Consider the following 114,055-nt stretch of genomic DNA (forward strand, 5'->3'; position numbering starts at 1 on the left):
AAGCGCAGATTCCGCCAGTCGTAACTGAGCATGGCGTCGTAGAGCGTGTAGGAGGGCACCTTCAGCTCTTCGACATTATCACCGTAGCTGGCCCCGACATAGCGTGCCCCAGCACCAAAGCCCAGGCCGTCGAGCACCCCGCCACGGACCTGATAATGCGCCCACAGCGAAGCCAGCTTGTCCGACACCTGCGAGGGCGTCTTGCCCTTTTCCGCCACGGCATTACCCGTCTTGGTGGTTTCGGCATCGAGCAGCGTCAGGGCACCGACCAGACTCAGTGCCGGGGTGACATTGGCGGTGGCTTCCAGCTCCAGGCCACGCACCCGAACCTCACCAACCTGTTGGGTCACTGCCGGTGCACCAGCCGCCTTGCGCACGTTCTCCTGGGTCAACTCGAACAGCGCGGCATTGAAGCTGCCATTAAATCCGGGCGGCTGATATTTCAGGCCCAGTTCATACTGCTGGCCGGTTTCCGGCTTGAACGCCCGACCATCGGGGGCAACGTCGGTGACTGGCAGAAAGAACTGCGAATAGCTGGCGTAGGGTGTCAGGCCATTGTCGAACAGATAGGCGACCCCGCCATTCCAGGTAATCTCGTCGTCCTTGGCCTGATTGCCGGCACCGGTGGTGCGATTATCGAAATCGAACTTGGCCCGGTCGTGCCGAGCGCCCAGCAGGAACACCCAGCGCTGATCGTACTTGAGCTGGTTCTGGGCATAGACCCCGACCTGATCAACCTTGCTGCGCTTGTCTTCCAGAGCAAAATCGAACGGCACCTGGGTATAACCGGGGTTGAAGATGTTCAGCGTGGCCGGATACAGCGGCCAGCCGTTGGGGCTGCTGTCCTTGACCTTCAGCCGCTGGTAGTCAGCACCCAGCAGCAGCGTGCTTTCCCAGGCGCCGGACTGCCACTGACCAATCAGGCGATTGTCGACCGACAGATTGTCGGCCTCACCATCGGCATAACTCAAACCACGTACCAGCTCGCCGGCCGGCAAATCGGCCCAGAAGAAAAAGAACAGCTGGCGCAGATCAACATCGATATGCCCGTAACGCAGGTTCTGCTGAGCACTCCAAGTGTCGTTGAAGCGGTGATTGAACTCATAACCCAGGGTGTACTGGCTGCGCTCGAACTCTTCATAGTCGGGCAGGCCGACTGCGGTATCGGTATCGATCTTGCCCAGCGGATGACGCCGCACCGTGCCCTCGGCCGGTAAAAACTGCAGCATAGGGTCACCGCTGTCCTTCTGGAAACTGGCCAGCAGGGTCAGTTCGGTGGCCTCGCTCGGCTTGAGGGTCAACGACGGCGCGATCAGCAAGCGATCGTTGTCGACGTCGTCAACCTGGGTGCCGCTTTCGCGCGCCAGCGCGGTGACCCGATACAACACCTGCGGGTTGTCGTTGAGCGGGCCGGTGACGTCCAGATTGAGCTGGCGCCGATCGAAGCTGCCGACCTGCATACCAACCTCGCCAAAAGCGCTCTCGCTCGGGCGCTTGCTGACCAGATTGATTACCCCGCCCGGCGGCGTCTGGCCGTACAGCACCGAGGAAGCTCCGCGTAGCACCTCAACCCGCTCAAGCTGGTAGGGGTCGATCTGCCAGCTGTAGAAACCGCTGGAGTAAACCCGGGTACTGTCATGGAACAGGCCGAAGTTGGCCTGCTTGAAACCGCGAATGATGAACCAGTCCTGCTTGTTGTCCTCACCGAAGTAACCAGCCTGTACGCCGGGGGTGTACTTGAGCGCATCGCTGATACTGAGGACGTTGCGATCCTCCATCTGCTGGCGAGTCACCACCGAGATCGAACGCGGAATCTCGTTCAGCGGAGTATCGGTTTTGGTGCCGACCAGGGTATTGCTGGCGACATACCCGGTATCCGGACCATGCGGATCGGCCTGTTCACCGATGACTGTAGTTGGCGCCAGGACCGCGCTGTCCTGGGCATTGGCGTTAAGCGTCAGGCAGGTCAGCCCAACACCCAGCGCGATGGCCAGTGGGGATAACAGGTTGTTTTCAGCGACGACAGCAGCCGGCACAACTGGCCGGCACAGATCGGAACGGGACATGAAAGGCGACCTCAGGGAACTATTGCTGCCAATCTAAACCATTATCATTTAGATAATCAAATCAATCTGAGGCGCTGGACAGCTTCTGCAGGGTTTCCGCCAACTGATTGATCCGCGCCACGGTATCGGACAGCAGCCCATCGACAACCTACATTCACCCGGCGCACTCAGTCCGGCTCTATCCCAATCCATTGGCGCAACTGGCGTAATTGACCGGGATCCTGGGCCAAACCAGCCTCCAGAGCTGCAATGCGCATGATGACCCGATCCTTGCGCAGGCTGCCAGCCGGTAGTTTGAACAGAGCACCGATAAGCTCACGCAACGGAAACGGCAAGCGCAGCCGGGTTTTCAGGGCATTGCCAAACCCTGGCCCGAAGCGCGTCAGCAAGGTTTCCAGACTGACACGGTCACAGACCATACCACCGTAGTTGAAGTAGTTCTGGATCGCGCACAGGACCGCCAGCTCACCCAGGCGACTGAGCTCCACTGCCGTGTGCATCTGCTCGGTAGCCAGCCCCTGCGGGCGGGCCAATGAATTCAGAATTTCACCGAGCCCACTTTGCTGCGCCAGCAACTGTCCGGCCAACTGCTGCAGATCGACGTGAGTCAGACCCGGCTGGGTATGTGCCAGTTGGTGGGCCAGCCGGACGCACTCGGCCGGGCCCAGGCGCTTGATCGCGGCCTCCAGACTCAGGCAGTCGAAGCCGCCGTCGGCGTGCTCATGGCGATTGGCCCGGCTCAACCACTCAGCAGCCAGCAGCGGCTCCTGACGCGCCATGCGCCAAAGCTCCGAGGGCTCACAGCGCGCCGTCCAGTGCAGCACACTCTGGCGGTGAGCCGGCTCGCACCAGGGGATGAACAGCGCCTGCTCCGGTCGCTGGGTGAGAAAGTGCTCCAGGCTGTCGAGCTGAATGGGCGCAGCCGTAGGCTGCCCGTGCCCCTGCATAACCTTGCCCAGGCGCTCGATCAGCACCTCGACGCTGAAGGGCTTGGCAATGAAGTCGGTAATCCCGGCATCCCGAGCGGCCAGAACGGTAGCGCGGTCAATGCTGGCGGTCAGTAACACCCGGCTGCTGGCCGGGCTGCGCTGGCGAGCCACCCGTATCGCCTCGAGCCCACTGGCATCGGGCAGGTGCAGGTCGGCCAGCAGCAGATCGACTGGCCGGGCCTTGAGCTGATTGAGGCAGTCGCGCACGTTGCCAAAGCGCAATACCCGCGCATCACTGGCAACATGTCCAATTACCTGCGCCAGCAATTCGGCAATCCACTCATCGTCCTCGACGATAATGACGTTCAAGATAGCGACACTCCAATCACCCGGTTGCGGCCTTGCTGCTTGGCCTGATACAGATGCTGATCAGCCAGCTCCAGCGGCTCGTCCAGACACCAGTCCGGCGCCTCGCAGGCGCTGATACCGGCACTGAAGGTACATTGAAACAGCTTCGAGCCACTACTGAACTGCAACGCCGAGAAAGCCTCGCGGATGCTGTCCAGGATCGCTTTGGCATCAGCCGCTGCGCAGTTGGGCAGCACTGCGACAAACTCTTCACCGCCGTAGCGACCGATCCGGTCAATCCGCCGCAGGCGCTGGCGCAGCAGGTTGGCCAGCGCCCGAATCACGGTATCGCCCACCGCATGCCCATGGTTGTCGTTGACCGACTTGAAGTGGTCGATATCGATCATTGCGATACTCACCGGCTGCTGAGTGCGCAAGGCACGCTCGACCTCCAGTTCGACCTGTTCCTTGATGTCGGCATGCTTGAGCAGACCAGTCATGCTGTCGCGCGCCAGCGCCTGGCTCACCAGGCGGGCACGCTGGGCCCGGGCATAAACCGTGGTCAACAGTGCCGCATCACTGATCGGCTTGCTGACAAAGTCGTCGCCAGCCTTGAGCAGAGCTGCCATCTGCGCCACGGTATCGGTTTCCGCCGACAGATAAATGATCGGCACCCGCAGCCAGTTGTCGTTCAGCCGGATCATCTGCGCCAGCTCAATACCGCTGTAGTGGGGCATATTGATATCCATCAACACCACGTCCGGCTGAAAGGCGTTCATTCGCTTGATCAGTTGTGCCGGGTCGAGCACGGTCTCCACGCGCATCCCGGCGTTGTCGAGAATGGCCTTGAAGCGTTCCGCCAGTTCCTGATCGTCATCCACCACCAGAACCCGGAACGGGTCGTCCTGCTGGACCTCAAAACTGCGCCGCAGGCGGTTTTCCAGCACGGTCAGGTCTACCGGTTTGGTGAAGAACCCGCGCGCGCCGGCCCGCACCGCCTCGAGCCTGGCGGCAAATGCCGAGTCGGTACTAATGGCGATCACCGGCAGGGGGGGGACGCGGCCAGCCTGCCAGCGCTGCAGCGCGCCCAGGGCCTGATGGCCGGCCACCTCGGGGCTGATGTCGATGATCAATGCCGCGTATTGACCGCTGTCCAGCTGGGTAATCAGGCTGTCGGCCTGCTCCAGGATGGTGACCTGATAGCCGAAATTGCTCAGGGTCTGACTGGTCTGACGCGCCAGCTCGGGATCGTGTTCCAGCATGAGGATATGCTGCTGCCCCTGCTCATCAGGGAGCGCCGATTCCAGCGGTTGGCTGTCCTGCGGTTCGGGCCGGCTCTGATTGAGCAACAGTGGTAACTGGCACAATCCCTCGCGCAGGCGCTTGCGGGCCTCATCGGCAGCCGCGGGGTCCGCCAGGCAGTGCTTGGCCAACTGCTCCAGCTCCCTGGCCCGCTCGCCCAGGGCTGTATGGCCGAAGGTGCCTGCCGAGCCCGCCAGCTTGTGCAACTGGCCCTGCAACTGCTGCAGGGCGGGCTCGACCTGCTCGGTATTCTGTAGTTGTTCGGCCTGGCGCACCAGTTCCGGCAGTTCCTGCTCCAGCCGCTTGCGAAAAGCCTGGCCCAGCTCGGCCAGTTGAGCTTTCAACTGTTCAGTCTTCGGCATTCCATTGCTCCCAAAGGGCCCGAATCTCGGTAGCCAGTTGCATAGGGTCAAAGGGTTTAGTGATAACCCCGGCCGCCCCCAGGGCACGGTAGCCTTCAACTTCCTGGCTCTGGACCTTGGCGGTCATGAACACCACCGGGGTATACTGCAACCCGGGCAACTCCCGCAGCCGCTGCAGCGTTTGCGGTCCATCCATGCCCGGCATCATCACATCCAGCAATACAAGATCGGGGGCGAAGGCTTCAGCGGCGGCCAGGCCGGCCGCGCCGCCATCACAGGTCTTGACCTCGAAACCACCCACCACTTCCAGGGCAATCCGGGCAATGTCCTGGATCGAAGGGTCGTCCTCGATATGCAAGATGCGCTGTAGCTGACTCATAGTTCTGATAATCCCCCCAATCAGTGAGACTCATTATGGCATGCTCCTGTCCGGGGAGCCGGCCAATGGCAGGCGGAACCAGAAACAGGCACCCTGACCAGCTTGGGAGTCGACGCCAATGCTGCCGCCCATCCGCTCGACCAGTTCCTTGCTGATAGCCAGCCCCAACCCTGTGCCGCCACGCTTGCGGCTGGTGCTGTCGTCAACCTGGAAGAAGCGCTGGAACAGCCGGCTCTGCTGTTCGATGGCGATGCCAACCCCCTGATCGGTGACCTGCACCTGGACCTGATCATCGATCACCCGACAATCAACCACGATGCTATCCCCGGCATGGGAAAACTTGGCAGCATTGGACAACAGGTTGTCCATCACCTGGAGCAAGCGCTCGGCGTCGCAGATCAGGTGCAACTCGGCTGACAGCGGCTGTAGCACCAGGCTGACATTGAACCGTTCGGCATACGGCTGATTGGACTCAATGGCCCGCTGCAGCAACGGCAGCAGGGGTTGGACACCCAGTTTGAGCGGCAAAAGCCCGGACTCCAGGCGCTCGATATCCAGCAGGTCATTGATCAGCGCCTGCAAACGCTGGGTGTTGTCCTGGGCAATGCCCAGCATGCGCCGTCCAGCCTCGGGCATGTCACCGCCAGCACCACCCAGCAGCAAGGCGATGGCGCCGCTGATCGAGGTCAGCGGGGTGCGCAACTCATGACTGACGGTGGCGATGAACCGGCCTTTCATCTGCTCGATCTGACGCCGCTCGGTGATATCGAGCATCGCAATCATGGCCCCCTTGAAGCGGCCTTCGGCATCGTACAGCGGCCCGCCGCTGGTCAGCAGATGGCGAACTGGCTGGCCGCGGGCAGCGATGCAAAAACTGACATTGCTCACCTGCTCGCCACTCAGGGCACGCCACAGTGGCACCTGATCGGCGGCCAGCGGGGTCACTTCATCACTGTGGTACAGATCGTAATAACGCCACCAGTGCTCGGGCGGTATATCTAGGATATCAACGCCATGCCAATCCCGCGCCGTACGATTGATCAGCGTTAGCTGGCCCTTGGCATCGCAGGCGACCACTCCGACCATCATAGACTCAAGCAGACTGGCGTTCAGGGCCTTCTGCTCACTCAAGGCCATCTCGCGTTCCTGGGCCTCGAGCAGTTGCAAACGCAGACGCAACTGTTGCTCAACCAGTCCGGCCAGGCGGCTCAGCGTGTCGCGTTGCTGGACATCCAGCGTGCGTGGCTGGCGGTCGATCACGCAGAGCGTGCCCAGCGGATAGCCTTCGGCCGAGTGAACCGGCATACCGGCGTAGAAACGAATGTGCGGCTCACCGGTCACCAATGGGTTGTCACGGAACCTCGGATCTTCACTGGCATTTTCGACTACCAGCAGTTGGTCGGCCCGGATCGCATGGGCACAGAACGCCATATCGCGCGGCGTCTCGCAGACGTCCAGGCCCACCCGGCTTTTGAACCACTGACGCCGATCATCCAGCAGCGAAACCAGCGCTATCGGCGTTTGCAAATATCGTGTCGCCAGAGTGGCGATATCGTCAAACGCCGCCTCGCCCGGGCTGTCCATGATCTGGTAACGAGCCAGGGCCGCAAGTCGGCGCTGTTCGGCGCTCGCGTTCATGAGGGTTCTCCTGAATGATGTGCAGGCACACTACTGACCTCACTGACGGGCAGACGGAACCAGAAACACGAGCCCTGGCCTTCTTGCGACTCAAAACCAACCTGGCCGCCCATGTGCTGTACCAGTTCCCGACTGATGGCCAGCCCCAGCCCTGTACCACCTCGCTGGCGCGCATCGCTGCCATCGGCCTGGCTGAATTTCTGGAAGATCTGCTCCTGAAAGTCGACAGGAATCCCGATACCCTGATCCGTCACGCTGACCGTCACCTGCCCTGCTTCGATGCAAGCCTCGAGCAGAACGTCACCTCCCGGATGGGAAAACTTGGCAGCATTGGACAGATAATTGGCCAGCACCTGTCCAATGCGTTTGGCGTCCACGATCACCCAGGCATCATCGATCCGGCCCGCCTGCAAACGCACCTGATACTGCTCGGCATAGCCCTGATTCAGACTCAAGGCCTGTTCCAGCAGAGGCTTGAGCCGCTGACGCTCAAGCTCAAAATGCATCTTGCCTTCGCTGAGCTTGTCCATGTCGAGCAGGTCATTGATCAGCGCATGCAGGTTGTCGCTGTTCTGCTGGGCAATCCCCAGCAGCTTTGCCATCGGTTCCGGCACTTCGCCCATGGCCCCGCCCAGCACCAACCCCAGCGCGCCGGCAATTGCGGTCAGCGGCGTGCGCAGCTCATGGCTGACCGCCGAGACGAACTGGGTTTTGAGCTGCTCGACCCGATGCTGCTCGGTGATATCCCAGATAAAACCGTCGAGCCAGAGCAGTTGGTCCTGGCTGTCGTATTCGCCACGGCCCTTTTCCCGAACCCAGACATGGTGGCCATCGGCATGCACTATCCGGTAGGTCAGCTCAAAGCTCTCCCGACGCTCGATATGGACGATGGTGGCATAGGTCAGGTGCAGGTCATCAGGATGCACGATGCTAGCGTAGCTGCGAACCCGATTGTCGATGAAGTCGCTGGCCGGATAGCCCGTGAGCCGGGCGATACCGTCACTCATGTAGGACATGGTCCAGTCGGCGTCGCTTCGACAGCGATACACCACACCCGGTAGGTTGCTGACCATGCTGCGGAACCGCGACTCGCTTTTTTGCAGTGCCCGGGTCGCACGAACCTGTTCGCTGATATCTGTAATTACCCCGTGCCAGATAATGTCGCCGTTCTCCAGTGGCTCGGGGGAGGAGCGCCCGGCAACCCAGATCAAACCACGCTGAGGATGATGGATGCGATATTCGCAACGCCATTCGTTGAGCCCGGCTGCGGACTCTCGGATGCTGATCGCCACCCTTTGTCGGTCTTCCGGGTAAATTGCCTCGAAAGCCGCCATATCACTGGCCGCTGCCTGTTCCGGCGTGATGCCGTAGATATCGACAATTCCTTGACTACTGTAGGGAAACCAGCCGCGGCCACTACAGTTGTACTGATATTGATAGACCATGCCGGGAAGATGCCGGGCCAGCTTGCTGAAACGGCTGAGCAGTGCTTCACGCTCCTGCTCGAACTTGCCCCGGGTCAGCACGGCCGCAATCCAGCGGCCGCACAGACGCATGAATTCCAGGTCGGTGTCCTCGAACGACTCGTGACGCGCCTGCGCACTGGAAAAATTCAGTGTGCCAAAACGCTCGCCAGCCACCGTCAGCGGCATTCCGATATAGCTCTCCAGGCCAAAATGCTGATAGCACGGATGGCCGCGGTGAATTGACTGGCCCATATTGTCAATCGCCAGCACGTCATCCTGGGCCAGAGTCAGGCTGCAGTAGGTCTGCCCCAGCGGGAAGTGCGTACCGTCCTCCAGGCCATCGTCCTTGGCATGATGGCTGAGTACCTGATAATCGTCATCCTTGATCCGACTGACAATCCCCATGTCCAGACGCAGATAGCCACAGCCCAGCTCCAGCACCCGACGCAACCGCTCGTGCTGGCCCAGATGCTGCAAACTGGCGATTTCGTTGAGCGCCCGCAGCGCCTGACGCTGACGCTCCAGCCCTTGCCGGGTCTGCTCACGGGCCAGACTTTCCTGGATGATTGCCTGTTGGTGCTGCTCAGCCTGGCGCCGTACCGTGACCCGGGTCGCCAGCAGCAGCGCACTGAACAGGCCGGCCGCCGCCAGCAAAGCAATCAGCCAGCGGCCCAGCAGTTGCCGCTGCTCGGCGTTATGGCGCAGCAGTTCCGCGCCGATTTCACGCCAGGCCAACACCGCCGCCAACGGCCGGCCAACTTCCTCGTATAGCGGAATGAAGGTCACTAAATAGCGCTGGTCGGAGGCTTCAACCAGGCGATAACCGGCACTGTACTCTGGCTGTGGGAGCCTACCAGCTTCACGCCAGTCGAGAATTTCCGCTCGCGAGTACTGGGCTAACAGCCAATCCCCACTGTCGAGCCGGCTCAGTTCGTTCTGCTCCTGCTCGAGCATCACCCCCTCAAGGCTCGGCCGATAGAGCATCAGCGCCAGGCCGGCATCCAGTTCCAGATCAAGCTGACGCAGCTCCGGCAGCATCCCGTAGCCGACCTCGACACTGGCAATTACCGCGCTATCGGAATCTTCGCTAGCACGAATCGGCACAACCCCGCGAATACCCGAACCATGCCGGCCCACTTCCATACCTTTGACGGACTGTCCCGTGCGTTGCACCCGGTCAACCAGATGACGAATGCCATCCAGCCGATCACCCCATTTATCCGGCTGGTGCATACGCAACAGACTGATCACCCCCGGTGCCAGGTGAATGTGCAGTTGACTGGCCCCGGACTCGGCCAGCACCATCCACAACCCCTGCAGATCGGCCTGGAGCTGAGCGCGCAACAACAGCACGCCATCGGAGTCCAGGCCATCACGCTCGGCCAGCACGGCGATGCGTCGTACCAGACGCAGCAGATCCGGGTTCTGGCTGACCTGGCTGGCAGCCAGCAGCACCTGGCGCTCCAGGCCGGCCCGGGCCTGCAGTACGGCCAGACGCTGAACCTCGGAGTGCATATCGAGCTCCTGCTGCCATTGCTGTTCACGTTGCTGCCAGCCCCACCAGGCCAGGAAGCTGAAGAACAGCGCCAGAGCCAGGGTACCCAGGCACAGGATCACATGTCCGGCGATGACGGTGCGGGATTTGGCCATAATTCTCACTAACAAACAGACAATGGCCAGACAATAGACACTATCCCGGCACAGCGCCAGCCGCTGTCCGGGATAGGTCTGCTACCTCTAACGGATTACAAGCTGTTGTTCAGGTGTCCACCGTCAACGTTGATAATGGTGCCGGTCATGAACGAGCCGGCCTCGCTGGCCAACAGCAGCAACGGACCATCCAATTCCTGCAACTGCCCCAGACGGCGCATCGGCACCTTGCTGCGGATGTACTCTTGGCCTTTATCGGTGTCGAAGTAATCACTGTTCATTTCGGTGCGGAAGTAGCCCGGTGCGATCGCATTGACCCGGATGTTGTCACGCGCGAGCTCCAGCGCCATGGCCTTGCTCAACTGCACCACGCCGGCCTTGGCGACTGCATAGTGACTGAGTGCAGTGCCAACCCGCAGGCCAAGAATCGAGGCGATATTGATGATGCTGCCGCCATTGCCGCTTCTGGCCATGGCCTGGCTGGCCCGGTGGGCCACCCGCCAGGCACCATCCAGGTTGGTATCCAGGGTACTGCGCCAGTTGCCTTCGGTCATTTCCAGAAAGGCTGCCGGATCAGCAATGCCGGCATTGTTGACCAGAATGTCGACCACGCCCCAGTTGGCTTCTGCCTGAGCAAAGCCGGCATCGACGCTGTCCGAATCGGTCACATCCATGGTGACCGCCAGCGCTTGGCTACCCTGTTGTTGGAGCTCGTTAACCAGTGCCTGCAGCCGCTCGGCACGCCGGGCAGCGAGCACCACCCGAGCCCCAGCGCTGGCCAATACCCGGGCGAAATGTGCGCCCAGGCCACTGGATGCGCCGGTGATCAGAGCGGTCTTGCCGGTCAGGTCAAAGCGTTGGGTGGTCATCGAAACTCTCCTCGGTCTGCAGGTGTTTGCGCCAGTATCAGACAAACCTCTGGCCGACTCCAGCATGCTCGATCCGGCTGATGATGCACCATGTCGGCAACCCTAGCCGGCGCTATGCGGCTAAACTTGCAGACTGGATTCTGTCAGGACTCGTCATGGACGCAACTGCCGTTTTTCACATCAGTACCCCGACCACCCTGGCCCTGGCGATTATTGCCCTGTGGCTAGGCTACCGAATTAATCACTGGTTGCCGTTGCTGCACCGCTACAACATCCCCCCGGCAGTCAGCGGCGGTATTCCGATCAGCGCACTGGTGGCGCTGACCGAACTGCTTTCAGGCTGGGAGTTGCGCTTCGAACTGGCCCTGCGCGATCTGCTGCTGATTGCTTTCTTCAGTACCATCGGGCTGTCTTCTCGGCTGCGGCAGATGCTCGAAGGCGGTCGGGCGCTGGCAATCATGCTGGGGCTGGCCGTGATCTTTCTGGTCTTTCAGAACCTGCTTGGCACTACGCTGGCACTGCTGGTCGGGGAAAGTCCGTTATATGGGCTGATTGGCGGCAGTATCTCGCTGGCCGGCGGGCATGGCACGGCACTGACCTGGGGACAGTTGTTCGAAGAGCATTTCGGCCTGGACAACGCCAGCACCCTGGGCCTGACCTTCGCCACGGCCGGGCTGATCACCGGCGGGCTGGTGGGCGGGCCGGTGGCGGCCTTCCTGATCCGCCGGCACAAGCTCTCGCCCGAGACCACCGAGCATGAACTGCCGCACATGGAGACCGGCGGTAAAACCATCTATCAGATCGAGCTCAACAGTCTGTTGACCGCGGTACTGCTGATCGCTCTGTGCTTTGCCCTGGGCTCCAGCGTCTATGACTGGCTCTCGGATCTGGGCATGCGCCTGCCGGCGTTTCTGACCGCCATGTTTCTCGGCATTGTGCTGGCCAATCTGCTGGATCTGGCCAAGGTCTGGGTCGACCCACGGCCTATTCAGCTGATCGGTGATCTGAGTCTGCAGCTGTTCCTGGGCATGAGTCTGATCAGCCTGCCACTGCTGTCGCTGCAGGGGGCGCTGGGGGCCATCAGCCTGGTGATGCTGATGCAGGCTCTGCTGATCGCCCTGTTCACGGTCTGGCTGGTATTCCCTTTACTGGGGCGCAATTACGACGCCGCCTGCATCGGGGCCGGGTTCATCGGCATGGGGCTGGGCGCTACACCAGTCGGCATCGCCAACATGAACGCCCTGACCAGCCGGTTCGGCCCTAGCCCCAAAGCCTACCTGGTGATTCCGCTGCTGGGCGCATTCTTCATCGACATCGCCAACGCCACCCTGGTGCAACTGTTGCTGGGCTTTGAAATGTTCAACCCTTGACCACCTCCCCGTCACTGTCGAGCACCTGCAAGCTGATCGGCAGACAGGCAGCGATACTCTGGGACACGGTACAGAACTGCTCGAATTGGCCGAGGATGCGCTCAAGCTTGTCATAGGCCGCCTGGGGATAGCCCAGATGCAGGGTGACCCTGGCCCCAACGATACGCAAACGGTTTTCGGCATTGCGCCCCAGCTCAGCGATGCCTTCGGCGCGCAGCCCATCGGCGGGCTGACGGAATTTGCTCAGGGCGAAGTACAAACTGTCGCTCAGGCAGTTGGTCACTGCAGTGATCAGCAACTGGCTCGGGCTCGGACCAGCCGAACCACCCAGCGGGGCCGGTTCATCGACCACCAGTTCCGGGGTATCACCATCGTAACGGGCCAGAAACCGGAAGTTCTGTTGCTGTTCCAGGGTGACGCGAACGAAGTCATCACTCATGAGATGCTGCTCCTGCCATTAGTTAGCTTGAAGATAATCTATTTTTATATATATTGTTAGTCAGTGATCAGTCAATTATCAGAATAGCCATGCATACCACACCCATAGATCTGGAACGTTTACGCGGCGCTGCCGACCGTGCCCAGCAGTTGCTCAAGGCCCTGAGTAACCGCGACCGACTGATGCTGCTGTGCCAGCTGGCCGAAGGCGAGCTGAATGTCAGCGAACTGGAGCAACGTCTGGGCATCACCCAGCCGACTCTGTCGCAGCAGCTTGGGGTGCTGCGCCGCGAAGGGCTGGTGGAAACCCGTCGCGAGGGCAAGCAGATTTTCTATCGGATCGCCAGCGCCGAGGCGCTGGCGCTGATCAACACGCTGTATCAACTGTACTGTGCTGAGGAGCCAACCGATGAACATTGACTGGGCCAGTTTTACCCCCTGGTCGGCCCTGGCCGGCGGTGTGATGATCGGGCTGGCCGCGTCTCTGCTGATGCTGTTCAACGGCCGTATCGCCGGCATCAGCGGGATTGTCGGCGCCTTGCTGAGCCCACGACAGGCCGGTAATGGCGAGCGCTGGCTGTTCGTGCTCGGCATCCTGATGGCGCCACTGCTTTATACCTTGCTGGTGGCACGCCCGACGATCGTGGTCGAGGCCGGGCCGCTGGCGCTGGTCAGCGCCGGGTTGCTGGTCGGCTTTGGCTCGCGGCTGGGCTCGGGCTGCACCAGCGGCCATGGTGTCTGTGGCCTGTCGCGGCTGTCCTGGCGCGGACTGATAGCTACGCTGTCATTCATGGCTAGCGGCTTTCTGGCGGTCTACATCGTGCGCCATCTGTGGGGAGGCTGAAGCATGCGTAACCTGATTGCTCTGCTCAGTGGCCTGCTGTTCGGCCTCGGACTAATCGTTGCCGGAATGGCCAACCCGGCCAAGGTGCTGGGTTTTCTCGACCTGTTCGGTGCCTGGGATCCGTCACTGGCGCTGGTCATGGCCGGCGCCATCGCCACCGCGCTCTTGCCCATGCAATGGGCCAACCGGGCCAGTTGCACGCTGACCGGCGAGCCGCTGCAGTTACCTGACACTCGCCGCATCGACCGGCGTCTGGTGATCGGCAGCCTGATCTTCGGTGCCGGCTGGGGCCTGGCCGGGTTCTGCCCGGGCCCGGCGCTGGTCGGACTGGCGGCGGCGGTACCGCAGGCGGCGCTGTTTGTCGCCGCGATGCTGGCCGGCATGCTGCTGTTCAAGTGGTTTGACCAGCCCAGGGCGCGCCAGTGAGTCGCAACCCGCGCCTGCAACCACCGGGCGGCAGCGGTCCGCTGGCCTGGCTGCGGCACTATCGCCGTGCCTGGCTCGGGGGCGATCTGGCCGCCGGTCTGGTGGTCGGGATCATGGTGATTCCGCAAAGCATGGCCTATGCCATGCTCGCCGGGTTGCCGGTCGAAGTTGGCCTGTATGCCAGCCTGCTGCCGGTGCTCGGCTATGCCCTGTTCGGCAGCAGCATGAACCTGTCGGTCGGGCCGGTGGCGGTCACCGGGTTGATGACTGCGGCGCTGCTGGCTCCGCTGGCGCCCATCGGCAGCGGCCAGTATCTGCAACTGGCGATCTGGCTGGCACTGCTGTCCGGGCTGATGCTGTTCGTCTTCGGTCTGCTGCGGCTCGGTTTTCTGGCCAACTTCCTCAGTCACCCAGTGATCAGCGGCTTCATCACTGGCGCGGCGATTCTGATTCTGCTCAGTCAGTTGCCACACCTGCTGGGCCTAAGTGGCTGGCCGGTCAGCCCGGCGGCGCTGCTGGACAGTTGGCAGGCCAGCAACAGCCTGGTGTTGGGCATGGGGCTACTGGCCCTGCTGTGGCTGCTTTACGCTCGCAGCCTGCTGGCCGCGCATTTGCGCTGGCTGGGCCTGAACGAGTCACTGGCCCTGTTACTGGCCCGACTGGCACCGATCCTGGTGGTGGTGCTGACCGTTCTGGCCTCACTGTACTGGGATCTGGCCGCACGTGGGGTGCCGGTGGTCGGCAGTCTGCCGGCCGGCCTGCCCTCGCTGGTCTGGAGCACGCCGGATCTGGCCAGTCTGCATAGTTTGCTGCTGCCGGCGGTGCTGGTCAGCCTGGTCGGCTTTGTCGAAAGCGTATCAATTGCTCAGTCACTGGCCCGGCGCAAGCGCCAGAGCATCGATGCCAATCAGGAACTGCTCGGCTTGGGCGCCGCCAATATCGGTTCGGGGCTGACCGGCGGTTTCGCCGTCTGTGGCGGCTTCTCGCGCTCGATGGTGAATATCGAGGCCGGGGCCAATACCCCGCTGGCTGGCGTGGTGGCGGTCGGCGTGATCGGCCTGATTCTGCTCACCATCGCCCCCTGGTTCGCCCATCTGCCTTTGGTGGTGTTGGCGGTAGTGATTCTGGTCGCGGTTACCCCGCTGATCGACCTGCTCAGCCTCAAACGGGCCTGGCGCTATGACCGGGCCGAAGGCCTGACTCTGCTGGCCACCGCCGCCGGGGTACTGCTGCTGGGGATCGAAGGCGGCATCTTGCTCGGTATCAGCCTGGCGATTGCCGCACAGTTGTGGCGCGGCAGCCGCCCGCACGTGGCGGTGGTCGGCCGGGTGCCGGACACCCAGTACTTTCGCAACACCAAACGCCATCTGGTGGAAATCACTCCGCACCTGCTGGCACTGCGCATCGACGAAAACATCTTCTTCGCCAATACCAAGGCCATCGAGCAAGCGATCCATCAGGCCCTGAGCGACTATCCGGATACCCAAGAAGTGTTACTGATCTTGTCGGCAGTCAATCACATCGACAGTACCGGGCTGGACATGCTTAGCGAGCTGACCGAAGGCCTGGCCGAGCGTGACATCCGCCTGCACCTCGCGGAAGTTAAGGGCCCGGTCATGGATCAACTGGCCGAGACCGACTGGCTCAACCAGCAAGTGGGTGAAGTCTTTCCCAGCACCCACATTGCCTTCAACACCCTCGGCAGCCTGAAACGGCCGAGACAGAGCGACGCAGGAGAGTAATCATGCAAGCAAATGTAGGTAGTATTGATCGTGTTGTGCGTATCGTGGTCGGCCTGGTCCTGATTGCCCTGGCCGCAACCGGCACCATTGGCCTGTGGGGCTGGATTGGCCTGCTGCCACTGGCCACCGGTATTTTCCGGTTTTGCCCGGCCTATCCGTTGCTGGGCATCAACACCTGCAAGAAGAAGTGAAATAGCCTGAACCAAAAAAGGAGTTTTGTATGAAATCCGTGATTGTCACCCTGCTGGGCGGCGCTGTGCTGGCCGCCAGCCTGTCGGCTGTTGCCCAGGTTGCGCCTGAAGATCAGATCAAGTTCCGCAAGGCTGGTTACAGCTACATGTCCTGGAACATGGGCAAGATCAAGGCCCAGGTGATCGACGGCGCCGTCGAGTACAACCAGCAGCAGGTTCTGGCCGCCGCCACTACCATCGACGCCATTGCCAACTCTGGCATGGGCGCCCTGTATGGCTCCGGCACCGAGCAGAATGTCGGCAACCAGACCACCCGCGCCAACCCGGAGCTGTTCAACAACTTTCCGGATGTGGCCGAGCTGTCAGGCAATCTGAACCAGGCCACGGCCAATCTGGTCGCTGCCGCCCAGGCTGATGACCAAGGCCAGATCCGTGCGGCCTTCGGCCAGGTCGGTCAGGCCTGCAAGGCCTGTCACGACAAGTACCGGATGGACTGAACGACGCTCCGAGTAGGACGCTTGATGCAATCAGGGGAGCCGAAGCTCCCCTGATTGTTTGCCTTCTCATTCGGCGCGTTACCAGGCCGGTACCGCCGGGGCCGGGGCGGGTGCCGGAATCCAGCTGCCGTTAGCAGCCCAGACCGCCAGCCCAGCCAATGCCAGAGCAATGATCAACGCCGGCCAGCGCCCACCATTGGCCTGTTCGGTCGCTGGATGCGGAGCCTTTTTATAGCCATGAATCATCGGCCCCAGCAGGTTATGCCCACGCACCCGATAGATCACGATGGCCAGCACATGCAGACCCACCAGCAGATACAACAGCTCCTCGGTACGCCGATGCCAGCCACTCATCAGGCTGCTGAAATCCGATGACACCACCCGGGTCAGCGGCCCGCTGAAGGCGATATCGTCAGTTGCCACCAAGCCGCTCAGCGCCTGAAAACCAAAGAGCCCGATCAGCGCGAACACCGACAGCGCTCCCAGCGGGTTATGGCCCAGACCTTCCCATTGGCCACGCAGATAACGGATTACCCGGCGTGGGGTCGGAAAGAAGCTGACGAACCGGGCATGGGTAGAGCCGGCGATCCCCCATACCAGACGAAAGCTGAGCAGACCGATGATCGCCAGGCCAAAACGTCCGTGCCAGATCATCCAGGTGCCACCGAGCTTGATAGTGACCAGCGCCCCGATCACACAAATGACCAGCAACCAGTGAAACAGACGAAGGGGTAAGTCCCAGACTTTGACCGGCATGGCGTGAAGCTCCCTGATAGACAGGCCACAAAGGCTAACCGCAGTACTCAAAAGCGGCAATAAACCTACACATTAAGTGGCAATTACCGCGCAGTAAATGCGGCAAATGGTAGCCTGAGCCACCCCGCGGGAATCGTACCCCTGGGAGCCTTGAGCATCTGCTCAAGGCAGGGGGATGCACCACGCTCCGCTGCGGAACTCCGCACACGGCCCGAGATGCTCCCGCCTCTCAGCTTTATCCCAAATTCCGCGCCAACTTGTCGCGCAGCCGCTCGGGGTCCAGGCCCGAGGCCTTGTCCAGCTCCGCCAACTCCTCGGGCACATACCAGTGCAGCTTGTCACTGTGATAGGCCTGCCACACCGCCTTGGCCACCTCCACCGCCTCGATCAGCCGGAACGGCCCGGTATCGGGCGCCGCATCCATCAGCGTCTGATCCGGCATGCCGGTCCGGATCAGCCCCGGCAGCACATCCGCCACGCGAATATCATGCCGACGAAACTCGTTGGCCAACGCCTCGGTCAGCCCCTTCACCGCATGCTTGGTGGCCGAATACACCGCAATCAGCGGCATGCCCATGGTCGCCGCCGACGACGAGGTACTGAAGCACAGCGCATTGGGCGTGGCCTTGAGCAGCGGCAGCGCGGTGTGAATGCCGTTGAGCACCCCGACCAGATTGACATTGATCAGATTCAGTTGCTGCTCGAACGGCATCTCATCAAAGAATCCGCGCATGGCGATCCCGGCATTGTTGAACAGCACATCCATACGCCCGCCGGTCGCCTCAGCGAAGGCCGCTACCGCCGCCTCGAACTGCGCCCGATCACTGACATCCAGCAACCCGGTCAGGCAATTGTCCGCCCCCAGCTCGGCGCGCAGACTCTCCAGTCCCGCCCCGTTCAGATCAAAAGCGCCAACAAACCAGCCCTGCTGCTGAAACAACCGCGCAGTTTCCCGGCCCATGCCAGACGCGGCCCCGGTAATGAAAATCGACTGACGACCTGCGGCCTGTGCCATTAACGCTGCCCTCCTGTGGGTATGAATGCAGCGACGTTAGCACTGCTGGGCAAGGCTGGGAGCCAAAGCCCAGTCAGCGTGATTGAGCAGCAATCAGGGGGTTTATGGCTTGCACCCTCGGACCGGTCTGCTGACCAACGTATCCATGCGTGGAGCTCGGCTCAGGGCCCTACAACCCGGCCTTGACCACCAGCAATCCCCCGGTCACCACCAACAGGCTGTACACCAATTGCCGAAAACGTTGCTCGTTGAGCCGGTGATGCAGGAATTCACCGAGCAGTACACCGATCACCAGCAGCGGCAGCAGGCTGGCGATACGCGGCAGGTTGGGCAGCAGGTGGCCGTCGAACAGGAACAGGGCGGTGAGGCTGGCGTTGAGGGTGAACCAGACGGTCAGCAGGGTCGCGCGCAACTGGCTTTTGTCCAGCGTGGTGCCGGCCAGGGCGTAGACCAGCAGCGGGCCGCCGGAAGCAAACAGGCCGTGGGTCAGGCCAGCGCCCAGAGTCAGGCCGCGGCTGAGCCAGCCCGGATGACGGACACTCAGGTGATTGCGAGCCAGACGCCAGAGTTCACGGGCGGCGAACCACAGCACCAGCAGGCCGAACATCAGCATCAACAGGTTGTCGCCCAACCAGGGCCGCAGCACATAGCCAAGCAGGGTGCCGGCCAGCATCAGCGGCAGGATCAGTCTGAGCAGGGTGGGGGCGTGGATGTGTCGGCGGTGGCGCCAGGCGAGAAAGCCACTCATGCAGATGTTCAGTGGCACCAGCACGTGCATCAGGTCCGGGATTGGCAGCAGCAGGGCGCCAAGCGACAGGGCAATGACGATACTGCCGAAACCGGTGATCGCTTCGATGGTGTAGGCGATCAGGATGAACAGCGCGATCCAGAGCCAGGGGTCGATAAGCATGTGGGTCCTTGGTGGAAGAGGGTGCCTGCTGGTCAGGTTCGGTAGATGATCAACGCAGTTCGCCGGCAAAGCGTTTGCGCACGCTGCGCAAGTATAATGCTGGGGCCAGGCGCCAGAGCAGGCTGCCGAACCTGGAGATGGGCTCTGGCAACAACCAGCGCTTGCGCTGTTGCAGGCTGCGGTCGATCAGGATGGCCATCCATTCCGGGCTTTTCATGCTGCCGATCATTGAGCGTGGGTGTCGGGCGGTGCTGCCGTCCTTGCCCAGGGCGTGGTGTTCGATCGGCGTATCGAGAAAACTCGGGTAGGCCATGAGGATATGGATGCCGTCGGTTTCCAGCTCCAGGCGTAGCACCTCGAAAAACTGGGTCAGGGCGCTTTTCGCTGCACAGTAGGCGGCACGCCCGGGCACCGGCATCCAGCCGGCCATGGAGCCGATGCAGATGATGCTGCCGCGACTTTGGCGCAGTAGTGGCAGCGCCGCCAGGGTCAGCTCGACCGGGCCCTGCCAGTCCACCGCCATGACCTTGCGGAACACCGCCGAGTCGGTCTGGTGGGCCGGCGAGCGGTGGGTGATGCCGGCGTTGTTAACCAGCAGATCGAGGCGGCCGAAACGTTGCTCTGTGGCGTTGATCAGGCGCTGGATATCCTCGGCTCGGGCAATGTCGGCACTGACCGTCAGCACCCGCTCGGGGCAGTTCAACTGGTCGGCGCGCTCGCTGAGCTGGGCGGCGTTGATGTCGGCCAGGACCAGCCGGTGACCGGCGGCATGCCAATGCTGGGCCATGGCCCAACCGAGGCCGGAGGCGGCACCAGTGATCAGGGTTACGCTCATTGTGGGGCATCCTTGAGGGGTTGATGGAGTGTGCTGTGGATTGCCACGTCGGCGGATGACCGCCCCCTGCTCCTCGCAATGACGGCGAGCGGGTGCATTGACCCGGCCGTCATTGCGAGGGCCACAGGCCCGTGGCAATCCAGGTGTTGGGATCCGCTTGGCACTGGGGCCGGGGCTCAGGGTTGGCGCAGGTTGTTGTGCGTGGCAAACAGCTCGAACACTTCGGCTGAGGTCTTTGCCAGCGGGTAGCCGAATTCCTCCTTGAGCCGACGGTTGCTGAGTACCGGGCGGTAGCGCAGGAAGTTGACCTGCTCCGGGCCGGTGGGTTTGCCGCGCCATTTGGCGACTTGCAGTCCGGCCTTGACCAGCCACACCGGCAGGGTCAGCAGGGGTTTGTTCAGCCGCCGGGCGATCTCGGCCATGCTCAAGGCGCCGTCACCAGCCATGTTGTAGATGCCGGTCTTGCTCTGGCGGATGCCCATCTCCATGGCGCCGATCACATCCTGGTCCCAGATGAACACGAACGGCGAGTCGCTGCCCTTGAGGGCAAGAATCTTCGGCGCCATAAACAGCTCGGTGATCTGGTTTCGGGTGCTTTCACCCAGCACTGTGCCGGGACGGAAGATCAACTGCTGCAGCACCGGATGCCGGGCGCGGTAATCAGCTAACAGTTCCTCGATCTGGCGCTTGTGGTCGGAGTAGGCAAATTCCGGGTTGCCGCGCAGGGCGTCGGTCTCATCGATCCAGGCCGGGTTGTCCGGATGGTAGCCATAAGCGGCCCCGGAGCTGGTGACGGTCAGGTGCTGTACGCCAGCCTTGAGGCAGCAGTCGAGCACATTGCGGGTGCCGTTGACGTCGATGTCATAATCGCGGGCGCGGTCTTTCGAGGCCTGCAGCACCGAGGCCAGGTGCACCACATGGGTAATACCTTCTGCGCTCAGCAAGTCGGCCAGGGCCGGGGCGCGGATATCCAGCTGGCGCACCGGGAAGGCCAGATCGTCGCGGGCCCGGATGTCGGTCCCGATGACATGATGGTCGACGGCCAGGCGGTTGCCAAGCTGGTGACCGATATAGCCGGCAGCGCCGGTAATCAGAATGCGTGGGCTCATGATTGTTGTACTTGTGTGGAATGAACTTTGGCCATGGGGTCGTTGGCCGGGATCGGTAACCGGGCCCAGATCTGCGACAGGGTCAGCCCGCTGACCAGATGCCAGACGCCCCAGAAAGCGGTGATCAGCATCATGCCGCCAGCTTCAGGGAAGAAGGTGAACAGGATCACCAGCCCCAGGCCGGAGTTCTGGATGCCGACTTCCATGGTCACCGCGCGGCGGTCGGTGACCGGCAGTTTCAGTAGCCGGCCCATACCATAGCCCAGTGCCAGCGCCAGCAGGTTGTGCAGCACCACCAGCCAGAAGAAGCTGTGAAAGCGCTCGATGAACAGGCCGACATTGTTGAAGAAAGCGATGCCGACAAAGCCGAGAAACACCAGCAGCGAGATGATCCGCAGCGGCTTTTCACTGCGCGCCACCAGGCCCGGCAGCTTGCGCCCGGTGGTCATGCCCAGCACCAGCGGCACGGCCAGCACCAGCAGTACCAACAGCAGGATGCCGCCTGGCTCCAGGCTGATCTGGGTCAGGTAGTCGCGGGTGTGCGGGTTGAGCCAGCCGTAGAAGGCAAAATTCAGCGGCGTCATCACGGTGGCGGCCAGGCTTGAGACCGCAGTCATGCTGACCGATACCGCGACGTTGCCACGCCCCAGCCAGGTCATGATGTTAGAGAAGCTGCCGCCCGGGCAGGCAGCTACCAGCATCATGCCCAGCGCCAGCTCCGGCTCAATGGCAAAGGCCCAAGTGAACAGGCAGGTGGCCAGCGGCAACAGCAGAAACTGCGCCAGCAGCCCGGCCAGCGGCGCGACCGGGGCCAGGGCGATGCGCTTGAAGTCTTCCAGGCGCAGGCTCAACGAGACGCCGAACATCATGCAGGCCATGATCAGGTTGAGGGCGATCAGGCTGGCCGGGTCGAACTGGATCGGCAGCGCGCCGCTCATGCGTTCACCGGCTGCGGCTGTTCGACCGGCAACTGGCGCTCCAGCTCACCGATATGCTGCGCCAGAGTGTCGAGGTAGGCCTGCTTGTTAACGTAGTAAGCCATGCGCGCCAGTTTGATGTAGTTGTACCCACCATCCAGGTTGATACCTGCACGTTCGCGCTTTAACGCATTGAAGCGCTCGGCCGCTGGGGTGCCGGCCAACTGCTGGCGAATATACAGCGCCACCAGCCGCGCCTGCTGGTTGCGGCCTTCCCAGCCGAGCCCGGCGGCCTCGATCATGCCCATCATGAACAGGTTGTGGTGTTCGGGGTGGAATACGTTCATGTACAGCTGCGGGGCATCCAGCCCGGCCGGCCAGTTCAGCTGCTCGCGGGCGATGAACGGGTAGTCAAGCTGGTAACCGGTAGCCATCAGGATCAGGTCGTAGTCGGCGACCTGGCCGTCACTGAAATGCACGCTGTGGCCGTCGACCCGCTGAATGTCGCGGCGCGCGGTAATATCGCCATGGCCCAGGTGGTGCAGGATCAGCGAGTTCATCACCGGGTGCGATTCGTAGATCCGGTAGTCCGGGTCGGGCAGACCGTAGTCCGAGGGTTTGCCCATCAGCAGGCGGATCAGCGCACCATCGAGTTTCTGTTTCAGCGCACGTGGCAGCTTGAGTTTGCCGCCAAGGGTGTCGGTGGGCCGGCCCTTGATGAATTTGGGGATGAAGTAGTAGCCACGGCGCAGGCTCAGATCGACGCTGGCAGCCTGGTGCACGGCATCCACGGCGATGTCGGCGCCGGAGTTGCCGCAACCGACGATCAGTACGCGTTTGCCCTTGAACAGCTCGGGGCTGCGGTAGGCGGCCGAATGCATCAGCTCACCGGCGAACTTGCCGGGCAACGCCGGCATGTTCGGGGTGTGTAGAGTGCCGTTGGCGATCAGTACCCCACTGAACAGCCTGCTCTGGCGCTGACCGTCGCGCTCACTGGTCAGGCGCCAGCCGTCGCCTTCGGGGCTTAGATCAAGCACCCGGGTGTTGAATTCGTAGTAGCGCTTGAGGCCGAAATGTTCGGCATAGTCACGAAAATAGCGGCGCATTTCACTGTGGTGGGGGTAGGCCGCAACGTCATCACGCATGGGGAATTCGGCAAATTCGGTCATGCGCTTGGAGGAGATCAGGTGGGCGCTGTCGTACATGGTGCTGTGCGGGTTGTCGATGTCCCACAGGCCGCCGACGTCGCTGTGCAGCTCCAGCCCGATGAAGGGGATGCCGAGCTTCTGCAGATTGCGCGCTGCGGCCAGACCCATGGGGCCGGCGCCGATCACTGCGTACATGGGTGTTTCCTCTTTCTTGTTATCGGTATTCATCGTTGCTAGCTGTGTGCCTGAGGGCTTGGTGCTGGTGGCGCGATGCCGAAACTGGCCAGAGCAGTGCGATCTTCCAGGGCAGCTCACAACCTTCAGCTGCATCGGCTGGCGTTACAGCAGCACGGGTGCAAGGTTATGATCCCAGTCTAGCCAACCGTCTGCGCGCGGTATCGGGTCAAACAGGACACAAGGACCAGCAATTCAGGCCATGCACGATTGCTCCGAACACAGCGTCACCCCGCGTTACAGCCAGGCCATCGTGCAGATGGCCGAACGCTTGGGTATTGCCCTGCCGGCGGCGCTGCTGGCGCGTCTGCGCGATGCCGAGCGGGTGCCAATCGGCTGGCAGGACCAGCTCTGGGAGGCGTTCTGTAGCGCCAGTGGCGATCCGTTGATCGGACTCAGATTGGGACTGGCGATCCAGGTCGGGCATCTGGACAGTGTCGGCATGCTGCTGGTGACCTGCGACACCTTTGGCGAAGCGCTGGAGGAGCTGATCGAATACGCCCCGGTGATTGGTGATGGCGGCGAGTTTCAACTGCACCGCGAAGCCGGGCAGGTGTTCATCGATTACCAGCCGCACCTGCAAGTGCGCAGTGCCGAGCGGGTCGAGGCGGTGCTGGCGAGCATGCTCAGCCTGACCCGTTGGGCCACTGGCGGGCAGTTTCGGCCCAGCGGCATCTGGCTGGCACATGCGCCGCTGGCCCCCTTGGCCGATTACCAGGCACTGCTCGGTTGCCCGGTGCAGTTTGAGGCCGGCTGCAACCATCTGGGGTTCAGTGCCGAGCAACTGGCACTGGCGCAGATCCAGGCCAACAGTGCCTTGCGCGATCACCTGCGGCAGTTGGCCGATCACACCCTGGCCGAACTTGGCCAGCATAGCCTGAGCGCCGAGGTACAACGACTGGTGCGCGCCAACCCGCGCTGGGGCAAGGAGCGTATTGCCGAGCAGTTGAATCTTAGTGGCCGACATCTGAACCGTCGGCTGGCTGAGGACGGGCTGTCGTTCAAGAGTCTGCGCGAGAGTGTGCTACAGCAAATGGCTAACCAGGCACTGCGCGGCGATCAGCGCATCAGCGAGATCGCCGAGCAGCTGGGATTTTCCGACGAGAATGCCTTTGTGCGCGCCTTCCGCCGCTGGCGGGGGCTGACGCCTGCGCGGTTTCGCGCTGGCGACTGAAGCTCAGCCCTTGAGCCTGAGCAACCCGCCGCGCAGGCTGGCGACCCGCTCAAAGCCCTGCTCCTTGAGAATGCTGACCGCCAGCGCCGAACGCCGGCCGGAGCGGCACAGGGTCACCACCGGTTTGTCGCTGGGTACCTCGGCGATCCGTTCACGCAACTGATCGAGCGGAATGTGCAGCGCCAGATCGAGCCCGGCCGGCCGCTCGCCATCAACGATTTCATCATCATGGCGTACATCCAGCACGGTCACCGACGGCTGGTTGTGAATCAGCCATTCCGGCTCAACCTCCGGCACTCCGGCGTAGGTGATACGCAGGTCGGCCCAGCGCGGCTCGTCCGGCAGCCTGCCGTCTTCCGGGCAACCGCTGCGCAGGTTGGCTGGCACGGCGGCATCAATCAGCTTGGGATGCGGCAAACGCATGGCTTGCATGTAGCCAACGAAGTCGGTTTCGTTGGCATCACCGCCAACCCGGGCGTTGAACTGTCGCTCTTCACCAATGGTGCTCTGGGTACGGCCATGGTAGTCGTGGGCCGGATAGACACCGCAGCTGTCTGGCAGGCTAAACAGCTGCTCGGTGATCGAACGGTACAGGGTGTGAGCGTTGCCTTGCTGAAAATCGCTACGGCCGCAGCCACGGATCAGTAGCGCATCACCGGTGAACACCATCGACTGGTCGGCCAGCACATAGCTCATGCAGCCGTCGGTATGGCCGGGCGTAGCGCGGGCCTCAAGCTCGATACCGGCCACCCCAAAGCGTTGGCCGTGTTCCAGCGCCAGGTCAACATGCGCGGCATTGATCACCTTGGCCGAGGCAATCGCGCACCCGGTTTTCTGCTTGAGCAGCCAGGCAGCGGTAATGTGGTCGGCATGCGCATGGGTATCGACCACCAGCTTAAGGTGCAGACCCAGTTCATCGAGCAGCGCCAGGTCGCGCTGGACCTGCTCGAATACCGGGTCGATCAGCAATGCCTCACGGCTGTGCTCATCGCCCAGCAGGTAAGTATACGTTGATGAGGTGGAGTCATAGAGCTGGCGAAAGATCATGCGAATTTCCTCGCAAATACGGGCCATATAGTGAGTGTAGCTGGCCCTGAAAGCCAACCCTACATACCCCTTGGGGTATTATGTGAACACCAGCATAATATACTCCAAAGATCTATGCATAGATCAATAATGCATATAAAACTAAAGCACCCTGTATCCGCTGCAGTTGCCTGTACAAGGCCGGAACGAACCCTGCATTTGGCGACAAACTGTTGCCAGTTCAGCTCATGTTCATTTTTCACGCCTATAATCGCGGCATTAGTTTTCTGTTACTGAAGTCAGGTCCATGATGCCTCTAGCCCGCCTTGTCCCGTCCCTTGCCCTGTTGTTGGCAACCTTACCGTTGCTGTCTGCCTGTTCCGGCAACGACGCTCCTGCTGCCGATACCGTCCGCCCGGTCAAGCTTTTTACCGTGCTTGATCCACTGGCCCAGCACCTGCGTGAATTTCCGGGCCGGCTCAAGGCGCCGGAAGAAGCCGAGCTGTCCTTCAGGTTGGGGGGCGAGTTGAAGGAGCTGCGGGTGCGCGAAGGGCAGTTGCTGCAACCGGGCGAGACGATCGCCGAACTGGACGATACCGACGTCAGGCTGCGCCTGAATGACCGTCAGGCCAGCTACGACCTGACTCGCAGCCAGCTTGAACGGATGCAGCAGTTGATTGAACGGCAAATGGTCTCGCAGGCCGAGCTGGACGAACGACGGGCTCAATTCAATCAGGCCGAGGCCGCACTTAATCTGGCACGCCAGGAGTTGGCCTACACCCGTCTGAGCGCGCCATTCGCCGGACGGGTAGCACGTACCCATGTCGAACGGTTCCAGATCGTGCAACCCAATCAGCCAATCGTGACCCTGTATGCCGGCGACAGCATGGATGTGGTGTTTCAGGTTCCGGAAAGCCTGCTGTCGGGCCTGCGGGCCGATATCGACCCGGGTGATATCCGCCCAAGAGTGCGCATCGACAGCCTGCCGGGAATCGAGATCGAGGCGCTCTACAAGGAGCATGCCAGCCAGCCAGACCCCAAAAGCCTGACCTATCAGGTAACCCTGGCCATGCAACCGCCCCAGGGACTGGTACTGCTGCCCGGCATGAGCGCCACGGTGTTGCTGGATGTCGCCCAGGTCAGCCAGCAGGCCGGCATGCCGTTACTGGTGCCGGTCGAGGCGGTGTTCAGTCCCGATGCGGCGGGACCGGAAGTACGCCAGGTCTGGGTTGTCAGCAAGCATGAGGGCGGCCTCCAGGTACACGCCCGGGAAGTACAGGTCGGGCAACTGACCCAGAACGCGATTGAAATCCTTGCCGGGCTGGAGCCGGGTGAGCAGATCGTCGCCGCGGGCGGCGCGGAACTGGCCGAGGGCCAGCGCGTGAGGGAGTGGACTCGCGAGCGGGGGCTGTAATGGACATCGCCGGTTATTTCATCCAGCGTCGGGTCACCAGCTGGCTGGTGGCACTGATTCTCGGGTTTGGCGGGCTGGTCGCCTTTCTTGGGCTGGGGCGCCTGGAGGACCCGGCTTTTACCCTGAAGATGGCCATGGTGGTCACACCCTATCCCGGCGCCTCGCCGCAGCAGGTCGAGGAAGAAGTTACCTACCCGCTGGAAAACGCCATCCAGCAACTGCCCTACATTGACAAGATCACCTCGATCAGCAGCGCCGGGCTGTCGCAGATCACCATCGAGGTACAGAGCCAGTACGGCCCGAATGATCTGCCGCAGATCTGGGACGAGATGCGCCGGCGTATCAACGATCTGCGTCCGTTCCTGCCACCAGGGGTCGATGAGCCGCGTATTCGCGATGATTTCGGCGATGTTTATGGCATTTTCCTGATGCTCAGTGGTGACGGCTACAGCTACCGCGAACTGCGCGACTTTGCCGACTACCTGCGCCGCGAACTGGTGCTGGTCAAGGGCGTGGGTAAGGTCAGCCTGGCCGGTCTGCCGCAGGAGGAAGTCTATGTGGAAATTTCCCGGGCGCGCATGACCAGCCTGGGTATTTCCCCGCTGCGCCTGCAACAGGTGCTGAGCAACCAGAACGTGGTATCCGATGCCGGGCGCATGCTGGTCGGCAGCGAGTCGATCCGCCTGCACCCGACCGGTGAATTCGAGGATATCAGCGAGTTGGAACGCCTGATCATCAGCGAGCCGGGCAGCGCCCAGCGTGTCTACCTGGGTGATATCGCCACCCTGCGCCGGGGCTTCAGCGAGCAGCCGGACAACCTCTACCGGGCCCAGGGTGAGCGCGCACTGGGGCTGGGCGTATCGTTCGCCGCCCATGTCAATGTGGTCGATGTCGGCCAGGCGGTCAGCCAGCGGCTGGCCGAACTGGATAGCCAACGCCCAGCCGGGATGCGCATCGAGCAGTTCTACAATCAGGCCGATGAAGTTCAGGGTTCGGTCCGCGGTTTCGTACTCAACTTCGTCATGGCGGTGGTCATCGTTATCGGTGTACTGCTGCTGTTCATGGGCCTGCGCAGCGGCCTGCTGATCGGTCTGGTACTGGCTCTGACGGTGCTGGGCACCTTCATTTTCATGAAGCTGCTGGGAATCGAGTTGCAACGCATCTCGCTCGGGGCGCTGGTGATCGCCCTGGGGATGCTGGTGGACAATGCCATCGTCATTGTCGAGGGCATCCTGGTCGGCCGTCAGCGCGGTCAGAGCACGCTGGAGGCGGCCCGCTCGATCGTACGCCAGACCAAGCTGCCGCTGCTCGGCGCTACCGCCATCGCAATCATTGCCTTCGCCCCCATTGGCCTGTCAGAAGACGCCACCGGCGAATACTGTCTGTCGCTGTTTCAAGTGTTGCTGATTTCCCTGCTGCTGAGCTGGGTCACCGCCATCACCCTGACGCCGTTCTTTGCCAGTCTGTTCTTCAAGGATGGCCAGCCCCTGAGCGGCGGCGATAGCCAGGAGCCGTATCAGGGCATCATTTTCACCAGCTACCGCCGGCTGCTCGGTTTTGCCCTGCACCACCGGGTCGCGGTCAGTGTCCTGCTGGTGGTGTTGCTGGTGGTCTCAGTGGCCGGCTTTGGCAAGGTGCGCCAGAGCTTCTTCCCGCCGTCCAACACGCCGATGTTCTTTATCGATCTGTGGCTGCCCAAGGGCAGCGACATCCGCTACACCGAGGAAGTCGTCAGTGAAATTGACCGCCATGTACTGGCTCAGGAGGGCGTGACCTCAGTCACCTCTACCATTGGCCAGGGCGCACTGCGTTTCATCCTGACCTATTTCCCCCAGCGCCAGTACTCCAACTTCGCCCAGATTCTGGTGCGCACCGAGGACCGTGAACAGATCGAACCGCTGATCGCCAAGCTGGATCAACACCTGCGCGAGCACTACCCGGACGTTCAGGCCAAGCTCAAGCAGTTGATGCTCGGCCCCGGCTCAGACAGTAAGATCGAGGCTCGTTTCACCGGTGCCGATCCGCAAGTGCTGCGCCGGATCGGTGCCGAGGCGGCGGCGATCATCCGCGCCGACGCAGTCTCCAGCGCAGTGATGCATGACTGGCGAGAACGCACCAAGTTGGTTCGGCCGCAATTTGCCGAGGCCCGGGCCCGTGAAATCGGAGTCGACAAGAGCGATCTGGATGCACTGTTGAAGATGAACTTCAGCGGCATGACCGTTGGCCTGTACCGCGACGGCACCCGGCTGCTGCCGATCGTTGCCCGCACCCCGGATGACGAACGACTGAACGCCGCTACCCTCAATGACCTGCAGGTCTGGAGCAGCGCCCGCGCCACCTATGTGCCGATTGAGCAAGTGGTGAGCGGCTTTGTCACCAATTGGGAAGATCCGCTGATCATGCGCCTGGATCGCAAGCGCACACTGACCGTACAGGCCGACCCGAGCATTCTCAGCGGCCAGACCGCCGCCCAGCTGTTCCAGCGCCTGCGCCCGCAGATCGAGGCCATCGAGCTGCCGCCGGGGTACAGCCTGGAATGGGGTGGTGAATACGAAAGCTCGCGCGACGCCCGCCGGGCGGTATTCGGCAGTCTGCCGCTGGGTTATCTGGTGATGTTCCTGATCACCATCCTGCTGTTTGACTCGTTCAAACGGGCTATGGTGATCTGGCTGACCGTGCCGCTGGCGATCATCGGCGTGACCTTCGGTTTCCTGCTGACCGGCATACCGTTTGGTTTCATGGCTCTGCTCGGCTTTCTCAGCCTCAGCGGCATGCTGGTCAAGAACGGTATCGTGCTGGTCGATGAGATCCGGCTGCAGCTGGATAGCGGCAAGGCCGCCTATGAGGCGCTGGTCGATGCCTCGATCAGCCGGGTCCGGCCGGTATCGATGGCAGCCCTGACCACCATTCTCGGCATGGCCCCGCTGCTGACCGATGCGTTCTTCCAGAGCATGGCGGTAGTGATCATGTTTGGTCTGGGCTTCGCTACCGTATTGACCCTGGTGGTATTGCCGATGCTCTACAGCCTGTTCTTGCGCATTGCCATTCCCCGGGCCTGAGCCCGGGGCGGTTCAGGCGTCACGGGCCACGCGCTTGCCAACATGCCCGAGCTCAGCCGGGGTCTTGACGTAGAACAGGTCAAAATCCTCCTGATCCAGCCGCTGAAACAGCCGCGCGCACTCGTCTTCGGTCGCAGCGATACGCACCACCAGCGGCTGCTGGGCGTGCTCGAAGAAACGCGCCGAGCGCAGCTCACCACTGTGCCCGAAACCTTCCAGCGCGGCTGACAGCGTTGCGCCACGCAGCTCCAGCTCCCGAGCCAGGCCAATCAGCCAGTGGCCCAATGGCTGGCCGCGGTGCTGGCGATCCTGTTGGGTATAAAAACTGATCAGATAACCGTTCATTACAGACCTCCTCCCATCTGCCCCTGAAGAAGCTGCATGCTGTAGAACCCGACCGCCAGCATCAGCAGCGAGCCGGTGACATGCAGGGCAATCGCTCCCAGCGCCATCAGCCCCCGACCATCCTGCAACAGCGCAAAGGTTTCGGCGGAGAAGGTCGAAAAGGTGGTCAGTCCGCCACAGAAACCGGTAATCAACAGCAGCCGCCACTCCGGGCTGAGAGAGGGCATGTTAGCCAGTAGCGCAATGCCCAGTCCGGCTATATAGCTACCAATAAGATTAGCAGTCAGGGTGCCCAGTGGAATGGCTGGAAACAATGTATTGAGCTTGAGTCCCAGCCACCAGCGGAAACTGGCACCGACCGAGGCACCCAGGGCGATAGCCAGCAAGGATTTCAACATGGGGCACCCTCCCTAGGTTAGTTGTGGGCTACGTTAACAGTCTGATTGTTATTGGCAAAGCCATCACTGCGTGCAGGCCGGAATGAAATCGTTGTCACCGAAACGTTCCCCGAGAAAGTCCAGCAGCGTGCGTACCGAGGGCAGCAAGCCACGGCGACTGGGAAATACGGCATGAATGATGCCACCGCGTGGACGCCAGTCGGGCAGCACCGCCTGCAAACGCCCGTCCTGCAAATCATGCCCGGCAACCAGCAGCGGCAATTGCACAATCCCCACGCCATCCAGCGCCGCCTGGCGCAACATGCCCATGTCATCGCTGACCAGTCTGGGCCGGTGGGCTATCTGGCAATCATGGCCGCTGACATGTTCCAGGCACCAGAGATGCTCCTTGTAGGGCCGCTCCCAGTCCAGGCTGGGTAGCCGCTGCAAATGCTCGGGGCTCTCCAGAATGCCGGTTTCGGCCAGCAGGCCCGGTGCGGCCACCAGTTGCTGCGGGCTCTGGGCCAGCACTTTCATCGCCAGATCGCTGTCTTCCAGCGGTGGAAAGCGAACCCGCAGAGCGATGTCCAGCCCTTCATGCACAACATCAACCCGCCGATTGCTGGCCTCTATCTGCAACTCGATCTGCGGGTAGAGACGCATGAACTCGGACAGCATGGGCGCCACCCGAAACTGCAGCAACGCCGTTGGGCAGCTCAGGCGCACTAGCCCCCGCGGCTCGGCATGGGCCCGGTCGATCAACTCCTGGGCCGCCGCGGCCTCGGTCAGCATGGCCTTGCAATGGCGGTAGTACTCCTGCCCCAGCTCGGTCACGCTGAAGCGTCGGCTGGAACGGTTGATCAGCCGGGCATTAAGCCGCTCTTCCAGTTGCGCGATACGCCGGCTCAGCCGGGATTTGGGCATGCCCAGCGCCCGCCCGGCGGCAGAGAAGCCCGAGTATTCGACTACCTGAACATAGAAATAAAGGTCGTTGAGATCTTGCATGGCATCGTCCTGCTAGTAGAACGATGAGTATCGTTTATAGGGGCTATTTCTTCCACCGTTCCGTGTCTAGGCTGGAGCAACCCGTTGCCTGTGCGCGGTGGGCAAACTCAAAAAATTCGTTAGGAGAATCCCATGGCCTTTACCTACAACCGCCTGGACAAGAACAACGCCGCTGTCCTGCTGGTCGACCATCAGGCCGGCCTGCTGTCTCTGGTCCGCGATTTCAGCCCGGATGATTTCAAGAACAATGTGCTGGCCCTGGCCGATATTGCCAAGTTCTTCGGCTTGCCAACCATTCTGACCACCAGTTTCGAAGACGGACCAAATGGTCCCATGGTGCCCGAACTCAAGGCCATGTTCCCGGACGCCCCGTACTTCGCCCGGCCAGGCCAGATCAATGCCTGGGACAACGAAGAGTTTCTGGCCGCGGTCAAGGCCACCGGCAAGAAGCAGTTGATCATTGCCGGGGTAGTGACTGAGGTATGTGTGGCATTTCCGGTACTGTCCGCGCTGGAAGCGGGCTACGAGGTGTTCGTCTGTACAGATGCCTCCGGCACCTTCAACCAGACTACTCGTGAGGCATCCTGGAGCCGTATGGAACAGGCTGGCGCGCAACTGATGACCTGGTTTGCCATCGGCTGCGAGCTGCATCGTGACTGGCGCAATGATGTCGAAGGATTTGGCGGCCTGCTGGCCGGACATTTGCCGCAATACGCCAATCTGATCCAGAGCTACAGCGTGCAGAAAGGCTGACCAACTCACTACATGCTTTAATAGAGTTAGTGAGAGCCTGAAAAAAGGGGGTAGTTGTGAGCAATCACGAATCCGACTGCCAGTTATCCGATTCACGCGACTGTCCGTCCGCCGCCGAGATTCCGGAGGTTGAACTGATCAGTGCGCGCACCGCCGAAATTGGCGGCAGCCTGCCGGTCAGCCGGGTACTGCCGACGCGCCAGCGCCGGCTGATCGGGGCCTGGTGCTTTCTCGATCATGCCGGGCCGGCGCACTTTGGCCCGGATGAGGGCATGCACGTTGGCGCCCATCCGCACACCTGCCTGCAGACCTTTACCTGGATGATCGAGGGTGAGGTGCTGCACCGCGACAGCCTGGGCAATGAACAGGTGATCCGGCCGGGGCAGGTCAATCTGATGAGCGCCGGGCGCGGTATCGTGCATACCGAAGACTCCCTGCCTGACAGCGGGGTACTACATGCTGCGCAGTTGTGGATCGCCCTGCCCGAGGCGCTGGCCGACAGTGACCCGGCCTTTGAGCACTATCCGGACCTGCCATGCTGGGAGGAACAGGGCTGTGAGCTGACCCTGCTGGTCGGCGAACTGTTGGGCCGGCAATCACCGGTGCGGGTACACACCCCGCTGTTTGCCGCCGACCTGGCCAGCGTCAGCGCCTGCCAGGTGATTCTGCCGATCCGCGAGGATTTCGAGTACGGTCTGCTGGTACTCGAAGGCGAGGCCTGGATTGGCCATGAAAATGTGGAGGTCAATGAGCTGGCCTATCTGGGGCCCGGTCACAGTGGCATGCAACTGCATCTGTCGATGCATAGCCGGGCACTGCTGGTCGGCGGCGCGCCCTTTGGCGAAGACATCCTGATGTGGTGGAACTTCGTGGGTCACAGCAAGGACTACATCATCCAGGCTCAGCATGATTGGGAAAGCGGACAAGCTCGCTTTGGCGAGGTGCCGGGTAGCGACGGCCAGCGCCTGACTGCCCCCAAACTGCCATGGAAGAACAACGGCCCGGCCTGATCAGCCGCGGTGAACCGGCGGGTAGTGATCGTTGCGCCCGTCGATCAGTTCCAGCCAGTGCAGATAGCGTTCGCGGGCCTGGCTATGGCTGCTGATGCGCAACCTGACCGGTTCGCCAACGCCACACTGGGCCAGCCGGGCGACCGCTACCGGGCTCAGGGCGCCCAACCGTGGGTAGCCCCCAATGGTCTGCCGGTCGTTGAGCAGGATGATCGGCTGGCCATCGGGCGGCACCTGGACTGCCCCCAGGGCAATCCCTTCGGACACCAACGCCTCACCCTGGTAATGCAGCACCGGGCCCTGCAGGCGCACCCCCATCCGGTCGGCCCGGGCATCCACCCGCCACACCTGATTGAACGCCTGGAACAAACTGACTCCGCTGAACCGGGCAATCTGGGCACCCGGCACCAGCTCCAACTGAACCGGGCGGCGCAGATCCGGACGCAGCGGTTCCGGCAGACTCACCGGCTTCGGTCTTCGGGCTGCAGCATCCAGTTGATCACCTGCCTGCAGAGCGGCGCCATTGCCCTGCAGGCCACCCAACCGGTCCCGTACCACGGTCGCGCAGGAGCCCAGAACCTGCGGCGCACGAAAGCCATCGGGGGCAGCCAGGTAGGCGCGCACACCATACAGCGGGGTGTTGAAGACCAGCCGCTGGCCGGCCTTGACGGCAAAGCTGCACCACGGGGCCAGTAGCTGATCGTCCAGCCGGGCTTGCAGATCGGCTCCGGTCAGCGCCAGGGTGGTATCCTGCTCACAGCGCAGCGTCAGTCCGCCAAGCGGGATTTCCAGAACCGGGCAGTCGGCGCTGTTGCCCAGCAGGTGATTGGCCAGTCCGGCACTGATCCAGTCCAGTGCTCCGCCCTGGGTCACCCCCAGATGGCGCACACCGAAGCGGCCGTGATCCTGTAGCTGGGCCAGCCCCAGGGTCTGCTCTACCCGCAGGCTCATGGGCGTTCCTCCAGCGGGCTGTCATCACCGCCCAGACGCAGAAACTCGCCATGACTGATCGCCACGAAGCGCACCCGGTCGCCAGGCTGCAACAGGCTGTAACCCTGATATTTGGGATCGAACAGCGCCACTGGGGTACGCCCGAGCAGGTTCCAGCCACCGGGCGACTCCAGCGGATAGATCGCGGTCTGGCGTTCGGCAATCCCGACGCTGCCGGCCGCCACCCGCCGGCGTGGGGTGGCCAGCCGCGGCGCCATCAGTTGCGGCTCGACCAGACCCAGATAGGCAAAGCCGGGAGCAAAACCCAGGGCGAACACGCTGTAGTCACGGCTGCAGTGGCGCTGAATCAGCTCATTCGGGTTCAGGCCACTGTGCCGGGCCAGTGGCTCCAGGTCGGGGCCAACACTGGGGTGATACCAGACCGGCAGTTCATGGCGTTGGCCGCCCAGATGTTCCAGCGGCTGCAGATCGGTCAGCGCCTGCTCGATCAACTCGCGGGCCTGCCACTCGTCCAGGGCCCGCACATCATAGTGCAGCATCAGGGTGGTGTAGGACGGTACCAGATCGACCAATAGCGCACCAAAGCTGTCGCGCAGCCGCTGAGCGGCGGCCAACAACCAGGGCATGTTGTGCTCGTCGATACGCTCGAACAATCGGATTATCAGACTGTCGAGGCTGGCGGTCTCGACCTGCAGGTTCATGACGGGTCCAGCGCCTCTAGCGCCTCACGGATGCGGCGGACCACTGCGACTGATTCGGGGTTGTCGCCGTGCACGCACAGCGAGTCGATCCGCAGGTGCAGGGCGCTGCCATCGCTGGCGATCAGCGGCTCGCCGCGGGCCAATGTCAGGGCCTGATCAAGGATCCGCTGCGGGTCATGGTGCACAGCACCTGGAAGTGTGCGGGGCAGCAGTTGGCCATTGGCATCGTAACCCCGGTCAGCGAAGCCCTCCAGCCACAGCACGATGCCATACTCCTGGGCCAGGGCCTCGGTCTGACGGTTGTCGGCCTGGCCCAGCAGCATCAGTGGCAGGCTGCGGTCATAGCGGGCAATGGTGCGGATCACCGTGGCCAGCAAGTCGGGCTGGCGCATCATGTCGTTGTACAGTGCGCCGTGCGGCTTGATGTAGCTGACCCAGGTACCCTCGGCACGGCAGATCGCTTCCAGCGCGCCGATCTGGTACAGCAGCAGGTCTTCGACTTCCTGGGCACTGCAGGCCATTGAGCGGCGGCCAAAACCGACCAGATCCGGATAGGCCGGATGAGCCCCGATACGCACCTCGTGTTCGACCGCCAGACGCACGGTGCGGCGCATGGTGCCAGGGTCGGAGGCATGGAAGCCACAGGCGATATTGGCGCAATCGACCCAGGGCATGACCTGCTCGTCCAGGCCCATGCGCCAGGCACCGAAGCTTTCACCCATATCGCAATTGAGTAACGGGGTAGCCATGGTGGACCTCGGAGTACAGCATGTGTGCCCGACATTATCGCACGTCGGACGGACAACACGAACAGCCCTGCTGCGCAGGCGCGACCAATCAAGGTAGAGCGGTAGGCTCACCGGCGCGCTGCAGATAGTAGGCGCGCAGTTCATCGGCGAACGCCTGGTAGGTTTCCTCCGGAACCCAGCGCTCATAAAGCGCCAGCAACGCATCAGGTTCGGCGGCAATCTGGCGCACGGCCAGGTCCAGCCGGGTGGCCATCGCCCGGCCCCAGTCGCTGCGGGTACAGTAGATGCCGGTTTCCACCAGTTCGCGATGCTCCTGAATCGGCAGGCTCAACAGCGGGGCCTGAACAGCCAGGCGTCGGGTAATAGCCCGGGTAACGGTGGCAAACTCGAAGGTGAAGTCCAGCCGCCCGTGACTGACCATCAGCAACAAATTTTCACCGCTCAGGGCGCCGGTTACAGACTCCAGCCGCCCGACGGCCTGGGCTTCGCCGAACCAGGCGACAAGTGCTGGTGGGTAGGTGCGAAAACCTGATAGGCCACCGCGCAGATCGGTGTCGGCCAATAACCGGCTCAGCGACAGGCTGCCGTTCTCGAGCGGGAAGCGCTCGCGGTCGTCCTGGCGGATCACCGCCTGGATCGGCGTGCTGGCCATGAACGGGATGAAATAACCGATTTGATCGCTGTCAGCACGGCGCAGCAGCGGCATCGAGCAGAACGCCAGGCCCTGTTCCATGTCGTACTGCTGGCGCGGGCGGTTGGCCAGACGGTAACGTGGCTGCAGTTCCGGCAGCCGGGCCATCAGCAATTCCAGGGCTTCCATGGCAATACCGTCGCGCGGCTGGCCATCGACCAGATTGACCGCCCCGGGAATAGGCCAGAGGGCCCAGTCGAGTACCGAATCGGCCTCCTCGGCCTGGGTGCCGGCAGCCACCCACATCAGCAGTGCCAAGATGATGGTCTTGTAAACAGGGAGCTTGGGACGCGGCATCGTCACTACAATCAAGATGGGTGAATACAACGGGTGTACTTGGCATTATCGCACGTCGGGCGGGCCGCAATGTACAAACCGCGACACGCTGATTGGCGAACCGACGTTGGCCTGCTAGATTTGCCAACATGCCCCTGAGCAAACAACAGCGCACCCACATCGCCCTGCTACTGTATCTGAGCATTCTGCTCAGCGGGTTTTCCTGTGCGCTCACCCACAGCGCCCATCTGGCACTGGGGCTGGCGCTGGGTCAGGTGGCGTTCTGTTCGCTGGGCGAGGGCCTGTCTGACGGTAGCCTGGTCGCCGACCCCATGCTCAAGGAGCACTCCGGCTCACCGAGCCTGCCCTTCAATTGCCCGCTATGCCAGCTCACGACCCTGAGCCTGACTCTGGTTCTGGCCTTGATCTGCCTGCTACGGCGGCGCCCGGCGCTGGTTCCGGCCTGGCCACCGCTACAGCCACTGTCACCCCGTCAGGCCTGGCCGCCGGCCAACCCCCGAGCCCCCTAGTTCCTCCTGTTCCAACACCTTGATTGGCACCCGCAATGCGCGGGCGCCGCTCCGTGTCTGATACAGGATAACCATCAATGAAGCCCGAGTATTTCGCCATACTGCTGGCCAGCGCCAGCGGTCTCGCCCTGGCCGACCATGCTCCGCTGGAGCTACCCAGCACAACCATCACCGGCACCGAAGCACAGTCTTCGGGGCTCAATCTGGACCAGCCGATCAGCACCGGCTCGCGGCTGGGGCTAACCCCACGGGAAAACCCGGCCTCGGTCAGCGTGGCCGACAGCGCCAAGATCGAGCGCATCGGTGCCCGTGACTTTCAGGAAATCGCCAACAGCCTGCCCGGCGTGAATGCTGCCGCCCCGCCCGGGCATGGCGGCAACGTCGCCTACCGCGGCTTTAATGGATCGCAGGTCAATCAGTTATTCAACGGCATCAGCCTGCAGTACAACAGCGCCAATCGCCCGATCGACAGCTGGATTTATGATCGTGTCGAACTGATCGGCGGGCCCTCGTCCTTCGCCCACGGCAGCGGTTCGGTCGGCGGCACCCTGAACTACGTGACCAAGCTGGCCAACCGCGGCGCCAACGCCAGCGAAGCACGTCTGCGCTACGCCCGCTTCGACCGCCACGAACTGGCCATGGGCAGCAATCAAGCGCTCAACGACGGTCCCGGCGTGCGTCACTACCTGCGCCTGGATGTTAGCCGCAGCGCCAGCAATGGCTATATCGACCGCCAGGAGCGCGAAGCCAACAACCTGGCGTTCTCGTTGCTCAGCGACCTGACCCCGAAGCTGTCGCACACCCTGGCGCTCGAGTATCTGGAAGAATGGGAAGACAGCCCCTACTGGGGCACCCCGACGCTCAACCCGCGCCAGGGAAAACTACGCATCGACCGCCGCACCCGGTTCAACAACTACAACGTCGCCGATGGCCGCTACGAGCAGCGCGTGCGCTGGCTGCGTTCAATCACCGAGTATCAGCTGGCCCCCGGCAGCAGCCTGCGCAACACTTTTTACCACTACCGTGGCCAGCGTGATTACCGCAACCTCGAGGTCTACCGCTATACCCCCGACAACAGCGCGGTAGAGCGTTCGGCCGCCTACATGCAACGGCACAGCCAGGAACTCAACGGCAACCGCCTGGAATGGCTGACCCATAGCCATCTGGGCCCGCTACCGAGTGACTGGGCACTGGGTGCCGACTTCAGCCGCAACCGCCAGACCCGCTTTCCGCTGTCGGTCAACGCACTGCTCGATAGCGTCGACCCCAACGGCTTTGATCCCGGCTCCTTCGATGATATTCCCGGCATCAGTCGTGGTTGGAACAAGGACCGCAGCAACCGGGTCGAGACCCGCGCGCTGTTCGCCGAAAACCGCCTGCAACTGCGCCCCGACCTGGCCCTGGTCAGCGGCCTGCGCTACGACCACATCGACCTGCGGGTGATCAACCACCGCACCGTCAGCGCCACCGACCCGGCTCGCTTCAACCGTCGCTGGGACGCCTTCACCGGGCGCCTGGGCCTGGTCTGGGACCTGACCGATCAGGCTATGCTCTACGTCCAGTACAGCACCTCGGCCGAACCACCCGGCGGCACCCTGACCAGTGCCAGCTTCACCCAGGTAAGCGATTTCGATCTGAGCACCGGTGAACAATGGGAAATCGGCAGCAAGCTGGACTTTCTTGATGGTCGCGCCAGCGCCACCGTCGCGCTGTACCGGATCGTGCGTCGGGACTTCCCGGTCGCCGACCCGAACAACCCTGGCAGCACTGTACCGGTCGGCCAGCAGACCTCCGAGGGGATAGAGCTCGGCGCCTCGTTCAAACTGACCGAGCGCCTGCTGCTTGAAGGCAATCTGGGCTGGGTCGATGCGCGCTTCGATGATTTCAACGAGCGCAGCGGCAGCGACATCATCTCGCGCAAGGGCAAGACCCCCAGCAACATTCCCAAACAGGTCGCCAACCTGTGGCTGACCCAGGACTTCAACCGCCATTGGCAGGGCGGCCTGGATGCCCGCTACGTCTCCTCGGTTTACGCCAACCATGCCAATACCCAGTGGGTACCCTCCTATACCTTGTACGGCGCCTTCCTGCGCTACCGCTTCGACAGCGGCAGCGATCTGACCCTGCGCGCCCGCAACCTGACCGACGAGCAGTACGCCCGCTTCATTCACCAGAGCAACGGCCAGTACTACCTGGGCGAGCCACGCGACCTGGAGCTGACAGTGCATGTACGGTTCTGAATCAAGGCTGCACGGCCCGATCAGCACGGGAGAAGGATTGGAACGAAAGGGGAATAGCTGCCCATGAAACGCTATCTGTATCTCTGGCATCGCTGGCTGGGTATTGGCCTGTGCCTGCTACTGGCGCTGTGGTTCGGCTCCGGGCTGGTGATGCTGTATGTCGGCTACCCCAAGCTGACCCCAACCGAGCACTGGGCGCGCCTGCCGGTACTGGCGCTGGACGACTGCTGCGTGGAGCCGGGCCGGCTGCTCAACGGGCTGCCCGGACCGGTCAACAGCCTGCGCCTGACCAGTATCGCCGGCAAACCGCACTACCTGCTGAACCAGGCTACCCAGGTCCACGCCTTCGACGCCCGAACCGGTCAGCCAGTCGCGGCTGTCGACGCCGAACTGGCACTGGCCAGTGCCGCCCAGTTCGCCCCGGGCGTGGCCTTGAACTACCACGGGCTGATCGACGAAGACCCCTGGACCCATACCCGCAGCCTTGATCCGGACCGGCCGTTGCATCGGCTGCAGATCGCCGACGAACAGCGTCGCTGGTTATACATCTCCAGTGCCAGCGGCGCCGTGGTGCGCGATGTCACCGCGCTGGAGCGCGGCTGGAACTGGGTCGGCGCCTGGCTGCACTGGATCTACCCACTGCGCGGCAACTGGCTGCAGCCGCTGTGGCACGACGCGGTGGTGTATCTGTCCGTGGCCGCCACCCTGCTGGCCGTACTGGGTATGGTTGTCGGCCTGCTGCGCTGGCGGTTCAGCAAGCCCTACCGTAGCGGCTCACGTTCACCTTACCCCGACGGCTTTGCCCGTTGGCATCATATCGGCGGACTGCTGTTCGGGCTGGTGCTGGTGGCCTGGATCTTCAGCGGGCTGATGTCGATGCGGCCATGGAACCTGCTGGCCGGCCAGACGGCCTGGTTGCAGGCCGGATATCAGGCTGGCAACCTGCAGCAGGCCGCGTTCGACCTGCCTCTGCCCACCGCGCTGGCACGGCTGAACGCCAATGGCCCGCCGGTGGTCGAGCTGGAATGGCGCATGCTCGGTGGCCAGAGCTGGCTGATCGGCTACGCCGCCAATGGCCAGAGCCAGATCATCGCCCTTGAGCCTGAGGCCCAGGCCCGCACGCAACTGGATAGCAACGAATTGCTGGTCGCGGCTCAGGCCGGCCTGCCGGGGGTGGGCTGGCAGAGTGAATGGGTTGAGCGCTACGACCTCTACTATGTGGCTCGCGCCGAGCAAAGCATGTACGGCCACCGGCTGCGACCGCTGCCGATGCTGCGCATCCGCTTTGACGATGCGCCCGCCACTTGGCTGCAGCTCGACCCACACACCGGCGCGGTGCTGGATGTGCTGGACCGCAACCGCCGTCTGGCCCGCTGGCTGTTCAACCTGCTGCACAGCTGGGATCTGCCCTGGCTGCTGGAGCGCCCGCGCCTGCGCGAGGCAGTGCTGATCGGCTTCAGCCTCGGCGGGTTGCTGATCAGCCTCAGCGGTATAGCGCTCGGCTGGCGCCGGATCAGACGCATAGCGCGGGCATGACCTCGGGCTTTCCTGGGAGCCTTGAGCATCTGCTCAAGACCAGGGATGCACCAGCTGCGCTGCGGGAGCAGATGCTCCCGCCTCCCAGGCTCGCCTCAAGCCTGGGCGTCGATTACTTCCTGCGCGGCGCGGAAGGCGTCGATGGCCGCTGGCACACCGGCATAAACCGCGCAATGCAGCAATGCCTCACGGATTTCCTCGACCGTGCAACCGTTATTCAGCGCACCACGCACATGGCCCTTGAGTTCCTGCGGGCATTTCAACGCAGTCAGCGCCGCCAGGGTAATCAGACTGCGGGTCTTGCGGTCCAGCCCTTCACGAGTCCAGACCCCACCCCAGGCATGCTCATTGACAAACTCCTGCAGCGGCTGGCTGAACTCGGTGGCGTTGCCCAGGGCGCGGTCAACGAAGGCGTCGCCCATGACTTCGCGGCGAACCTTGAGTCCGGGATTATCGGTATTGCTCATGCTGTCTCCTTGGCGTGATCACACAAATCAGCACAGCTTAACCGCTTTTGTCCCGCGCTTTCTCTGCCCCCGGTGGCACCCAGCAGCGATACAGCGGCTCGGCCAGAAACATCACCAGAAACAGTCGCAACACCTGTAGCGCGGTGACTAAGGCTACCGACAGGTGCAGGGCTTCGGCGGTCAGGCACAGTTCGGTGATACCACCAGGCATCATGCCAAGCATCAGGCTCAGGTCGTCGACCTCGGCAAACCAGCTCAATCCCTCAGCGGCGCCAGCAGCCACCAGCATCGCCAGCAGAGTGAACAGCATGACCCGCAGCAAAAACCCCGGCGCCTTGCCAAAGAAGGATCGATTAAAGTGACAGCCCAGGGCGCAGCCAATCAGCCACTGGCCCAGCTCTCCGGCACCGGGCGGCAAGGCCAAATCCAGCTCGAAGACAATGCTGGCACTGGCGCATACCATTAGCGGCCCAAGCATCCAGGGATTGGGTTGTTGAAGGCGGCGCCAGAGCAGGGCGGCCAGCGCTCCCAGCGGCAGCAGCACAGCCAGCCAGGCCCAGTCGACCCGGCCCGGCGGCAGCGGCGCGGGACTGGGCAGCCCCCAGGTGAACAACGCCGGAATGATCAGCACGACCAACAACAGGCGCAGACTGTGGGCGGCGGCGACCCGGGCCGGATTGGCCTGATGCCGAAGCCCCAGCACCACCATTTCACTGGCTCCGCCGGGCATGCTGGCGAACCAGGCGGTGGGCCGGTCGACCCCGGCGCGCAGCAGGATGGCGATACCGATCAGGCTGAGCAGGAAGGTGCCCATGGCGCCGAGCACAATCACCGGCCAATGCGCCAACATCTGGGCGAATACCGGGGCAGTGAAATGCAGGCCAATGGCGCTGGCAACGATCCATTGCCCGGCCTGCCGACCACCCGGCAACGGTGTGGCCAGCCAACCACAGCAACGCACGGCAATCACCGCCAGTAACGAGCCGACCATCCATGGCAACGGCCAGTCGGCGACACTGGCCATCCAGCCGCCGAGCAGACCGATCAGCGGCGTGGACCCGCGCTTGAGCAGGTCCAGCCGGTTGAACGGATCAGGCATTGGCTGCGTCAGCCAGCACCTGGCGGGCCTTGCGTGCCCGATAACCGCGCCAGAACGGCAACGCCACCATCAGCGCCACCAGCGCCCACAGGGCCAGGGTGATCGGGCTGCTCCAGAGAATCGCCAGATCGCCGTTGGAGATCGACAGTGCCCGGCGCAGGTTGCTCTCCATCATGCCGCCAAGGATAAAGCCAAGCAGCAGCGCCGACAGCGGGAAGTCGAGCTTGCGCAGTACATAGCCAAACACCCCGATGGCGACCATCAGGAACAGGTCAAAGGTGGTGGCATGCACGGCGTAGACGCCGATCGAGGTGATGATCGCAATTGCCGGCACCAGTGCCCAGTTCGGCACCGCAAGGATGCGGGTGAACACCTTGATCATCGGCACATTCATGATGATCAGGATGACGTTGGCGACGAACAGCGAGGCGATCAGGCCCCAGACGATATCCGGCTGGTTCTGGAACAGCAGCGGACCGGGAGTGATGTTGTACAGGGTCAGGGCGCCGAGCATCACCGCGGTGGTGCCGGAACCGGGGATACCCAGGGTCAGCATCGGTACCATCGAACCGCAGGCCGAGGCACTGTTGGCGGTTTCCGGAGCAGCCAGGCCGCGCAGGTCGCCATTGCCAAAGTTGCCCTTGGGTCCAGCCAGGCGTTTTTCCGACATATAGCTGACCGCACTGGCCAGGGTCGCGCCGGCGCCAGGCAGAATGCCGAAGATGAAACCGGTCAGACCGCTGCGGATATTGGTGGCAAATACCGAGGCGCCTTCCTTGAAGTTGAACAGCATCCGCCCGCTGGCCTTGACCGCCGCCTGGCCGTGATGGGTACGCTCCAGCAACATGAGGATTTCACTGACACTGAACAGCCCCAGCACCAGCACCACGAACTGAATGCCGTCGGCCAGCCCCAGACTGCCGAAGGTGAAGCGGTAGACGCCGCTGTTGGCGTCGATGCCGATACACGACAGCAGTAGACCGATCACCACCGCCACGGCGGTCTTGACCGGCTTGTTGCCGGCCATCCCGGCCAGGCAGACGATGGCGAACACCATCAGCATGAAATATTCGGCCGGGCCAAAGGACACCGCCCACTGGGCCAGCAGCGGAGCAAAGGCAACTACCCCGAGGGTAGCGATCAGGCCACCGATAAATGAACTCCAGGCCGAGATCGACAGGGCGATACCGCCCTTGCCCTGACGCGCCAGCGGGTAACCGTCCAGGGTAGTCATCACCGCCGAAGCTTCGCCGGGAATATTGAGCAGGATTGAGGAAATCCGCCCGCCGTACTCGCAACCCAGATACACCGAGGCGAGCAGGATCAGCGCGGTTTCCGGTGGCAGACCGAGGGCAAAGGCCACCGGAATCAGCAGCGCCACCCCATTGATCGGGCCCAGACCCGGCAACAGACCGACCACGGTTCCGATCAGGGTGCCGGACAGGGCAGTGATCAGGTTGTTCGGGCTCAGGGCCACACCAAAGCCCTGGCTGAGATAACTGAGGGTATCCATGATCAGAACTCCAGCCCGGCCAGCACGCCGAGCGGCAAGGGAACATCGAGAATGCGGTCGAACAGCAAATACAGACCAATGCCGAGCACCACCGCGAGAATTGCCCCATGCAGCCAGCGACCGCCGAACAACCGGCACATGGCCAGGGCAAACAAGCTGCTGGTGACGATGAAGCCCAGCAGCTCGAACAGGGCCGCCATGGCCAACAGAAGCAGCAGACACAGACCGACCTTGCCAAGCACGGCCGGCGCCGGCAGCGTCTCTTCATCCGCGCCACGCTCCAGCGTCGGCTTGCAGACAATCAGCAGAGCACCGGCCGCCAGCAGGCCGAGCAGCAACAACGGATAGGCACGCGGCCCGACCGGCTCGTAGGAAAACGGGGCATGGTAGCCCCAGGCAATCCAGGCCAGGCAGGCGCTGACCAGCAGCAGGCACGCCGCGAACAGGCGATGGTACATGGCGGTATCCTCGCGGAAGCGGCCGGCGGGCAGCCGGCCTTAAGGGAACGTCAGGAGAGAATTACTGGGTCAGACCGAACTCGGCGGCCAGTTGCTTGAGTTCGGCGACCCGCTGCTTGACGTAGCTATCGAGCTCGTCGCCGGTCAGCGCGAAGGGGAACAGCTCGCGCTGCTCACGCAGTTCGGCGAAGTCTTCGGAGGCCAGCAGGTCATCGAAGGTGTTCTTCCACCAGGCGTAGTCGGCGTCGCTGACCCGCGGGCCCATGTAGAAGCCACGGATTACCGGCCAGGTGACGTCATAGCCCTGCTCTTTGGCGGTCGGAATGTCGGCGACAGACGCGCCCGGCAGACGCTCTTCGGACATGATCGCCAGAATCCGCATGCTACCGCTTTCAATATGCGGCACCGAGTCGGAGATGTCGGTACTGGCGACCTGGATATGACCACCGAGCAGCGCGGTGGCCAGTTCGCCACCACCTTCCATGGCTACATAACGCAGGCGGCTCGGATCAATCCCGGCGGCGCGGGCGATCAGCGCGGTTTGCATCCAGTCCTGGCCACCGACGGTACCACCAGAGCCAATCACTACCTTGCCCGGATCAGCCTTGAGCGCGGCCACCAGATCATCCAGGGTCTGGAATTCGGAGTCGCTACGCACGGCGATGGCGCCATAGCTGGAGCCGATTGCGGCCAGCCACTTCACCGCATTTTCATCGAAACGGCCAAACTTGCCCTGGGCCAGATTGAGCAGCGACCCGGTCGAGAATGCGGTGATGGTGCCGCCCTCGGCTGCACGCTGGGCAACCACGGCATTGTAGGCCACTGCGCCGACGCCGCCGGGCATATAGGTGACGCGCATCGGCCGGCTGATCTTCTGGCTGTCGAGCAGCGCGCTCTGGGCCAGCTTGCAGGTCAGGTCAAAGCCGCCGCCGGGCGAGGCCGGGGCAATACATTCAGGACGTCGCGGCTCGTCGGCCAGGGTGTAGTTGGCCAGACACAGGCAGGCGGCCGCCATCAGGGTGGAACGCAGAACGGATTTCATGGGAGTTCTCCTCTGTTCTTATTCTAGTTACCAGATCGGCAGCGTGTAGCTGACGATCAGGCGGTTCTCATCGGCATTACGGGCAAAGCTGGAACGGTAGCTCGCGTTGCGCCAGCGCAGCCCGACATTCTTCAGCGGACCGTCCTGGATTACGTATTGCAGCTCGCTGTTACGCTCCCATTCACGGCCTCGCTCGCCATTGACCAGACGTGCCTGATCGCCCTTGATGTAGCGGCTCATGAAGCTCAGGCCGGGGATGCCAAGCTGCTTGAAGTCATAGTCGTAACGCAGTTGCCAGGAGCGCTCGCCGGCTTCGGCGAAGTCGTTGATCTGCACGAAGTTGACCAGGTAAGGGTTGCTGCCATCGATATAGGGGAAGGCGCTGTCACCACGCATTTTCTGCAAGGCCAGCATCAGCCGATGGCCATCCTGGGCGTAACCCAGAGTGCCCTGCCAGGCCTGGTTGTCGATCTTGCCGGCACGGGCCGAGCCCTGGTCGTCGGAGACCGCGACCCGCAGCTCGCCGCGCAGTTGGCCGGCAGCCAGCGGGCGCTGGTGGTTGAGCGAGAAAACCTGTTGGCGGTAGATATCATCCAGTTGTGCCAGATGGTAACTGCCCGCCAGGCCGGGCACGAACGTGTAGTTCAGCCCCACCCAATCAAAGTGGTCGGCACTGAAACGGCCACCGAAGCGGCGGTTTTTGTTGTTCAGCGCAATGTCCTGGGCATCGGTCGAGTCACGATCCTTGGCCTTGGTCAGCCGTCCGAGGCTGATACCCAACTGGTCAATTTCATTGACGTTGACCATGCCACCCTCGAAGGTCTGCGGCAGGATGCGACTGTCGTTGGGCTGCAGGACCGGCAGCTTGGGCATCAGGGTGCCCAGGCGCAACTCGGATTCGGAGATCCGCGCCTTGGCGGTCAGTCCCAGCTTGCTGTATTCGTCGGCGGCGCGCCCATCGTCGTGGGTTGGCAACAAGCCGGTGCCGGTACGTCCGCGCCCGGAGTCCAGCTTGACTCCAAGCAGGCCCTGGGCATCAAGGCCGAAGCCGACCGGGCCCTGGGTATAGCCGGACTGGATATTGAGCAGAAAGCCCTGGGCCCACTCCTCGCGCTTGGACTGGCCAGTGCCTTCACGGAAATCGCGGTTGAAATAGATATTGCGCAGTTCCAGATTGGCGCTGCTGCCTTCGATAAAGCCGTCGGCCAGAGCCAGCGGGCTGGCGATCAGACAGGACAGGGTAGCGGTACAGGCCAGGCGCCAACGCGCCAGCGGGATGCTTGTCATGGGGCGTGTTCTCCATTGTTTTTGTTGTCGGTCTACTCGACCGTGGAGTGATGCTATGCGCCCAACCTTTCACCAACCTGTCATCATGCCGACGACTGATCTGCGGTGTACACTCAGGCCTGAACACAGAGCTACAGCGAGGATCACCGTGCGTATTCTGCTGGTCGAAGACGACCCCGAACTGGCCGATAGCCTGACCCGCGCACTCAAGGCGGCGGGCTGGACCGTGGACACCCTGCACGATGGCGTGGCCGCCGATCTGGCCCTGCGCAGTGAGGACTATGCGCTGGCGATTCTCGATGTCGGGCTGCCCAGGCTCGACGGTTTTGAAGTACTGCGGCAATTGCGCGAGCGCGGTCAGACCCTGGCGGTGCTGATGCTCACAGCCCGCAGCGAAGTCAACGACCGGGTGCGCGGACTGAATCTGGGCGCCGACGATTACCTGGCCAAACCCTTCGAACTCAGTGAACTCGAAGCCCGGGCCAAGGCGCTGCTGCGGCGCAGCCTGATGGGGGGTGAGCGCCAGCAGCACTGCGGCCCACTGGTTTACGACCTCAACGACCGGCGCTTCAGCCTGGATGGCCAGCCACTGCAACTGCCATCACGTGAGCATGCGGTTCTCGAAGCCATGATCGCCCGTCCCGGGCGGGTCATGAGCAAGGATCAACTGGCCGGCAAGGTGTTCGGTCTGGACCAGGACGCCAACCCCGAGGCGATTGAAATCTATATTTCCCGGCTGCGGCGCAAGCTCGACGGCAGCCCGGTGCGAATCGTCACCTTCCGTGGCCTGGGCTATCTGCTCGAGGCCGCCACGTGAGCAGCGCCGGTAGCCTGCGCTCCAGCTTGCTGCGCTGGCTGGCACTGATGCTGGCGATTCTGCTGGTGCTGGTGGGCGATCGCGGCTATCGCAATGCCCAGCGTGCGGCGGATACCGCCTACGATCGCTCGTTGTTGTCCTCGGCACGGGCAGTGGCCGAACGACTGTACGATGCCGACGGCGAACTGTTTGTCGACGTGCCCTATATCGCCCTGGACAACTTTGCCTACGACATCTCCGGCCGGTTGTACTATCAGGTGCTCAACCCCCAGGGCCAGACCCTGTCGGGCTTCGAAGATCTGCCGGCGCCTCCCGAGGATGCCGAACTGACCCGCGATTACCCGGCACTGGCGCGTTTCTACACCAGCGACTATCGCGGCAACGGCGTACGGCTGGTCAGCTTGTTGCAACCCGTCAGCACTGCCAGCGTCCAGGGTGTGGCGGAGATCCGGGTGGCCGAAACCCTGGGCGCGCGCGAACGCATGGCGCGCAACCTGCAGCGTCAATCGCTGATCAACCTTGGCGTGCTGGCCGCCAGCGCTCTGCTGCTGTCGTGGCTGGCGGTCAGCGCCGCACTGACACCGCTTCGCCGGCTGCGCGATCAGGTCGCCAGCCGACGCAGTGATGACCTGCGCCCGATCAGCACCGAAGGGCTGCAGCGCGAAGTCCAGCCACTGGTCGAGTCGATCAACCATTTCACCGGCCGGTTACGGGAAAACTTCGAGCGCCAGCGCGATTTCATCGCCGAAGCCTCGCACGAACTGCGGACCCCGCTGGCCGGGCTCAAGGCCCGACTGGAACTGGGTTTGCGCAGCGACGACCCGCAGGCCTGGCGCCAGGCGCTGGAAGAAGGCTTGCTCAGCACCGATCGGACCATCGGCCTGGCCAACCGCCTGCTGTCGATGGCCCGGATCGAGCGCGGCGCCCGCGCGGTAGCCGAAGGCAGCGCCGAACGGGTAGCGCTGAGACCGCTGATCCAGGAGCTGGGCATGGCGCTGGCGCCATTGGCCCATCAGCGCGGGATCGAACTGGCGCTGGAAGCCGAGCACGATGCGCAGATCTGGGGTGAACCGACCCTGCTGCAGGAACTACTGAGCAACCTGATCGACAATGCACTGGCCCATACTCCGGCGGGCGGGCAGATCATTTTGCGCCTGGGGCCGGGCCCAAGCCTGGAAGTCGAAGACTCAGGCCCGGGCATTCCCGAAGCCGAGCGCGGCAAGGTCTTCGAACGTTTTTACCACCAGGGCGAGGGCACCGGTCTGGGGCTGTCGATCGTCGGCGAAATCTGCCGCGCCCACCGCGCCGAAATCAGCCTGCACAGTGGCACGATACTGGGCGGACTGCTGGTGCGGGTGGTGTTTGCCGAAGGCATGCTGGTCGAGCCAGTCAGGCCCTGACCTCCAACCTCGGCTCACGGCGCAGCTTGTCGACATCGGCACGCGGTGGAGCGCCGAACAGGCGGCTGTATTCGCGACTGAACTGCGAAGGGCTTTCATAGCCGACCCGATAACTGGCGGTGGCGGCTTCCAGTCCTTCGCCGAGCATCAGTCGGCGCGCCTCATGCAACCGCAGCTTTTTCTGGAACTGCAATGGCGACATCCGGGTGACCTGCTTGAAACTGTGATACAGGGTCGACTCGCTCATGTTGACCTCGTCGGCCAGCTCGCGAATGCGCAGCGGTTCGCTGAAGCGCTCCTTGAGTCGGCTGATGACCCGCGCCACACGCTGGGCCTGGCTGTCGGCGCGCACGAACTCCTGCATCCGCGGACCCATTTCGCCAACCAGGGCGCGATAAATGATCTCGCGGCGAATCAGCGGTAACAGAATGCGTGCATCAGCGGGTGAGTCAAGCAGGGCCACCAGTCGGGTCATGGCATCGAGAATGGCAAAATCAGCCTGCCCAACGCAGACCCCGCAGCCCATGCCCGGGCAGTCGCTGTCACTGCGTCGGGGCGGCAGGTCCTGGCCCAGCTCCATGACCAGCTCGGCGACCTCGGCCGGGTCGAAATCGAATTTGACCGCCAGATAGGGGGTTTCCGGACTGGCATCAATGATCTGGCCGATTACCGGCAGATCGACGCTAGAGATCATGCAGCTCAGCGGTTCATAGATGATCTCGCGATCGCCAAAGCGCACGCTCTTGCGACCTTGGGCGATGACGCACAGTGAGGGCTGGTAGACGGCCGAACTGCAACTGCTCGGCCCATCACCTCGGAACAGCGCCAGACCGGGAATGGCGGTCTCGCTGAAGCCTTCTTCGGGCATGTGAGCCAATACCAGATCGGCCAGTTTGCGGCACAAAGGGTGGTTGGGCTGATCGCTCATCGGAGTGCTCCACAGGGTTCACCGCGAGTATACGCAGGATCAGACAATCGCTAATAACCTTCCGGCAGCTTTGCAGGATCAGGCAATAATTCGGCAGAAATGCGCAAACCCTTGTCACACAGGCTTCATTTAAGCTCATAGAAACCATTCAGTGCCCTCCCATGGGGCAAGCAGGAATGGAGCAAAAATAACGCACTGCAGAATCAGGCAATCAATTCGCAGTAATCCGCTATCACCCCATCTGCCTCTGACCCTAAGGTAAGCCTCTCGGTTAGCCATCACCTTTCATGGCGCCGTTTCTTCACGATGAGCCCGACAAGGGAAGTGAGCAAGTCATGCATACCCGTATCATTCCATCCACCCTGGCATTGCTGGGTGCCGCCTGGTTGCTGTCTCAACTCTCCGGCTGCGATGCGCGCGGACAGGAAACAACCATGGAGCCTGAGCCCGCCACAGTCCAGGTAGCTGAGGTCGAAATCCGCGACACTACTCTGTGGGGCAGCTTTACCGGCCGCTTGGTGGCGCCCCAAACGGTTGAACTGCGCCCACGGGTCAGCGGCTATATCGATCAGGTCCGTTTTGAGGAAGGCGAGCTGGTCAACCAGGGTGATGTGCTGTTCATCATCGATCAGCGTCCCTACCAGGCCCACGAGCGTGCGGCGGCTGCCGAGCTTGAGCGCTTGCGCAGCCAATTGGCGCTGAGCACCAGCGAGGCCAGGCGCGCCGAACTGCTGTGGGAACGCCGAGCCATTTCACGCGAGGAGTTCGAGCAGCGCAGCGCCGCCCAGTCCATGGCCCAGGCAGCGCTGAACGCAGCCCAGGCGGCGCTCGACAGCGTCCGGCTGGATCTGCACTACACCGAAGTGCGAGCGCCGATCAGCGGTCGAATCGGTCGTGCTCTGGTAACCCCAGGCAACCTGGCCAGCGCTGACAACACCGTGCTGACCACGCTGGTGTCGGTCGACCCGCTGCACGTCTATTTCGACGGCGATCAGCAAACCTCACAGGCCAGCCAGGCGCTGCTGGCCACCCGGCCCCAAATGCCGGTACGCGTCAGCCTGGCGGGTGAGCGCAGCTATTCCCACTCTGGCCATCTGGACTTCATCGACAACCAGCTCAACAGCGCCACCGGCACCCTGCAGTTCCGTGCAGTTCTGGCCAACCCTGATGGCCTGTTGCGTCCAGGGCAGTTTGCCCGGGTGGAAATGCCCATCGCCGCACTGGAGCAGGCGATCCTGATCGACCAGAAGGCCATTCTGACTGACCAGGACCGGCGTTATGTCTATGTGCTGGATGACGACAACCGTGCGCAGCGGCGGACCGTGCAGACCGGCCAGCAGGTCGACGGTCAATTGCTGATCCGCAATGGCTTGCAGCCGGGCGATCGGGTCGTGGTCAACGGCCTGCAACGGATCATGTACCCCGGCATGCCGGTAACCCCCGAGCCGGTCGTTACCCCGGCCCCGACCCGGGTGGCCCAGTTGACCGAGCCGCTACAGCTCTAATCCCAAAAACCATTCCATGATGTATGTACGGGCGCGTCCAGGGGCGCGTCCCGGGAGGATTTTGCCGTGAATTTTTCACGCTTTTTCGTCGACCGGCCGATCTTTGCCTCGGTGCTGTCGATCATTATTTTCGTGGTCGGCCTGATCAGCATTCCGCTGCTGCCGGTCAGCGAATACCCCGAGGTAGTACCGCCCAGCGTACTGGTCAGCGCCAGCTACCCCGGCGCCAACCCCAAGACCATCTCGGAAACGGTGGCCACCCCGCTGGAAGAAGCGATCAACGGGGTCGAGAACATGATCTATATGAAGTCAGTGGCCGGCAGCGACGGCAGCCTGGCGCTGAGTGTGACCTTTGCCCTGGGTACCGACCCGGATCAGGCCCAGGTACAGGTTCAGAATCGGGTCTCCCAGGCGTTGCCAAGGCTGCCCGAGGATGTGCGCCGGCTCGGGGTCACCACCCAGAAGCAGTCGCCCAACCTGATGATGGCGGTGCACCTGATTTCGCCGGACGACAGCCTGGACGCCACCTATATCCGCAATTACGCGGTGCTCAATATCCGCGATGAGCTGGCACGCATTCCCGGCGTCGGCGAAGCTGGGCTGTTCGGTGCCGGCGACTATGCCATGCGCCTGTGGATCGACCCACAGCAGGCGGCCTCGCTGGGCGTGACTGCCAGCGACATCAGCAGCGCCGTGCAGGAGCAGAATATTCAGGTCTCGGCCGGCCAGATCGGCGCGCCGCCCATGCCGCAGGGCTCGGAACTGCTGATTGCGATCAATGCCCGGGGCCGGCTGGAAACGCCTGAAGAGTTCGGCGACATCGTGCTCAAGACCGGGGCCAACGGCGAAATTACCCGCCTGCGCGATGTCGCACGGATCGAGCTGGCGGCTTCGCAGGACGCTCTGCGGGCCTTGCTCAACGGCCGTCAGGCGGTGGCCATCCCGATTTTCCAGTCGCCCGGCTCCAATGCGCTGGAGGTCTCGGCGGCAGTGCGGGCAAAGATGGCCGAGTTGGCCGAAGCTTTCCCCGAAGGCCTGAGCTGGGAGGTCGCCTACGACCCGACAGTGTTCGTCAGTACCTCGATCAAGGCCGTGATCATGACCCTGCTCGAGGCGGTAGCACTGGTGGTGCTGGTGGTGATCCTGTTCCTGCAGACCTGGCGCGCCTCGCTGATTCCACTGCTGGCGGTACCGGTCTCGATCATCGGTACCTTCGCCGTGTTGCTGCTGCTGGGCTTTTCGATTAACACCCTGACCCTGTTCGCCATGGTCCTGGCGATTGGCATCGTGGTCGATGATGCCATCGTCGTGGTCGAGAACGTCGAGCGAAACATCGAACAGGGTCTGGCACCCCTGGCAGCGGCGCACCAGGCCATGCGCGAAGTCAGCGGGCCGATTGTGGCCATCAGTCTGGTGTTGTGTGCAGTGTTCGTGCCGATGGCCTTTCTCGACGGCATCACCGGTCAGTTCTATCGTCAGTTCGCCATGACCATCGCCATCGCTACTGTGATCTCGGCGATCAATTCGCTGACCCTGTCGCCAGCATTGGCCGCCACCCTGCTGAAACCGCACGGCGCCGCCGCGGACCTGCCGGCGCGAGTGATCGACCGGCTGTTCGGCTGGATTTTCCGGCCGTTCAACCGCTTTTTCCTGCGCAATGCCGAACGTTACCAGCATCTGGTCGGGCGCAGCCTGAGCCGCCGCGGCTGGGTCTTCGGCGTCTATGTCCTGCTGCTGGCCGGTACCGCGCTGATGTTCAGCCAGGTGCCCGGCGGGTTCATTCCGACCCAGGACAAGACCTATCTGGTCGGCAGCATCAGCCTGCCGCCAGGCGCCACCCTCGACCGCACCGAAGCAGTAGCTCGCCAGGTCAGTGATATTGCCCTGGCAACCGAGGGGGTGGCGCATGCGGCAGCGTTTGTCGGCTTCAACGCGCTGCAGGGGACCAACACACCGAATGTCGGCACCGTGTTCATCCTGTTCGACGACTTCAGTCAGCGCACGCGCAGCGCCGAACAGATCAGCGAGGAACTCAACGGCAAGCTGGCAACCATCGACGAAGGCTTCGCGGTGACCTTTATGCCGCCGCCAGTGTTCGGCCTGGGCACCGGTTCAGGTTATTCGCTGTATGTGCAGGACCGCCGCGGCGCCGGTTACGGTGAGCTGCAACAGGCCGTCGATGGCCTGGCATTGGGACTCAGCGAGGCTCCGGGCATGTTTTTCCCGTTCAGCTCCTACCAGTCCAACGTGCCGCAACTGGACGCCGAGGTTGACCGCCTGCAGGCCAAGGCCCAGGGGGTGCGGCTGGATGAACTGTACGCCACCCTGCAGTTGTATTTCGGCTCGCAGTACATCAACGACTTCAACCTGTTCGGCCGCACCTATCGGGTCATGGCACAGGCCGATGCGCCGTTCCGCGACGAGATCAGCGACCTCGACCATCTCTACACCCGTAACGCTCAGGGCGACATGGTGCCACTCAGCAGCATGGTCAGCCTGCATGAAAGCTTCGGCCCTGACCCGGTGATCCGCTATAACGGCTATCCGGCCGCCGATCTGCTGGGGCAATCCGATCCGGGCATACTGTCGTCGGCCCAGACCCTGGCCACGGTCACTGCGATAGCCGCCGACACCCTGCCGCCGGGCATGACCCTGGAGTGGACCGACCTGAGCTTCCAGCAGGTCAATCAGGGCAATGCCGCGCTGGTGGTATTCCCGCTGGCAGTGCTGCTGGTGTTTCTGGTGCTGGCGGCACTCTACGAGAGCTGGGTCATGCCACTGGCGGTGATCCTGATCGTGCCCATGTGCCTGCTGGCGGCATTGTTCGGGGTCTGGCTGAGCGGAGGCGACAACAACATCTTCGTTCAGGTCGGCCTGGTGGTACTGATGGGGCTGGCGTGCAAAAACGCCATCCTGATTGTCGAGTTCGCCCGGGATCTGGAGCAGCAGGGCCATGACACCCTGAGTGCAGCCCTGGAAGCCTGCCGTCTGCGCCTGCGGCCGATCATCATGACCTCGGTGGCCTTCATCGCCGGCGTGGTCCCGCTGGTATTGGCCAGCGGCGCCGGCAGTGAAGTGCGCAACGCCATGGGGATCACGGTCTTCACCGGCATGATCGGCGTGACCCTGTTCGGCCTGCTGCTGACCCCGGTGTTTTATGTCGCCCTGCGCCGGCTGGCGCAAAGGCGCAGCCAAACCGCAGCCCCGGAGCAAACGCACCATGCATAAATCGCTCATCATCACTGGCGCATTGATCCTGGCCGGCTGCGCCGCCGGCCCCGACTATCAGCCGCCGGAGCTGCCGGCACTGACACACTTTGCCGAAGATCCGGGTGTGGCGGCGACCGACCCGGCTGTTGAACAGCACTTCTGGCGCGGCTTTGACGACCCGTTGCTCGATAGCCTGATCGCCCAGACCCTGGCCCACAATCAGGACCTGCAGGCCGGGCTGGCCCGTTACCAGCAGGCCCAGGCCCTGCTGCGCGGCGCCCGGCTCGAACAACTGCCCAGTGCGCGCCTGAACGCCAGTGCCGGTGAGCAGTATCTGGCGGAACTGGAACGCCCAGTCAACGGTCGGGAGCGGGTCGAGCGGTACCAGGCCGGGCTGGCGCTGAGCTGGGAGCTGGACCTGTTCGGCCGCCTGAGTCGTCTGACGCAGGCGCAAGCTGCCGCGCTTGAGGCCAGCGAAGCCGATCTGGGCGCCCTGCAGGTTGCCCTGATTGGCCAGTTGGCCACCAGCTACTTCGAGCTGCGCGGTTTGCAGTTGCGTCATCAGGTAGCGCAGCAGAATGTCGAACTGCAACGGGCTTCGCTGGATCTGGTCAGCACCTGGCTGGAAGCCGGACGCGGCACTCTGCTCGATCAGGTACGCGCCGAAGCCCAGTTGCAGGCTCGCCAGGCCCTGCTGCCCGAACTCGAAGCCAGCATCCAGGTCAGCCTGCACCGCATCAGCGTGCTGACCGGCCAGCCACCCGGGAACTGGCCGCCAGCACTGCTTGCCTCCCAGCCATTGCCAGCCATGCCGATGCTGATCAGCCCTGGCACCCCTGGCGAACTGCTGCGCCGCCGACCTGACATTCGTGCCGCCGAGCGACGGCTGGCCAGCAGCAACGCCCTGATTGGGGTGGCCAGTGCCGACCTGTTCCCGCGCTTCAGTCTTGATGCATTGCTGGGCTCCGTAGCTGGCTCCGGTGCCGACCTGTTCAGTGCCGGCAGCAGTTCACGCAGCCTGATGCTGGGGGTCGACTGGAGCTTTCTGGATCGCGGACGAGTCAATGCCCGGGTTGATGCCGCTCAAGCCAGTAGTGCCGAGGCCCTGGCTGACTATCGTCAGACCCTGCTACTGGCGCTGGAGGAGACCGAAACCTGGCTGGTCCGCTACCACCGAGGGCTGGATACCGACGCCCGGCTGCAACAGGCGGTGGCCGCCGCCGATATCGCCGTGGCACAGGCTCAGGACCGCTACCGCCAGGGCTATATCAACTACTTTGAAGTATTGACCGCCGAGCAGGAGCTCAGCGATCTACGTGATCGTCTGGAGCAGAGCCGCACCACCACCGCGCTGGCGATGGTCAGCCTGTATCGCTCGCTGGCCGGAGCCCCAAGCCCGGAAACAGAGCTGTTGGCAGCTCGAACCAATGCAGGCTTAAGCGGTCTGAAATGAGAGATATGCTCAGGGAGTTCGTCATGTTTCGCTACTTGTCAGTGTTCCCGCTGTTCATGCTTCTGGCTGCCTGCCAGAGCAGCCCGATACAACAGGATTATGACCCCAACCGCAGCTATACCCAGTACCGCAGTTGGGCCTGGGCCGAGCCGGCGGTCAGTTATGCCCCGGCCGACCCACGCCTCCAGAGCGACCTGACCACTCAGCGCATTCGTGAAGCGGTGGCCGGGCAGCTGGATGTGCGCGGCCTGCGCCCGGCCGTGGCCGGAGCCGAGCCAGACCTGACCGTGCGCGCTCATCTGGTGGTGGAAAATCGCCAGGATCAGGTCACCACCAGCTACGGTGGACATTGGGGAGGTTACTGGCGTGGCGGCTGGGGCGGCCCGGGCTATTATGAAACCCGCACGGTCGACTACCGGGTTGGCACCCTGCAGATCGACCTGTTCGATGCCCAGGACAACCAGTTGGTCTGGCGCGGTAGTGCCAGCGAAGTTCTGCGCGACGGTGAACAGACACCCGCCGAGCGCAGCCGCAAGATGCACGAACTGGCCGCCAAGGTATTGAGTCGTTTCCCGCCGCAGTGATCAGAAGTTTGCCGGGGTCGTGGCGCTGATCAGCACGCAGGCCGTTTCGAACGGGTTGCGGAAGCGGTGTGGCTGGTTACTTTCAAAGTAGTAACTGTCGCCGGTGTCGAGAATATAGATCTCGCTGCCAACAGTGAGCTCCAACTGGCCGCTAACCACGATACCGGCTTCTTCACCTTCGTGGTTAAGCATATCCGGGCCGGTATCGGAGCCGGGCGGGTAGATTTCGTTGAGGAACGAGAAGGCACGGTTCGGGTGACCCTTGCCGACCAGCTTCATGGTCACTTCCCCCGCGCCGATATCCAGCAGTTCATCGGCCCGGTAGACCACCTGACGCTGGGCATCCTGTTCCAGTTCCAGGGAAAAGAAATCAACCAGCGACATGGGAATGCCGGATAGAACTTTTTTCAGGGAACTGACCGAGGGACTGACGCTGTTTTTCTCGATCATGGAGATGGTGCTGTTGGTGACACCGGCGCGTTTGGCCAGTTCACGCTGGGACAAACCTTTAAGTTTGCGAATAGCTTTAAGACGGGCACCAACGTCCAAGGTCGGGATCCTCCGGGATGTATCGACAAGCGTTATTGGAATCTGATGCCGGGCATCATTGCACGACTGTTCAGAATTTTCAACGCTTGCGACAATCAGCCCCGATAATGACGCGGCACCCGGTTGAGGTTGCAGAACAACTGATAGGGAATGGTTGCCGCCCAACTGGCCACTTCGCTGGCATTCAAACCCGCGCCCCAGAGCCGTACCAGGCTACCCAAGCCACTGCCCGGCAGGTCAGTCAGGTCCAGGGTCAGCATGTCCATCGACACCCGACCGATCAGTTGCGTGCGCTGGCCGTCAACCAGCACCGGCGTACCGTCTTTGGCATGCCGGGGATAGCCGTCGGCATAGCCCATGGCAACCACCCCAACCCGGGTATCGCGCGGAGCCACGAAGCGCGAGCCATACCCAATCGGCTCGCCGGCCGCCACCTGACGCACGGCAATGATCCGGGACTCCAGCTGCATCACCGGTCTGAGCTGCTCAGCCTGGGCTTGCGGGAATTCGAACGGGGTAGCGCCGTAGAGCATGATGCCGGGGCGCAGCCAGTCGCCATGAGCCTGTGGCCAGGCCAGTACGCCAGGGGAGTTGCACAGACTGCTGGGCCCGTCCAGACCCCGGGTAGCCGCAGCGAAGGTCGCCAGTTGCTGCTCGGTACGGCCGGTTTCAGGCTCGTCGGCACGCGAGAAGTGAGTCATCTTGGTCAGGCTGGCAACCTTGCCGCCAGCCTGCAGGGCGCGCCAGATCGCCGGATATTCCTCGGGCATGAAACCAACCCGATGCATGCCACTGTCGAGCTTGAGCCAGACGTTCAGTGGCAGGCGGATATCCGCCTGCTCAAGGTCGTGCAACTGGCCGTGATGATGAATCACGGTCCACAGCCGATGCTGCTGGATCAGCGCCAGCTCGTCAGCCTCGAACCAGCCCTCTAGCAGCAGTATCGGCTTGTCGATACCCGCGTCGCGCAGTACCAGGGCCTCTTCGATGCAGGCCACCGCGAAACCGTCAGCCACCGGCGCCAACGCCTGGGCGCAGGGCACGGCGCCATGGCCATAGGCATTGGCCTTGACCACCGCCAATGCCTGGCGGCCGGACAGGCTCTTGGCCAGCTGGTAATTGTGGCGCAGGGCGTTGAGATCGATCAGAGCTTGGGCTGGGCGCATGTTGAATTCTTGAAAAAATGCGGGGCTGGGTGCCCCGCCAAGGCCTAGATTATCAGACTGTTGTGGTCGCAGGGAGCAACAGGCTGATGGGGGTACTCGATAGCTGGATCGCCACGGGCCTGCGGCCCGCGCGATGACAGATTCTGGCAACCGGGATGGCTGTTATCGTCATTGCGAGCCGCACAGCGGCGCGGCAATCCTCAGCAGTGGCGCTTAGAGTGCAGCCACCACCGACATTTCCACCAGAATCTCCGGTTCGCACAGCTTGGCTTCGACTGTGGCGCGGGCCGGGGCGGTGCCTTGCGGCAGCCACTGGTCCCAGACACTGTTCATTGCCTCGAAGTCGGCATCGATGTCCTTCAGGTAGATGGTCACCGACAGAATCTTGGTCTTGTCGCTACCGGCCTCGGCCAGCAGCTTCTCGATTTCCTGCAGGGTGCTGCGGGTCTGGGTCGCGGCATCGCTGGCCAGATCCTCGTCAGCTGCCACCTGACCGGCCAGATACACGGTGTTCTGGTGGATGACGATCTGGCTCATGCGGCGGTTAGTGTGCAGACGCTGTACGGACATTCCGGCGAGTCTCCTTGTAGGTGGTGTAACGGTCGATGCCGAAACCTTCGTTGCGAATGGCCGGCTTGCGGCCGCTCATCAGATCGGCCAGCAACTGGCTGGAGCCACAGGACATGGTCCAGCCCAACGTGCCATGACCGGTGTTCAGGTAAAGATTACGCAGCGCGGTTGCACCAATGATCGGCGTGCCGTCCGGGGTCATCGGCCGGAATCCGGTCCAGAAGCTGGCCTGAGCAGCATCACCGCCCTGCGGGAACAGATCGCCGACCACCATTTCCAGGGTAGCCCGGCGCTTGTCGCGCAGTTCGGTATCGAAACCGGCCAATTCTGCCATGCCGCCGACCCGGATACGCTCAGCGAATCGGGTAATGGCGACCTTGTAGGTTTCGTCCATCACGGTCGATACCGGGGCCATATCGGGGTTGCTGACCGGCAGGGTCAGTGAATAGCCCTTGACCGGGTAGACCGGCAGATCGATGCCATGGCTGCGCAGCAGTTGCGGCGAGTAGCTGCCCAGCGCCAGCACATAGCTGTCGGCCCGCAGGATCTCGTCGCCGGCGCGCACGCCGGTGACTCGCGCACCATCGCTGAGCAGCTCCTGAATGTTGCAGTTATAACGGAATTTGACCCCCAGCTCGGCGCACTTGGCCGCCAGCCGGGTGGTAAACAGGTGGCAATCACCGGTTTCGTCGTTGGGTAGGCGCAGACCGCCGACAATTTTGTCGGCACTGGGTGCCAGGCCCGGCTCAAACTGTACGCAGCCAGCCCGGTCCAGCACCTGGTAAGGCACATTGCAGCGCTCCAGTACGGCGATGTCCTGGGCAGCGGCGTCCATCTGCTTCTGGGTGCGGAACAATTGCAGGGTGCCGAGTTCACGGTGTTCGTAGTCGACGCCACTGTCGCGACGCAGGTCCATGAGGCAGTCGCGGCTGTATTCGGCCAGACGCATCATGCGTTCCTTGTTGACCGCATAACGCGCCTCGGTGCAGTTGGCCAGCATCTTCATCATCCAGCGGTACTGGAACGCATCAGCAGTCGGCCTAATGGCCAGTGGTGCGTGCTCGGCCATCATCCACTTCAGCGCCTTGACTGGCACGCCGGGAGCGGCCCAGGGCGCGGAATAGCCGGGCGAGATCATGCCGGCGTTGCCAAAGCTGGTTTCCAGGCCGGGGCCGGGCTGGCGATCAATCACGGTGACCTCATGGCCAGCCTTGGCCAGATACCAGGCGCTGGTGATGCCGATGACACCGCTACCGAGAATGAGAACCTGCATGGACTGCTCCCGCACCTGTGTGCTGAAAAGGCTGTTGTTGTGAGGCCCACCGGTGAGACAAAACACCACATGGGCGATATCTCTATTCTAGGACAGGTGCTCTTTAGGCTTTTTTCGTTTATTTTCTGTTTGGCGGGAAATCATCTCGAAGTAATAACAATGATCGGGAAAAAATTATGAAAACACGCAGAGCCTCCAGCCGCGAACTGGACAAGATCGACCGACATATCCTGCGCATCCTCCAGCAGGAGGGGCGGATTTCCTATGTCGAGCTGGGCGAGCGGGTGGGGCTGTCGACTACGCCATGCATGGAGCGGGTCAAACGTCTGGAGCGGGAGAAATTCATCCTCGGCTATGGTGCCCAACTGAACCCGCACAAGTTGCAGGCCAATCTGCTGGTGTTCGTCGAGATCAGCCTGGCATCGAAGTCGGCAGATATCTTCGACGACTTTCGCCGGGCAGCGATCAAGCTGCCGCATGTGCTGGAGTGCCATCTGGTCTCCGGCGACTTCGATTATCTGCTCAAGGCGCGGATCTCCGAAATGACCTCGTACCGCAAACTGCTCGGCGACATCCTGCTCAAGCTGCCAGGGGTACGCGAGTCGAAGAGCTATATCGTCATGGAAGAGATCAAGGAGACGTTGGCGATCCCTATACCCGACGACGAATAATCGCTATGCTGGTGTCAATTTTTATTGACACTCTTTCGCTATATCAAACGGAACCCCCATGGCCAACGCTCCGACCCATACGCCTGAACACGCCCCGTCCTATTACGCCGCCAGCACCAACATGGCGTTGAGCTTTCCGGCGCTGACCAGCGAGGAGTGCGCCGATGTGTGCATTGTTGGCGGCGGTTTCACCGGTCTGAATACCGCCATCGAGCTGGCCCAGCGCGGTTTTTCGGTGGTGTTGCTGGAAGCCTGTCAGGTCGGCTGGGGTGCCAGCGGCCGCAACGGCGGCCAGTTGATCCGCGGGGTTGGTCATGATCTCGAACAGTTCGAGTCGATCATCGGTGCCGAGGGCGTGCGCGAACTCAAGCTGATGGGTCTGGAGGCGGTACAGATCGTGCGCCGGCGCATCGAGCAGTTCAATATCGACTGCGATCTGACCTGGGGTTATTGCGATCTGGCCAACAAACCCGCGCATCTGGAAGCCTTCCGGGAAGACATGGCCGAACTGCGCGGACTCGGTTACCAGGCCGAGATGAAGATCATTGAGCCGGACCAGATGCACAGCGTGGTCGGCTCGGATGTCTACGTCGGTGGCATGACCGACATGGGCTCGGGTCATCTGCATCCACTCAATCTCGCCCTGGGCGAGGCCCGGGCCGCGCAGTCGCTGGGTGTGCGGGTGTATGAACAGTCGGCGGTCACTGCTATCGACTATGGCCCGCAGGTCACGGTCCACACCGCCAGCGGCAGGGTTCGGGCCGGGCAACTGGTGATCGGCTGCAACGCCTATCTGCGCGAACTGCAGCCGCAGCTCAGTGGCAAGGTGTTGCCCGCCGGCAGTTACGTGATTGCCACCGAGCCCTTGAGCGAGGAGCAGGCCCGCCGCCTGATTCCGCAGAACATGGCGCTGTGCGACCAGCGCGTGGCGCTCGACTATTACCGGCTCTCCAGGGACCGACGGTTGCTGTTCGGCGGTGCCTGTCATTACTCCGGGCGCGACCCACAGGACATCGCCGCCTACATGCGCCCGAAGATGCTGCGGGTCTTCCCGCAACTGGCTGACGTGAAAATCGACTATCAGTGGGGCGGGATGATCGGTATCGGTGCCAACCGCCTGCCGCAGATCGGCAAGCTGCCTGGCCAGGCCAATGTCTTCTTCGCCCAGGCCTACTCCGGGCATGGGGTCAACGCCACCCACCTGGCCGCGCAACTGCTGACCGAGGCGATCAGCGGCCAGGCCAGTCGGGGCTTCGAGCTGTTCAGCCAGGTCCCGCACATGACCTTCCCCGGCGGCAAGCAGTTCCGCTCCCAGTTGCTGGCGCTGGGGATGCTATGGCATCGGATCAAGGAAGTGTTCTAGGGTCTGTTGACGTTGACCACAGGCAAGAGCCGTCAAGAACACATACCGTCATTGCGAGGGCCGCAGGCCCGTGGCAATCCATGCCGGGAGCGCGTCTGGCAGGCGGTATGGATTGCCGCGTCGGCGGATGGCCGCCCCCTGCGACTCGCAATGACAGGCTTGTCGCACGCCAACTCAATCGCGCACTTCAACCAGCCCGTGCGGCAGTTCGGCAATCTTGCCCGGCTGGCCGCCCAGGTCGATCAAGTCGCCATTGGCCGGCAGTAGGCCGCCGATGCCCAGGCTGCGAGCAAAACTTTGGTGCGCCTGCTGGTGGTAACGCTCGCCATGCACCGGCAGCAGCCAGCGCGGCCTGAGCCAGCCGTAGAGTTGCCGCAGATCTTCCTGCGGCGGATGGCCGGAAGCGTGGATCGGCGCCATGTCGTCATCGATCACCTCTACCCCCTGCTCCTTGAGCCCCTGCTTGATCGCCGCCAGCGCCACTTCGTTGCCGGGAATCAAGCGCGAGGAAAACAGCACCGCATCGCCCGGTTCCAGGTTCAACTGCGGATGATTGCCGGCCGCCAGTCGGCCCAGGGCCGCCGCCGGCTCGCCCTGACTACCGGTACAAACCCAGAGCTGCTGCTGACGCGGCAAAAACCCCAGCTCCCAAGGGCCGATAAACCCAGGCTGGCCGTTCAGGTAGTTATGCGCCCGGCCAGCCGCGTGCAAGGTCACCAGACTACGACCGAGCAGACCAGCGTAGCGGCCGGTATCAAAGGCGATCTCGGCCAGGCTGTGCAGGCGGGCAATATTGCTGGCGAAGCAGGTGACAATCACCCGCTGGCGCAACGGCCGGATGGTGTCGAGCAGGCCGTTCTGTACCTCGGCTTCGGAGCGACTGCCGCCAACCACTGAGGCATTGGTCGAATCACCGATCACCACGTCAATCCCGGCCTTGCCCAGCGCTTGCAGCCGGCCCTGGGCGGTCAGACCACCCACCACTGGCTGCGGATCGAGCTTCCAGTCACCACTGTGGTAAAGCCGCTTACCGGCCACCTCAAGGACGATGGCGTGGGATTCGGGGATCGAGTGGGTGACCGGAATCCACTCGACCTGAAACGCCCCAATGCCGACCGGCTGCAGCGGCTCGATAATCTTCAGGCTTGGCCACTCGCGGTTGGGGTCGAGCTTGTTGCGGATCAGCCGGGCAGCGAACGGGCTGGCGTAGATCGGGCAGTTGAGCGCCGGCCACAGATGCGGGATGGCGCCGATATGGTCTTCATGGGCGTGGGTGATCAACAGTGCCGAGAGCTGGATATCGTGCCGCTCCAGCGCCGCCAGACTGGGGACCGACACCCGGTTGCGCCCGGCCGCGCCCGGCTCCAGGGCAAAGCCACAGTCGATGGCGATCCACTGCCCGGCACTGCCGTACAGATAGAAGTTGGCCCCGAACATCCCCGCGCCGCCCAAGGCCACGAACAGCGGGCCTTCCTGATTGTGAATCTGATCGAAACGGGCGGTAGGCATCGGCGCTCCTAGTTAGGGTCTGTTGCCATTTCATCACAACCGCGCCGGCGCCTGAAGGGCTCAGCCGAAAAACCAGTAGCACACGCCAATGGCGGTCAGCATCCCGGCAAGGTCGGCCAGCAGCGCACAGCCCAGCCCATGGCGGATACGGCGGATGCCGACTGCCCCGAAATACACCGCCAGCACGTAGAAGGTGGTTTCGGTGCTGCCCTGCATGGTCGCGGCCAGCAGTGCCGGGAAGCTGTCGACCCCGAAGGTATTCATGGTTTCGATCATCATCGCCCGCGCGCCGCTACCAGACAGCGGCTTGATGAAGGCGGTCGGCAGGGCATCAATGAAGCGGGTATCCCAGCCCAGCGCCTCGATCAGCCAACGGATGCCATCGAGCCCGGTGTCGAGCACCCCGCTGGCGCGCAGAGCGCCGACCGCCACCAGCATGGCAACCAGATAGGGCAGCAGGGATACGGTGAAGCTGAAGCCTTCCTTGGCCCCTTCAATGAAGGTGTCATAGACATTGACCTTGCGCAGCGCGGCAATACCGAGAAAGGCAATGATGATGCCGAACAGGGTCAGGTTGCCGACCAGGGTCGAAGTTGCGGCCAGCGCCTGAGCCGACATCCCGGCCAGGCTGGTCAGCAGCAGCCCGAGCGCCAGTGCACCGGCGCCCAGATAGGCCAACACCACCGGATCCCAGAGCTTCAGTCGCTGGATCAGCGCGACACTAAGCAGCCCGACCAGACTGGAGGCGGTAGTGGCCAGCAGAATCGGCAAGAATACCGCGGTCGGATCGGCGGCGCCCTGCTGGGCCCGATACATGAAGATGGTCACCGGCAGCAGGGTCAGCGACGAGGTATTAAGCACCAGAAACAGGATCTGCGCGTTGCTGGCGGTATCCTTGCTCGGGTTCAGACTCTGCAGTGCATGCATGGCCTTGAGCCCGATCGGGGTGGCGGCGTTGTCCAGGCCCAGCACATTGGCGGCAAAATTCATGGTGATGTGCCCTGCGGCCGGATGACCACTGGGCACCTCCGGCATCAGCCGGCGAAACAGCGGATTCAGCAGGCGCGCCAGCAGGCTGATCAGCCCGGCCTTTTCGGCAATCGCCAGAAAGCCCAGCCACAGGGTCATGGTGCCGACCAGCACCAGCACAATCTCAACACTGAGCCTGGCCATGTCGAACAAGGCCGCGACCAGACGGCTGAATACCTCGGCATCGCCAAGCCCCAGCCACTGCCACAGTGCGGCGACGAACGCGGCGAGGAAAAAACTCAGCCAGATTCCATTGAGCATTGGTTACGGCTCAACCATCAAGGTCTGCTCGCTGATCGGCTCGGCCAGCCAGATCTGTAGCGGGGCATCCAGCGCAGCACGCGCCTCGGGTGCCAGGGCGGCAAGCAGCGCGGCGGTTTCGATGTCGGGTAGCCCTCGGTGATCGGCCGGGCGGAAGCGCATCTGGAAGGCAGCCAGCACGTTGCGAGTCACCCGGCTCCACAGGCCATCATCCGGCACGGCATAACCGACTTCGGCCAACGCCTGCTGGAACCAGCCAAGCGAAGGGGTTCGTCCGGCCAGTTGGGCCTGCACCTCGGCCACCTGGGCCGCATCAGGCCAGATCGCCACCCCAGCCTCGGCCAGTTGCCGCCAGGGAAACAGCGGGCCGGGATCAACCTTGCGCTGCGGCGCGACATCGCTATGGCCGATGACCCGCTCAGGGCCCAGGCCGTGGCGTTGGAGGATGTCACGCAGCAACGGGATCAACGCCTCAATCTGGGCCGGCTCCCACGGCTGCCAATGCCGCTGGCCGTTCTCCTCGCGGTAGCCCTGGTTCACCAATTCGATACCGATTGAGCTGGCGTTGAGCCAGGTCCGCCCCTGCCAACTGCTCTCGCCGGCATGCCAGGCCCGGCGGTCCTCATCGACCAGACGATAGATGGTCGGCGGGTTTTCATCGATCAGGTAATGGCTACTGACGCCGCCAGTGGCCAGATTGCGCAGCGAGCGCTCAAAACCGGATGAGGTGTAGTGCAGGATCACGTACTGAACCCGGCTGTCCTGGCTCAGGGCGCTGTAGCGGGTGTCGATCTGCGGTGATCCGGCGCAGCCGGCCAGCACCGCCAACAGAAGAATCAGACTCAACGCGCCACGCCGCATGCAAACTCCTAGGTAGGCCGGGATAGGGTCTGCCTATCTTGCGGGTTTGCCGGCAGGCCATCAAGGGCCAACAGGGGCTGAACTCAGTCGGCGCAGATCAACCGGTTGCGCCCGTCATCCTTGGCCCGATACATGGCCCGGTCCGCCCGGTCGAACACTTCATCCAGGCTGTCATCGGCCCGGAACTCGGTATAGCCCAGGGAGATGGTGATCGGTACCCGTTCGCTCTTGAAGTGGAACGGGCAAGCCTCAATCCCGGAGCGCAGCTCTTCCAGTACCACATGACCCTGGGCGCTGCTGGTGCCGGGCATCAGCAGGACAAACTCTTCACCGCCGAAACGGCCGATGAAATCGGTCTTGCGCAGGCGCCGCGACAACTGCTGGGCAATCAGGCGCAACACCTTATCGCCGGCCAGGTGGCCAAAGTTGTCGTTGATGCTCTTGAAGTGATCGACATCCAGCACTGCCAGCAGCAACTGGCCACCATAGCGTTGCCAGCGGTCGAACTCTTCTTCCATGCGTTTTTGCAGGCCGGCGCGGTTGGGCAGCCCGGTCAGGCTGTCGACCATCGCCCGTTCGCGCTGCTCCTCGAGGTGCTTGCGGAAAGTCTGGGCTTCGACCTCCATAACCTTGATCCGTTCGACCATGACCTGCAGGCGTTCAGCCACCTCCTGCTCATGCTGCTCACGCAAGTGACGGGCCTGATCGACATTGCTCAGCAGCGCATCGAGCTTGGCCTCGACATTGGCCTTGAGCGCGTCCAGGTCGGAGGCGTCGCGAACATCGTCGTGCAGGTCCTCGACCTGATTGCGGATCGCCCCCTCCAGCGCCCGCCCAGCCTCCAAAGTGTTGTTGTAGGCGTCATGGGCCGCTTCCAGATTGCCCTGAAACTGCGCCAGACGCTTGTTGAGCTGCTGCAGATAGCGCTCAAAGTCGGCCTGGCGCTCATTCTGGGCGCTGAGAATCAGCAGACCGAGCTCGTCCAGCACCGCCGCCAGCTCATACCAGTTAAGGCCACGCGTGACCTGCTCACGCAGCCGCTCGGCTTGCGATACCTGGGCATCAACGACCTGCAATTCGCTGAGCAGATTGAGCAAAATACCTTCGATATTGGCGGCGATCGCCGAGTAGTTGTGCTCTTCGCCCGCCAGATTGCCGGGCACCTGAACTATCTCGCCATTGCTCTGGGCAGGCTGTTGCTCAGGCTCTTCAGCCTGATCAGTCGCACGACCGAACAGGCGCGTCCACAGTCCTGGTGCCGACATCTCCTGATTTGGATTCAAGGCCTGCCCCTGCACATCCACCAGATCATCTAGCAGGTCGGGAATCTTCGAGGCGTACTCGATCGGCTTGTCCAGCCGCTTGAGCAACTGACGCAAGGTCTTGGCCGCGTCCTTGGGCGGATCCAGCTCCTGAAGCTGCTCGGCCAATTGCCTGAGGTTGAGGCTGATACGCTGCAGGTTGTTCTGCCGGGCACTGTCGGCGGTCAACACCGCATGCTCCAGGTCAGGCATCAGGTCGGCCAGTTTAAACGGCGGGGCGTCACTACGCAGGGCGCTGCGCAGCTCCTTGAGCTGACGATCCAGCAGCGGATCCACGCCATCTGCGGCAATACTGACCCTCACCAGCCCACGCTTGAGCAGCTCTTCCTGATCGGTGGTCTCAAAGGCATCGTGCCCGTTTTGTCGTCGGCTGTTTCGGGTATCGGACATGGGTGCTCCTACGCACGGCGTACCCAAGGATTATAGGGGAATTTGACCTGCTGGCTACTGGCTAGGCGTGGCGCAGGCTATCGGGCAGACGAATGTGCATGGCCACCGGCAGATGATCGGAAATTGCCTGGGGCAACACATCGACCTGTTCGATATCCAGACTAGAGCTGAGCAGAATGTGATCAAGCACCCGGGCGGGTTTCCAGCTCGGGTAGGTACCGGGCAGGCTGGCGGTATGCAGGCCACTGCCACGCAGCGGCGAATGTTCCAGCAGATCAATGGCATGGGTGTTCATGTCACCCATCAGCACCACATGTTTGAAATCGCTTATCCGTTCTCGGATATAGGCCAACTGACTGGCTCGGGTTCGGGTGCTGAGCGCCAGATGCATCATCACCACCAGCAACTGTTCATCACCCTGACCGAAACGGGTCAGGATCGCTCCGCGTCCAGGCAGCATGCCCGGCAGCTTGTGATCTTCTACCAGTTTTGGGGCGAAACGGCTGAGCAGGCCATTGGAGTGCTGGGCAAAACGCCCGAGATTGCGGTTAAGCTGCTGGTACCAGTAGGGGAACTGGCTTTCCTTGGCCAAATGCTCAACCTGGTTGACGTAACCAGAACGCAGGCTGCCACCATCGACTTCCTGCAGGGCCACCAGATCGAACTCGCTGAGCAACTGAGCGATCTGGCGCAAGGTGTTCTGACGCCCGGCATGCGGCAGCAGATGCTGCCAGCTTTTGGTCAGGTAGTGGTGATAACGCTGGGTATTGATGCCGACCTGGATATTGAAGCTGAGCAGTTTCAACACCTCGGGCAACGGCTGCCCCTCACAGGGGCAATGCGGATTGGTACGCAGCTCTGCGGGCAGGGCGTGACCATGGGTCACGCGGCGCCAGGGAACATTAGTTGCGGCCAGCATCATGGCACCTCAGAGCGCCTGACGTTCCTGATCGACCAGGAACTCGGCGACCTTGAGCATTTCATCGAAACCACCAACCATACCGCCTTCGATCCGGTACTTGCCGTTGACCACCAGGACCGGCACACCAGTCGCACGGTAGCTGCGCGCCAGACGCGAAGCCTGATCCATTTTGCTGCGCACACCGAAGGAACTCCAGGCCCGCTTGAAGGTGTCGCTGCTAATGCCATAGGGCTCGAGCAGCTTGATCATGGCCCCTTCATCGGCCAGGCGGTTACCCTGGTTGTGGATGGCCTGGAACACTGCGGAGTGGGTTTCATCCAGCTTGTTGAGGCTTTCCAAGGTATAGAACAATTGACCATGGGTGTTCCAGGTTCCACCAAACATGGCCGGAACCGGGCGGAAATGCACATCCTCAGGAAGTTGCTTCTTCCAGTCCTGAATGATCGGTTCAAAGGTGTAGCAGTGACCACAGCCATACCAGAACAACTCGACCACTTCGATCTTGTCAGGCTCCTGAGTCGGCGCCGGCGTGGGCAGCACTACATAGTGAACACCAGCCTTGTACGGGGCCTCTTCCTGGGCATGGGCCAGAGTCAGGGCACCCAATAGCCAGACCGCGAAAACAGATAACCAGACACGCATGCAGCTCTCCCCAAAGAATACGTCAGTTGCTTGTTGTGACCATCAGGCCGGTAAAAAGATTCCCTGGCCGATGGTCGCATAATAGGTCAGGCGCTGGTAGACGCCCATAAAGAAAGGGTGGCCTAAGCCACCCTTTTTGAGAAGCGGGCTGCAACACCCGGCAACATCTGAGCTTAACGCAGGCCCTGGATATAGTTGGATACCGCTTCGATATCCTTGTTGCTCAGGCGACTGGCGATGGTCCGCATGACTTCGGTATCACCGTCATTGACCCGGTCACCTTCACGGAAATCGGTCAGCTGCTTGGCGGTATAGGCCGCATGTTGGCCGGCCAGACGCGGATAACCGGCCGGATCGTTGCCTTTGCCGGTCGGAGAGTGGCAACCGATACAGGCCGGCAGACCAGTTTCCAGATTGCCGCCGCGGAAAATAGCCTCGCCACGCTCGGCCAACTCAGCGTCGGCAACGCCCAGACTCGGCGACTGGCTGTTGTAGAAGGCAGCGATGTCACGCAGATCCTGCTCGTCGAAACCGGTCAGCATGCCGGTCATTTCCAGCACCGGACGACGGCCTTCCTTGATGTCGATCATCTGCTTGAGCAGGTAGCGTTCGCCCTGACCAGCAAGCTTGGGGAAGTTCGGCATGGGGCTGTTGCCGTCGGGGCCGTGACAGGCAGCACACATGGCAACCTTGCCCTGACCGGCTTCAGCGTCGCCCTGGTTTGCATGGGCCGCACCGGCCACACCGAGGGATAACACCAGACTGACGAGTAGTTTGTTCATCGGCTAATCCAATAACGGCTAAAAGAAATCGTTGGCTCTGCCCGCCACCCCGGTCTTCGATGGACCACGTTATGTCTGGCGAACGGCCGTATTCATCATTCTGTCCGGCCGCGACCTGGCGCTGATCGGACAGTGGGCATTCATGCTATCCGCGACGCTCAACAGGTGCAATGCACGAACTGTCGCAGTGCCTTTCAGATATAAAACCGCGGCATTATATACTAAGCTACCCACGAACGTGAACGCCTTAAGACTCCTGTCGTGCCAGCCAACGGATACCCCATGTCTTCTGCAACACCCCTTGTAACACTTTGTCAGCGTGCCCACTTCATCAAAAGTGCCAGCCAGGTTGACCAGTGCCCGCCCGATCAGGGTTATGAAGTCGCCTTCGCCGGGCGTTCCAACGCTGGCAAGTCCAGCGCCCTGAATACCCTGACCCATGCCCGTTTAGCGCGCACCTCGAAGACGCCGGGACGCACCCAGTTGATCAACTTCTTCGGTCTCGATGAGCAGCGGCGACTGGTCGATTTGCCCGGCTACGGCTACGCCAAGGTGCCACTGGCGCTCAAGGAGCACTGGCAGCAGCATCTGGATGCCTACCTGACCGGGCGTCAGTGCCTGGCCGGCGTGGTGCTGGTGATGGATATTCGTCATCCGCTGTCGGAGTTTGACCAGATGATGCTGGAGTGGGCCAACCTGGCCGGGCTACCAGCCCATATCCTGCTGAGCAAGGCCGACAAGCTGGCTTTCGGTGCAGCCAAGAATAGCCTACTCAAGGTCCAGAGCACTATCCGCAAGGAATTTGGCAACCGCGCCAGCGTCCAGCTGTTCTCGGCACCCAAGCGCCAGGGTCTGGATGAGGCCTATGCCGTATTGGAAAGCTGGCTGTTTCCCGTCGACGAAGACCAGGGCCAGGAACAGTAGTCCGCCCGCCCGGGAACTCCGGGCGCTTGAGCACAAGCTTGGCGCTGGCAGAGGATCGGTGCGCAGCCTCCCAGGAACCGCAGGCAAAAAAAACCCCGAGCTTCTATGGGGAGGGAAGGCTCGGGGTTTAACGACCGGGCTGTGCTAGGAAAGGGAGAGTCGCCCGGTATTTCTGCCAACACTAAATCACATCTAAGGAGCATGAAGGGCTTGACTGGCCATTCATAATCTCTGACCAGGGTGATCACGAATAAGTTCAAAAAAATTTTTAGACGGATGAGTTATCAGCGGTAGCCGGCTTATAAGCAGCTCAAGCCGGCCAGCCCCGCCGCAATCAGTGCGCCTGATCCCAGTTATCACCCACACCCACTTCGACCACCAGCGGCACATCCAGTTCGGCGGCGGCGCCCATGTGCCGGCGCAGGCCTTCGCTGAGCGCCTCGACCTGATCTTCGCGGACCTCCAGCACCAGTTCGTCGTGTACCTGCATGATCATTCGCGCATCCAGCTGGCTTTCGCTCAGCCAGGCGTCGACCGCAATCATCGCCCGCTTGATGATATCGGCGGCGGTGCCCTGCATCGGCGCGTTGATCGCAGTGCGTTCAGCGCCCTTGCGCATCGCCTGATTTTTCGAGTGAATCTCCGGCAAGTACAGCCGGCGGCCGAACAGGGTTTCCACAAAACCCTGCTCACTGGCCTGGGCACGGGTGCTTTCCATGTACTTAAGCACCCCGGGGTAGCGCGCAAAGTAGCGGTCGATGTAGTCCTGGGCCTGTTTGCGCTCAACGTCGATCTGCTTGGCCAGGCCGAAGGCGCTCATGCCGTAGATCAGGCCGAAGTTGATCGCCTTGGCCTTGCGCCGCTGCTCACTGCTGACCTCGTCCAGGGCCACGCCAAACACTTCGGCTGCGGTAGCCTTGTGTACGTCGCGGTCATGCCGGAAGGCGTCCAGCAGGCCGGCGTCCTGGGCCAGATGGGCCATGATCCGCAATTCGATCTGCGAGTAGTCGGCCGCGACCAGCTTGTAGCCGGGCGGGGCAATGAAGGCCTGGCGGATACGCCGGCCCTCGGCGGTACGGATCGGAATGTTCTGCAGGTTCGGATCACTGGATGACAGCCGCCCGGTAGCCGCCACCGCCTGATGGTAGCTGGTATGAATGCGCCCGGTACGTGGGTTGATCTGTTCCGGCAGGCGGTCGGTGTAGGTGCTTTTGAGCTTGCTGACGCTGCGGTACTGCATGATCACCTGCGGCAGCTCGTAACCCTGCTCGGCCAGTTCGGCCAGGACCGCCTCGGCGGTCGAAGGCTGGCCCTTGGCGGTCTTGCTCAGCACCGGCAGTCCCTGCTTTTCATAGAGAATGTCGCCAAGCTGCTTTGGCGAGCCCAGATTGAACTCCTGGCCAGCCAGACGGAAGGCTTCGCGCTCCAGCTCGATCATCTTCTCGCCCAGTTCGCGGCTCTGGATCCCGAGCAGCTTGGCGTCGACCAGTGCCCCGGTGTTCTCGATCCGCGCCAGCACTGGCACCAGCGGCATTTCGATCTCGCGCAGCACCCGCGCCAGCGCCGGAATGGCCTCGAGTTTCTGCCACAGGGTCTGATGCAGACGCAGAGTGATGTCAGCGTCCTCACTGGCATAGGGACCGGCCTGCTCCAGAGCAATCTGGTCGAAGGTCAGTTGCTTGCTGCCCTTGCCGGCAATGTCCTCGAAGCGGATGGTGCTATGGCCGAGGTATTTCAGCGCCAGACTGTCCATGTCGTGACGGGTGGCGGTGGAGTCCAGCACATAGGACTCGAGCATGGTATCGAAGGCCACGCCCTGGACATCAATGCCGTAGCGGCGCAGCACGTTGATGTCGTACTTGGCGTGCTGGCCGACCTTGGCCTTGGCCGGATCTTCCAGCAGCGGCTTGAGCGCGGCCAGCACCGCAGCGCGGTCGAGCTGATCGGGCACGCCCATGTAACTGTGCGCCAATGGAATGTAGGCGGCCTCGTGCGGCTGGACCGCCAGCGACACGCCGACCAGTTCGGCCTGCTGGGCATGGATACTGGTGGTTTCGGTATCGAAGGCGAACAGTTCGGCGGCCTTGAGCTTGTCCAGCCAGCGCTGCAGATCCGCTTGGCTGGTGATGGTTTCATAGCGCGCCTCAACACTCTCACCGGGCTCAATGCTGTTGCCGGTTTCTTCGCCAGCGGCTTTGGCCTCGCGCAGCAGGTCGTCCAGCCAACTCTTGAACTCGAGCTGGCGGTACAACTCAATCAGCGTGTCACGATCAGGTTCGCCAGGCATCAGCGCATCGACGGCGATATCCAGCTCGACATCGACCTTGATGGTCGCCAGCTGATAGGACAGATACGCCATGTCCTTGTGCTCTTCAAGCTTCTCCGGCAGCTTCTTGGCGCCGCGGATCGGCAGCTCGGGCACCTTGTCGAGGTTGGCGTAGATCAGGTCCAGACCACCACCGATGCCGGTCAGCAACCCCAATGCGGTCTTCTCGCCAACTCCCGGCACGCCTGGAATGTTGTCGACCTTGTCGCCCATCAGCGCCAGGTAGTCGATGATTAGCTCGGGGCCAATGCCGAACTTTTCCTTCACACCGTCGATATCCAGCACTGTACCGGTCATGGTGTTGGCCAGGGTGATATGTGCATCGACCAGTTGCGCCATGTCCTTGTCACCAGTGGAAATCACCACCTCACGGCCGGCGGCTGCACTCTGCCGGGCCAGGGTGCCAATCACGTCGTCGGCCTCGACCCCGTCGATGCACAGCAGCGGCAGCCCCAGCGCACTGACACTGGCATGCAGCGGCTCGACCTGGCTGCGCAGCTCATCGGGCATGGGTGGGCGATGCGACTTGTAATGCTCGAACAGCTCATCTCGAAAGGTCGGGCCCTTGGCGTCGAACACTACCGCGAAAGGACTGTTCGGGTACTGCTTGCGCAGGCTTTTGAGCATGTTCAGCACGCCCTTGACCGCGCCGGTCGGCTGACCGGTCGAGGTGGTCAACGGTGGCAGGGCATGGAAGGCGCGGTACAAATAGGACGAACCATCGACCAGGATCAGGGGGGCATTGTCAGTCATGCGTCAGGTCAACATTTCCATGATGAAAAGGGGCTAGAATGAGGGCAGTCATTCAACGATAGGACAGCTTAACATGACACGCATGATTGGCCGCGGCCTGGCGATACTGGCTTTGAGTCTTTCCCTGCCATTGGCCGCCCAGGAAGGCCTGACCGGCGAGCCGGACGTGACCATCCGCCAGGAGGGCGACAAGACCATCGAGGAGTACCGGGTCAACGGCTTCCTCTATGCGATCAAGGTAACCCCACAAAACGGCCCACCCTATTTTCTGGTCGCCGTAGATGAAGACGGCAACTTCCAACGGGCCGATCAAGTCGGCGGCATGCGCATTCCCGGCTGGAAGATTTTCGAGTGGTAAGGGTCTGACATGTCGGTGTTTACTCCGGTCAGCCGGGAACAACTGGAAGCCTTTCTTGACGGCTTTGCCCTGGGTCGGCTGGTCGACTTCAGCGGCATCGCCGGTGGCAGCGAAAACAGCAACTTCTTCGTCGCTACCGAGCAGGGGGAATACGTCCTGACGCTGGTCGAACGCGGCCCGGTGGCCGACCTGCCGTTCTTTATCGAGCTGCTGGAGCACCTGCATCAGGCCGGCTTGCCGGTGCCCTATGCGATCACCGACCGCCAGGGCCTGGCATTGCACCGACTCAATCAGCGCCCGGCGCTGTTGCAGCCACGGCTGGCTGGCAAGCATGTCGAACAGCCCGATCCGGCTCATTGCCAGGCCGTTGGCCAAATGCTTGCGCGCCTGCACAACGCCACCGCCAGCAGCAGCCTGGAACGCATCAGTGATCGCGGCCTGGCCTGGATGCTGGAGACCGGCCGCCGGTTACACGACCGCATCAGCGATAGCGCGATTCACCACCTGGTCACCGAACTGCTGACCCAGATCGAGCAGTGGCAGGCCCACTACCCGGGCTTTCCCCGGGCCATCCTGCACGCCGACCTGTTCCGCGACAATGTCCTGTTCGACGGCCATCACCTCAGCGGACTGATCGACTTTTACAACGCCCACAGCGGCTGGACCCTCTACGATGTTGCCATCACCGTCAACGACTGGTGCCTGAGCGCTGAGCAACAACTGGACCCGACCCGGACCCAGGCGCTGCTGGCCGGCTATGCCGGCATTCGTCCGTTTACCCCATTCGAGGCCAAAAGCTGGCCTGCGGTACTGCGCCTGGCAGCACTACGATTCTGGCTCTCGCGCCAACTGGCCGCCGAGCGGCATGCAGGGCAAAGCGGCGTGCTGGTCAAGGATCCGGGGCATTTTCTACGGGTGCTGGAGCAGCACCGCAATGTGAATATCGGCCTGCCGCTGGCACTTTAGCCTGGCATATGGGTCAGAACATCTGGCGTGAACTCACGCCTTGACCATATGCCCAGGGAGGGCGATGTCCGTGTCTCGACGCATTCTGCTTGTACTTCTGGCCATAGCCATGGCGCTGCCACTGGCCTACCTTGGCGAAACCCGGCTGCCGGCGCTGCTGGCCGAAGACCTGCCCCAGGCCGATGCGGTCCTGGTCAACAAGACCGAGCGCAAGCTCTATCTGCTGCGGAGCGGTCAGATCTACCGTGAATACTCCATAGCGCTGGGCGGCAACCCGGTCGGACACAAGCAGCAGGAGGGTGACCGGCGCACACCGGAGGGCGACTACGTGCTGGACTGGCGCAATCCCAACAGCGGCTATCACCTGTCGCTGCACGTGTCCTACCCCAATGCCGAAGACCACGCCCGCGCCGCGGCCCAGGGCGTATCTCCCGGCGGCATGATCATGCTGCATGGCCAGCGCAACGGGTTCGGCTGGTTTGCCCCCGTATTGCAACGCCGCGACTGGACCAATGGTTGTGTGGCGTTGACCAATGTCGCCATGCAGGAAGTCTGGCGGGCAGTGCCGAACGGTACGCCAATTCGAATCCTGCCGTGACCAGACACCCGGACAGGCGAGGTCAATTGCACTAAAGTGAAACCTCTCAACCAGGAGGGTTAGTCATGAAAGGTTCCTGTCTATGTGGTGCCATCCAGATCAGCGCCAGCGATCAGACCGAGGTCAACGTCTGTCATTGCAACATGTGCCGACGCTGGGGTGGCGGCCCTTTTCTGGCAGTACATTGTGGCTCGCAGGTCGAGTTCAGCGGCTCGCTGGCACCGGCCCGCTATGCCTCGTCGGACTGGGCTGAACGCGGCTTTTGCCCGGCCTGCGGCACGCACCTGTTCTATCACCTGCTACCCGATGGCGAGTATGCGCTGCCAGTCGGACTATTTCAGGACGATGAGCGCTTTCAACTGACCGAACAGATCTTCATCGATCACAAACCTGACTACTATGCGCTGGCCAACCAGACCCGCACCCTGACCGGCGCCCAGGTCTTCGCGCTGTTTGGCGCCAGTCAGGACTGACGCGGACCTGCAGCCATGGGCGCCACCCAGGAGAGTATCGAACAGCTCTATCGCCAGCATGCGCGCCGGGTGCTGGCGACCCTGATCCGCCTGCTGGGCGATTTCACCCTGGCCGAGGAAGCCTTGCAGGAGGCCTTTGCCGCAGCGCTCAAGCAGTGGCCAGAGCAGGGCGTGCCGGACAACCCGACGGCCTGGCTGATCACCGCCGGGCGGCGACGGGGTATAGATCAGATCCGTCACCGGCAACTGACTCGCGAACGGGCCCATCTGCTGCTTGAGCCCGAAGGCGATGAACAGGAGCCGGACCCGCGAAGTATCGCCGATGACCAACTGCGCCTGCTGTTCACCTGCTGTCATCCCAGCCTGGCCCTGGAAGCCCAGCTGGCCCTGACGCTGCGCGAGATGTGCGGACTGACTACCGAGCAGGTCGCCAGCGCGCTGCTCAATAAGCCCAGCACCGTGGCCCAGCGCATCGTGCGAGCCAAACGCAAGATCCACGCGGCGCAGATTCCCTATCAGGTACCAGAAGCTGGCGAACTGGCCGAGCGCCTGCCTGGGGTGCTGCGGGTGATCTATCTGGTATTCAATGAAGGCTATTCAGCCAGCAGTGGTAGCGTACTGATTGATGTCAGTCTGGCCGATGAAGCGATCCGGTTGGCCGAGGAACTGGCGCAGTTACTGCCGCATGGCGAGGTATTTGGCCTGCTGGCGCTGCTGTTGTTGCAGGACTCGCGGCGCAATGCGCGCCAGACTGCCGATGGTGAACTTATTACGCTGGAGGAGCAGGACCGTCAGCGTTGGGATCGGTCGCGTATCGAAGCCGGTCTGCATTGGTTAACCCAGGCACTGGCCTTGACCCCGACCGGCCCCTACACCCTGCAGGCTTCGATTGCTGCCGAGCATGCCCGGGCCAGCCGGGCCGAGCAGACCGATTGGGCGCGAATCGTTCGCCTGTATCAGACACTGTTGTACCTGCAACCCTCGCCGGTAATCGCCCTCAACCACGCAGTAGCAGTGGCCATGTGCGATGGCCCCAAAGCGGGGTTGGTGTTACTTGATGCGCTGACTGCACACAAGAATATCGTCAACTATCACCTGTTCCATGCTGCCCGCGCTGATCTGCTGCGCCGCAACGGAGACTCGGCAGCAGCACGGCATGCTTATCAGCGTGCGCTGGAGCTGACCAGCCAGGAGCCGGAGCGGCGCTTTCTGGCTCGCCGTATTGCTGCCCTGAATGGCAAACAGGGCTAACCAGAGTCTGCGCCAATCCAGATGCCACTCCGTGCCAAAAAAACTGCCGATCCATGTCGATTGCCCTCCTGCTGATGCGACTAAGGAGTAAATCCACCACAAGGAGCGTTACCCGATGAAGTTCATGTTGATGAGAAAGGCCGATTTCCGCACCGAGCAGGGCGAGTTGCCGTCGCAAGAGATTCTTGGCGCCATGGCCGACTACAACGAACGCATGACCAAGGCCGGGGTGTTCGTCAGCGGTAACGGCCTGCGGCCGACCAACGAGGGCTGCCGTATCCAGATGCGCGACGGCCAGGTGGAGGTGATATCTGGGCCGTTCACCAGTCCTGGCGAACAGCTGGCCGGCTACAGCATTCTTGAAGTGGACTCACTGGAGCAAGCCATCGACTGGGCCCGGCAGTGGCCGGTTGAAGACAATGACGGCAACGTCACTCTGGAGCTGCGCCGCTACTTTGAGCTCTCGGACTTCGAGCCTGGTCATGGCCTTGCCAAACACCAGCAACAGGCGCGCCTGCCGACGGGCCTGAATGTCCACTTGAGCTTTCCCGGAACCTGCCGCGAGGCCATGCAGTTCTACGCCGAGGTCACCGGTGGCGAACTGGAAGCCCTGCTCAGCTACGCGCAGACACCTGCCGCCGAGCAGGTGCCGGCCAGCCTGCATGACAAGATCATCCATGCTTCGCTGAACATTCGTGGGCGGCGACTGATGGGTGCCGACATGCCGGCGGACCAGTATGTCGCACCGCTCGGCATACAGGTGCAGCTCGAATACCAGGACCCGGTGCAGGCCGAAACCGCTTTTACCCGCCTGCTCGAGGGTGGCCAGGTGATCATGCCGTTCGAGCAGACCTTCTGGGCCTACCGGTTCGGCATGCTCACTGACCGGTTCGGCGTGCACTGGATGATCAACTGTGAAGTGGGCCCCTGCCCGCTGTCCCGCGAAGGAGAGCCAACATGAAATACGTCGCGCTGGTGTACTACCAGGAGAGCATCATCGAAGCCATGACCGAGCAGCAATGGCACGACCTGAATCAGGAGTGCATCGCCGGAGTCGAGCGACTGAGCGAGCAGGGCCACTATCTCGCTGGCCAGGCCCTGCAACCTGTAGACACGGCGACCACCGTGCGCCGCCGCGATGACCAGATACTGATATCCGATGGCCCCTTTGCCGAGACCAAGGAGCAACTGGCGGGGTTCTACCTGCTGGAGGCCCGCGATCTCGACGAGGCCCTGCAACTGGCCAGCCGCATCCCGCCAGCGCGCTTTGGCAGCATCGAAGTGCGCCCGGTACGCGAACTGCCACCCAAAGACTGAAACCGGAGGTTGCCATGAGTTACGTCGATGGTTTTGTATTGGCGGTACCGACCGCCAACAAGCAACGCTATATCGAACACGCCCGCGAAGCCGGCGCGGTGTTCAAGGAGTACGGGGCGCTGAAAATGGTCGAATGCTGGGGTGATGACGTACCACAGGGCGAGATCACCTCGTTCCCCATGGCAGTCAAGTGTCAACCAGATGAAACCGTGGTGTTCTCCTGGCTGCTATGGCCGAACCGGGCGGTACGCGATGCCGCCATGCCCAAGGTGATGGCCGATCCGCGCCTGCATCCGGACAACAACCCGATGCCATTTGATGGCAAGCGCCTGATCTACGGTGGCTTCGACGTGGTTGTTGACGAATAGGAGGAGCAGTGCGTCTGCTCAGAGACGCTCCAGGCAGGTCGCCAGGTTGTCACCCAGCTCACGCAACAAAACCTCGTAACCCTGGGCCGTGACGGCGACCTCGCTGCCCAGCGGGTCCAGCTCACCACTGAATACGTTCAATCCTTCACTCAGACTGTCGATCAGCCGCGGTGGGAACTGCGGCTCGCGAAACACGCAGCTAGGACCGACGCTGCTCAAACGCTGGCGCAACAGATTGACATGCCGGGCCCCCGGCTGGACTTCATGCGACAAGCTGAACACCCCTTCGGCACGCAGGCCGTAGGCATCCTCGAAATAGCCATAGGCATCGTGAAACACGAAGTAGGGCTTGCCCTGCAAAGGCGTCAAGCGCTGTACCAGGTCCTGATCTAGTATCTCCAGACGCTGCTCAAAGGCGGCCAGGTTGGCTTGCAGGCGCGCCTGCTGCCCGGGATACAACCTGACCAGGTCAGCGGCCATCCAGCGGGCGATGGCCTGGGCATTGGCCGGTGCCAGCCAGATATGAGCATCGACCATGCCTTCATGATGATCGTGATCATGCCCGAGGTGGTCGTGGGCGCGTTCGGCATGCTGAAAGTTCAGCGCCGGCCCCAACGTACGCAGCGTCAGTGCCGGAGCTTGCTGGATAGCTGCACGAGCACGCGGCTGGTCCTTGAGCAGTCGCTCAAGAAACAGTTCCAGCTCCGGGCCGACCCAATAGATCCGCTCGGCCTGTTGCAGTGCCCGACGGTCAGAAGGCCGCAGCGCATAGCTATGCGGCGAGGCGCCGGTCGGCAGCAATACCGCCGGCTGGTCAATTCCATCGAGAACGGCAGCAGCAATCAATTGCAAAGGTTTGATGGTGGTGAGCACCCTGGGGGTGTCCGCCAACGCAGACAACGACAAACCCATCCCGCACAGCAGGATAAGCAAGAAACGCCACAGCATGGTCATACCTCGAAGAACTGGATTGTTATATGATAACAGCGAATGCTCTCAGGGTCTGCCGGTGCCTGTTACTGCGGTTTGCGCACCCCGACCCTCTCACAGGTGGCCATGATGACCGATCCCAGCATATCCCCCAATCCTCACCACCCGCACGACCACAGTCAGTGCGTGCATCAGGCACTGTCCTCGGCCGAGCACTTGTGTCAGCGCGAGGGCGTGCGCCTGACCGCGCTGCGCAAACGGGTACTGGAGCTGGTTTGGCAGAGCCACAAGCCGCTGGGAGCCTACGATATTCTGGAAACCCTGGCCCGTGAAGACGGCCGCCGGGCGGCCCCGCCGACCGTCTATCGGGCGCTGGACTTCCTGCTCGAGCAGGGGCTGGTGCACCGGATCGCTTCGCTCAACGCCTTTATTGGCTGCTCCAGCCCGGAACACCGGCATCAAGGCCAGTTTCTGATCTGTCGCCAGTGCCATGTGGCCGTCGAACTGGACCAATTGCCAATTCATCAAGCGATTGCCGACAGCGCGGCGCAACTGGGCTTTGAGGTCGAGAGCGAAACGGTCGAGATCACCGGGCTGTGCAAACGCTGCCGGGAGCACGCATGAGCGACGAATTGCTGAGCCTCAGCGAGGTCAGCCTGCGCCGCCACGGCAACCAGGTACTGGAACGGGTGGCGCTAAGCGTCAGGCGCGGCGAGATCGTCACCCTGATCGGCCCCAACGGCGCTGGCAAGACCAGTCTGGTGCGCATCGTCCTGGGTCTGCTCAAGGCTGACAGCGGCCAGGTCTGGCGCCAGCCGCGCCTGCGGGTCGGTTATATGCCGCAGAAACTGCATGTCGATGCCACTCTGCCGTTGACCGTACAGCGTTTTCTGCTGCTGGTGCCCGGCGCCAGGAAACCCCAGGTCCAGGCCGCGCTGGAAGACGTTGGTGCCGCTCACCTGCTGAGTCGGCCGCTGCAACAGGTCTCCGGCGGTGAGTTGCAACGCATCCTGCTGGCCCGGGCTCTGCTGCGCAGCCCCGACCTGCTGGTGCTCGACGAGCCGGTGCAGGGCGTTGACGTTAATGGCCAGATCGAACTGTACCAGTTGATCACCCGGCTACGAGACCGCTACGGCTGTGGCGTGTTGATGGTCTCCCATGACCTGCATCTGGTCATGGCCACCACCAATACTGTGGTCTGCCTGAACCGCCACGTCTGTTGTTCGGGCCACCCGGAGCAGGTCAGTCTGGACCCGGCCTTCGTCGCCCTGTTCGGTGATCAGGCCAGCGCCCTGGCCGTCTACAACCACCATCATGACCATGCCCACGACCTGCACGGTGAAGTGGTGCCAGGCGATCATACTCACCAGCACGGACCGCATTGCAAACATGCCTGAGTTTCTTCTTTATGCCCTGCTCGCCGGCCTGGGGCTGGCGCTGGTGGCCGGACCGCTTGGCTCATTCGTGGTCTGGCGGCGTATGGCCTACTTTGGCGATACCCTGTCACATTCGGCGCTGCTTGGCATCGCGCTGGGCATGTTGCTGGATATCAACCTGACCTTGGCGGTAACCGTCGGCTGTGTGCTGCTGGCGGTGCTGCTGGTGGCTTTGCAGCACAAGCAGTGGCTGGCCAGCGACACCCTGCTGGGGATTTTGGCACACAGCACTCTGTCACTGGGTCTGGTGGTGCTGGCCCTGACCGACAATGTGCGGGTTGATCTGATGGCCTACCTGTTTGGCGATCTGCTGGCGATCAGCAGCGACGACCTGCACTGGATGCTCGGTGGTCTGCTGGTGGTGATGGCGCTGATGACGGTGCTGTGGCGGAGGCTGCTGTCGATCACCGTGCATGAGGAGCTGGCCCGGGTCGAAGGCCTGCCAGTCACCGCGATCCGCCTGGCGCTGATGCTGTTGATCGCGATTGTTATTGCCGTGGCGATGAAGATTGTCGGGGTACTGCTGATCACCTCGTTGCTGATCATTCCTCCGGCGGCAGCCCAGCGTCATGCCCGTACCCCCGAGCAGATGGCCTTCGGTGCCAGCTTCCTTGGCTGCCTGGCAGTGCTGGGTGGGCTGGCGCTGTCCTGGCATCTGGACACCCCGGCCGGCCCCTCGATCGTGGTCTGCGCAGCGGGGATGTTTATGTTGGCCTTGAGTGTGCCGCGGCGGGCCTAGGGCCCGCCGGCTCAGATCTGCGACTGCAGGTAGTTTTCCAGACCCACCATCTTGATCAAACCGAGCTGCTTCTCCAGCCAGTAAGCGTGATCTTCCTCGGTATCCTTGAGTTGCAGGAGCAGAATTTCCCGGCTTTGATAGTCACCATGGGTTTCGCACAGGGCGATGCCCTTGGCCAGCGCCTCACGCACTTCATACTCCAGCTTCAGGTCGGCGGCCAGCATGTCCGGCACGGTGAACCCCGGCTGGATCGGTGTGGGTGTCATATCCGGGCGTCCACCCAGGAACAGGATCCGCTTGAGCAGCGCATCAGCGTGCTGGGTCTCTTCCTCCATCTCATGATTGATGCGCTCGTACAGCTTGCTGTAGCCCATGTCCTCATACAGTCGCGAATGCAGAAAGTACTGGTCCCGAGCGCTCAGCTCCCCGCGCAACAGTTCCTTCAGGTAGTTGACGACCTCTGGGTGTCCTTGCATGACGCCACCTCGATTCAGACTCGATGAATATCCGCTGATTGTGCCTGAACCAAGGTCCAGCGGCCAGCAGCAAGCAATAAAAATACTAACTAATACAGCATGTTACGCCTATCTAAGCATTGATGAGAAAGATAAGCACCGGCATTCTCGGTTGCTCACTGACCTGCCATGATCCGCGGCAGCCACTGGCTCAGCTCGGTCGGCTTGAGCGGCGGGCGGATAAAGCCGGCATAACGGCCCTGGGGGTCGACGATAACCACCTGACCACTGTGATCGACCAGATAGTTGTCCTGGCTGGTGTCCGGCTCGATATAGGCAATCGACAGCGCCTGGGCCAGCTTGGCCAGCTCGCTCGGCTGGCCAGTGGCGCCAGTGAATCCGGCATTGAAGAAGCTCAGATAACTGTTCATCTGCTCGGGAGTATCGCGCTGTGGATCGACGCTGACCATGGTCACCTGCAGCTGGTCGCGGCTATCCTCGGGTAGGCCGCTGCTGACCTGACGCAGCTCGGCCATGGTGGTCGGACAGATATCCGGGCAGAAGGTGTAGCCAAAAAACAGCAAATTCCACTGCCCCTGCAGGTCAGCCTTGCCCCAGTTTTCGCCCTTGGCCGAGATCATCTGGACCTCGGGTATCGGCCGGGGTGCGTCGAACAGGAAGATCCCGGCCTGGGACAGCTGGGCCTTGTCCAGCGGCGCGGGTCGCAGCACTTTGTTGACCGTGGCACCGATGACCAGAGCCACCGCAGCCAGAGTCACCAGTACGGTTTTTTGCACACCACTCAAAGCCATCCGGCCACTCCCGCGTAATGATCGACCAGCAGGGCCACGAACAGCCACAGCAGGTACCACAGAGAAAATTTGAAGGTCTTGATCGCCGCGTGCGGGCGACTGTCACGCCACAGCGCCCAGGCCCAGTCGATGAAGCGCAGGCCCAGCACCAGAGCGGCGGCCAGATACAGCACCCCGCTCATGTGAATGACATAGGGCAGCAGGCTGACCGCCAACAGGATAAAGGTATACAGCAGGATATGCAGCTTGGTATAGCGCTCGCCATGGGTCACCGGCAACATCGGGATATCGACCTTGGCGTACTCGGCCTTGCGGTGAATGGCCAGCGCCCAGAAGTGCGGCGGAGTCCAGGCAAAGATGATCAGCACCAGCAGCAGCCCCTGGGCATCGACCTGCCCGGTTACCGCCGTCCAGCCGAGCAGCGGCGGCGCGGCTCCTGCCAGACCGCCGATGACGATATTCTGCGGGGTAGCACGCTTGAGAAACGAGGTGTAGATCACCGCATAGCCAAGCAGTGAGCCAAGGGTCAGCCAGGCGGTCAACGGATTGATCCAGTGCAGCAGAATGGCCATGCCGGCCACGCCCAGCGCCAGCGCGAACAGCAAAGCATGAATGGGATTGACCCGCCCCTGGGCCAAAGGCCGGCGCTGAGTCCGGGCCATGTGGATATCAATGCGCCGATCGACCACATGATTGATCGCCGCCGCCGAGCCAGCGCACAGGGCAATGCCCAGATTACCGAGTAACAACACGTGCCAGGGCACCATGCTGTCGGTGGCCAGCAGCATGCCGATCGCCGAGGTGATGATCATCAGTGCCACGACCTTGGGCTTGGTCAGCTCCAGGTAATCGCGCCAGCCGGCGCTGGCCTGGGCGGTCTTGATCAAGGTTGCCATTCCACATCCCCCTGACGCCGGTATGGACGTCTTGTGCTTTGTTGTTCTTGTCCGGCCAGTATGCGTCAGCCCTCAGCGACTGACCAGTGTGCCGGCCGACAGGCTACGATCAAACAGCGCTTCACGGGCCGGGGCCCGGACCCGATAGTTGATGCTCACCAGCACCAATAACAGCACCGCACCGAAGGCGTTGTGGGCCACGGCCACAGCCAGCGGCAGGTGCGCCAACACATTGGTGATGCCCAGCCCGACCTGAATCGCCAGCGCCAGCAGCAGCAGCCCAGCCAACCGGCCAAGCCCGGCGCCAAGCAGACGCCAGGCCAACAGCAGGACCGCCAGCGTAGTGATCAGCGCCCCGATCCGATGGCTCAGGTGAATGGCCGTACGCCCCGGGCCATCAAGCATGCCACCCAGATAGTTGGGACCGATTTCCTGGAACACATTGAAGCCGGCGGCAAAGTCCATGTTGTCCGGCCACCACTGACCATGACAGGTCGGCAGATCGACACAGGCCACCGCCGCATAATTGCTGCTGACCCAGCCGCCCAGGGTGATCTGGGCGATCACCACCAGCAACACCAGCCGGGCCAGATTACGCAGCCGAGCCATGGCCGGACTGGGAGCCAGCGGGTTCAGACCGCCGTGCAGACGCAAACCCAGCAGCAGTAACAGACTCAGAGTGGCGAAACCGCCGAGCAGGTGGGCGGTAACCACCTGCGGCCAGAGCTTGAGAGTCACGGTCCACATGCCGAACGCAGCCTGACAGATCACCAGTGCCAGCAGCCCCCAGGCCAATCCCACGGGATAGCCGGGACGCCGGCGCTGCTTCAGGCTCAGCAACGCCAGCCCGAGGATCAGCAGGCCGAGAATGCCCGCGGCATAGCGGTGAATCATTTCCGCCCAGGCCTTGAAGGCCTCGACCGGGTCATCCGGGAAGCGCATCTGGGCCAGCTCCAGAGCTGCGTCGCTGCGCGGTACGCTGAGAAACCCATAGCAGCCGGGCCAGTCCGGACAGCCGAGGCCGGCATGTACCAGCCGGGTATAGGCCCCGAGAATCACCACCACAAAGCCGAAACCAAGGGCAATCAAGGCAAACAGATATCCGGGTTTACGCATGGTTCAGCCCACCTTGGAAACTTTCATCAGGTACTTAAGGTCGTCCAGCAGCCGCTTGGCCGGCTCGCCCTGCTCGTGATGCAGAACCACTGTGCCGAGTGGGTCAACCAGCCACAATTGCGCGCCCTGGCGCCAGTGTTCAGGCTGTTGATGCAGACTGTCTTGATAGGCCGTGGCATCCAGCCGGGTGTGGGCCAGACGCGGGAATTCATCCAGCCGGGCTGCCACCGCCGGCTCAAGCTCCCCGCTCAGCGCCAGCACATGCTGAGCCCGGCCGGACTCGCGACCCAGTGCGACATGGATCTGCCGGGCGGTATGCACCAGTTCCAGGCAGGCGCTGTCGCAGTCGCCATTGACCGTGACCAGCAGGCGCCAGGGAGCACCATAACCGACCGGCTCCAACCCGATACCCCAGTCGCCCAGGCTCATGGCCGGCTCCACCAGCGGCGTTCTGTTGGTCTGGCTGTCGGGTATGCCGATATCCAGCTTGACCATGACCCAGGCGGCCAGCATGGGCCCGACCACCACGGCGATGATCGCCAGCAATTTAAGCTGGCCACGGCGTTGTGGGACCTGGTTGTTATAGCTGTTGTCAGTCGCACTCATCATGGTGTTTCCCCCGGGGTTCGGGCCGCAAACCGGCCCAAATGAACAAACCCAGCAAAGCCGTGGCCAGGGCGAACCATTGCACGGCGTAGCCGGTGTGTTTGCTGGCGGTCATCGGCAGACCTGGCCAGTCGAGTTGGAAAGCCGCCGGGCTGCCGTCGGTCAGACGGGCCAGCCAGGGCTGCAAGTGAAGTTGGCTGCTGGCGGCAAACTGCTCCGGATCAAGCTGGGTAATCAGCCGCGGCCAGCCGGCACTGGCCGAATCATCTGCCAGGCTGAAACCCTCGGCGGCAGCCGGGAGGGTTTCGGCATACAAGTTGAGAGTTTCTGTCGGCGTAGTGATGACCGGCAACTGGCGCCGGTCAGGCCAGGCCAGCCAGCCACGGTTGACCACCAGCCAGAGGTTGCTGGGCTGATCATGGAAGGCTTGCAGTACTTCCACACCGGCCCGGCCATCACGGGTGCGGTTGTCCAGCAACCAGATATAACGGGCATCGAACCGGCCCTGCAGCAACAGCGGCTGCCAGGCTTGCAAGCGGCTGGCGTCCTGACTGGTGAGGCTGACCGGCGGGCTGAAGCGCTGAGCATTCATGGCCGCTTCAAGCTGCCGTTTCTGTTCGGCCCGGTCGAGTTGCCACAGACCGAGGCTGATCAGGATCGGCAGAAAGGTCAGGGTGAACAGCCAGAGTGGCCAGCCCGGCGCAAAGCGGGGGCGCTGCCGGGGCTGTTCTTCGCTAACGCTCATGACCATCGCCGGCTCCACCTGGGTCTATACTTAAATGACTCTTCACCGCCATGGACCTTCACTCATGCTCTTGAAACTGACCATCCTGGTATTGCTGGCGGCCATCGTGGCCAGCCTGTTCAGCGGCCTGTTCTTTCTGGTTAGAGACACCACCAATACCGGCCGGCTGGTCAGCGCGCTCAGCGTACGCATTGCGCTGACGGTCGCGGTGGTGCTGCTGATTGCCTGGGGGTTTTGGTCAGGACAGTTGGCCTGGCATGCCCCCTGGCTCTAGGGAAACACTGATTAAATCAGTTTCGGTGTTGGCCCAATTGTCGCTGATCTATTCTGGACACGCCGTGAACCCATCCCTGGGGGCTTGACGATGCCCGTCCAGGGCATCGACAGTCCAGAACAGATCAGCGCCAACCGGGCTACTGAACTTGTGTGCAATTAATCAGTGTTTCCCTAGGGGCTTTCAAAAGATGTAGACAAAAATAAACAGCCCGACCCAGACCACATCCACAAAGTGCCAGTACCAGGCCGCGGCCTCGAAGCCAAAGTGCTGCTCCGGGGTGAAGTGGCCCTTGTAGACCCGGATCAGGATGATCGTCAGGATCAGCGCGCCCATGGTCACGTGGGCGCCGTGAAAACCGGTGAGCATGAAGAAGGTCGCACCGTAAATCCCGGAGTTCAGGGTCAGCCCCAGGTCGCGATAGGCGTGCACGTATTCGGCGATCTGGAAACCGAGGAACACCACCCCTAATACCACGGTCAGCAACAGCCAGTTCTGCAGGGCCTTACGCTTGTTGGCCCGCAGGGCGTGGTGAGCGAAGGTCACGGTGACACTGGAGCTGATCAGGATGATGGTATTGAGCAGCGGCAGCTGCCACGGGCTGATGATCTCGCTTGGCCCTTGGAACCGACCTGGATCGGGGTTTTCCATCAGCGGCCAGGCGAACTCGAAATTGGGCCACAGCAGCTCGCCGGTCATCACCTTGTCGCCGGCACCACCCAGCCAGGGCCCGGCCAGGGTGCGAACATAGAACAGCGCACCGAAGAAGGCGGCAAAGAACATCACCTCGGAAAAGATGAACCAGCCCATGCCCAGGCGAAATGAGCGATCCATCTGCGGGCTGTAGAGGCCCTGGCGGCTTTCATCGATCACATGACTGAACCAGCCGAACATCATGTAGGCGATGATCAGCGCCCCGGTAAAGAAGATCAGGTGCCCGGACTGGCCGGAGCTGTTCATCATGGTGCCGGCCCCGATCACGGTGACCAGCAGACCGACGGAGCCGACAATCGGCCATTTGCTCTGTGCCGGTACGTAGTAGGTTTGGTGACTCGCCATCTGTTGTTCTCCTTGTAAGGCAGTCAAATCAATCAGTGCAGGCCGGCCAGATCGAGGCTGGCGGCCATGCGCTCGGTCACATCAAACAGGGTATAGGCCAGGGTCAGACGCCGGACATCACCGGGCAGCCCTGGGTCAACAATAAAGCGTACCGGCATTTCCACCCGCTCTCCCGGCTGCAATACCTGCTGGGTAAAGCAGAAACACTCGGTCTTGTGGAAATAGGCGGCGGCCTTGGACGGTGACACGCTGGGTATCGCCTGGGCCACCATCGGCCGGTCGGTCGGGTTGTGGGCGATGAAGTTCATGGTGTGGGCCTCGCCCGGGTGCAGCACGATCTCGGCGGCCTCCGGGCCGAACGACCAGATCATGCCCTCGGCGTTGCTGGAAATGAACTGGACCCGCACATTACGCTCCTCGTCCACGCCCTGCACACTGCCCTGAAAGGCGCTGCTGCTGGTCTTGCCATTGATGCCGAAGGCCTCGCACATCACATCGTAGATGGGCACCAGCAGGAAACCGAAGCCGAACATGCCGACCACCAGCAGCAACAGGCGACCGACCAGACGTTTGGTACTCAGGCCTTCTTCGTTCATGACAACCTCCGCGTTATTTGACTTCCGGCGGGGTGCTGAAGGTGTGATAGGGCGCCGGTGACGGCACCGTCCACTCCAGCCCGTCGGCACCGTCCCAGGGCTTGGCCGCAGCTTTCTTGCCGCCACGGATGCACTTGATGACGATGAACAGGAACAGCAACTGGGTAACCCCGAACATGAACGCCCCCACCGAGGAGATCATGTTGAAGTTGGCAAACATCATGTGATAGTCCGGAATCCGCCGGGGCATGCCGGCCAGGCCGACAAAGTGCATCGGGAAGAACGCCAGGTTCATGCCGATGAAACTCATCCAGAAGTGGGTCTTGGCCAGTACCTCGTCATACATGTGGCCGGTCCATTTCGGCAGCCAGTAGTAGGCCGAGGCGAAAATCCCGAAGATCGCCCCGGGCACCAGCACATAGTGGAAGTGGGCAACCACGAAGTAGGTGTCGTGATACTGGAAGTCAGCCGGAGCAATCGCCAGCATCAGCCCGGAAAAACCGCCGATGGTGAACAGAATCACGAAGGCCACGGAAAACAGCATCGGCGCCTCGAAGCTCAGCGACCCCCGAAACATGGTGGTCACCCAGTTGAACACCTTCACCCCGGTCGGCACCGCGATCAGCATGGTGGCGTACATGAAGAACAGCTCACCAGTCAGCGGAATGCCAACGGTAAACATGTGGTGGGCCCAGACCACGAACGACAGGAACGCAATCGCCGCAGTGGCATAGACCATCGAGGTGTAGCCGAACAGCGGTTTGCGGCTGAACGCCGGGATGATCGCACTGACCGCACCGAACGCCGGCAGGATCATGATGTAGACCTCGGGATGCCCGAAGAACCAGAAGATATGCTGGAACATCACCGGATCGCCACCGCCGGCGGCATTGAAGAAGCTGGTGCCGAAGTGGATATCCATCAGCATCATGGTCACCACCCCGGCCAGCACCGGCATCACCGCAATCAGCAGGAAGGCGGTGATCAGCCAGGTCCAGACGAACAGCGGCATCTTCATCAGGGTCATGCCTGGCGCGCGCAGGTTGAGGATGGTGGCGATGATATTGATCGCGCCCATGATCGAACTGATACCGGCGATATGAATGGCGAAGATGAAGAAGGTCACGCTCGGCGGCGCATAGGTGGTCGATAGCGGCGCGTAGAAAGTCCAGCCGAAGTTCGGCCCACCTCCAGCCATGAACAGGGTCGAGAGCAACAGCCCGAAAGCGGCCGGCAGCAGCCAGAAACTGAAGTTGTTCATCCGCGGCAGGGCCATGTCCGGGGCCCCGATCATCATCGGGATCATCCAGTTGGCCAGCCCGACAAAGGCCGGCATGACCGCGCCGAACACCATGATCAGACCGTGCATGGTGGTCATCTGGTTGAAGAACTCCGGCTCCACCAGTTGCAGCCCGGGCTGGAACAGCTCGGCCCGTATGACCATGGCCATGCAGCCGCCCAGCAGGAACATGGCGAAGCTGAACCACAGGTACATGGTACCGATGTCTTTGTGGTTGGTGGTCAGTACCCAACGCATCAGGCCCTTGGCGGGACCATGCGCATGGTCGTCGTGGTGATGATCGATCACTGCACTCATGACAGGTCTCCTATTGGCCTTGTTTGAACTCGAGGATATCCAGCGGGGTTACGACGTCGCCGGTATTGTTGCCCCACGCGTTTCGCTCGTAGGTGATGACGGCGGCGATGTCGACTTCCGAGAGCTGGTTGCCGAAGGCAGCCATGGCAGTGCCGGGGCTACCCTTGACCACGACCTCGATGTGGCCGGGGATGTCGTTGAGCACCATGTCGGTACCCTTGAGTGACGGGAACAGCGGCGGCAGACCTTCACCATTGGGCTGGTGGCAAGCCGCGCAGGCGGTGTTGTAGACCCGCTGACCACGTTCCATCAGCTCGTCCAGGGTCCACTCTTTCTCGCGTAGTTCAGCCTCCAGAGCAGCAGCTTCTTTTTTCTCGGCCAGCCAGGCGGCGTAATCTTCTTCAGTCTTGGCCACCACCACGATGGGCATGAAGCCATGGTCACGACCGCAGAGCTCGGCGCATTGCCCCCGGTAGGTGCCGGGCTCGTCAATGCGGGTCCAGGCCTCGTTGATGAAGCCGGGGATGGCATCTTTCTTGACCGCCAGGGCCGGTACCCACCAGGCGTGGATGACGTCGGCGGCGGTGATCAGGAAGCGGACTTTTTTGCCGATTGGCAGCACCAGTGGCTCATCGACTTCCAGCAGGTAATGTTCACCCTTGTCGACCCGATTGTAGATTTCGTCGCGGCTGGTGGTCAGGTTGCTCATGAAGGTGACGTCTTCACCCAGATAGCTGTACTGCCAGCGCCATTGGTAACCGGTAATCAGCACGTCGACATCGGCATCTTCAGTGTCGTAGATTTCGATCAGGGTCTTGGTCGCGGGAATCGCCATGCCGATCAGGATCAGCAGGGGTATTACGGTCCACAGCACTTCAATCGATACGTGCTCGTGGAATTGGGCGGGTTCTGCGCCCTGGGACTTGCGATGCATCAGCATCGACCAGAACATCACCCCGAAGACGATGATGCCGATGACCACACAGATCCAGAAAATGGTCATGTGCAGATTGAAGATCGAGTGGCTGACCTCGGTCACCCCCCTCGTCATGTTCATTCCCCAGTCGGCACTCGCTGAAACACTGAGCGCAGACAAGGACAGCCCGGCCAGCCAGGCATATGCAGGTCGCAACATTCCCGGTTCCCCTTTATTTTTGTTATCACTCCTGGCGCGTGGGGAACAATGGCCATTAACAGACACGGAGACTGCTAGGACGCCCGAAGGCCGGGTATTGGAGGAGCCGTGCAAGCGGCCAATCTCCCTTCCGACCGTAACCCCCCAAAGGCTACCAGACGTTTTGAGTATAGACAGGCATGGAGGCTTGGCAATGTTGCTGCCAGGGTTTTTTTGCAGCGCGTCAAGAGTCCGGCCTGCCGTCATTTGTTAACGGAGGTTGCAGGCACACTCGGCACCATATGCCAAAATGTTCTTATGGCTCAGCCCTGAGTCACTTTGACGACCTTCAGATCCTCTGCTAGCTTCATGTGCTCACCTATATTTACCATCGGATGGCCATCAGGCGCTCGGCTTGCCTGACGGCCCTGGAGTACCTATGAATATTGCCGCATTACGCCAAAGGGTCAGCGAGGCTCAGCAGCAGACCGGCTTGCGCAGCGCCCTGCGCAATTGGCTGGAACAGCGCATTCCCGCCCTGCACCCGGCCATAAGCTCCCAGGATCAGGCTCTGGATACTTTCCAGGGTTTTGTCGAAGCCTATATCTGTCAGGTACCGGACATTCTCGAAGCGGCCCAGAGCGTGGCCGATGCCACCGGGCTGCGCCCGGCCCTGATCCCGGTGCTCAAGGTTGCCGAAGCCTTTTTCCTCCAGCCCCCGCAATTGCCGGAGGAGCACCAGGGCTTGCTGGCGCTGCTGGATGAAGCCTATCTGGCTCACCGACTGGTTGAGGAAGTCAACGACCTATACGTGGCCGAGGGTGGCGAGCCGCTGATTCCGATGAACACCACCCGGGCCAACCTGATCGTTCACCAACTGCTGGGCGAACCCTTCGCCAACCAGCTGGATGCCGCCGTCGATGAAGCCGTCAGCGGGCTATTGCCGAGCCGGCTGGAGCTCAAGGATGCTGACCCAGAACGCCGACAGGCGCTCTGGGAAGAGTGGCCGTGCATGTCTCAGCAACTGGGGTTGGATATTCGTCTGCCCAGCATGGTTTGAACCACGGGAGCGGACACTTGCTGCCCCCCGACGCTCAACTATCCTTCTTCAGTCTGGGATTGGGAAAGAACTGCACGGTCTGGCCGCGTTGAACCTTGGCCGCGACCGGCTTAGGCGCGTTGACCCGGGTCGTTAGTTCCTTGGGCACCGAGTTGCCACGAGCATCCAGGGTGTCGGCATAGCCACAATTGACGCATTCGCGATGTGGCACGCCGTCTTCCTCGAACATGCGGATGGTATCCATCTGGCTGCAGGCCGGGCAGACGGCGCCAGCGATGAAGCGCTTTTTCACTCCGCTCATGCCGCCTGACCTGCCAGCAGACCGCTGTGGCGCAGCAATGCGTCGATCGACGGCTCACGACCGCGGAACGCCACGAACAGCTCCATCGGCTCACGGCTGCCGCCCTGAGCCAGAATGTTGTCGCGGAAAGCCCGGCCAGTCTGTGGATTGAGTACCCCTTCCTCCTCGAAGCGCGAGAAGGCATCGGCCGACAGCACCTCGGCCCACTTGTAGCTGTAGTATCCGGCCGCGTAGCCACCGGCGAAGATATGGCTGAAGCCGTTCTGGAAGCGGTTGAAAGCCGGCGGCGGGAATACCGACACCTCGGCCCGCACCGCGTCGAGCACCTGCTGGGCGCTCTGGTCCGGATGGCGACCGACATGCAGCTCGAAGTCGAACAGCGAGAACTCGACCTGGCGCAGCATGCCCAGACCGGACTGGAAGTTCTTGGCCGCCAGCATCTTGTCGAGCAGATCCTGCGGCAGCCGCTCACCGCTCTGGTAGTGGCCGGAGATCAGCGCCAGACCTTCCGGCTCCCAGCACCAGTTTTCCATGAACTGGCTGGGCAGCTCGACCGCATCCCAGGCCACGCCGTTGATGCCGGAAGCAGCCGGATAGTCGACCCGGGTCAGCAGGTGGTGCAGACCGTGGCCAAACTCGTGGAACAGGGTGGTGACCTCGTCGTGGGTCAGCAGGGCCGGCTTACCGCCGCTGGCCGGAGTGAAGTTGCACACCAGATAGGCGATCGGCTGCTGCAGCTCACCGGCAGACAGCCGGCGGCGATCACGGCAGCCGTCCATCCAGGCACCACCGCGCTTGTTGCTGCGAGCATACAAGTCGAGGAAAAAGCGCCCAATGCGCTGGCCGTTCTCCAGCACCTCGAACAGCCTGGCATCCTTGTGCCAGCGTTCAAACTCGCCAACTTCCCGCAGCTCAATGCCGTACAGGCGCTGGACAATGGCGAACATGCCATTGATCACGGTGTCGACCGGGAAATAGGGGCGCAGCTGCTCCTGAGAAATCGCATAGCGATGCTGGCGCAATTGTTCAGCGTAATAGCCGACATCCCAGGCCTGCAGGTCAGTGCAGCCACGCTCGGCGGCGAAGGCCCGCAATTCGCTCAGATCCTGCTCGGCGTGTGGGCGACTGCGCTGGCCCAGATCGCGCAGGAACTGCAGCACCTGATCCGGGGTTTCGGCCATCTTGGTCGCCAGCGACAGTTCGGCGTAGTTGGCAAAGCCCAGCAGCGCCGCCAGCTCCTGGCGCAGTTGCAGAATTTCGCTGATCAGCGGGCCGTTGTCATGCTGACCGGCATTCGGACCCTGATCCGAGGCCCGGGTGCAATAGGCGGTGTACAGTTCCTGGCGCAACGCACGGTCATGGGCATAGGTCATCACCGCGTAGTAGCTGGGGAACTCCAGGGTAATCAGCCAGCCGTCCAGCTCGCGAGCCTGGGCCGCCTCTCGGGCTTGGGCGATGGCTGACTCCGGCAGGCCATCGAGCGCGGCCTCGTCATCAAGCTGCTTGGTCCAGGCCTGGGTGGCGTCCATCAATTGGTTGGAAAACCGGCTGTGCAGCTCCGACAGGCGCATCTGCAACTCGCCATAGCGCTGCTGCTGCTCGGCTGGCAGGGCGATACCAGACAGGCGGAAATCGCGCAGCGCATGCTCGACGATGGTCCGCTGAGCCTGATCCAGGGTGGCGAACGCCGGGCCTTCGGCCAGTTGCCGGTAGGCGTCATAAAGCCGCTGGTTCTGCCCCAGTTCGGTGTAGTACTGGCTCAACAGCGGCAGACAGGCGTTATAGGCGTCGCGCAGCTCGGGGCTGTTCATCACCGCGTTGAGGTGACTAACCGGAGACCAGGCTCGCGACAGTCGCTCGCCCATCTCGTCCAGCGGCTCAACCAGATTGCTCCAGCTCCACTGGGCCGGCGGGTTGCTCAGCAACGCCTCCAGCGCGGCACGGTTGTCGGCAAGAATCTGCTCGACGGCCGGCTTGACGTGCTCGGCGCGAATCGCGGCGAAGGGCGGCAGGTCATAGGATTGCAGCAGCGGGTTGGACATGACGGGTATCCTGAATCGAGGGATGGCTTACAATGCCCTATATTAAAGAACCGCAAAGGGCTTGGGGAACCTCTGAAAAACTACCTGCGTTGGCAATACTGCGTTAAAAACAGCCTCAAAATGCTCATTTACACCGCGTAAACTGCGCTTTGTCGGCTGTTTTTGCCTTGTCTTGCCTACCTCGCCTACGTTTTTCAGAGGTTCCTTCGCATCGTTGAATGCAGTAGAAGATATCAATGATGGCGATAGCCGTGAAATTCAAGGGTGGGCCGATGAAGCTGCGCAAATTCCGAGACTGGCAACCGAAACTGGGTGAGCGGGTGTTCATCGATCCCTCGGCAGTGGTCCTGGGCGATGTCGAACTGGGCGATGACTGCTCGGTCTGGCCGGCTACCGTGATCCGTGGCGACATGCACCGCATCCGCATCGGCGCTCGTACCAGCGTGCAGGACGGCAGCGTACTGCACATCACCCATGCCGGGCCGTTCAACCCCGATGGTTACCCGCTGATCATCGGCGAGGACGTGACCATCGGCCACAAGGTGTTGCTGCATGGCTGCACGGTGGGCAACCGGGTGCTGATCGGCATGGGCAGTATCGTCATGGACGGGGCGGTGATCGAGGACGAGGTGGTACTAGGGGCCGGCAGCCTGGTGCCGGCCGGCAAGACCCTGAAAAGCGGCTACCTTTACATGGGCAGCCCGGCCCGGGAAGTGCGGCCGATCAGTGAACGCGAGCGCAGCTTCTTCAGCTATTCGGCCAACAACTACGTCAAGCTCAAGGACCAGCACCTGGCAGAAGACTGGAGCCACTGACCAACGGTCACGGTTTCGGGCCGATGACTGACCAACAATCACTCCGGTGAATGGTCATGGTGCCGCAGCCCGGCTGGTTTAACATCGGGCTCATACCGGGTGTTGCGCCCGGCCATCCAGAACAACAGATTACTCGGAGAATTGCCGATGTCCGCCTACGTCAATCGCAAGGTCGTCCTCAGCCGCCGCCCACAGGGCGAAATCCAGGACGGCGACCTGTCGCTGGTCGAAGCCCCAGTACGTGAACTCAAGGACGGCGAAGTCCTGATCAAGACCCTGTGGCTGTCACTCGACCCCTATATGCGCCCCCGGATGAATGACAGCAAGGGTTATATGGACCCAATCGGTATCGGCGAAGTGATCGTCGGCGAAAGCATCGGCCGGGTGATCGAGTCCAACTCTGACAACTATCAGGTCGGCGATCTGGTCACCGTCTACTCCGGCTGGCAGGAATACTGCATCATCCCCGGCGACGCCGCCATGGTCTACAAGATCAAGGAACAGGGCGCCCCGCTGCAGACCTACCTGGGCGTAGCCGGCATGCCCGGTCGTACCGGCTACTGTGGGCTGATGTACGTCGGCAAACCCAAGGCCGGTGAAACTGTGGTGGTTTCCGCCGCCTCCGGCCCGGTCGGCACCGTGGTCGGCCAAACCGCCAAGCAGCTCGGCTGCCGGGTGGTGGGCGTGGCCGGCGGCCCGGACAAGTGCAACTATGTGGTCAACGAGCTGGGCTTTGACGCCTGCGTCGACTACAAGGCCGGCAACCTCGAGGCCGATCTGGCCGCCGCCTGCCCGAATGGCATCGATGTCTACTTCGAAAACGTCGGCGGTGACGTCGCCAAGGCCGTGGCCAAGCTGCTCAACCCCGGCGCCCGGGTGCCGGTGTGCGGCTACGTGTCAGCCTACAACGTCGCCGACCAGAGCCAGGTTGAAACCCCGTTCCACATCTTCGGCAAGCTCGACCCCAAGCCCGAGCACCGCTTCTTCCTGGTCACTGAGTGGCAGGACCAGCATCAGGAAATCACCGCCCTGCTGGCCGGCCAGGTCGCCAGCGGCCAGTTGAAGTACAGCGAAACCATCGCCGAAGGTCTGGACAACGCGGTCGAAGCGTTCAAGGGCATGCTCAAGGGCAAGAACTTCGGCAAGCAGTTGGTACATATCGCCGACTAATCCCCTCCTGGCGCCGGGCCAAGCCGGCGCCGCCTCTGGAACGGAACCTGCATTGCCTGCACTGTGTTGAGTCGAAACCCGCCTTCAGCGGTTTCGACCGCACGCTTTTGGAGCGCCTGCACTGAAGCAAGCGCCATCAAAGTGCCATAATCGCAGGATTGCTCATGCCAGTCGCCATGATCGATGTGCTCTGGGTCGTGCTTTGCGCCGGCCTGGTGTTCAACATGCAGTTGGGGTTTCTGTGTCTGGAGTCGGGCCTGACCCGCAGCAAGAACGCCATCAATGTCGCGGTCAAGAACATGGCCGACCTCAGCGTCGCGGTCCTGGTCTACTGGATATACGGCTTCAGCCTGATGTTCGGCGCCAGCCAGGGCGGCTGGTTTGGTGATGGCTTCGTCCTGCTGTCGTTCGAAGACACCTGGCAGGCGGCCTTCTTCCTGTTCCAGGCCATGTTTTGCACCACCGCCGCGACCATCGTCTCCGGCGCCGCAGCCGAGCGCATGCGCTTTAGCGGCTACCTGCTGGTAACGCTGGTGGCCGCCGGACTGATCTATCCCTTTTACGGCCACTGGGCCTGGGCTGGCGAGTTCAGTCAGGGCGAAGGCTGGCTGGCCGCCAGCGGCTTTGTCGACTTCGCCGGAGCCACCGTGGTCCACGGTATTGGCGGCTGGGTGGCGCTGGCGGTGATTCTGGTGCTGGGTCCACGCCAGGGCCGCTTCGACCAACCCCGTCAGGGCCGCAGCCTGCCCGGCTCGAACCTGCCAATGGCCATGCTCGGCGCCCTGCTGTTGCTGTTTGGCTGGTTTGGCTTCAACGGCGGCAGCACCCTGAGTTTCGACGGCCGGGTGCCGGGGATCATCGCCAACACAGTGCTGGCGGCAGTGGCCGGAATCTTCGGCGGCATGCTGATGTCCTTGCTGCGCTGGCGACTGATCGATCCGGTATACCCGCTCAACGGCCTGATCGCCGGCATGGTGGCTATCACCGCCAGCGCCCATGCGGTGAGCGCGGCAACCGCCGTACTGATTGGCCTGATTGGTAGTCTGGTGATGTATCTGGCTGACCGGCTGCTGCAACGCTGGCGCATCGACGATGCGGTCGGCGCGGTTCCAGTGCATCTGGCCAGTGGCATCTGGGGCACGCTGGCGGTAGCGCTGCTGGCCGACCTTGAGCGGCTGGGTACCGGGCTGAATCGCTGGCAACAGTTCGGTGTCCAGCTCGAAGGGGTACTGGTCGCCGCGCTCTGGGCCTTCGGCCTGACCTGGCTGCTGTTGCGTCTGATCAACCGGCTGCTACCGCTGCGGGTTGACGCCAGCGCCGAAGCCGTGGGCCTTAACGTCTCCGAACATGGTGCCCGGACCGAACTGGTGGAGCTGCTCGAGGCCATGGCCACCCATCAGCGTGACGGCCACTTCAGCCACGAGGTCCCAGTCGAGCCCTTTACCGAGGTCGGTCAGATCGCCAGCCAGTACAACAAGGTAATCCGCGCCCTGCGCGAGGCGGTGGGCAAGACCCAGGCGATCGTCCGCGATATCCGCGACGGCATTGTCACCTGCAACGCCGATGGCATTCTGGCCAGCTGCAACCCCGGCGCCGAGCGACTATTCGGTTTGCCGGCCGAACGGCTGATCGGCCGGCCGCTCGACCAGTTGGTGGCAGAGCGCGACTGGCGTGGTCTGGACATGCCGGAGCAGGGTGATGAACTGAAGCAGGAGGTGTTGCTGTGCCGCCAGGAACATGAGCAATTCATCGCCGAACTGACTGTCAGTCGCGGTTCGCTGGAGGCCGATCTGTTCACCTGCACTATCCGCGATATCACCGAACGCCGGCGGATCGAGCAGCAACTGTTCCACGAAAAGATGCTGGCCCAGGTGACCCTGGCCTCAATCGGTGACGGCGTGATCAGTACCGGCCCGGACGGGCGGATCCGCTATCTCAACCCGGTCGCCGAGCAATTGACCGGCTGGCCCGAGGCCACCGCCACCGGCCAGAATCTGGAAGAGGTCTACCGGCTTTACGACGAGCTCAGCGGTGAGCGCTTGAGCAATCCGGTAACCACGCTGCTGCGACGCCTTAGTAACCCGCCACAACGCCCCGAAGGCAGCGCAGCCTTGCTGCGCCGGGCCGACGGCAGTGAGGTGCCCGTACAGGATGCCGTTGCGCCGATCCGCGACGCCGAAGGCCGGATCATCGGCGCGGTGCTGACCTTCCGCGATGTCACCGTGACCCGTCGGCTGGCCCGCGAACTGTCCTACCAGGCCGCCCACGACCAGCTTACCGGGCTGGCCAATCGCGCCGAGTTCGAGCGCCGGCTGGCCATGGTCCTGCACCAACCCGGCAAAGAGCGCGGCGAACAGGTGTTGTGTTACATGGACCTGGACCAGTTCAAGGTGGTCAATGACACCTGTGGCCATGCCGCCGGTGACGAACTGCTGCGGCAACTGGCCAAACTGTTCCAGAGCCGGATCCGCGCCAGCGATGTGCTGGCTAGACTGGGCGGCGATGAGTTCGGCCTGCTGCTGCTCGGCTGCCCGCTGGAAGAAGCGCTGCCGGTGGCCGACAGCATTCGTGCGCTGGTCGAAGACTTCCGCTTCAGCTGGGAAGGCAAGAGCTTCGCCATCGGCGTCAGCATCGGCCTGGTGCAGCTCGATGCCGAGGCCGACTCGCTGGGCAGCCTGCTCAGTGCCGCCGACAGCGCCTGCTATGCCGCCAAGGACGCCGGGCGTAACCGCATCCACATTTATCAGGCCGATGACCAGCAACTGCTTGAACGGCGCGGCGAAATGCTCTGGGTCAACCGGATTCGGCAGGCGCTGGACAATGATCAACTACGCCTGTTCGTCCAGCCGATCATCGCCCTACAACATGCCAGTCGCGGTCCCAGCTATGAAGTCCTGGTGCGCATGCTCGGCGAAGACGGACGCATCATCCCGCCGGGTGCCTTCATGCCCGCAGCCGAACGTTACGACCTGGCAGTGGCTATCGACCGCTGGGTGATCAGCAACTTCCTGGCCTGGGTCGGCGACTATTGTCGGCGCCATCCCGAACAACCGGGCAATTACTCGATCAACCTGTCGGCGGCCTCGATCAGCGAGGAAAGCTTCCTCGACTTCGTACTCGGCGCCCTGGAGCGCCACCGGGTACCAACTGCCTGTATCTGTTTCGAGATCACCGAAACCAGCGCCATCGCCAACCTCAGCCGGGCCCTGATCTTCATGCAGCGGCTCAAGGCCATCGGCTGCGAGTTCGCCCTGGATGACTTTGGCTCGGGACTGTCCTCGTTCGCCTACCTCAAGACCCTGCCTGTGGATTACCTGAAGATCGACGGGGTGTTCGTCCGCGATATCGCCAGCGACCCGATTGCCCGGGCCATGGTCGCCTCGATCAACACCATCGGCCATGAAATGGGACTGCGCACGGTCGCCGAGTTCGTCGAAAACCAGAACATCCTCGAACACCTGCATGAACTGGGCGTCGACTACGCCCAGGGCTATCACCTCGGTCCACCGCAACCACTGGGCGAGCTGAGTGGGGTGCGGATGATGCCGCGTTGAGCTGGGCGCAGCAGTAACCGGGCGATTAGCGTCAAGTCCCGAGCAGTTTTGTCGCCAGCTGGTTGTGCTGTTCGACCAACAGCCCCAGCTCGGCACTCAGCAACTGCCCGTCGGCAATCACCTGCCGGCCATTGATGATGCTGTGGCAAACCCGGGGCGGGGTGCAGAACACCAGCGCTGCCAACGGATCGACCTGAGCTCCAGCCAGGCTGATGTCATCGCAACGGAAGCTGATGATGTCGGCACAGTAGCCGGCCTGAATCCGCCCCAGCGCCGCCGCCCGGCCCAGCACCTCGGCACCACCCCGGGTGGCCAGCTCCAGCGCTTCACGGGCACTCATGGCCGCCGGGTTTTCATCCCGCACCCGAGCACTGAGCATGGCCTGACGCGCCTCATTGAGCAGATGGTTGCTGTCATTCGAAGCACTGCCATCCACGCCCAGCCCAACCTTGACGCCAGCGTCACGCATCTTGCGCACCGGTGCCAGCCCCGAGGCCAGGCGCATGTTCGAACACGGACAGTGGGCAACCCCGGTGCCGGTCCGGGCAAACAGGGCGATGCCCGGGTCGTCGAGCTTGACGCAGTGCGCATGCCAGGCATTCTCGCCCAGCCAGTCGACCTCCTCGACATACTGTGCCGGGGTCATGCCATAGACGCTCTGGCAGAACTCAACATCCTTCCAGTTCTCGGCGGTGTGGGTGTGCATCCCGACCCCATAAGCCCGCGCCAGCCGACCAGTTTCGAGCATCAGCTCGCGGGTTACGGTAAATGGTGAGGATGGCGCCACCACCACCCGCACCATGGCGTCAAAGGCTGGGTCGTTGTAACGCTCGATGACCCGCTGCATATCATCAAGAATCGCCTGCTCATCGGCCTCGACCAGCACATCCGGCGGCAACCCGCCACGACTCTGGCCCAGGCTGATGGCCCCGCGGCCGGCATGAAAGCGAATTCCCAGCTCACTGGCGGCCTGAATGCTGTCCTCCAGCTGAATGCCATTGACGTACAGATAAGCCTGGTCCATCGCCGTGGTACAGCCACTGAGCATCAGTTCGGCAACAGCCGTGCGGGTGGCGGTTCTGGCCATCTCCGGGGTCAACCGGGCCCAGACCGGAAACAGCGCGCTGAGCCAGTCGAACAGCTCGGCATCCTGAGCCGCCGGCAGTACCCGGGTCAGCGACTGAAACATGTGGTGATGAGTATTGATCAGCCCAGGCAGAACGACCTGGCCACTCAGATCGATAACCCGGTCGGCGCTGGTTGGCAGCTCATTGGCCGGCCCCACCGCCTCAATCAGGCTGCCACGAATCAGAATCGAGGCGTCAGTCAGTTCCCGGCGCTGATCATCCATGGTGGCAATCAGGCGGGCATTCTTGAGCAGTAGGGTCGATGACATGTGTGCTCCTGTCAGTTACGGCCAACGGCTTAACTTTGGCTTGAACCCAAGGTAGCAGGACACATCGCTTTTAGGGAAACTGGGCAGCGCATCAGGCAAGTCATCTTCAGCATTGAGGGTAGCTGAACGCCTGATGCTTTCGGAAACTGATACGTGCCTTCGGAGGCCAGTATCGCCTAATTGGGCTAAAAGGCATTGCGCGGTTTCATTCGATAAATATCTGGTATTTCAGTGGGATAGGTGCATTCGTGATCAGATTTTGAGGGGCGCTTGAGGTGGATTAACGCATGTTTAGGCTGCAGCTGGTGATGGCATGGACACAGTTTATGGTAGGATTTTTCTGCGGTATTGAATGATTTTGAGTATCGCCTAAAATGATTGCGTATTCCGGCGAACGTGACCGATTTGCACACGGCCTTCACGCTGGAACGGGTTTTGTACTCTGAGCGGTCACGATGGGTCAACCGATACTGCGTTTTGGGCGTTAGCCTTTCTCAGCGATTCCCCCTTCAGGTTGAGCCGATGGGCCCCGTGCAGGAGCCGGTCCAGGATGGCGTCGGCGAGCGTGGCGGAGCCGATGTAGTCGTGCCAGTGTTCGGTGGGTAGCTGGCTGGCAATGAGCGTTGAACCACGTCCATGACGGTCCTCGATCACCTCCATCAGATCCTGTCGTTGCTGTGCATTGACCTTCTGCATGCCCCAGTCATCGAGGATCAGCAGATCGGTTTTCAACAGTTGTGTCATCAGGCGGGCGTAGCTGCCATCGCCGTGGGCGATTCGCACTTGCTCGAACAGCCGTGGCACCCGCAGGTAGCGGACGGACAGCCCTTGGCGGCAGGCCTGGTTGCCCAGGGCGCAGGCCAGCCAGGTCTTGCCGCAGCCGGTGGGACCGGTGATGCACAGGTTCAGAGATTGACCGATCCAGTCACAGCTGGCCAGGCCTGCCATACGGTAACGTTCCAGCCCTCGCGGGTGGCGATAGTCTATGTCTTCGATGCAGGCCTGCACGCGCAAGCGGGCAGCCTTCAGTAACCGGTCCAGTCGGCGGTTTTCCCGGTGCAGCACTTCCCGGTCCACCAGCAGAGCCAGGCGCTCCTCGAACGCCAGATCGTGGGTTTGCGGTTGCGCTCGTTGCTGTTCCAGGGCGTCGCACATGCCCGTTAGCTTGAGGTGGCGCAGGGTGTTGAGTGTGTTGTGAGTCAGCATAGGTATCTCCGGGATCAGTGGTAGTAATGCGGGCCGCGAACGTTGGTGTGCGCCGGCAGGTCGGTCAGGTCACGCTCATCGTCGGCCAGAGGCAGCGGGAACTGGTCCAGCCCCTGTTTCAGGATCGAGGTGATGCTCTGGTAGCTGGCGGAGTTGATCGACAGCGCCCGGGCACAGGCTTGTTCAAGGCGTTCACGGCTGTAGCGCCGACTGAGATTCAGTAACCCCAGGCAAGCGCGGTAGCCATGCTCTGGATGAGGGCGGTCCTTGAGCTGGCTCTGCACCACCCCCAGCGTGCCGGGGCCGATGTCCTTGGCCCAGTTGAGGAAGCGCTGCGGCGACCAGTCCTTGTGGGCCTGATGCGCCTTGGGCATGTGTTCGGTCACGGTCACGAAGCGGCTCTTCCCGTGGCGGGGATGTAACGCCACCCGCTGGCCCTTGTGCATGACCTCCAGGGCGATATCCGTGACCCGTACGTCCAGAACCAGCCCCACCAGGGCGTGAGGCACGCTGTACAGCCGCTTGTCGATCTCGATGTGGTAGTCGATGCCTGGCCTGGCCTTGCGCCATTCGGCGTAGGTATAGGGCGCTACTGGCAGAGGCCGCAGTGCCGGTCGATCAAGTGCGTCGAACAGGCTGTGACGGCTCTCGGTCCGCCCTTGGAACGGGCGCTGGTTCAGGGCTGGTAGCAACGCGGCAATGGCGGCATTCAATTCGGCCAGGGAGAAGAACATCTGGTGCCGTAAACGGGCCAGGATCCAGCGCTCAACCAACAGCACCGACGTCTCAGCCTTCGCCTTGTCCTTGGGCTTGTAGGGCCGTGCTGGCAATACCGCCGTCTGATAATGGCAGGCCAGCTCAGCATAGGTCTCGTTGATCGTCGGACTGTAGCGGTCGGCCTTGGTCACCGCCGCCTTGAGGTTATCCGGAACCAGCAGTTCCGGTACCCCGCCAAAGAACATGAACATCCTCTGATGGGAGGCGATCCAGTCTGGAAGGCTCTGGCTCCAGGTGGCCTCGGCGAAGGTGTAACTGGACGCGCCCAGCACTGCCACAAAGACCTGGGCCTTGCGCACCTCACCGGTAGAGCGGTCTACCACCGGCACAGTAGGGCCGCAGTAATCGATAAAGATCTTCTCGCCAGCCCGATGGACCTGACGCATGCTGCGGCGCTGCCGGCCACGCCAGAGCCGGTAGTGGTGGCAGTACTGGCTGTAGCGATACGCCTTGTCGCCGTGGCGTTCTACGTACTCGGCCCAGAGCAGTTGCAAGGTGACGCCTTTGGTCTTGAGCTCCTGATGAACTGGGAAGTAATCGGGCTCGGCAAAGCGTGACGGTGGCGCCTTTGCCGGGAACAGCAGCGCGTACAGCCGAACCTCGTCCAGGTCCTTCGGCAGTGGCCAGGTAACGCCCTGGACCTGGGCCAGGGTGACGTACTTGCCGACGACGCCCTTGGAGAGTCCGCAGGCACGGGCAATGCGCTCGTGACTCAGACCGGCTTCGTATTTGAGGCGCAAGACCTCGGTGATCTGTCGCATGGAAATCCTCGCAGCCGGCATCCGCTCTTCCTCGTGGAAAAAGGAAGGGGTATGCGCGATTAAGTTGAAGAATTCCAGTGTGTTGGCAGTGATTCCGGGGGAACGTGACCGACGATTCCGGCATCGTGACCGGCAATTCCGGGATATCACCCAAAATCGGTCACGATAAAACGCAATGAGCGGTCACGTTAGTCCGGAACAGGCGGTCACGTTCAAACGGAATGGGCGGTCACGATAGGCCGGAATATGCAATGATGGCTCACCTAGCCACAGACTGTGAGACCCTTCTCGCATGGCGATCTACAAAACGCTTAAGCTGAGCTCACTGTATCCCCATCCAGTGATAACGCAGTCGGTGAACGACTCGCTGAATGTCTATGGAAATGACAGCGTCAATGAGCTCAGCGATGCAATGCTGGAGGTTCTGCAGCAGGCACACCCAGTGCATGTTGTGCCGGCAGGGTCAGACAAAACATACCATTTTTTTGCTGGTTGGCAGCTTTTTCATGAGTTGCGTCGACGTGGCAGGTCCAACGTTTACGCCGTGATTCATACTACTCCCCCGCCGAACCTCGAAGAGTGGGCGGTTATGGCTGAGTTGGTTCTGTCTAGCCCCGCTGTCGCCAAGGCGCGTCGTCCTGAGAGCGCCTATCCTCTACTGAGCAGGAGTAGATGGCTGTGGGGAAAAGTGTTTTCAGGGTCCAGCCCTCGTACACCGGTTAAAGCGCTTGAGCGTTTGTGCGGGATTTCACGAGCTGCAGCGCAACGGATTGCAGCGCCAGAAACTCCGGATCACGAGCCAAGCATGCTTCAAGAGCTGCTCGGGATAAACTCTGAGAGGGGGCAGCAATGATCCGCAAATTGCTTGGCAAAAGCGATGATGACATCAGACTGAAAACACTCTGTCAGCTGTCAAACCGGATCCTGCAAGATTTCGCCGAGGATAAGGCTAATGGTCCAGAGCTTAGGGATGTCGCAAAGGGATATGTCACTGAAAAGCCAGACATCGATCGGGCCATTGAGGATGCAAATGCTCGACTGATCCTAGAATACCTGCGTGCCAAGAGAAAAATTTCTGAGTCTCAAGCTGAGGCGTTTTTATGCATCAGGCCAGAGTCACCCCAGCTGAGAAATCTTCAGGGACTGATTTTACTCAGCGCTCTTGAGCACGCGCAAATGTTCAGCGATCCAGAGCGCCCCCGGCATGCGATGATGCAGTTTCGTCTCCTTTATGAGGACCGGACTAAGGCCAGGCGCAGGGGCACCGCAGAAATTGATAGTGAATCGTACCGGGTTTTATGGAGGCCATTTCGTTTAAGTCAGGCCGCCATGGTCTGACCGGATTGTTGCTGGTAGAAGTTTGCCTCAGCTTCTGCCGGGGGTATATACCCAATCGAGCTCAGCAACCGCTGGTGGTTGTACCAGTGAACCCATTTCAAAGTGGCGATTTCCACGGCTTCGCGACTACGCCAGGACTGCCGATAGATCAGCTCCGCTTTGTATAACCCGTTGATGGTTTCAGCCAAAGCGTTGTCATAGCTATCGCCTTTGCTGTCTACAGAGGGCTCTATGCCGGCCTCAGCGAGACGCTCGGTGTATCGGATGGAGACGTATTGGCTACCCCTGTCGCTATGGTGTATCAGGCCGTCCATGCGGCTCGGCTGTCGAGCGTGCAGCGCTTGCTCCAGGGCATCCAGAACGAAGTCTGTTCGCATGCTGTTGCTCACCCGCCAGCCAACGATACGCCGGGCAAATACATCGACCACGAAGGCGACGTAGAGCCAGCCTTGCCACGTTGAAACATAAGTAAAGTCGGACACCCATAGCTGATTGGGTCGATCCGCATGGAACTGGCGTTGGACCCTATCCAGCGGACAAATCGCGTTCTCATTCGGGATGGCGGTGCGGATCACATGACCGCGACGAACGCCCTGCAGGCCCAGTTGACGCATCAGCCGCTGTACCGTGCAGCGAGCAATATCAATGCCCTCACGCTTGAGTTGCTTCCAGACTTTCACGACGCCATAGCACTGCATATTGTCATCCCAGACTCGCTGGATTTTATCGCTCAACAGCTCGTCCTGTTTGGCACGAGCGCTTCGCAGTTCGGGTTGACGGGCTTTGGCTGCATGCACGTAATAACCGGACGGAGCGATCTGGATTACCCGACAGATCGACTCGACTCCGTAGCGGTCACGGTACTCGTCAACTAAGGCGTTCAGGGTTTGTTGCGGCGCCGGGGTGCCGGCCAGTCGGGCTCCGCCTGGGCAAAATACGCACTGGCCAGGCGCAGAATCTCGTTCGCTTTGCGCAGTTCCCGGTTCTCGCGTTCCAGAGCCTTGATGCGTTCTCGTTCCTCGGTCGTCTGGCCGGGGCGGTGGCCAATATCAGTCTGGTGTTTGCGTATCCAGCCATGCAGCGTCTGGGGGACACAGCCAATCTTGGGCGCAATGGATTCGATGGCTGCCCATTCGGAGGGGTAGTCCTTCAGGTTCTCCAGAACCATGCGCACAGCACGTTCACGGACTTCAGGGGAATAGCTATTCAAAAGCGTCGGATACGTATTTGAGGAAGATCAGCCCCAGTACCACGTGCTTGTAGTTGGCAGCGTCCAGGTTGGCGCGGAGCTTGTCGGCGGCTTTCCAGAGTTTGTCGTCCAGTGCCTTTAGAAACTGTTGTTCTGTGCTATTCATTATTTCCTCTGGTGTTCAAAGCGGTAATTCCCTATTGCTCCACAGAGGCTGTAACCGGGGCCGGCGGTGTGCAATGCATCAACGGGCGCGGTCAGGGTGTACTCTACCGAATAAGATAGCGAAGCGGTGAAGCGCAGCACCCATGGGGACGTTCGACCTTAGGCGATCTGATATTGAGCTGCAATTGGTTTGGTATGTCCGCTGTGAGCTGTAAAGAACTGGAACGTCAGTCGGGTTGGGCGCGGGAGCTAATACTCAAAATATCGCTCTCTGCTAAAAGCGAAAAAAATCAGTGGGCACGGTTTGGGCACATTTTGGGCACACGGCTTTTTTCCAGGCTTTTTCAGTGATGGAGGGCAGAGGTCATTCTGACAAAGTGTTTTGAAAAGGCGAGTGAGTACTTATTTTCTGTAGTCGCCGAATTGGGCACAAGAAAAGAGAGCTAGGAGAGTTGTAAGTCGTTGATTTTGAATGAGAATGGCGCACCCGACAGGATTCGAACCTGTGACCCCCGCCTTCGGAGGGCGGTACTCTATCCAGCTGAGCTACGGGTGCGTGGCGGTAAAACGTTCGTATTTTGACATCTTTTTGCACCTTGGCTCAATTCAATGAGTGCTGCCTTCGGAGGGCAGTACTCTATCCAGCTGAGCTACGGGTGCGTTTCAGGGCCGCAATAATACGCATTGAATCGCTCGGCGTCCATGCCCTGTTGTCATGCGACTGCGTGACGTGTCAGGGTTATTGCCGGGCCCAGCTATTTTGTCGCTTGCGGGTTTACCGGTATACTCGCGCACAATGTCCGGGTTCTGCTGCCGGCTGATACTTATAGCTATGATGAGGATGTTCAAGGTGACGACTGTGAAAAAACTTCTGGCCGCCTCTGCGGCCATGCTTGCCCTGATGGCCGGTAGTGCCTTTGCGACTGCGGTTGAAGACGCCATTGCCGAGCGGATCAAGCCGTTTGGTTCGGTATGTCTGGCTGGCGATCCCTGTGCTGAAGAAACCGGCGCTGTAGCAGCCGCCTCTCCAGCCGGCGGGGCGCGTTCGGGCGAAGCGGTTTACAAGCAGTTCTGCACCGCCTGTCACAGCACTGGTCTGCTGGGCGCCCCCGTTACCGGTGATACCCCGGCCTGGCAGGCCCGCCATGGCGGCAACCTGGATGAGCTGCTGGCCACCGCGATCAGCGGGATCAACGCCATGCCGCCGAAAGGCACCTGCGCCGACTGCTCCGATGACGAGCTGATGGACGCCATCAAGCACATGTCCGGCCTGTAAGCCGAACGCTTGAAGCAAAAAGCCGCCCAGCCAGGGCGGCTTTTTTGTGCCCTAGCGCCCGATCAAGCTGCGGATATTGGCCAACGCTTCCTTGCCGCGGGCCTGCTTCTGCTCCACCGGCACATCCTCGGTGCCCTCCCATTCCAGATCCTCGGCTGGCAGTTCATCGAGAAAACGGCTGGGCAGACAATCGATAACCTCACCGAACTGGCGTCGGCGAGCGGCGAAGGTGAAAGCCAGGGTCTTGCGTGCACGGGTGATGCCGACGTAGGTCAGCCGGCGCTCTTCCTCGACGCTGTCAGCTTCGATGCTGGAGCGGTGCGGGAGGATCTCTTCCTCCATGCCCATGATGTAGACATGCGGATACTCCAAGCCCTTGGAGGCATGCAGGGTCATCAACTGCACCCGGTCAACGTCCTCTTCCTCTTCGTGGCGCTCGAGCATGTCGCGCAATACCAGCTTGGCGATGGCATCCTCGATATCGGTTTCACCGCTCTCGTCACGCTCGATGGTGGTCTTGAGCGCATCAAGCAGGAACCAGACGTTGCCCATGCGCTTGGCGGCGATCTCGTCGCTGGAGCAGTTCTGGCGAATCCAGTTCTCGTAGTCCAGATCCAGGATCATGTCGCGCAGCACCGCAATCGGCTCCTCCCGGGCACAACGTTGACGGATGCCCTCGAGCCAGCGCTGAAAGCGCTGCAGACGCTCCAGATAGCGCGACTCCAGATGCTCGCCCAGTCCCACCTCGGCACAGGCCTGAAACAGGTTGACGCCACGATCGGTAGCGTAGTTGCCGAGCTTTTCCAGGGTTGCCGGGCCGATCTCCCGGCGCGGCACGTTGATGACCCGCAGCAGTGCGTTGTCGTCGTCCGGGTTGACCAGCAGGCGGAAGTAGGCCATCAGGTCCTTGACCTCCTGGCGGCTGAAGAAGCTGGTGCCGCCGGACAGGTGGTAGGGGATCTGGTGGTGCTGCAGCTTGAGTTCGATCAGCCGGGCCTGGTGATTGCCGCGATAGAGAATGGCGAAATCCTTCCAGGCGCGCTTGTGCTGCATGTGCATCATCTGGATGTCGGTGGCTACTCGTTCGGCTTCGGCTTCCTCGTTGCGGCAACGGATCACCCGGATCGGCTCGCCATAACCCAGCTCGCTCCAGAGCTGCTTGTCGAAGACGTGCGGGTTGTTGGCAATCAGGGTGTTGGCGGCCCGCAGGATGCGGCTGGTGGAACGGTAGTTCTGCTCCAGCATCACCACCTTGAGCGCCGGAAAGTCTTCCTTGAGCAACGCCAAGTTTTCTGGCCGGGCACCACGCCAGGCGTAGATCGACTGGTCGTCATCGCCCACCACGGTAAAGCGCGCCTGATTGCCGACCAGCATCTTCACCAGCAGGTACTGGCTAGCGTTGGTGTCCTGGTATTCGTCGACCAGCATGTAGCGGATACGAAATTGCCACTTTTCCAACACATCCGGGTGATTGCGAAACAACATCACAGGGATCAGGATCAGGTCATCGAAATCGACCGCGTTGTAGGCCTTGAGCGTGCGCTGATAGTGCATGTAAACGCTGGCGGCGGTCTGCTCCTGCGGAGTCCGGGCCTTGGCCAATGCCTCCTCGGGCAGAATCAGGTCGTTCTTCCAGTTGGAGATCTGCGCTTGGATGCCATCGATACCGTCGTCGGCACCGTAGTCGCGATGCATCAGGTCGGTGATCAGCGCGGTGGCATCCTGCTGGTCGAAGATTGAGAAGCCCGGCTTGTAGCCCAGGCGCTGATGCTCCTTGCGGATGATGTTCAGGCCCAGGTTATGGAAAGTCGAGACGGTCAGGCCACGGGCATCACCGCCCTTGAGCAGCAGGCTAACGCGCTCTTTCATTTCACGCGCGGCCTTGTTGGTGAAGGTCACGGCGACAATGTACTGGGCCTTGATCCCGCATTCGCGCACCAGGTAGGCGATCTTGCGGGTGATCACGCTGGTCTTGCCGCTGCCGGCCCCGGCCAGTACCAACAGTGGGCCACTGATGTAATGAACGGCTTCCTGTTGACGGGGGTTGAGATTCGACACGCGTATTGATCTCCGGCTGGTGGCCGACAATTCTACCAGCAGAAACTGTGATCGACAGCGTGATAGCGAAAAGCTAGTCTTGGTACTTGGCGGTTTTTTGGATATAACCTACTTTATAAATAAACCGTATGTACCTAATTTATAAAGATCCTTGGGGGATCTGACTTTGACTGCTGACAGTCCGATGCTTCGCATCGTGTTACTCGACAATGACCATGGTGCCCATGCGCCTCTGAGTCACCGTTTGTCTGCTGTCAAAGCCAGCCCCTATCAATTGATTCGTGCCGACAACTGGGATCACGCCCAGGCCATGATCGCCAGCGGCCCGGTGCAGGCGATTCTGGCGCGCAGCGATTTTCTGAATGTGCCCCGCGAATGCAGCGTGCCGATCATCCACCTGGCCGATGAGCCAGAATTTCACCCGTTGCCGCCTGGCATAACCGACAGTGTCTGGGATCAGTCCAGCGCCAGCGAACTGATCCGCTGCTTCAACTACGCCATTGAGCGGCATGCACTGCGCACCGCGCTTGATCATGCCGCCAGCTACGACCCACTGACCGGCATCTGCAACCGGCAAATGCTGCATGACCGGCTCAAGCAAGGCATGCGCCGGGCGCTGCGCAGCAATCAGCCGCTGGCCGTGCTGTTCATCGATCTGGACAACTTCCGCCACGTCAACGACACCCTCGGCCACGGGGCTGGCGACGCGATCATCTGCGAGGTGGTCGAGCGCCTGCGCCGAGTGCTGCGCAATACCGACACTATCGGCCGGATGGGCAGCGACGAATTTGGCGTGATCATCGAGGACTACGGCAGTCCTAGCAATTTGCTGCACATCGCCCAGAAGGTCACCAACGAACTGGCCGAACCGTTCTTTGTTGACAGCGAAAGCCTGTTACTCGGCTGCAGCGTCGGCATTGCCACCTACCCTGAAGGCGGGCAAACGGTCGACAGCCTGTTGCTGCACGCCAACATGGCCATGCAGCAGGCCAAGGGCCAACGTGGCTGCAACTTCCACTTTTACGATGACCGCATCAACCTGCAGGCCAACAGCCTGATTGAGTTCGAATCCTCCCTGCGCCAGGCGCTGCGTCGCAATGAACTGGAGCTGCACTATCAACCACGGGTCGATCTCAAAAGCGGCAATATCGTCGGACTCGAAGGACTGATTCGCTGGCGTCATCCCGAACGCGGCCTGCTCGGCCCCAACCAGTTCATTCCGCTGGCCGAGGAAACCGGACTGATCGTGCCTATGGGCTACTGGGTGATCGCCCGTGCCTGTCACGACCTCAATCAGCTCAAACGCCGGCGCATGCCGCCGGTGCATATCGCCGTCAACATGTCGTTCCGCCAGTTCCAGGACAGCCAGTTGCTGGCCACGGTCAAGCGCCTGCTGGACAAGACCGGCATCGATCCGCACAGCCTCGAGTTCGAGCTGACCGAAACCGCGGTCATGCAGAACCCCGAGCAGGTTCAGGTCACCATGCGCGGGCTGACTGGCCTGGGTGTACGCTTCTCGCTGGACGACTTTGGCACCGGCTTTTCCTCCTTCGTGCACCTGCACAACCTGCCGATCAACCTGCTCAAGCTCGACCGCAGCTTCGTCAAGGGCATTGCCGAGCGCGAGTCGGACCGGCAACTGGTCGGTGCGATGATCGAGCTGGGTCGCAGCCTGAATCTGGAGGTGGTTGCCGAAGGGGTGGAGCAGCGCCAGCAATTGGAAGTGTTGCGCGGCATGGGCTGTGATCAGGTGCAGGGCTACTTCATCAGCCCGGCGCTGGCTTTCGAGGAGTTGTGCTACTTCCTGGATGCCTACAGCATGGGCCGCGAAGAAGCATTAGGCCCGGTCTGAAACCGCAAGGCGCCACCGACCGATGTCGCGTGACCGGTGACGCCCTGCATTCACTACTATAGTGCAACCCTTTGCCCGCACCAGCCCCATCACCCCGGTTGATATCAGGCCATTGGCCGCCGATCCAGTTGCCGATACTGCAGAGCTTCGGCCAGGTGCGCACGCTCAATCGAGCTGACCCCATCCAGATCGGCCAGGGTGCGAGCCACCTTGAGCGCCCGGTGACTGGCCCGACGTGACAGGCCCAGGCGAGTGATCGCCAGCTCCAGCCACTGCTGGTCGGCCTCGCTCAGCCGGCAGTGCTCGCGCAGCGCCGCCAGATCCAGATGGGCATTCAGACAATTCTGACGCTGTTGCTGACGGGACCGGGCCTGCGCCACCCGCTGCGCGGCCTCCGCACTGCTGGGCTTGCCGACCTGTTCATGTCCCAGGCTGAAGGTTTCATTGAGCATACCCAAATGCAGATCGATACGATCAAGTAGCGGGCCGGAAAGCTTGCCACGGTAACGCTCGATCTGCTCGGGACTACAGCGACAGCGCCCGGAGGGATCGCCCTGATAGCCACAGGGGCAAGGGTTCATGGCCGCGATCAGTTGAAAGCGGGCCGGAAAGCTCAACTGCTCGCGAGCCCGGGCGATATGAATACAGCCCGACTCCAAAGGCTCACGCAGCATTTCCAGTACCTTGCGATCAAACTCGGGCAACTCGTCGAGAAACAGCACGCCCTGGTGGGCCTGACTGATCTCGCCGGGTCGAGGCTGGCTACCACCCCCAACCAACGCGGCGGCCGACGCACCATGATGGGGCGCGCGAAAGGGCCGCTGCGGCCAGCAGCTCAGGTCGGCCTGCCCGCAAACCGACTGGATCGCCGCCACTTCCAGCGCTTCCGCCTCACTCAAGGCCGGCAGTATGCCCGGCAAACGGCTGGCCAGCAGGGTCTTGCCGGTGCCCGGCGGGCCAAACAGCAACAGGTTATGCCCGCCCGCCGCCGCCACGATCAAGGCCCGCTTGGCCTGGGCCTGGCCCTGCACATCG

104 protein-coding genes, 1 tRNA gene, 1 pseudogene and 1 other annotated feature (2 of these 107 only partly in view) are annotated in these 114,055 nt (G+C 62.0%); of the genes and pseudogenes, 43 read left to right on the top strand and 63 right to left on the bottom strand.

The features are described from left to right. The 7 genes from C2846_RS12840 to C2846_RS12870 form a co-directional block, all read right to left on the bottom strand. Positions 1–2,066, bottom strand: the 5' portion of a protein-coding gene (locus C2846_RS12840; RefSeq protein WP_205890213.1) for a TonB-dependent siderophore receptor. The gene continues 112 nt to the left of window position 1, outside the view; the window shows 2,066 of its 2,178 coding nt (coding positions 1–2,066); it begins with the start codon at positions 2,064–2,066; its stop codon lies beyond the left edge, outside the window. 167 nt (positions 2,067–2,233) lie between these two features. After that, positions 2,234–3,364 (bottom strand): response regulator, encoded by a 1,131-nt coding sequence (locus tag C2846_RS12845; RefSeq protein ID WP_165443823.1) that lies wholly within the window; start codon positions 3,362–3,364, stop codon positions 2,234–2,236. Further along, entirely contained in the window at positions 3,361–5,007 is a 1,647-nt protein-coding gene (locus tag C2846_RS12850; RefSeq protein ID WP_080048796.1) for a diguanylate cyclase, read from the bottom strand. The genes C2846_RS12845 and C2846_RS12850 overlap by 4 nt, the downstream gene beginning before the upstream one ends. Next, positions 4,994–5,386, bottom strand: coding sequence for a response regulator (locus tag C2846_RS12855; RefSeq protein ID WP_119701612.1), 393 nt, complete (start codon positions 5,384–5,386; stop codon positions 4,994–4,996). The genes C2846_RS12850 and C2846_RS12855 overlap by 14 nt, the downstream gene beginning before the upstream one ends. Before the next feature lie 33 nt (positions 5,387–5,419). Next, positions 5,420–7,024 (bottom strand): sensor histidine kinase, encoded by a 1,605-nt coding sequence (locus C2846_RS12860; RefSeq protein WP_080048798.1) that lies wholly within the window; start codon positions 7,022–7,024, stop codon positions 5,420–5,422. Continuing rightward, a complete protein-coding gene (locus C2846_RS12865) occupies positions 7,021–10,140 on the bottom strand; it encodes a PAS domain-containing protein (RefSeq protein ID WP_119701613.1) in 3,120 nt (1,039 codons plus the stop codon). Before C2846_RS12865 ends, C2846_RS12860 begins: the two co-directional genes overlap by 4 nt. 95 nt (positions 10,141–10,235) lie before the next feature. After that, on the bottom strand, positions 10,236–11,009 hold the full coding sequence (locus C2846_RS12870) for an SDR family NAD(P)-dependent oxidoreductase (RefSeq protein ID WP_080048800.1): 774 nt from the start codon (positions 11,007–11,009) through the stop codon (positions 10,236–10,238). A 155-nt stretch (positions 11,010–11,164) separates the two neighbouring features. Here C2846_RS12870 and gltS point away from each other — a divergent pair, with 155 nt between their 5' ends. Further along, positions 11,165–12,379, top strand: a complete 1,215-nt coding sequence (gene gltS / locus C2846_RS12875) for a sodium/glutamate symporter (RefSeq protein WP_095625959.1) — start codon at positions 11,165–11,167, stop codon at positions 12,377–12,379. Here gltS and C2846_RS12880 read toward each other — a convergent pair. Then, complete coding sequence (locus tag C2846_RS12880) at positions 12,369–12,818, bottom strand: OsmC family protein (RefSeq protein ID WP_080048802.1); 450 nt, start codon at positions 12,816–12,818, stop codon at positions 12,369–12,371. The two genes, gltS and C2846_RS12880, sit on opposite strands and share 11 nt — an antisense overlap. Before the next feature lie 89 nt (positions 12,819–12,907). On the opposite strand from C2846_RS12880, the gene C2846_RS12885 reads away from it, so the two are divergent. The 6 genes from C2846_RS12885 to C2846_RS12910 are packed head-to-tail and all read left to right on the top strand — an operon-like array spanning position 12,908 to position 16,517. Continuing rightward, positions 12,908–13,237, top strand: a complete 330-nt coding sequence (locus C2846_RS12885; RefSeq protein ID WP_080048803.1) for an ArsR/SmtB family transcription factor — start codon at positions 12,908–12,910, stop codon at positions 13,235–13,237. After that, complete coding sequence (locus C2846_RS12890) at positions 13,227–13,661, top strand: YeeE/YedE family protein (protein ID WP_119701614.1); 435 nt, start codon at positions 13,227–13,229, stop codon at positions 13,659–13,661. Before C2846_RS12885 ends, C2846_RS12890 begins: the two co-directional genes overlap by 11 nt. A gap of 3 nt (positions 13,662–13,664) precedes the next feature. Then, a complete protein-coding gene (locus tag C2846_RS12895; RefSeq protein WP_080048805.1) occupies positions 13,665–14,087 on the top strand; it encodes a YeeE/YedE family protein in 423 nt (140 codons plus the stop codon). Continuing rightward, positions 14,084–15,829: a SulP family inorganic anion transporter gene (locus C2846_RS12900; protein ID WP_205890214.1), complete on the top strand. Its 1,746-nt coding sequence runs from the start codon at positions 14,084–14,086 to the stop codon at positions 15,827–15,829. The genes C2846_RS12895 and C2846_RS12900 overlap by 4 nt, the downstream gene beginning before the upstream one ends. Before the next feature lie 2 nt (positions 15,830–15,831). Next, on the top strand, positions 15,832–16,020 hold the full coding sequence (locus C2846_RS12905; protein ID WP_080048806.1) for a YgaP family membrane protein: 189 nt from the start codon (positions 15,832–15,834) through the stop codon (positions 16,018–16,020). A gap of 29 nt (positions 16,021–16,049) precedes the next feature. Next, a complete protein-coding gene (locus C2846_RS12910) occupies positions 16,050–16,517 on the top strand; it encodes a c-type cytochrome (protein WP_119701615.1) in 468 nt (155 codons plus the stop codon). Between the two features lie 78 nt (positions 16,518–16,595). On the opposite strand, the gene C2846_RS12915 is transcribed toward C2846_RS12910, so the two are convergent. The 7 genes from C2846_RS12915 to C2846_RS12945 form a co-directional block, all read right to left on the bottom strand. Beyond that, positions 16,596–17,273 carry a cytochrome b/b6 domain-containing protein gene (locus tag C2846_RS12915; RefSeq protein WP_080048808.1) on the bottom strand — a complete coding sequence of 226 codons (678 nt, stop codon included), beginning with the start codon at positions 17,271–17,273 and terminating at the stop codon, positions 16,596–16,598. A gap of 235 nt (positions 17,274–17,508) precedes the next feature. Then, entirely contained in the window at positions 17,509–18,288 is a 780-nt protein-coding gene (locus C2846_RS12920) for an SDR family oxidoreductase (protein WP_119701616.1), read from the bottom strand. Positions 18,289–18,457: 169 nt separating this feature from the next. Continuing rightward, positions 18,458–19,198, bottom strand: coding sequence for a sulfite exporter TauE/SafE family protein (locus C2846_RS12925; protein ID WP_080048810.1), 741 nt, complete (start codon positions 19,196–19,198; stop codon positions 18,458–18,460). Positions 19,199–19,247: 49 nt separating this feature from the next. Beyond that, positions 19,248–20,033 carry an SDR family oxidoreductase gene (locus tag C2846_RS12930; protein WP_119701617.1) on the bottom strand — a complete coding sequence of 262 codons (786 nt, stop codon included), beginning with the start codon at positions 20,031–20,033 and terminating at the stop codon, positions 19,248–19,250. A 176-nt stretch (positions 20,034–20,209) separates the two neighbouring features. Next, entirely contained in the window at positions 20,210–21,142 is a 933-nt protein-coding gene (locus C2846_RS12935; protein ID WP_080048812.1) for an SDR family oxidoreductase, read from the bottom strand. Beyond that, entirely contained in the window at positions 21,139–22,080 is a 942-nt protein-coding gene (locus C2846_RS12940; RefSeq protein WP_080048813.1) for a bile acid:sodium symporter family protein, read from the bottom strand. Before C2846_RS12940 ends, C2846_RS12935 begins: the two co-directional genes overlap by 4 nt. After that, positions 22,077–23,402 (bottom strand): flavin-containing monooxygenase, encoded by a 1,326-nt coding sequence (locus tag C2846_RS12945; RefSeq protein WP_080048814.1) that lies wholly within the window; start codon positions 23,400–23,402, stop codon positions 22,077–22,079. The genes C2846_RS12940 and C2846_RS12945 overlap by 4 nt, the downstream gene beginning before the upstream one ends. A 241-nt stretch (positions 23,403–23,643) precedes the next feature. On the opposite strand from C2846_RS12945, the gene C2846_RS12950 reads away from it, so the two are divergent. After that, positions 23,644–24,615 carry an AraC family transcriptional regulator gene (locus tag C2846_RS12950; RefSeq protein WP_119701618.1) on the top strand — a complete coding sequence of 324 codons (972 nt, stop codon included), beginning with the start codon at positions 23,644–23,646 and terminating at the stop codon, positions 24,613–24,615. Positions 24,616–24,618: 3 nt separating this feature from the next. Here the strand turns inward: C2846_RS12950 and C2846_RS12955 are convergent, their stop codons facing one another. Then, on the bottom strand, positions 24,619–25,662 hold the full coding sequence (locus C2846_RS12955) for an MBL fold metallo-hydrolase (RefSeq protein ID WP_119701619.1): 1,044 nt from the start codon (positions 25,660–25,662) through the stop codon (positions 24,619–24,621). Between the two features lie 286 nt (positions 25,663–25,948). On the opposite strand from C2846_RS12955, the gene C2846_RS12960 reads away from it, so the two are divergent. Together C2846_RS12960 and C2846_RS12965 are read left to right on the top strand one after the other, a co-directional pair. After that, positions 25,949–27,055, top strand: a complete 1,107-nt coding sequence (locus C2846_RS12960) for an efflux RND transporter periplasmic adaptor subunit (RefSeq protein ID WP_231705565.1) — start codon at positions 25,949–25,951, stop codon at positions 27,053–27,055. Further along, a complete protein-coding gene (locus tag C2846_RS12965) occupies positions 27,055–30,114 on the top strand; it encodes an efflux RND transporter permease subunit (RefSeq protein ID WP_119701620.1) in 3,060 nt (1,019 codons plus the stop codon). The genes C2846_RS12960 and C2846_RS12965 overlap by 1 nt, the downstream gene beginning before the upstream one ends. 12 nt (positions 30,115–30,126) lie before the next feature. Here C2846_RS12965 and C2846_RS12970 read toward each other — a convergent pair whose 3' ends face one another. The 3 genes from C2846_RS12970 to C2846_RS12980 form a co-directional block, all read right to left on the bottom strand. Then, positions 30,127–30,459 (bottom strand): DUF190 domain-containing protein, encoded by a 333-nt coding sequence (locus C2846_RS12970; protein WP_080048818.1) that lies wholly within the window; start codon positions 30,457–30,459, stop codon positions 30,127–30,129. Next, positions 30,459–30,857, bottom strand: coding sequence for a fluoride efflux transporter CrcB (gene crcB / locus C2846_RS12975; RefSeq protein ID WP_080048819.1), 399 nt, complete (start codon positions 30,855–30,857; stop codon positions 30,459–30,461). The genes C2846_RS12970 and crcB overlap by 1 nt, the downstream gene beginning before the upstream one ends. A gap of 63 nt (positions 30,858–30,920) precedes the next feature. After that, positions 30,921–31,841 carry a LysR substrate-binding domain-containing protein gene (locus C2846_RS12980; protein ID WP_119701621.1) on the bottom strand — a complete coding sequence of 307 codons (921 nt, stop codon included), beginning with the start codon at positions 31,839–31,841 and terminating at the stop codon, positions 30,921–30,923. Positions 31,842–31,973: 132 nt separating this feature from the next. On the opposite strand from C2846_RS12980, the gene ycaC reads away from it, so the two are divergent. Both ycaC and C2846_RS12990 read left to right on the top strand, forming a co-directional pair. Continuing rightward, a complete protein-coding gene (ycaC, locus tag C2846_RS12985; protein ID WP_080048821.1) occupies positions 31,974–32,594 on the top strand; it encodes an isochorismate family cysteine hydrolase YcaC in 621 nt (206 codons plus the stop codon). A gap of 56 nt (positions 32,595–32,650) precedes the next feature. Then, positions 32,651–33,604, top strand: a complete 954-nt coding sequence (locus tag C2846_RS12990) for a pirin family protein (RefSeq protein ID WP_119701622.1) — start codon at positions 32,651–32,653, stop codon at positions 33,602–33,604. Here C2846_RS12990 and C2846_RS12995 read toward each other — a convergent pair whose 3' ends face one another. The 4 genes from C2846_RS12995 to C2846_RS13010 all read right to left on the bottom strand — a co-directional run bounded on the left by C2846_RS12995 (position 33,605) and on the right by C2846_RS13010 (position 36,954). Then, positions 33,605–34,555, bottom strand: a complete 951-nt coding sequence (locus C2846_RS12995) for a 5-oxoprolinase subunit C family protein (RefSeq protein WP_119701623.1) — start codon at positions 34,553–34,555, stop codon at positions 33,605–33,607. It abuts the gene before it with no gap. Then, positions 34,552–35,256 carry a 5-oxoprolinase subunit PxpB gene (gene pxpB / locus C2846_RS13000; RefSeq protein ID WP_119701624.1) on the bottom strand — a complete coding sequence of 235 codons (705 nt, stop codon included), beginning with the start codon at positions 35,254–35,256 and terminating at the stop codon, positions 34,552–34,554. Before pxpB ends, C2846_RS12995 begins: the two co-directional genes overlap by 4 nt. Beyond that, positions 35,253–36,005, bottom strand: coding sequence for a 5-oxoprolinase subunit PxpA (locus C2846_RS13005; protein WP_080048825.1), 753 nt, complete (start codon positions 36,003–36,005; stop codon positions 35,253–35,255). Before C2846_RS13005 ends, pxpB begins: the two co-directional genes overlap by 4 nt. A gap of 88 nt (positions 36,006–36,093) precedes the next feature. Then, a complete protein-coding gene (locus tag C2846_RS13010; RefSeq protein WP_131038218.1) occupies positions 36,094–36,954 on the bottom strand; it encodes a hypothetical protein in 861 nt (286 codons plus the stop codon). 167 nt (positions 36,955–37,121) lie between these two features. Between C2846_RS13010 and C2846_RS13015 the strand changes: the two genes are divergently transcribed. The 3 genes from C2846_RS13015 (at position 37,122) to C2846_RS13025 (ending at position 41,278) form a co-directional block, all read left to right on the top strand. Continuing rightward, positions 37,122–37,502, top strand: coding sequence for a DUF2946 family protein (locus C2846_RS13015; protein WP_080048827.1), 381 nt, complete (start codon positions 37,122–37,124; stop codon positions 37,500–37,502). 77 nt (positions 37,503–37,579) lie between these two features. Continuing rightward, positions 37,580–39,742 carry a TonB-dependent receptor gene (locus C2846_RS13020; RefSeq protein ID WP_119701626.1) on the top strand — a complete coding sequence of 721 codons (2,163 nt, stop codon included), beginning with the start codon at positions 37,580–37,582 and terminating at the stop codon, positions 39,740–39,742. Positions 39,743–39,805: 63 nt separating this feature from the next. Beyond that, positions 39,806–41,278 (top strand): PepSY domain-containing protein, encoded by a 1,473-nt coding sequence (locus C2846_RS13025; RefSeq protein ID WP_119701627.1) that lies wholly within the window; start codon positions 39,806–39,808, stop codon positions 41,276–41,278. Between the two features lie 95 nt (positions 41,279–41,373). Here the strand turns inward: C2846_RS13025 and C2846_RS13030 are convergent, their stop codons facing one another. From C2846_RS13030 to C2846_RS13055, 6 genes are all read right to left on the bottom strand, one after another. Continuing rightward, positions 41,374–41,745 (bottom strand): carboxymuconolactone decarboxylase family protein, encoded by a 372-nt coding sequence (locus C2846_RS13030; RefSeq protein WP_080048830.1) that lies wholly within the window; start codon positions 41,743–41,745, stop codon positions 41,374–41,376. A gap of 37 nt (positions 41,746–41,782) precedes the next feature. Continuing rightward, positions 41,783–42,844, bottom strand: a complete 1,062-nt coding sequence (locus C2846_RS13035; protein WP_119701628.1) for an AbrB family transcriptional regulator — start codon at positions 42,842–42,844, stop codon at positions 41,783–41,785. Beyond that, positions 42,837–44,357 (bottom strand): tripartite tricarboxylate transporter permease, encoded by a 1,521-nt coding sequence (locus C2846_RS13040; protein ID WP_080048832.1) that lies wholly within the window; start codon positions 44,355–44,357, stop codon positions 42,837–42,839. Before C2846_RS13040 ends, C2846_RS13035 begins: the two co-directional genes overlap by 8 nt. A 2-nt stretch (positions 44,358–44,359) precedes the next feature. After that, positions 44,360–44,815 (bottom strand): tripartite tricarboxylate transporter TctB family protein, encoded by a 456-nt coding sequence (locus C2846_RS13045; RefSeq protein ID WP_119701629.1) that lies wholly within the window; start codon positions 44,813–44,815, stop codon positions 44,360–44,362. A 61-nt stretch (positions 44,816–44,876) separates the two neighbouring features. Continuing rightward, positions 44,877–45,857, bottom strand: a complete 981-nt coding sequence (locus C2846_RS13050; RefSeq protein ID WP_080048834.1) for a Bug family tripartite tricarboxylate transporter substrate binding protein — start codon at positions 45,855–45,857, stop codon at positions 44,877–44,879. A 27-nt stretch (positions 45,858–45,884) separates the two neighbouring features. Next, a complete protein-coding gene (locus tag C2846_RS13055; protein WP_080048835.1) occupies positions 45,885–47,144 on the bottom strand; it encodes an OprD family porin in 1,260 nt (419 codons plus the stop codon). 148 nt (positions 47,145–47,292) lie between these two features. Here C2846_RS13055 and C2846_RS13060 point away from each other — a divergent pair, with 148 nt between their 5' ends. After that, positions 47,293–47,961 (top strand): response regulator, encoded by a 669-nt coding sequence (locus C2846_RS13060; protein ID WP_119701630.1) that lies wholly within the window; start codon positions 47,293–47,295, stop codon positions 47,959–47,961. A gap of 47 nt (positions 47,962–48,008) precedes the next feature. After that, the gene (locus C2846_RS13065) at positions 48,009–49,361 is read left to right on the top strand and encodes a sensor histidine kinase (RefSeq protein WP_420849053.1); all 1,353 of its coding nucleotides are present in this window, start codon (positions 48,009–48,011) and stop codon (positions 49,359–49,361) included. Here the strand turns inward: C2846_RS13065 and C2846_RS13070 are convergent. Beyond that, positions 49,351–50,289, bottom strand: coding sequence for an AraC family transcriptional regulator (locus tag C2846_RS13070; protein ID WP_080048837.1), 939 nt, complete (start codon positions 50,287–50,289; stop codon positions 49,351–49,353). The genes C2846_RS13065 and C2846_RS13070 overlap by 11 nt on opposite strands. Before the next feature lie 335 nt (positions 50,290–50,624). Here C2846_RS13070 and C2846_RS13075 point away from each other — a divergent pair, with 335 nt between their 5' ends. The 4 genes from C2846_RS13075 (at position 50,625) to C2846_RS13090 (ending at position 57,041) form a co-directional block, all read left to right on the top strand. After that, positions 50,625–51,794 (top strand): efflux RND transporter periplasmic adaptor subunit, encoded by a 1,170-nt coding sequence (locus C2846_RS13075; protein ID WP_119701632.1) that lies wholly within the window; start codon positions 50,625–50,627, stop codon positions 51,792–51,794. Positions 51,795–51,860: 66 nt separating this feature from the next. Continuing rightward, complete coding sequence (locus C2846_RS13080) at positions 51,861–55,022, top strand: efflux RND transporter permease subunit (RefSeq protein WP_119701633.1); 3,162 nt, start codon at positions 51,861–51,863, stop codon at positions 55,020–55,022. Then, entirely contained in the window at positions 55,015–56,457 is a 1,443-nt protein-coding gene (locus C2846_RS13085) for an efflux transporter outer membrane subunit (protein ID WP_080048841.1), read from the top strand. The genes C2846_RS13080 and C2846_RS13085 overlap by 8 nt, the downstream gene beginning before the upstream one ends. Positions 56,458–56,480: 23 nt before the next feature. Next, entirely contained in the window at positions 56,481–57,041 is a 561-nt protein-coding gene (locus tag C2846_RS13090; RefSeq protein WP_080048842.1) for a DUF4136 domain-containing protein, read from the top strand. Here C2846_RS13090 and C2846_RS13095 read toward each other — a convergent pair whose 3' ends face one another. The 4 genes from C2846_RS13095 to C2846_RS13110 form a co-directional block, all read right to left on the bottom strand. Beyond that, entirely contained in the window at positions 57,042–57,590 is a 549-nt protein-coding gene (locus C2846_RS13095) for a cupin domain-containing protein (protein WP_080048843.1), read from the bottom strand. It abuts the gene before it with no gap. A 95-nt stretch (positions 57,591–57,685) separates the two neighbouring features. Continuing rightward, positions 57,686–58,756: an alanine racemase gene (gene alr / locus C2846_RS13100; RefSeq protein ID WP_119701634.1), complete on the bottom strand. Its 1,071-nt coding sequence runs from the start codon at positions 58,754–58,756 to the stop codon at positions 57,686–57,688. Positions 58,757–58,969: 213 nt separating this feature from the next. Then, a complete protein-coding gene (locus C2846_RS13105) occupies positions 58,970–59,326 on the bottom strand; it encodes a RidA family protein (RefSeq protein WP_119701635.1) in 357 nt (118 codons plus the stop codon). After that, positions 59,301–60,599: a D-amino acid dehydrogenase gene (locus C2846_RS13110; protein WP_080048846.1), complete on the bottom strand. Its 1,299-nt coding sequence runs from the start codon at positions 60,597–60,599 to the stop codon at positions 59,301–59,303. The genes C2846_RS13105 and C2846_RS13110 overlap by 26 nt, the downstream gene beginning before the upstream one ends. Before the next feature lie 176 nt (positions 60,600–60,775). On the opposite strand from C2846_RS13110, the gene C2846_RS13115 reads away from it, so the two are divergent. After that, positions 60,776–61,270: an Lrp/AsnC ligand binding domain-containing protein gene (locus tag C2846_RS13115; protein WP_080048847.1), complete on the top strand. Its 495-nt coding sequence runs from the start codon at positions 60,776–60,778 to the stop codon at positions 61,268–61,270. Positions 61,271–61,328: 58 nt separating this feature from the next. Further along, positions 61,329–62,633: an NAD(P)/FAD-dependent oxidoreductase gene (locus C2846_RS13120; RefSeq protein WP_080048848.1), complete on the top strand. Its 1,305-nt coding sequence runs from the start codon at positions 61,329–61,331 to the stop codon at positions 62,631–62,633. Between the two features lie 174 nt (positions 62,634–62,807). On the opposite strand, the gene C2846_RS13125 is transcribed toward C2846_RS13120, so the two are convergent. The 7 genes from C2846_RS13125 to C2846_RS13155 all read right to left on the bottom strand — a co-directional run bounded on the left by C2846_RS13125 (position 62,808) and on the right by C2846_RS13155 (position 70,351). Beyond that, on the bottom strand, positions 62,808–64,142 hold the full coding sequence (locus C2846_RS13125; protein WP_119701636.1) for a ribonuclease J: 1,335 nt from the start codon (positions 64,140–64,142) through the stop codon (positions 62,808–62,810). Between the two features lie 60 nt (positions 64,143–64,202). Beyond that, entirely contained in the window at positions 64,203–65,432 is a 1,230-nt protein-coding gene (locus C2846_RS13130; protein WP_119701637.1) for a nucleoside recognition domain-containing protein, read from the bottom strand. Between the two features lie 3 nt (positions 65,433–65,435). Next, positions 65,436–66,293: an N-acetylmuramoyl-L-alanine amidase gene (locus tag C2846_RS13135; RefSeq protein ID WP_080048851.1), complete on the bottom strand. Its 858-nt coding sequence runs from the start codon at positions 66,291–66,293 to the stop codon at positions 65,436–65,438. An 83-nt stretch (positions 66,294–66,376) separates the two neighbouring features. Further along, entirely contained in the window at positions 66,377–68,005 is a 1,629-nt protein-coding gene (locus C2846_RS13140) for a GGDEF domain-containing protein (protein ID WP_080048852.1), read from the bottom strand. Positions 68,006–68,066: 61 nt separating this feature from the next. Beyond that, on the bottom strand, positions 68,067–68,924 hold the full coding sequence (locus tag C2846_RS13145; protein ID WP_080051613.1) for an endonuclease/exonuclease/phosphatase family protein: 858 nt from the start codon (positions 68,922–68,924) through the stop codon (positions 68,067–68,069). A gap of 9 nt (positions 68,925–68,933) precedes the next feature. Continuing rightward, entirely contained in the window at positions 68,934–69,569 is a 636-nt protein-coding gene (locus tag C2846_RS13150) for a thiol:disulfide interchange protein DsbA/DsbL (protein WP_080048853.1), read from the bottom strand. A 173-nt stretch (positions 69,570–69,742) separates the two neighbouring features. Beyond that, positions 69,743–70,351 (bottom strand): c-type cytochrome, encoded by a 609-nt coding sequence (locus C2846_RS13155; RefSeq protein ID WP_080048854.1) that lies wholly within the window; start codon positions 70,349–70,351, stop codon positions 69,743–69,745. A 282-nt stretch (positions 70,352–70,633) separates the two neighbouring features. On the opposite strand from C2846_RS13155, the gene yihA reads away from it, so the two are divergent. Beyond that, positions 70,634–71,275, top strand: a complete 642-nt coding sequence (gene yihA / locus C2846_RS13160) for a ribosome biogenesis GTP-binding protein YihA/YsxC (RefSeq protein WP_119701638.1) — start codon at positions 70,634–70,636, stop codon at positions 71,273–71,275. A gap of 334 nt (positions 71,276–71,609) precedes the next feature. On the opposite strand, the gene polA is transcribed toward yihA, so the two are convergent. Further along, positions 71,610–74,354, bottom strand: coding sequence for a DNA polymerase I (polA, locus tag C2846_RS13165; RefSeq protein WP_119701639.1), 2,745 nt, complete (start codon positions 74,352–74,354; stop codon positions 71,610–71,612). A gap of 82 nt (positions 74,355–74,436) precedes the next feature. On the opposite strand from polA, the gene C2846_RS13170 reads away from it, so the two are divergent. The 8 genes from C2846_RS13170 (at position 74,437) to C2846_RS13205 (ending at position 79,685) form a co-directional block, all read left to right on the top strand. Further along, positions 74,437–74,712 (top strand): DUF2782 domain-containing protein, encoded by a 276-nt coding sequence (locus C2846_RS13170; RefSeq protein WP_119701668.1) that lies wholly within the window; start codon positions 74,437–74,439, stop codon positions 74,710–74,712. A 9-nt stretch (positions 74,713–74,721) separates the two neighbouring features. Further along, positions 74,722–75,678, top strand: a complete 957-nt coding sequence (locus tag C2846_RS13175; RefSeq protein WP_080048858.1) for a homoserine kinase — start codon at positions 74,722–74,724, stop codon at positions 75,676–75,678. Between the two features lie 64 nt (positions 75,679–75,742). Next, positions 75,743–76,276 carry a L,D-transpeptidase family protein gene (locus C2846_RS13180; protein WP_080048859.1) on the top strand — a complete coding sequence of 178 codons (534 nt, stop codon included), beginning with the start codon at positions 75,743–75,745 and terminating at the stop codon, positions 76,274–76,276. A 65-nt stretch (positions 76,277–76,341) separates the two neighbouring features. Further along, positions 76,342–76,749, top strand: coding sequence for a GFA family protein (locus C2846_RS13185; RefSeq protein WP_080048860.1), 408 nt, complete (start codon positions 76,342–76,344; stop codon positions 76,747–76,749). Positions 76,750–76,764: 15 nt separating this feature from the next. Continuing rightward, positions 76,765–78,000, top strand: coding sequence for an RNA polymerase sigma factor (locus C2846_RS13190; protein ID WP_119701640.1), 1,236 nt, complete (start codon positions 76,765–76,767; stop codon positions 77,998–78,000). Between the two features lie 115 nt (positions 78,001–78,115). Continuing rightward, on the top strand, positions 78,116–78,961 hold the full coding sequence (locus tag C2846_RS13195) for a YciI family protein (protein ID WP_080048862.1): 846 nt from the start codon (positions 78,116–78,118) through the stop codon (positions 78,959–78,961). After that, complete coding sequence (locus tag C2846_RS13200) at positions 78,958–79,317, top strand: YciI family protein (RefSeq protein ID WP_080048863.1); 360 nt, start codon at positions 78,958–78,960, stop codon at positions 79,315–79,317. The genes C2846_RS13195 and C2846_RS13200 overlap by 4 nt, the downstream gene beginning before the upstream one ends. 14 nt (positions 79,318–79,331) lie before the next feature. After that, positions 79,332–79,685: a DUF1428 domain-containing protein gene (locus tag C2846_RS13205; RefSeq protein ID WP_080048864.1), complete on the top strand. Its 354-nt coding sequence runs from the start codon at positions 79,332–79,334 to the stop codon at positions 79,683–79,685. Between the two features lie 18 nt (positions 79,686–79,703). Here C2846_RS13205 and znuA read toward each other — a convergent pair whose 3' ends face one another. Next, positions 79,704–80,633: a zinc ABC transporter substrate-binding protein ZnuA gene (gene znuA, locus C2846_RS13210; RefSeq protein ID WP_420849052.1), complete on the bottom strand. Its 930-nt coding sequence runs from the start codon at positions 80,631–80,633 to the stop codon at positions 79,704–79,706. 111 nt (positions 80,634–80,744) lie between these two features. Between znuA and C2846_RS13215 the strand changes: the two genes are divergently transcribed. The 3 genes from C2846_RS13215 to znuB are packed head-to-tail and all read left to right on the top strand — an operon-like array spanning position 80,745 to position 82,790. Further along, positions 80,745–81,239, top strand: coding sequence for a Fur family transcriptional regulator (locus C2846_RS13215; RefSeq protein WP_080051614.1), 495 nt, complete (start codon positions 80,745–80,747; stop codon positions 81,237–81,239). After that, on the top strand, positions 81,236–82,012 hold the full coding sequence (gene znuC, locus C2846_RS13220) for a zinc ABC transporter ATP-binding protein ZnuC (protein WP_080048866.1): 777 nt from the start codon (positions 81,236–81,238) through the stop codon (positions 82,010–82,012). Before C2846_RS13215 ends, znuC begins: the two co-directional genes overlap by 4 nt. Further along, positions 82,005–82,790 (top strand): zinc ABC transporter permease subunit ZnuB, encoded by a 786-nt coding sequence (gene znuB / locus C2846_RS13225; protein ID WP_080048867.1) that lies wholly within the window; start codon positions 82,005–82,007, stop codon positions 82,788–82,790. Before znuC ends, znuB begins: the two co-directional genes overlap by 8 nt. 11 nt (positions 82,791–82,801) lie before the next feature. Here the strand turns inward: znuB and bfr are convergent, their stop codons facing one another. From bfr to C2846_RS13255, 6 genes are all read right to left on the bottom strand, one after another. Beyond that, positions 82,802–83,266 carry a bacterioferritin gene (gene bfr / locus C2846_RS13230; protein WP_080048868.1) on the bottom strand — a complete coding sequence of 155 codons (465 nt, stop codon included), beginning with the start codon at positions 83,264–83,266 and terminating at the stop codon, positions 82,802–82,804. Between the two features lie 155 nt (positions 83,267–83,421). Continuing rightward, positions 83,422–84,051, bottom strand: a complete 630-nt coding sequence (locus tag C2846_RS13235) for an SCO family protein (RefSeq protein WP_080051615.1) — start codon at positions 84,049–84,051, stop codon at positions 83,422–83,424. Next, positions 84,048–84,953, bottom strand: coding sequence for a heme o synthase (gene cyoE, locus C2846_RS13240; protein WP_080048869.1), 906 nt, complete (start codon positions 84,951–84,953; stop codon positions 84,048–84,050). Before cyoE ends, C2846_RS13235 begins: the two co-directional genes overlap by 4 nt. A gap of 72 nt (positions 84,954–85,025) precedes the next feature. Continuing rightward, entirely contained in the window at positions 85,026–86,069 is a 1,044-nt protein-coding gene (locus C2846_RS13245; protein WP_080048870.1) for a COX15/CtaA family protein, read from the bottom strand. A gap of 3 nt (positions 86,070–86,072) precedes the next feature. Continuing rightward, positions 86,073–86,678 (bottom strand): hypothetical protein, encoded by a 606-nt coding sequence (locus C2846_RS13250; protein WP_131038219.1) that lies wholly within the window; start codon positions 86,676–86,678, stop codon positions 86,073–86,075. Next, positions 86,662–87,420, bottom strand: coding sequence for an SURF1 family protein (locus C2846_RS13255; RefSeq protein ID WP_080051616.1), 759 nt, complete (start codon positions 87,418–87,420; stop codon positions 86,662–86,664). Before C2846_RS13255 ends, C2846_RS13250 begins: the two co-directional genes overlap by 17 nt. 64 nt (positions 87,421–87,484) lie before the next feature. On the opposite strand from C2846_RS13255, the gene C2846_RS13260 reads away from it, so the two are divergent. Further along, positions 87,485–87,694, top strand: a complete 210-nt coding sequence (locus tag C2846_RS13260) for a twin transmembrane helix small protein (RefSeq protein WP_080048872.1) — start codon at positions 87,485–87,487, stop codon at positions 87,692–87,694. A 183-nt stretch (positions 87,695–87,877) separates the two neighbouring features. Here C2846_RS13260 and C2846_RS13265 read toward each other — a convergent pair whose 3' ends face one another. From C2846_RS13265 to coxB, 4 genes are read right to left on the bottom strand one after another with little or no spacing between them, the layout of a single operon-like run. Next, positions 87,878–88,753 carry a cytochrome c oxidase subunit 3 gene (locus C2846_RS13265; protein ID WP_080048873.1) on the bottom strand — a complete coding sequence of 292 codons (876 nt, stop codon included), beginning with the start codon at positions 88,751–88,753 and terminating at the stop codon, positions 87,878–87,880. Positions 88,754–88,785: 32 nt separating this feature from the next. Further along, positions 88,786–89,349, bottom strand: coding sequence for a cytochrome c oxidase assembly protein (locus tag C2846_RS13270; protein ID WP_080048874.1), 564 nt, complete (start codon positions 89,347–89,349; stop codon positions 88,786–88,788). A 13-nt stretch (positions 89,350–89,362) separates the two neighbouring features. Then, the gene (gene ctaD / locus C2846_RS13275) at positions 89,363–90,946 is read right to left on the bottom strand and encodes a cytochrome c oxidase subunit I (protein WP_080048875.1); all 1,584 of its coding nucleotides are present in this window, start codon (positions 90,944–90,946) and stop codon (positions 89,363–89,365) included. 10 nt (positions 90,947–90,956) lie between these two features. Continuing rightward, complete coding sequence (gene coxB / locus C2846_RS13280; protein WP_080048876.1) at positions 90,957–92,081, bottom strand: cytochrome c oxidase subunit II; 1,125 nt, start codon at positions 92,079–92,081, stop codon at positions 90,957–90,959. Positions 92,082–92,499: 418 nt separating this feature from the next. On the opposite strand from coxB, the gene C2846_RS13285 reads away from it, so the two are divergent. Further along, entirely contained in the window at positions 92,500–93,120 is a 621-nt protein-coding gene (locus C2846_RS13285; RefSeq protein WP_080048877.1) for a hypothetical protein, read from the top strand. Between the two features lie 34 nt (positions 93,121–93,154). Here the strand turns inward: C2846_RS13285 and C2846_RS13290 are convergent, their stop codons facing one another. Both C2846_RS13290 and prlC read right to left on the bottom strand, forming a co-directional pair. Further along, positions 93,155–93,421, bottom strand: coding sequence for a YheV family putative zinc ribbon protein (locus C2846_RS13290; RefSeq protein ID WP_080048878.1), 267 nt, complete (start codon positions 93,419–93,421; stop codon positions 93,155–93,157). Next, the gene (gene prlC, locus C2846_RS13295) at positions 93,418–95,463 is read right to left on the bottom strand and encodes an oligopeptidase A (protein WP_119701642.1); all 2,046 of its coding nucleotides are present in this window, start codon (positions 95,461–95,463) and stop codon (positions 93,418–93,420) included. The genes C2846_RS13290 and prlC overlap by 4 nt, the downstream gene beginning before the upstream one ends. 272 nt (positions 95,464–95,735) lie before the next feature. On the opposite strand from prlC, the gene C2846_RS13305 reads away from it, so the two are divergent. From C2846_RS13305 to amt, 3 genes are all read left to right on the top strand, one after another. Continuing rightward, on the top strand, positions 95,736–96,278 hold the full coding sequence (locus tag C2846_RS13305) for a gamma carbonic anhydrase family protein (protein WP_080048880.1): 543 nt from the start codon (positions 95,736–95,738) through the stop codon (positions 96,276–96,278). Between the two features lie 147 nt (positions 96,279–96,425). After that, entirely contained in the window at positions 96,426–97,448 is a 1,023-nt protein-coding gene (locus C2846_RS13310) for an NADP-dependent oxidoreductase (RefSeq protein ID WP_080048881.1), read from the top strand. A 164-nt stretch (positions 97,449–97,612) separates the two neighbouring features. Continuing rightward, positions 97,613–101,002, top strand: coding sequence for an ammonium transporter (gene amt, locus C2846_RS13315; protein ID WP_119701644.1), 3,390 nt, complete (start codon positions 97,613–97,615; stop codon positions 101,000–101,002). Positions 101,003–101,033: 31 nt separating this feature from the next. On the opposite strand, the gene C2846_RS13320 is transcribed toward amt, so the two are convergent. The 3 genes from C2846_RS13320 to istA all read right to left on the bottom strand — a co-directional run bounded on the left by C2846_RS13320 (position 101,034) and on the right by istA (position 105,163). After that, complete coding sequence (locus C2846_RS13320) at positions 101,034–102,398, bottom strand: 8-oxoguanine deaminase (RefSeq protein WP_119701645.1); 1,365 nt, start codon at positions 102,396–102,398, stop codon at positions 101,034–101,036. 450 nt (positions 102,399–102,848) lie between these two features. After that, the gene (istB, locus tag C2846_RS13325) at positions 102,849–103,604 is read right to left on the bottom strand and encodes an IS21-like element helper ATPase IstB (protein WP_119701646.1); all 756 of its coding nucleotides are present in this window, start codon (positions 103,602–103,604) and stop codon (positions 102,849–102,851) included. 14 nt (positions 103,605–103,618) lie between these two features. Continuing rightward, positions 103,619–105,163: an IS21 family transposase gene (gene istA / locus C2846_RS13330; RefSeq protein ID WP_165443824.1), complete on the bottom strand. Its 1,545-nt coding sequence runs from the start codon at positions 105,161–105,163 to the stop codon at positions 103,619–103,621. Between the two features lie 828 nt (positions 105,164–105,991). Here istA and C2846_RS13335 point away from each other — a divergent pair. Then, positions 105,992–106,480, top strand: coding sequence for a hypothetical protein (locus C2846_RS13335; protein ID WP_119701648.1), 489 nt, complete (start codon positions 105,992–105,994; stop codon positions 106,478–106,480). Here the strand turns inward: C2846_RS13335 and C2846_RS13340 are convergent. The 3 genes and pseudogenes from C2846_RS13340 to C2846_RS13350 form a co-directional block, all read right to left on the bottom strand. After that, positions 106,462–107,648 (bottom strand): IS3 family transposase gene (locus C2846_RS13340; protein WP_119701649.1). Its coding sequence is split into 2 segments (ribosomal slippage): positions 106,462–107,411 and positions 107,411–107,648, totalling 1,188 coding nucleotides; the frame shifts between segments, so codons are not numbered across the junction. The genes C2846_RS13335 and C2846_RS13340 overlap by 19 nt on opposite strands. Continuing rightward, positions 107,290–107,421 (bottom strand) — a sequence feature (AL1L pseudoknot). (Overlaps the previous gene by 132 nt.) A gap of 37 nt (positions 107,649–107,685) precedes the next feature. Next, positions 107,686–107,835 (bottom strand): annotated as a pseudogene (locus C2846_RS13345) (type I restriction-modification system subunit M N-terminal domain-containing protein); the annotation flags it as partial. Positions 107,836–108,313: 478 nt separating this feature from the next. Beyond that, a tRNA-Arg gene (locus C2846_RS13350) sits at positions 108,314–108,390 on the bottom strand. Between the two features lie 294 nt (positions 108,391–108,684). On the opposite strand from C2846_RS13350, the gene C2846_RS13355 reads away from it, so the two are divergent. Further along, positions 108,685–109,110 carry a c-type cytochrome gene (locus C2846_RS13355; RefSeq protein ID WP_095626080.1) on the top strand — a complete coding sequence of 142 codons (426 nt, stop codon included), beginning with the start codon at positions 108,685–108,687 and terminating at the stop codon, positions 109,108–109,110. A gap of 51 nt (positions 109,111–109,161) precedes the next feature. On the opposite strand, the gene rep is transcribed toward C2846_RS13355, so the two are convergent. Continuing rightward, positions 109,162–111,168: a DNA helicase Rep gene (gene rep, locus C2846_RS13360; protein WP_119701650.1), complete on the bottom strand. Its 2,007-nt coding sequence runs from the start codon at positions 111,166–111,168 to the stop codon at positions 109,162–109,164. Positions 111,169–111,352: 184 nt separating this feature from the next. On the opposite strand from rep, the gene C2846_RS13365 reads away from it, so the two are divergent. Beyond that, positions 111,353–113,020, top strand: a complete 1,668-nt coding sequence (locus C2846_RS13365; protein WP_119701651.1) for a putative bifunctional diguanylate cyclase/phosphodiesterase — start codon at positions 111,353–111,355, stop codon at positions 113,018–113,020. Between the two features lie 104 nt (positions 113,021–113,124). Here the strand turns inward: C2846_RS13365 and C2846_RS13370 are convergent, their stop codons facing one another. Beyond that, positions 113,125–114,055 carry the 3' portion of a YifB family Mg chelatase-like AAA ATPase gene (locus tag C2846_RS13370; RefSeq protein ID WP_119701652.1) on the bottom strand. Its footprint extends 578 nt past the window's final position, so the window shows 931 of its 1,509 coding nt (coding positions 579–1,509); the start codon falls outside the window, past its right edge; its stop codon occupies positions 113,125–113,127.

It is taken from the genome of Pseudomonas jilinensis, assembly GCF_003586265.1.
Classification (GTDB): domain Bacteria; phylum Pseudomonadota; class Gammaproteobacteria; order Pseudomonadales; family Pseudomonadaceae; genus Halopseudomonas; species Halopseudomonas phragmitis.

What these genes read in the sequence shown, in the direction of transcription:
- cyoE (WP_080048869.1), bottom strand. Translation starts at nt 84,953, where the DNA reads ATGGCAACCTTGATCAAGACCGCCCAGGCCAGCGCCGGCTGGCGCGAT.
- C2846_RS12950 (WP_119701618.1), top strand. Translation starts at nt 23,644, where the DNA reads ATGCACGATTGCTCCGAACACAGCGTCACCCCGCGTTACAGCCAGGCC.
- znuA (WP_420849052.1), bottom strand. Translation starts at nt 80,633, where the DNA reads ATGCTGTGGCGTTTCTTGCTTATCCTGCTGTGCGGGATGGGTTTGTCG.
- C2846_RS13110 (WP_080048846.1), bottom strand. Translation starts at nt 60,599, where the DNA reads ATGCAGGTTCTCATTCTCGGTAGCGGTGTCATCGGCATCACCAGCGCC.
- C2846_RS12905 (WP_080048806.1), top strand. Translation starts at nt 15,832, where the DNA reads ATGCAAGCAAATGTAGGTAGTATTGATCGTGTTGTGCGTATCGTGGTC.
- C2846_RS12850 (WP_080048796.1), bottom strand. Translation starts at nt 5,007, where the DNA reads ATGCCGAAGACTGAACAGTTGAAAGCTCAACTGGCCGAGCTGGGCCAG.
- C2846_RS13085 (WP_080048841.1), top strand. Translation starts at nt 55,015, where the DNA reads ATGCATAAATCGCTCATCATCACTGGCGCATTGATCCTGGCCGGCTGC.
- C2846_RS12930 (WP_119701617.1), bottom strand. Translation starts at nt 20,033, where the DNA reads ATGAGCGTAACCCTGATCACTGGTGCCGCCTCCGGCCTCGGTTGGGCC.
- C2846_RS12995 (WP_119701623.1), bottom strand. Translation starts at nt 34,555, where the DNA reads ATGAGCCTGCGGGTAGAGCAGACCCTGGGGCTGGCCCAGCTACAGGAT.
- C2846_RS13155 (WP_080048854.1), bottom strand. Translation starts at nt 70,351, where the DNA reads ATGAACAAACTACTCGTCAGTCTGGTGTTATCCCTCGGTGTGGCCGGT.
- C2846_RS13270 (WP_080048874.1), bottom strand. Translation starts at nt 89,349, where the DNA reads ATGAACGAAGAAGGCCTGAGTACCAAACGTCTGGTCGGTCGCCTGTTG.
- C2846_RS13075 (WP_119701632.1), top strand. Translation starts at nt 50,625, where the DNA reads ATGCATACCCGTATCATTCCATCCACCCTGGCATTGCTGGGTGCCGCC.
- C2846_RS13285 (WP_080048877.1), top strand. Translation starts at nt 92,500, where the DNA reads ATGAATATTGCCGCATTACGCCAAAGGGTCAGCGAGGCTCAGCAGCAG.
- C2846_RS12925 (WP_080048810.1), bottom strand. Translation starts at nt 19,198, where the DNA reads ATGCTTATCGACCCCTGGCTCTGGATCGCGCTGTTCATCCTGATCGCC.
- C2846_RS13135 (WP_080048851.1), bottom strand. Translation starts at nt 66,293, where the DNA reads ATGCGGCGTGGCGCGTTGAGTCTGATTCTTCTGTTGGCGGTGCTGGCC.
- C2846_RS13305 (WP_080048880.1), top strand. Translation starts at nt 95,736, where the DNA reads ATGAAGCTGCGCAAATTCCGAGACTGGCAACCGAAACTGGGTGAGCGG.
- C2846_RS13185 (WP_080048860.1), top strand. Translation starts at nt 76,342, where the DNA reads ATGAAAGGTTCCTGTCTATGTGGTGCCATCCAGATCAGCGCCAGCGAT.
- C2846_RS12980 (WP_119701621.1), bottom strand. Translation starts at nt 31,841, where the DNA reads ATGCAAGATCTCAACGACCTTTATTTCTATGTTCAGGTAGTCGAATAC.
- C2846_RS13145 (WP_080051613.1), bottom strand. Translation starts at nt 68,924, where the DNA reads ATGCTGGCCGCAACTAATGTTCCCTGGCGCCGCGTGACCCATGGTCAC.
- C2846_RS12910 (WP_119701615.1), top strand. Translation starts at nt 16,050, where the DNA reads ATGAAATCCGTGATTGTCACCCTGCTGGGCGGCGCTGTGCTGGCCGCC.
- C2846_RS12895 (WP_080048805.1), top strand. Translation starts at nt 13,665, where the DNA reads ATGCGTAACCTGATTGCTCTGCTCAGTGGCCTGCTGTTCGGCCTCGGA.
- C2846_RS13245 (WP_080048870.1), bottom strand. Translation starts at nt 86,069, where the DNA reads ATGCGTAAACCCGGATATCTGTTTGCCTTGATTGCCCTTGGTTTCGGC.
- C2846_RS13195 (WP_080048862.1), top strand. Translation starts at nt 78,116, where the DNA reads ATGAAGTTCATGTTGATGAGAAAGGCCGATTTCCGCACCGAGCAGGGC.
- C2846_RS13105 (WP_119701635.1), bottom strand. Translation starts at nt 59,326, where the DNA reads ATGTCCGTACAGCGTCTGCACACTAACCGCCGCATGAGCCAGATCGTC.
- C2846_RS13260 (WP_080048872.1), top strand. Translation starts at nt 87,485, where the DNA reads ATGCTCTTGAAACTGACCATCCTGGTATTGCTGGCGGCCATCGTGGCC.
- C2846_RS12855 (WP_119701612.1), bottom strand. Translation starts at nt 5,386, where the DNA reads ATGAGTCAGCTACAGCGCATCTTGCATATCGAGGACGACCCTTCGATC.
- prlC (WP_119701642.1), bottom strand. Translation starts at nt 95,463, where the DNA reads ATGTCCAACCCGCTGCTGCAATCCTATGACCTGCCGCCCTTCGCCGCG.
- C2846_RS13255 (WP_080051616.1), bottom strand. Translation starts at nt 87,420, where the DNA reads ATGAGCGTTAGCGAAGAACAGCCCCGGCAGCGCCCCCGCTTTGCGCCG.
- C2846_RS13125 (WP_119701636.1), bottom strand. Translation starts at nt 64,142, where the DNA reads ATGCCTACCGCCCGTTTCGATCAGATTCACAATCAGGAAGGCCCGCTG.
- C2846_RS13030 (WP_080048830.1), bottom strand. Translation starts at nt 41,745, where the DNA reads ATGAGCAATACCGATAATCCCGGACTCAAGGTTCGCCGCGAAGTCATG.
- C2846_RS12960 (WP_231705565.1), top strand. Translation starts at nt 25,949, where the DNA reads ATGATGCCTCTAGCCCGCCTTGTCCCGTCCCTTGCCCTGTTGTTGGCA.
- C2846_RS13265 (WP_080048873.1), bottom strand. Translation starts at nt 88,753, where the DNA reads ATGGCGAGTCACCAAACCTACTACGTACCGGCACAGAGCAAATGGCCG.
- C2846_RS13250 (WP_131038219.1), bottom strand. Translation starts at nt 86,678, where the DNA reads ATGATGAGTGCGACTGACAACAGCTATAACAACCAGGTCCCACAACGC.
- coxB (WP_080048876.1), bottom strand. Translation starts at nt 92,081, where the DNA reads ATGTTGCGACCTGCATATGCCTGGCTGGCCGGGCTGTCCTTGTCTGCG.
- C2846_RS12945 (WP_080048814.1), bottom strand. Translation starts at nt 23,402, where the DNA reads ATGTACGCAGTGATCGGCGCCGGCCCCATGGGTCTGGCCGCAGCGCGC.
- C2846_RS13070 (WP_080048837.1), bottom strand. Translation starts at nt 50,289, where the DNA reads ATGAGCGATCAGCCCAACCACCCTTTGTGCCGCAAACTGGCCGATCTG.
- pxpB (WP_119701624.1), bottom strand. Translation starts at nt 35,256, where the DNA reads ATGAACCTGCAGGTCGAGACCGCCAGCCTCGACAGTCTGATAATCCGA.
- C2846_RS12880 (WP_080048802.1), bottom strand. Translation starts at nt 12,818, where the DNA reads ATGAGTGATGACTTCGTTCGCGTCACCCTGGAACAGCAACAGAACTTC.
- istB (WP_119701646.1), bottom strand. Translation starts at nt 103,604, where the DNA reads ATGCTGACTCACAACACACTCAACACCCTGCGCCACCTCAAGCTAACG.
- C2846_RS13310 (WP_080048881.1), top strand. Translation starts at nt 96,426, where the DNA reads ATGTCCGCCTACGTCAATCGCAAGGTCGTCCTCAGCCGCCGCCCACAG.
- C2846_RS13200 (WP_080048863.1), top strand. Translation starts at nt 78,958, where the DNA reads ATGAAATACGTCGCGCTGGTGTACTACCAGGAGAGCATCATCGAAGCC.
- C2846_RS12935 (WP_080048812.1), bottom strand. Translation starts at nt 21,142, where the DNA reads ATGAGCCCACGCATTCTGATTACCGGCGCTGCCGGCTATATCGGTCAC.
- C2846_RS13365 (WP_119701651.1), top strand. Translation starts at nt 111,353, where the DNA reads ATGCTTCGCATCGTGTTACTCGACAATGACCATGGTGCCCATGCGCCT.
- C2846_RS13050 (WP_080048834.1), bottom strand. Translation starts at nt 45,857, where the DNA reads ATGAAATCCGTTCTGCGTTCCACCCTGATGGCGGCCGCCTGCCTGTGT.
- C2846_RS13150 (WP_080048853.1), bottom strand. Translation starts at nt 69,569, where the DNA reads ATGCGTGTCTGGTTATCTGTTTTCGCGGTCTGGCTATTGGGTGCCCTG.
- C2846_RS12955 (WP_119701619.1), bottom strand. Translation starts at nt 25,662, where the DNA reads ATGATCTTTCGCCAGCTCTATGACTCCACCTCATCAACGTATACTTAC.
- C2846_RS13015 (WP_080048827.1), top strand. Translation starts at nt 37,122, where the DNA reads ATGCCCCTGAGCAAACAACAGCGCACCCACATCGCCCTGCTACTGTAT.
- C2846_RS12915 (WP_080048808.1), bottom strand. Translation starts at nt 17,273, where the DNA reads ATGCCGGTCAAAGTCTGGGACTTACCCCTTCGTCTGTTTCACTGGTTG.
- znuC (WP_080048866.1), top strand. Translation starts at nt 81,236, where the DNA reads ATGAGCGACGAATTGCTGAGCCTCAGCGAGGTCAGCCTGCGCCGCCAC.
- C2846_RS13180 (WP_080048859.1), top strand. Translation starts at nt 75,743, where the DNA reads ATGTCCGTGTCTCGACGCATTCTGCTTGTACTTCTGGCCATAGCCATG.
- C2846_RS13115 (WP_080048847.1), top strand. Translation starts at nt 60,776, where the DNA reads ATGAAAACACGCAGAGCCTCCAGCCGCGAACTGGACAAGATCGACCGA.
- C2846_RS13170 (WP_119701668.1), top strand. Translation starts at nt 74,437, where the DNA reads ATGATTGGCCGCGGCCTGGCGATACTGGCTTTGAGTCTTTCCCTGCCA.
- C2846_RS12965 (WP_119701620.1), top strand. Translation starts at nt 27,055, where the DNA reads ATGGACATCGCCGGTTATTTCATCCAGCGTCGGGTCACCAGCTGGCTG.
- alr (WP_119701634.1), bottom strand. Translation starts at nt 58,756, where the DNA reads ATGCGCCCAGCCCAAGCTCTGATCGATCTCAACGCCCTGCGCCACAAT.
- C2846_RS13005 (WP_080048825.1), bottom strand. Translation starts at nt 36,005, where the DNA reads ATGGCTACCCCGTTACTCAATTGCGATATGGGTGAAAGCTTCGGTGCC.
- C2846_RS13320 (WP_119701645.1), bottom strand. Translation starts at nt 102,398, where the DNA reads ATGTCATCGACCCTACTGCTCAAGAATGCCCGCCTGATTGCCACCATG.
- ctaD (WP_080048875.1), bottom strand. Translation starts at nt 90,946, where the DNA reads ATGAGTGCAGTGATCGATCATCACCACGACGACCATGCGCATGGTCCC.
- C2846_RS12890 (WP_119701614.1), top strand. Translation starts at nt 13,227, where the DNA reads ATGAACATTGACTGGGCCAGTTTTACCCCCTGGTCGGCCCTGGCCGGC.
- C2846_RS13140 (WP_080048852.1), bottom strand. Translation starts at nt 68,005, where the DNA reads ATGTCCGATACCCGAAACAGCCGACGACAAAACGGGCACGATGCCTTT.
- C2846_RS13215 (WP_080051614.1), top strand. Translation starts at nt 80,745, where the DNA reads ATGACCGATCCCAGCATATCCCCCAATCCTCACCACCCGCACGACCAC.
- gltS (WP_095625959.1), top strand. Translation starts at nt 11,165, where the DNA reads ATGGACGCAACTGCCGTTTTTCACATCAGTACCCCGACCACCCTGGCC.
- C2846_RS13040 (WP_080048832.1), bottom strand. Translation starts at nt 44,357, where the DNA reads ATGGATACCCTCAGTTATCTCAGCCAGGGCTTTGGTGTGGCCCTGAGC.
- C2846_RS13290 (WP_080048878.1), bottom strand. Translation starts at nt 93,421, where the DNA reads ATGAGCGGAGTGAAAAAGCGCTTCATCGCTGGCGCCGTCTGCCCGGCC.
- C2846_RS13090 (WP_080048842.1), top strand. Translation starts at nt 56,481, where the DNA reads ATGTTTCGCTACTTGTCAGTGTTCCCGCTGTTCATGCTTCTGGCTGCC.
- C2846_RS13175 (WP_080048858.1), top strand. Translation starts at nt 74,722, where the DNA reads ATGTCGGTGTTTACTCCGGTCAGCCGGGAACAACTGGAAGCCTTTCTT.
- C2846_RS12970 (WP_080048818.1), bottom strand. Translation starts at nt 30,459, where the DNA reads ATGAACGGTTATCTGATCAGTTTTTATACCCAACAGGATCGCCAGCAC.
- C2846_RS12865 (WP_119701613.1), bottom strand. Translation starts at nt 10,140, where the DNA reads ATGGCCAAATCCCGCACCGTCATCGCCGGACATGTGATCCTGTGCCTG.
- istA (WP_165443824.1), bottom strand. Translation starts at nt 105,163, where the DNA reads ATGCCGGCTGCGAGGATTTCCATGCGACAGATCACCGAGGTCTTGCGC.
- yihA (WP_119701638.1), top strand. Translation starts at nt 70,634, where the DNA reads ATGTCTTCTGCAACACCCCTTGTAACACTTTGTCAGCGTGCCCACTTC.
- C2846_RS12860 (WP_080048798.1), bottom strand. Translation starts at nt 7,024, where the DNA reads ATGAACGCGAGCGCCGAACAGCGCCGACTTGCGGCCCTGGCTCGTTAC.
- C2846_RS13025 (WP_119701627.1), top strand. Translation starts at nt 39,806, where the DNA reads ATGAAACGCTATCTGTATCTCTGGCATCGCTGGCTGGGTATTGGCCTG.
- C2846_RS13335 (WP_119701648.1), top strand. Translation starts at nt 105,992, where the DNA reads ATGATCCGCAAATTGCTTGGCAAAAGCGATGATGACATCAGACTGAAA.
- C2846_RS13120 (WP_080048848.1), top strand. Translation starts at nt 61,329, where the DNA reads ATGGCCAACGCTCCGACCCATACGCCTGAACACGCCCCGTCCTATTAC.
- C2846_RS13055 (WP_080048835.1), bottom strand. Translation starts at nt 47,144, where the DNA reads ATGACAAGCATCCCGCTGGCGCGTTGGCGCCTGGCCTGTACCGCTACC.
- znuB (WP_080048867.1), top strand. Translation starts at nt 82,005, where the DNA reads ATGCCTGAGTTTCTTCTTTATGCCCTGCTCGCCGGCCTGGGGCTGGCG.
- C2846_RS13190 (WP_119701640.1), top strand. Translation starts at nt 76,765, where the DNA reads ATGGGCGCCACCCAGGAGAGTATCGAACAGCTCTATCGCCAGCATGCG.
- bfr (WP_080048868.1), bottom strand. Translation starts at nt 83,266, where the DNA reads ATGCAAGGACACCCAGAGGTCGTCAACTACCTGAAGGAACTGTTGCGC.
- crcB (WP_080048819.1), bottom strand. Translation starts at nt 30,857, where the DNA reads ATGTTGAAATCCTTGCTGGCTATCGCCCTGGGTGCCTCGGTCGGTGCC.
- C2846_RS13065 (WP_420849053.1), top strand. Translation starts at nt 48,009, where the DNA reads ATGCTGGCGATTCTGCTGGTGCTGGTGGGCGATCGCGGCTATCGCAAT.
- C2846_RS13020 (WP_119701626.1), top strand. Translation starts at nt 37,580, where the DNA reads ATGAAGCCCGAGTATTTCGCCATACTGCTGGCCAGCGCCAGCGGTCTC.
- C2846_RS12920 (WP_119701616.1), bottom strand. Translation starts at nt 18,288, where the DNA reads ATGGCACAGGCCGCAGGTCGTCAGTCGATTTTCATTACCGGGGCCGCG.
- C2846_RS13205 (WP_080048864.1), top strand. Translation starts at nt 79,332, where the DNA reads ATGAGTTACGTCGATGGTTTTGTATTGGCGGTACCGACCGCCAACAAG.
- C2846_RS13045 (WP_119701629.1), bottom strand. Translation starts at nt 44,815, where the DNA reads ATGTACCATCGCCTGTTCGCGGCGTGCCTGCTGCTGGTCAGCGCCTGC.
- C2846_RS13130 (WP_119701637.1), bottom strand. Translation starts at nt 65,432, where the DNA reads ATGCTCAATGGAATCTGGCTGAGTTTTTTCCTCGCCGCGTTCGTCGCC.
- ycaC (WP_080048821.1), top strand. Translation starts at nt 31,974, where the DNA reads ATGGCCTTTACCTACAACCGCCTGGACAAGAACAACGCCGCTGTCCTG.
- C2846_RS12870 (WP_080048800.1), bottom strand. Translation starts at nt 11,009, where the DNA reads ATGACCACCCAACGCTTTGACCTGACCGGCAAGACCGCTCTGATCACC.
- amt (WP_119701644.1), top strand. Translation starts at nt 97,613, where the DNA reads ATGCCAGTCGCCATGATCGATGTGCTCTGGGTCGTGCTTTGCGCCGGC.
- C2846_RS13035 (WP_119701628.1), bottom strand. Translation starts at nt 42,844, where the DNA reads ATGCCTGATCCGTTCAACCGGCTGGACCTGCTCAAGCGCGGGTCCACG.
- polA (WP_119701639.1), bottom strand. Translation starts at nt 74,354, where the DNA reads ATGACTGACAATGCCCCCCTGATCCTGGTCGATGGTTCGTCCTATTTG.
- C2846_RS12940 (WP_080048813.1), bottom strand. Translation starts at nt 22,080, where the DNA reads ATGAGCGGCGCGCTGCCGATCCAGTTCGACCCGGCCAGCCTGATCGCC.
- C2846_RS12885 (WP_080048803.1), top strand. Translation starts at nt 12,908, where the DNA reads ATGCATACCACACCCATAGATCTGGAACGTTTACGCGGCGCTGCCGAC.